Consider the following 115,343-nt stretch of genomic DNA (forward strand, 5'->3'; position numbering starts at 1 on the left):
CTGCTTCTGATCTACCGTTCGCCAGTGCTCGCGATCATTCCGATTATTGCGGTAGGTTTCGCCTATATGGTAACCAGCCCGATTTTGGGCTTCATGGCCGACAAAGGCTGGATTACGGTGGACGCGCAGTCCATCTCGATCATGACCGTGCTGCTGTTCGGCGCAGGTACGGATTATTGTCTGTTCCTCATTTCAAGGTTCCGCCAAATCCTGTATCATGAACCGGACAAACGAAAAGCGCTCTTCCAAGCCATCACCGGTTCTTCCGGCGCGATTGCGATGAGCGGGTTCACGGTTGTGGCGGCGCTGCTGGTGCTGCTGTTGGCCGAATACGGGGCATACCAACGTTTTGCCGTTCCTTTCAGTCTGTCCATCTTCATTATGTTTATCGCAAGCCTGACGCTTGTACCGGCGCTGCTGGCCATCTTTGGGCGGGGTTCGTTCTATCCGTTCGTTCCGCGCACGCATGAGATGGAGGCCGAACGGGCCCGCAAAAAAGGCAAACCGGCTCCAGCACCGCGCAAAATCCGGGAAAGCTGGATCGGCCGCACGGTGATCACGAAGCCTTGGACGGTTCTGATCGTCACACTGGTGCTCCTGGGGGGGCTTGCATCCTTCTCCAGTCAAATCAAATTCACGTATGACTTGTTGTCCTCCTTCCCGGAAGACGTACCTTCCCGCGAAGGTTTTACGATCATCGGCGAACAATTTTCGCAAGGGGAGCTTGCTCCGGCGAAGGTGATCGTCGATGTCGGAGGCAAAAATACGGAATTGAAGCAGCGGCTGGAGGCCCTTGATTACGTGAGCAAGGTTGGCGAACCGCAGCAAGGGGCCGAGAACGCCAACATGACGGGGTACGACGTCGAATTCAATCTGAATCCGTATTCGATGGAAGCCATGCAGCATATTCCGGATCTCCGGGCAACTGCGGAACAGGCACTGACCGACGCCGGAGTCGACGGTTCGTCCAGCCGCGTATGGATCCACGGCCAGACGGCAGAGCAATATGACATCGAAACGGCCGGTGAACGCGATGCACGCATCATCATTCCGGTCGTCATCGGCATGATTACGCTGTTGCTGCTGTTATACCTGCGTTCAATCGTGGCCACGGCATACCTGATCCTGACGGTGGTTCTGTCCTATTTCTCGGCCCTGGGGCTGGGCTGGCTAATCATTCATTACGGCCTAGGCGCAGATGCCATTCAGGGCGCAATCCCGCTGTATTCGTTCGTTTTCCTGGTGGCGCTCGGCGAGGACTACAACATTTTCATGATTTCGAGCATCTGGCAAAAACGCAAAACGATGCCTCTTCGCCAGGCGATCAAGGAAGGCGTGGGAGAGACCGGGTCAGTGATCACGTCCGCCGGGCTTATTCTGGCCGGCACGTTTGCCGTGCTTGCAACGCTTCCGATTCAGGTGCTGGTGCAGTTCGGCATCATCACCGCAGCGGGCGTGCTGCTGGATACGTTCCTTGTAAGACCCTTCCTGGTCCCTGCGATCACGACGCTGCTCGGCAAATGGTCCTTCTGGCCCGGCAGGTACGTTCCCGTACCCGAGAAAACACGCGAGGAGCAGACCGAGTCCGTCTAAGGTTTACGCGCGCATGGGTTTTGGGACATAATAGAGGTAACGTCGGCTAGGGCGGACGGACCTGTTCAACATCAATGGGACACCAGAGGAAGGATGAAAAACAAGCAATGACCAACAAGTTGAATGTTTACTTTAACCATGACGGCGGCGTGGACGACCTCGTTTCGTTGTTTATGCTTTTGCAAATGGACAATGTACACGTAACCGGGGTATCGGTAATTCCGGCAGACGGATATCTGGAGCCGGCGACCGATGCGAGCCGCAAAATCATCGACCGTTTCGGTTCGTATGAGATCGAAGTTTCGAAATCCAATTCCAGAGGGAAAAACCCGTTCCCTGCGGCGTGGAGATTGCACTCATTTTATGTAGATGCATTGCCGATTCTGAACGAATCCGGAAAGATGGAAGCACCGCTGTCCACCATTCCTGCCCATAAACATTTGATTGAAAAAGTACGCAATACGGAAGGCAAGACGCTCCTGCTCTTTACCGGCCCGCTGACCGACCTGGCACGCGCTTTGGATGAAGCACCGGACATCGAAGAGAAAATCGAGAAGCTCGTATGGATGGGCGGTACATTCGAAAAAGGGAACGTCGAGGAGCCTGAACACGACGGCACCGCGGAATGGAACGTCTTCTGGGATCCGGAGGCAGCTTACCGCGTATGGGAGAGCAGCATCCAGATCGACCTGGTGGCACTGGAAAGTACGAACAAAGTGCCGCTGACGCCAGCCGTGCGCAAACGCTGGGCTTCCGAACGCCGCTATGAAGGCGTGGATTTCATCGGCAACTGTTATGCAGGATGTCCGCCGCTTGTGTACAGCGAGACGAACTCCACGTACTATCTGTGGGACGTGTTAACAACGGCTTCCGTGGGACGCGAAGATATCGTGAAGAAAAAAACGGTCAACTGCGTCGTGATTCCGGATGGTCCGAGCCAAGGCCGTACGGTAGAGCAAGCGGACGGACGTCCGGTACAGCTCGTCTATGACACGGACCCTGAAGCATTCTTCACATACATGACCGACCTGGGCAAAAAGGCTGCTCCGCAGCGTTATTAATTACTGCGCTCCATAGCGCACCATGTCATGACATTCATAAAAGAAAGCCGCAACAGGCCGGAATTTTATTTCGGTGCTGTGCGGCTTTTTTTTTAAATTGAGTCGGTCTGCGCTTGCTGCCGTATTACATGGTTCCGCCGCCTTGACGAACGGAAGGGGGGATTTTCTCCGGTCCCTGGTTGATGTAGCGGTTAATGAACGTGCCGATTTTGGCTTCGTCATATGCGGGCAAGTTCATCGTTTTGGTCCAGGCGGTGACGACGAACTCGCTCCCTTCCGGAATATCTTGGTTGGGCACGGCGAGGATGCCGGAACCAGCCTTGCGGAAGTTGGCGAAATATTTGAGATGTTCCTTGATCATCTCGCTTGCGTCTTCACGGTAATAAATAATGATATCCCCATGCTCCAGATTATGGACGAGATAAGGATACCCCGGAAAATCGGTATAGAATCCAAATTTGATGTCATGAGGATTGTGCGGTCCCGAAGTGGGTATGTTCATCTCGTATGAAATAGGATCTTCCGTATGCTCTGCGCCATAATAAGCATCGTTAGTGACTTCGATATCGGCGTTTGCGTCCAGATCGGAAACGTCGTATTTCGTATTCGCCCCTTGAAGAGCGTATACCCCCATCAAAATTAGCGATGCCGCCAGTGTAATATGGGCTGCCAGTCGGATGGAACGGCTTTTTTTCTTAATCGCTGCCCGCTCCTGTTTCTTGGAATGCGCCATTACGGAGCCTTTGATTCGAAACGCCCAAACGTAGGCTGCGATAGCCAGCAGCAAGGCTATGCCCCCGATCATCAGCCACAGGTAGGAGATGGTGGCGGCTTCATGGTTCATCTGCATCATTTGCATGTCATTCATGTTATGGTCCATGGGAGTCCTCGGCTTTCTAAAATAGGATTGAACACTACATATTGTAGTGTAAATGGTACGGAAAGTGCAATCCCGTAAACGAAAGAAGTCCTCCATCCGCATGATAGAACATGCGGTGAGAACTTCTTAAACAATATGTACTTATATAGCGTACAAAAGGCTAGAACAACATGCCGATCATGCCGAAAATGGTTGCAGCGAGCAAACGGTACATGATATAGAACAGCACGACGTTTGCAATCAATACACTGTAAAGGCTGTCCATTGCGGCCGCAGAACGATTGAGCGGATAATGAAACAGCACCGCATTCAGCGCCACAAAAATAATAATATAAGAAACAACAAATAAATAGAATGCGATGGAAAATGAAATAAACACAAACACGTTGGCTACAATGAGCGAGGCTGCAGCAGGGACAAGCAAACTGCCAAATTGGGCGACGAGGGTCTTCGCATGAAAAGCGAGCTTTTCCATTTTCAACACGGCGTAGATCAAAACGAGCGCAGCAGCCAGCGTTACGGCGGTAAAGATCAACGGACGAACGAATCCGCCCAAGAACAAGCTCGAAAAATTGTAGGCACTGAAGGTTTGCAAAAAGAATAAGGAGACCAGCAGGATGACAAGTGCCATGGTTAAAAGTCCGTTCAAGGCATGTTGTTCACCGACCGTTTTCATCGTCTGATAAGGGCGGGCCATCACACTCAGAAAATAAGACAGGTATTGCTTGCTTACTTCTTTGGCTTGTTGAACTTTTTCATTCTGCAGTACATTGCTCCATTGATTGTTGTCCTTGTCACCGGATGCGGAAGGCTGTGTCGAGACGGATGGAGAAGACGAGGGGGACGCGGAAAATGGCTCCTGCGTACTGGACCAATGCGTGTACCCGGATTCTGCCGCAGCCGCAGGCTCCAATCTTTCATCCATCTTCCTTGTTTCAGTCAAAGGCTCGCCTGGAGCAAGGTTGGAGCCGCACTTTTCACAAAAGCGTGCATTTGCGTTTTCATGATTGCAAACAGGGCATTTCATGATTCAAACCTCCGATTCCATATTTTAGATAATAGGCATACATTTTGTCCCATTTTAACGGTTGTTGCAGAAGTTTGTCCATGCTTTTGGGGTAATCAACGACGGATCGTCCGCAGTAGCGGTCACCATATCAATATTCATGCCTTTGGATAGATTAGGTGCCGAGAGGGTATGATTTACGGTAGGAAGGTTACGGTTTCCTATAATCGTGAAAATGTGACAAATACTGATCATATAATGTTAAATGTTCGCTTTTTGTAGGTGCAATGTTGGTTATATTGATCTTTTGGGTTGCCCAAACCCGGACATTTATGTATAATCAATCGTGTTAACACGTCGAATGTACGGTAGTAAATGATGTGGGTGAGTTCAATGGAACGACTGGACAGCAATGAAAGCAAGAAAAAAATGTGCCAGTTCTACAATGAAATTTCGAAGGAACTGTTCGGATTCGGGACGACTCTCCTGAGAGTGACGATCGATCAGAACATCGTGACCTTCTATGCCAAACACCGACGTTCGCCGCGCTCCGACGCCCTGGAAGGGGAGGCCCCCGGCTTGAAGCTGGAAGTGGACTTCCGTATGTCTGTTTTATATAAGAAAAAATTCAGGGACAAGTTGGAGCAGCAGATGGGGTTGCCAATTGAAGCTGTACTCAGGGATTATGATGCGTCCACGCAGTGGGCCATCACGAACGTGATTCTGGAGCAAGCATAGGGCTGGCCGACTTGTCGGCAAGCAACGTGCATTGAACCGCTCCACCGCATGAATCGGGTCCTACACAATTTCATAGCACGACGGCGTCTTGCTTCGGATTGATTCTGAAGCGGAAACCTCGAATGAACCGGTAACGGGTGTCGCTTTCCTTTGTTTACGAAGAAAAGTGTTCTTGTTGAATACAAGAATGCTTTTCTTTTTGTTTTTTTACCAACACACATTTCTAGGAGGAATCAGGAACATGAGGAAAACATGGGTAAGCGGTTTGGTAGCAGCAGCGATGACATCGGTATTGCTGGCAGGGTGCGGAAGCAACGCGGATAACGCGGAAGGCTCAAGCAATGGCGGCGCGGCGCCGACCAAGCTCGTGATCTCCACGTGGGGATTTTCGGAAGATTTCTTTAATGAAGAAGTATTCGGTCCATTCGAAAAAGAGCACAATGTGGACATCGTGTTGGAAGTCGGCAACAATGCCGAACGCTTGAACAAAATTCGCCAGGGCACATCGGATGTCGACGTGATCTACTTGTCGGACTACTATGCGCAGCAAGGGATTGACGAAGGTTTGTTCGAAAAAATCGACCGTTCCAAAATTCCGAACATTAACGATATTTACGATATGGCCAAAGCACCGCTTGGCGAAGATTACGGCCCTGCCTACACGATCGGACAATTGGGCATCGCCTACAACCCGGACCTGGTATCCAAAGAAGTCACGTCTTGGAACGATCTGTGGGACCCGGCATTCGCAAACAACGTGACGATCCCGAACATTACGGCAACGGCCGGACCGATGGTGCTGGATGCGGCATCCCGCATTGCAGGCAACCAAACGTTCAATGAAGATGCGGCATTCGCCAAACTGAAAGAACTGAGCGGAAATGTAGTTAAGTTCTACACCCAAACGTCGGAGTTCGTGAACATGTTCTCGCAAGAAGAAATCGCCGGCGGACCGATCATGGAAATGTACTTCAAAGATCTGAAAGCAGCCGTGCCAAACGCGAAATTCGTAACGCCTAGCGAAGGCGGATATGCCGTTATGAATACGATCAACGTGGTCAAAGGCAGCAAAAACAAAGAGCTCGCCGAAGAGTTCATCAACTGGCAGCTCAGCCAAGACGTGCAGGCCAAATCGGCCAAAGCCAAAGTCGATTCCCCGGTAAACACCAAGGTCGAGTTGACGGCGGAAGAAGCGGAAGGCGTAACATACGGCGCGGACGTCGTAGAGAAGCTGAACAAGCTGGATATGGAATTCGTCAACAAACAGGCAAAAACATGGACAGATCGCTGGAATCGCGAAATCGCGCAATAAGTGGGGGACTAAGCCATGACTGAAACGACAAAACGCATGATTTTGGACGTGGACACCGGCATCGACGACGCCCTTGCCATTTTGCTGGCAGTCAAAAGCCGCCGCTTCGATATGCTCGGCATCACAACGGTCTGTGGGAACGTATCGCTTGCGCAGGCCACGGAGAATACGTGCAAAGTGCTGGAGCTGGTGGATGGAACGGATATTCCGGTCATCCCCGGGGCTGCGGGTCCATTGACCCGCCAGTCTCATTACGAACATCGCGTGCACGGCCAGGACGGGCTTGGCGGAGCTTTGCCCGATCCGGCGCGCTCGAAGCGTGCAGAAGAAGGCTTTGGACCGGATTTTATCATTAAACAGGTGAAACGGTACCCTGGCGAAGTGACGCTGATTATGACGGCGCCGCTGACGAATCTGGCCCTTGCGCTGGCCAAATGCCCGGAGCTGCCGTCCCTCGTCAAGGAAGTTATCTTTATGGGCGGCGTGGTACGCGGACACGGAAACATTACCCCGACGGCCGAGTACAACACGTACGCTGATCCTGAAGCGGCACGCATCGTGCTGCATGCAGGATTCGAGAAGCTGACGCAGGTCGGACTGGACGTTACGCGCCAGACGCTGCTGAATGAAGAAGCGATTGGGCGGTTGACCGATCCGGTACTGCGCAGTTATGTGGCTCAGAGCACCGAAATATATATCCGGCGTTATGAGCAAATGAACGGCGTACGCGCATGCGCTCTTCATGATCCTCTGGCGGTGGGCGTGGCGCTCGCACCGGAGCTTGTGGAACGCAAGTCGTACTACGTGGACGTGGAAACGGCGAGCCGTCTGTGCGATGGCCAAATGGTCTGCGACTTCCAGAACCGTCTCGGTCAAAAGCCGAACACGTTGGTGTGTGAAGCCGTTGACGCCGAAGCGTTCCTGGAACTGTTTATCGGCGCACTTAATGCGTAGCTATATCGTAGAGGGGTCGAAATCGATTCCATATCATTTCGATCCCAATCCATTCCTTATGTCAGGAGCATCGTGATGAAAAAATCAGTTATGTACTGGCTGCTGCTGCCTGGTCTCGTTTTTCTGGCAGCCTTTATGGTCATACCGATTGTCCTGACGATCGGCTCGACCTTCTTTCAGGAAAACCGGTTTACGTTTGAAGGGTACATGCAATTTTTCAGAGACCCCTACTTTTTGAAAATTCTGCTTACGACGCTGCAGGTCAGCGTGGTCACCACCTTGGTATGCGTGGTGCTCGGATTCCCGACGGCATATTATATTTCGCAAAAAGCGCCTCGGCGCAAGGGCATTCTGCTTGCCCTCGCCATCTTTCCGTTGCTGACGAGCCCGGTCGTGCGTTCGTTCAGCTGGATGATCATTCTCGGCCGCAAAGGGCTCGTCAACAATACGCTGGTCGGTCTCGGCATCATCGACAAACCGCTGGATATCATGTATACGCCAGCCGCGATGATGATCGGTTTGACGCATCTGTTCCTGCCGCTCATGATCATTTCCCTGGTCGGCGTGCTGGAGAACATTGACGGCGATCTGCTCAAAGCGGCTCAGAGCTTGGGTGCCTCCCGTTTCACGGCATTCCGCCGGGTAGTCTTCCCGCTGGCGGTGCCCGGTCTCGTCATTGGTGCCGTGCTGGTCTTCGTGGGCAGTCTCACGGCATACACGACGCCGGCCCTGCTCGGCGGTAAGCAGCGGGTCATCGCAACGTTCCTGTATCAGAACGCGATGACGCTGAATGACTGGTATCTGGCCTCGGTCATTGCGGCGATCATGATTGTCATTACGTTTGTCGTCGTTGGCATCATGAACAAATTGGCCAAAACTTTAAATCCGAAGGGGTAAAATTATGCGGGAGAAACATATCGGGCTGGGCCTGTTCAGTCTGCTGGTCTTTATCTTTCTGCTGGGCCCGCTTCTGATCATCTCGGTCACGTCGTTCGAGCCGGGAACGGTACTGAAATTTCCGCCGGAGGGCTTCTCCCTCCGCTGGTACGAAAATATATTCAACGCAGGCGGTTTCGTGCGCACGTTCCAGACGTCGATCGTCATTTCCCTGCTGGGAAATCTGCTCGCGCTGGTGCTAGGGATTCCTGCCGCTTATGCGCTGAGCCGTTTTGATTTCAAAGGAAAATCGCTTTTGAATGCAATCTTCCTGTCTCCGGTGCTCATCCCGGGGATCGTGCTTGGTTTCACGCTGATGAGATACTTGATCGTGATCTATCATCTGCCGATGTACCTCGGGCTTTTGATCGGCCACACGGTAATTATGCTTCCATTTATCATTCGGGTCATCGCGTCGAGCTTGTCGAGCTTTGACTTTGCCGTGGAAGAGGCTGCGCTGAGTCTGGGAGCGGGACGGATCAGAACGTTCTTCCAGGTGGTGCTGCCCAACATTCGGTCAGGTATTCTGGCTGCGGTGCTCATTGCTTTCCTGGAGTCGTTCAACAATGTCGACATTTCCGTGTTCATGACCGGACCAGGGGTAAGCACATTGCCGATACAGATGCTGACGTACGTGGAAAATTATTTCGATCCGACCATCGCGGCGATTTCGGTGCTGCTCATGGTGCTGACCGGCTTGCTCATGTTTGTGATCGAACGTGTAATGGGTGGACTTTCTTATTTTACTAAACGTTAATTGGAGGCGCTAAAGCGTATGGCATTGCTGACTTTGGACCAGGTATCGGTGGCTTATGACAACCAGACGATCCTGAAGGATTTTCGATTGGAGCTGGAAAAAGGCAAGCTGCTCTCCCTCCTTGGACCGAGCGGCTGCGGCAAAACAACGACACTGCGTCTCATCGCCGGATTCCTGGAAGCACAGCAAGGCAAGTTCATGTTCGGCGGCAAGGACTATACGAAGGTTCCGGTGAACAAACGGAATTTCGGATTTGTGTTTCAGAGCTATGCGCTGTTCCCGCACTTGTCGGTTTACGACAACGTAGCCTTCGGCCTGCGGATGCGCAAAGTGAAGGATAAAGATATCGGGGCGCGCGTCATGCGCATTCTCGAAGTGGTGAACCTGAACGGTTTCGAAAAAAGATTCCCGCAGGAGCTGTCCGGCGGTCAGCGGCAGCGCGTGGCGATTGCCCGCGCGCTGGTCATCGAGCCGGATCTGCTGCTCTTCGACGAGCCGCTCAGCAACCTCGATGCCAACCTGCGGGTGAACATGCGCGTGGAGATTCGTCGAATCCAGCAGGAGCTGGGGATTACGACATTGTACGTCTCGCATGATCAGGAGGAGTGCTTCTCCATTTCCGACCAGGTGGCGATCATGAACAAAGGCGTCGTCGAGCAGCTCGACCGCCCGGAAACGATTTTCAAATATCCGGCGACGGAATTCGTGGCCCGGTTCATCGGGTTCCACAACTTCATCGAGTTCGCGGACCGCAGTGATGCGGGCGATACGATTACCTTGAAAGCCGGCGGAAGGCAGTTCACAGCGACGGCACATCCGGGGACGGCAAGACCGGGCGCGCGCAAAGGCGCGATTCGTCCCGACGACCTGATCGTGAGCGGCGACACTTCGGAACAGTTGAACGCATTGCCGGGCATCGTGAAGGTCAGCACGTATTTGGGACGCAGTTACCAATACGTGATCGAGACGGAGCTGGGAGACTTCACCGCCAATCAGGAGATGGAGACGCCTTATCTCAGCGGACAGCGGGTCAGCCTCATTTTCCCGCAGGACAAGCTTGTACTTGTGGAATAGAAGCAGGAAGCATGGATGGAAGCCTATGGCATCATTCCATATGCTTGACACCGAGAAAAAGGAGATGATGCCCCATGCGTGTCGATCAACTGATTGTCAATGTACGGGTGTACAACAGCTACTATAAACGATTCGAAGAGAATAACGTTGCCGTGCTGGACGGCAGATTTCTATACATCGGACCTGGCGGGACGGATCGGTTCGAAGCGTGCGAGGTGATCGATGCCCGGGGACGGTACATGATTCCCGGCCTCATCGACATCCATCTGCACATCGAAAGCACGATGGTGACCCCCGCGACCTTTTCCCACGGGCTAATCCGATGCGGAGTTACCTCCATCGTGGCGGAACCGCATGAGATGGCAAACGTGTTCGGCCTGGAAGGCGTGCAGGAAATGATGGCCGCGAGCCGGGAGACGACGGTGGACATGTTTTACGGCATCCCGAGCTCCGTGCCGGCCACGCCGATGGAAACAACGGGCGGATCGATCGAAATCGAGGATATGGATGCGCTGCTTGCGACCGGGGAGATCATCTGTCTGGGCGAAATCATGAACTACGTTGACGTCATTCGCGATCCGGAATGCAAAACCAACCAGATTTTGCGCCATATCCGCAAAAACTATCCCGATCTTGTCATCGAAGGACATACGCCGAAGCTGCTGGGACTGGATCTGCATCGCCTCATCTATGCCGGGGTGGATTCGGACCATACCCATCAAAGCATCGAAGGCCTTCAGGCCCGCATCGCGGCAGGCATGTTCATCGAGATTCAGGAAAAATCGATGACGCCGGAAGTGATCGATTACTTGATCGGTCATGATGTGTCGCAGCATTTCTGCTTCGTCACGGATGACGTTATGCCGGATTCGCTCGTGGCCCGCGGACACCTTGATCATATCGTGCGCAAGGCCATCGGCATGGGCATGCGCCCCGAAGACGCCATCTATGCGGCAACGTCTACGCCTGCGGCACGGATGAAGATGACCGATCGCGGCAGCATCGCGCCGGGTAAAATCGCCGACTACTCGCTTGTAGCGGATCTGGATAAACTTTCGATTGAACAGGTATATAAGAACGGGAAGAAAGCTTATGACGATTACGAACCGCATGAGCAGACACGGACAGCCCCGCAATTTCCGTCACACTTCTATAGCAGCGTGAAACTGAATCCGTTGGCAGCCAGCGATTTCTCCATCCGGCTGGACGATCCCAAAGTGAACGGAAGCATGCTGGGAGCAAAGGCGGAGGCGAGTTCGGCAGGTTCGGTTACCCAGTTGTCCGATGGCCTGCATAACTGCCGGGTAATGATGGTGAAAGACGGTTCGACCTTTGTGGAAGAGCTGATCGCGCCGATCGAAGCGTTGAACGGTGAATTGCAATGGGAAAACAGCGAATACGGTCAAATCGCGACGTTCGAGCGTTATGCCGTGAACGGCAATCGGGCGTATGGCCTGATTGGCGGGGATACGATCAAACGCGGTGCCATTGCAACGACATATTCGCATGACAATCACAACCTTCTGGTTGTAGGACGTAATCGCGAAGATATGATTCTGGCAGCTAACACGGTGATTTCGAGCCAGGGTGGTTTCTGTGTAGTGGAAGACGGCAAAGTATTGTCCCATCTGGAACTGCCGGTGGGTGGCATCCTGACCGAGGAACCACTCGCTGTTGTATCACATCAAGTGAAGGAACTGCGCGCAGCGATGCTCTCGCTCGGGTATGTACACTATAATCCGATCATGTCGCTAAGCACGCATTCGCTGGCGGTAAGCCCGGCGCTCAAGATCACGGATCATGGCTTGATCGATGTTAATGCGGGCAAAGTTGTACCGTTGATCGTGGATTAATGGAGCAGGCATATGCATTCTCTTTTGGAGAGAGTGCGTATGTCTTTTTATGTTTTGTTTGGAGAGGAACAGCAAGGACATCAGGGCATTTGCCATAGGAGTTTCAAGCGTTGGTTGGAGTGAAATATCAACATCCTTGTGCGGATATGGTATCATAGCTACATTTCGTGGATGAGAAGTGGGAGGGAGATGACGTTAATGGAACCAGAGAAAAAAGCGATCTTTTTCGACGTGGACGATACACTGTACGATCATTTACAGCCGCTGCGGGGAGCGCTGCAGGAAGTCATCGGGCTGCCTGACGATTTTCCTTATGCGGAGGCATACCACCGTTTTCGTTATTACAGCGACTGGCTTTCCGATCAGGAAGGGCTATCCGCCGTGCCGGAGCCGGAAGCGGTGGAGCGGATGCGCCGTCGGCGTTTTGAGCTGATGCTGAAAGAGTTCGGGATTGCGGTAGAACCTGAACAGGCTGCTGCACTCCAGGAGCGATATTTGGGTCGCCAGTTCCACATTCAACCGTTTGATGGAGCGTATGCTCTGATGCATGAATTGATGGAGGAAGGCCATTTTGTCGGTTTGATTACCAACGGCGAAGGTGCGCATCAGGAGCGCAAGCTTGAGGCACTGAAGGTGCGAGACGTGATTCCGAGAGAGCGTATTTTCATCTCGGGGACGATCGGCTATGCCAAGCCGGACCGCCGTTTGTTCGAGCATGTGAGCAAACAGACGGGGACCGAGGCGCGCAACAGCTTCTATATCGGAGACTCTTGGCGGAACGATGTCGTGGGCGCAGTCAATGCCGGTTGGCAGGTGATCTGGTTCAATCATCGCCAGGCCGAACCGGAATCGGATCATCAGGCGCATTACTTGGCTCATAGCTATGAGGAGATTGGACGAATATTGGCAAAGGCGGTGTCCCCTGTACGCGTGCTTTAGTGTAGTAGCTACAAAATAGATAAGCCTTTTAGTACACGAAGGACCTGCACTTATCGCACCAAAAAGTCCTCCTTAATAGGAGGACTCACGATTAATTTCTACGCTGTCTCTGAGAACGTCTCGTTTTTAAAATATATGGAATAATATGATTACTAAGAACATCATGTATTGTATACCCTGGAACACCTTCAATTCGTTGACCATCTTTGTCTTCCAAGTTCATAGGAATATGGAAATGCCATGGATCAAACTTTTTAAATTCGTGTGGAGTTTCATCACGGTGATAGTGGGCATGAAATTTTTGAAGAATCTCCTTGTTACCGGCATACCAGTCATAATAATATTCGATTAGTTCGTCACCTTCAAAGATCTCTTTGCATTGAAGATATCCATCATAATCATGGAATTTTATATTCACATTAATTTCTCGACCCTTTTTGTGGTCGAGTTCTTCTCTTGGCGTCTCAATAGGTCTTGCCGAAAAAATTTCCGGGTAGACATGATCAAGGTTACTGAAAACTGTCTTTTTAACGTTGAGAAACTTGCGCACTAGCTAACCTCGCTTTGTATGACCACCATACCGAAGCATCTGTGTCCTCTGCTGTGAGCTCTTTGATTGTCTTGTCGCCAAAAACTTCTTCGAATGTGCCACCGTAGTTTTGTTCAAACTCTTTAATGGATTTTTGTAAGTAAGTTATTTCATCGACTTCTGGATTTTGGTTTTCAGCTTCCCAATTCGCTTTCAATACTGCAACGGAGACGCGATTACCATTCGCAAAAATAACTTCAGCATCTTCCGAAATTTTGGACCACTTCTGTCCTTCTTTTTCAGCACCAATTATTTTCCCCTGACGAATCCAGGTGTTAATTGTTTGCGGTGAAACGCCCAGGTACTTAGCAACTTCTGTAGTTGAGAAGTTTACACTAACTTGTTCTCGAGCAGCTTCCTCCGAAATGTGTTGTAACAAGGCTAAAGCATACTCCATAACCATTGCTTTGTCGGACAGTTGTTCCTCGTCCCACAGTTTAACGTAACGTTCTGCCCCTTTCACTGTAAACAATAAGTTTTTAATGAGTGCTGCTGTGGTTGGCAAGTCGAACTCGATCATATTTTGTAAATAACTGTGAGCACTCGGTCCGGTTAAGATACTTCTTTCAATTACGGTTGGACGCATTATCATCTCACCTCTCACCCCCATATTATAAATGTATGTTCAGTTTGTCAACAAAGTGAAAGAAAACAGAAAGCGAATGATTAATATTATTATCATATTTGTTGTCCTTATACATATCCTTTTTTTCTTGAGATCGTGCTCAAAATACTTCGTGTAGGAACCGTCATAATGATGCAGTCCATGTCTTATGGTGCATTTGTCTAATTTCGTTATATAAGGTCAGAAGATGAAGGCCGCTTCATGGAATCTTCATTTGAAAGAAGTGCCATAGGTCTTTTCAAAGTGAATATCCGATGATATAATTAAAACAAGATTTAGATTAAGTCTAAATTAAAGAAGTTAAAAATGAATATAAATTGATTGAATATGTTACACATTAACGGAGAGTGCAGAACCATTCTGGAGATGGGATGCAATCGGAGTAACCGGGTGTAACTAACGAATCAACTTATATAAACACTTAAATTCTACATTCCGAAAGGGGATATAATCCATGAGCACAATCCAAACTACCAACACATTCAACGCACGCATGACCGAACTTCACAACGTACTGAACCGCCAAATCGCAGGCTGGTCCGTATTGTACACCAAACTGCACAACTTTCACTGGTATGTGAAAGGTCCTCATTTCTTCACCCTGCATGGCAAATTCGAAGAATTGTACAACCTGGCGACCGCCAACATGGACGAAGTTGCCGAGCGTTTGCTGGCGATTGGCGGCAGCCCCGTAGCTACGCTCAGTGAGCAGTTGAGCCTTTCGCCAATCGAAGAAGCGGTTGGACAACCAACCGCAGAGCAAATGGTGGAGGCCGTCGTTGCTGATCTCCGGACCATGGTGTCGGTCATTCACGAAGGCATTGAAGCTGCAGGCGAAGCCGTGGATAACGCAACCGAAGATATGCTGATCGGCTTCACGGCTGGACTGGAAAAAGAAATCTGGATGCTGAATGCTTTTCTGGGCAAATAATCAAGGTTGCCTGCATCCTGACAACGATATGTAGAGTCCGTGAACAAAATGCCCGTTCGCTTACAAATCCGGTGGGCTTGCCGTATAATGATGGCATTCTAGTCGTATGGATGGGTGGTTATGGACAATGCGGACAGACCCGGAAGAGCTGAAACAGGAAGCGGAACGGTTTATATATACATGTTATGAAGAGCTGGGCCACACGCGCGAAGTCGCGGAGGCCCGGCTTGTTGTCGTGCTGGGCGACATCGCGGCCACAGGCATGTACACGCACACGAAGGAAGAACTGGAGCATGGCTGCAAAATGGCATGGCGGAACAGCAACCGCTGCATCGGCCGCCTGTTCTGGGACAAGCTGCGCATCGTGGATGCGCGCGAGATCGAGACGGCCGCTCAAGCAGCCGAGGCCATCCTTCACCATATCCGGACGGCATCGAATGGCGGCAAGGTCATTCCGATGATCACGGTTATGGCGCCGGAAGGGCCTCAAGGCGCTCCCTTGCGGATCTGGAATCATCAGTTGATCCGGTATGCCGGATACGAAACGGAGAATGGCATCGTGGGCGACCCGGCTTCGGTGGAGATGACTGAAGTGGCGATGTCCCTGGGTTGGCAAGGGGCGGGCACCCCATATGATGTGTTGCCGATCATTATTCAATCGGATGGACAGGACCCCGAATGGTTCGAGGTGCCGGGGGAGGATATCGTGGAAGTGCGCATCGAGCATCCGGACCGGCCAGAGATGGCCCATTTGGGCTTGCGCTGGTACGGCGTGCCGATGATTGCCGACATGCGTCTGGAAATCGGGGGCATTTCCTATCCGGCGGCACCGTTCAACGGGTGGTACATGGGAACGGAGATCGGCGCGCGCAATCTCGCCGATCCATTCCGGTACAACAAGCTGCCTGAAGTCGCGAAGGCGCTTGGCATGGACACGTCGAGCGAAACGACGCTATGGAAGGATCGGGCACTGGTGGAGCTCAATGCAGCCGTGCTGCATTCGTTCAAGAAGGCGGGCGTCAGCATCGTGGACCATCACACTGCGGCTTCGCAGTTTGCCTTGTTCGAGCAGCGGGAATCCCAGGAGGGACGCGAGCTGACCGGCGACTGGACTTGGCTTATTCCGCCTGTGTCGCCTGCAACGACGCATATTTTCCATAAGCCGTATCGCAACAAACTCGTGAAGCCCAATTTTTTTTATCAGGAGAAGGCGTATTCCTGCCAAGCTGCAGCTTTTGGCGACGCCCCGATGAAATGCCCGTTTGCCCACTAAGGTGATGCGAACGGGCCTTTTTTTACTGAAAATAGGAAATGTATTCTCTATTCTTTTCTCTTTATTGGGTGATTTTCCGGAACTATACTTACTCCATAACTTCACATAATAAGGAGATGTCCGAAAATGGGATATGTCGAGTCTTTGCGTGAACGAATCGGCAATGCGCCGCTCATTCTGGTAAGGCCAAGTGTGCTGATCCTCAATCCGGCCGGGGAAATTTTGCTGGTGCGCCATGTCGATGATACTTGGGGCGTGCCGGGGGGATGCATGGAACTGGACGAATCCGCCGAGGAATGCGCCATGCGCGAAGTCAGGGAAGAATTGGGGATCGAGCTAGGGCGGCTGCGGTTGTACGGCGTGTTTTCGGGCAAAGATTTATATACCAAGCTGCGGAACGGCCACGTGTACTCCAATGTGGTGATCGGCTACGTCTGCACCGAATACGAGGGTGAACTAAGGCCGGATGGGGTGGAAGTTCTCGAAGCGATGTTTTTCCATCCGTCGGCTTTGCCTGAGAAGACAGATCCCTTTCTGCGCAGCAAAATAGCCGAGCACGCAGGGCAAATCGCCGCGCTCATTCAAAATGGCTGATGATCCATTCAAGAAGGACGGATTTTGGTCTCCTTTGAGTCAAATTTTATTGTTTGCTGCGTGCATTCTCGGACGACAAATGTTCGGTGCGATGCTGCTTGCGCATGAAGGCTTGCACGGTGATCGCCGCACCTATGAGTGCGAGGTTGAACCAAAAGACGGCGTACAGCGATCCGGCTTCCGCCAGCAGCGCTGCAATCAACGGAGAGACGATGGAGCCGATCTCTGCGGCCGAGACGATTTTGCCGATGGCTTCACTGCGGCCAGTCTCCGGAATATGATCGCCGATGTGCGCGAAAAAGGAGTCCATATAACATGCCCCGCCGACTCCGCCGATCAGCATGCCGAGATATACCCAGACATACGACGATGTCGTCAGGAACACAGCGACCTCCACCCCGATGAACAGCATGCCCAGCATGCAGAGCAGCAGGCGGTCTCCCATGCGATCCGAGAGATAACCTGCCAGCGGCGCTGCGGCCAAGGTTGAAATGCCTACGACCGTAAAGGCCAGGCTGATGGAGAAGGAGTTCCATTGCATGATATGGGTCGCATAGAGTGCAAAATAGGTCAAGAAGACGGCATATGCGCTCATTTCCAGAAAATGCACCAGGCTATAACCGAACAGCTGCTGGCCGGGTGTAAGTTCACCGCGGAGTCCAGTCCGTTGGGTGTCTTTATCGGCTTCCGTAAAGGAGGGAGGGGACGGGGAAGCGGCGGCGGGTAGCATCGCAGCGTCCACTTTGGACGATGATCCGGCGTCAGCCTTAGAACTTGTTGTTGTGTTGCGTATAGCCATGGCGGCAAGCATGGCGACCAGGCAGCAAACCGTGACCAGCCAAAAGGGCACGGAAGGCGGGAAATGCAGCGCCAGCCAGCCGCTGACGACCGGGCCGAGCACCATGCCGCCACCCTCGCTGCTGCTGATATAGCCATTGTACAGCCCGCGATTGTGCTCGCTGCCGCCATCACCGATGATCGAACGCACCGTGACGGTAAGCCCGGTAGAAGCAAGCCCTTGCAGCAGCCGCAGCAGGCCGAGCAGCAGGGCCGAGGAGGCCATGGCGAAGCCGGCCATGCAGAGCGCGAGCATCAGCAGCATGAGGATGAGCGACGTTTTGCCTCCCGTTTTTCGATACAACCCGGCAGCAGGCACGCCTCCGATGACTTTCCCGACATAAAACATGGCAAAGATGATTCCCATCGTCCAGCTGGACAACCCCAATCCATCAATAAACAGCGGAAACAGGGGGAGAATCATGAATCCTCCCATCTGGCTGAGAAAACAGACCACGATTAATAACGGCAAATTACGGCGAAGATCCATAGGTGCCTCCTTTCCGCAGTACGGAAATTCACTCCATGCGTTCAGACCGTTCCCTTGCACACATATTTACATATCCCCGACATCATATGCGTCAATCGGCCAAATCAGAATACTGGCATCAACGGCGCGGTCGAGATCGGTTTTGAAATGGTTCCCATCGTTTCGATTGTGGTATACTGGTGCTATAAGAACCGTAGCAGCATAAAACATCCGCGATGCGGGAACATCGCGGATGTTGACAAAGTCGGCCGGTGGGCAACCACGGCGAGATTTCGACACTTCACTGAAAAACCACCGGGTGGGGCTCCAACCTATTGCCGGTGGTTTTTCTTGACTTTGCGTGTTTTCTTCCGCGGACCGATTAACGTTTGCAAACCGGCCGAAATACCGACCAGTTTGAGCAGCACGTCCAGCATTTTCACCAAAAGATCAAGCGACACAGCGTCACCCCCTCTCAGGGCATCTTCGCCGTGACGTAGTACCACCGGATGCTTTGTCCCATCCATTATACCATATTATACCTTTTGGGAACGTGTGTTCGATTCGATTTTTGGAATTATTTTTGGAATTCCTATGGTCTGTATGTGAGTCCGGCCCATCAGGGGCAGCCCGTGCCGGAATGCCTTTCCAATCCTAAGAAAATGGGGTAAATTAACCTTATTCGAAACATGGCTGAACCAAAGTCGTGTATAATGGATAAGGTTTCTTAGGGTAAACCTCAAGATTAAGGGGGCGATGCGAGACATGTCAGAACAACAACCGATTATCCGGTTCGAACGGGTGACTCAACAGTACGACGACGATGATGCCGTATTGAAGGGAGTCAGCTTCGAGATCGAACGGGGTAAATTCTATACGCTGCTCGGCCCTTCGGGCTGCGGCAAAACGACGATTCTAAGGCTGATTGCGGGCTTTGCGCAACCGACGCAGGGCAATATTTACTTCAATGGTGCCTTGATCAACCATATCCCTGCGCATCAGCGACAGGTGAATACCGTTTTTCAGGATTATGCGTTATTTCCGCATCTGAACGTATTCGAGAACGTGGCCTTTGGCTTGCGCATCAAAAAAATGAAAACGGCTGAAATTCGCAGCAAAGTGTTGGAAGCTTTGAAATTCGTCAACCTGTCCGGTTATGAGAACCGGGAGATCGGAGAAATGTCGGGCGGTCAGCGCCAGCGCGTGGCCATCGCCCGCGCGATCGTGAACGAGCCGGAAATTTTGCTGCTGGACGAGCCGCTTTCGGCATTGGACCTGAAGCTGCGCACCGAGATGCAGTACGAACTGCGCGAGCTGCAGCAGCGGCTCGGGATCACGTTCATTTTCGTCACACATGATCAGGAAGAGGCGCTGGCGATGTCGGACGAGATTTTTGTCCTGAACGGGGGACTCATCCAGCAGAGCGGCACGCCGAACGACATTTACGACGAGCCGATCAACCGCTTCGTGGCCGACTTCATCGGGGAGTCGAATATCGTGGCTGGCCGGATGAAGCAGGACTTCGTGGTTGAATTTGCGGGCGCACAGTATGAATGCGTTGACCAAGGGCTGCAGCCGGACGAACCTGTCGAAATCGTCATTCGTCCGGAAGATCTGGAGATTACGACCGAGGAACAGGGCAAGCTGAAGGTGCGCGTGGATTCGCAGCTGTTCCGAGGCGTGCATTACGAAATTTCCAGCTATGACGACGCCGGCAACGAGTGGCTTGTGCATTCGACGAAAAAGGCTACGGTGGGAGAACGAATCGGATTGTATTTTGATCCGGAGGCCATTCACGTCATGCGCCTGAACGAGACGGAAGAAGAGTTCGACAAACGCCTGGAATCCTACCAGGAGGCAACCCATGCAGACTAAGGCGAGCACGCGCAATGCGTATCTGATTCCCTATGTCATATGGATGGTATTGTTCGTCGTTGCCCCGGTGCTGCTCGTGGTGTATTACTCGTTCTTCGACGTTGAAGGGAATTTTACGCTCGGCAACTATGCCGAATTTTTTACGCCAGTGTACATGAAGATGACGCTCAGCTCGTTCTGGTACGCGTTTTTGATCACCGTGTTCTCTTTGCTGGTATCCTATCCGACGGCTTACCTGCTGACACGGACCAAGCACAAGCAGTTATGGCTGCTGCTGATCATTCTGCCGAGCTGGATCAACCTGCTGCTCAAGGCATATGCCTTTATCGGCCTGTTCGGAACATACGGGCTGACCAATTCCCTGCTTGAAGTGGTCGGCATCGGCACACAGCAAATTTTGTTTACCGACTTCAGTTTCATATTCGTGTCGGTCTACATTTTTATTCCGTTCATGATTTTGCCGATCTTCAATGCGCTGGAAGAAATGAATCCGTCGCTGATCTATGCGGCCCGCGATCTGGGGGCTTCGTCCTGGCTGACGTTCCGCCGGGTCATCTTTCCCCTGACGCTGAGCGGCGTGAAATCCGGCTGCCAAGCCGTCTTCATTCCGGCGTTGTCCCTGTTTATGATCACTCGTCTGATCGCGGGGAATCGGGTCATTACGCTGGGGACGGCGATCGAGCAGCATTTTCTCGTCACCCAGGATTGGGGCATGGGTTCGACGATTGCCGTCTTTTTGATCATTGCGATGGCAGTCATCATGTTTCTGACCGGATCTGGCAGGAAGGAGGTGCGCGGTGGGAAGAAACGGAAAGCTGTCTAACCTGTATTTGACGATCGTGTTTCTGATTTTGTACGCGCCGATTGCATATCTGATTTTCTATTCATTCAACAGCGGCGGGCATATGCGGAACTTCGAGGGTTTCACCCTGGAGTGGTACCGGGAAGTGTTCGCGGATACGCGGCTGCTGATCATCGTGCTGAACACGTTCATCATCGCGTTGTTGTCCTCGGCGATTTCAACGATTCTCGGCATTGCCGGAGCGCTGGCGATCTATCATGTACGTCGCAAACGGACGAAAAATACGTTGCTCTCGCTGAACAACGTGCTGATCGTTAGTCCGGACGTCATTATCGGCGCATCGTTCCTGATCCTGTTCACCATGATCGGCATCAAGCTGGGATTCACTTCGGTCCTGCTCTCGCACATTGCGTTCAGCGTGCCGATCGTGGTCATCATGGTACTGCCGAAGCTGCAGGAGATGAGCCCAACGCTGATGGACGCGGCACGCGACCTCGGCGCAGGCTCGTGGCAGGTGCTGACGCGAGTGGTGCTGCCTTACGTGAAACCAGGCATTTTCGCCGGATTTTTCATGGCGCTGACTTACTCGCTGGATGACTTTGCGGTTACGTTCTTTGTGACGGGCAACGGTTATTCCACGCTTTCGGTGGAGATTTACTCCAGGGCGAGACAAGGGGTATCCCTGTCCATCAATGCGCTGTCCACATTGCTGTTCCTGCTGACGGTGCTGCTGGTGATCGGGTATTACTTCATTAACCGCCGCGCCGCGAAAACGCCTGCCGGAAGGGGGCTGCGCCCATGAAACAGCTGGTACGGACGTTTGCGCTGGTATTCATTGCGGCCTTTGCCTTGATGATCCTGGCATCTTACTTGAACCGAAGCCAGGGGTATTCCGGCGGCAACACGTTGACGATCTATAACTGGGGCGATTATATCGATCCCGATCTGTTGACCGAATTTGAAGAGGAAACGGGCATCAAGGTCATCTACCAGACCTTTGATTCCAATGAGGCGATGCTGACGAAGATCGAGCAGGGAGGAACCACCTTCGACGTGGCGATCCCTTCCGAATATGCGATCAGCAAAATGAAGGAAGAAAACCTGCTTGTCCCGCTCGATCACAACAAGCTGCCCAATCTCAAATTCATCGATCCCCGGTTCCTTAACCTGTCGTTCGATGAGGATAATCGCTATTCCATCCCGTACTTCTGGGGAACGGTCGGCATCGTGTACAATCCCGAGTTGGTCGACGGGCTGACGTTTAACAGCTGGAACGATCTGTGGGATTCCCGGCTCAAAAACCAGATTTTGCTGCTCGACGGCGCTCGTGAGGTCATCGGCATGGGCTTGAACAGCCTGGGGTACTCCTTGAACGACACCAATGAGGACCACTTGCAGCAGGCTCTGGCCAAATTGTCCACCTTAACGCCGAACGTGCGGGCGATTGTCGGAGACGAGATCAAAATGCTGCTTGCCAATGAAGAGGCGGCCGTAGGCCTCGTGTGGTCGGGAGACGCTTCCGAAATCATGGACGAAAACGACAAGCTGGATTACGTGGTGCCTGAAGAAGGCTCGAACTTGTGGTTCGACAACATGGTTATTCCGAAGACAGCCCGCAACATCGACGGGGCACACCAGTTCATCAACTTTATGCTTGATCCCGAGAATGCGGCCCGCAACGCCGAGTATGTCGGTTATTCCACGCCGAATGCCGAGGCCTTGAAGCTGCTGCCAGAGGATATTTCCGGGGATGAGCGCTTCTATCCTGACGAGACGCTGACGGGCAAGCTGGAAGTATACGATAATCTGGGCAAAAAAATGCTGTCCCACTACAACGACTTGTTCCTTGAGTTTAAAATGCACAGCAAATAAAGGCGCGTTGCCCGCTTCGCGGTCAAATCGCACCTTATGCCATGAAAAACCCCCGTTTGCCGGGCACATGACGTGCCTGGGCAAACGGGGGTTTTTGCGTTGCAATAGCCGTTCGTGCATCTATCGCACGCAGCCATGGTACGCTCTCCGTACCCTTTACATCCGTTTTTTGCTGCGGCCGAGAATAAACCATGAACCCAGCACGATAAGTCCGATTGCCACGAATGGCTGAATGAAGGACAGACTGCTGAGCATATTGCCTAGCGACATCACTGCAAAGAACAGCAAGGACAGCACCAGCAGGATGTTGATCGGAATAAGCAGCCAGCGATTGCGGCCGCCGAACCAGTACAGCTCGAACAGACCGACTGCAGCGGCCAGGATGAAACCCGGCCACATCGTGCCCCAGTTGCCGAACAGCATGGCGATCTGGCTGACGATGCCCGCGGTTAACAGGATCCCGCCCGGAACGAGCAGGCCGACCCCCCTGCCGATCATGGAGAAGTAGAGCCAGTGAAAGAACAGTCCTAGCGGGATAACAAACAAGGTGGGCCAGAAGGTGGCGAAAATGGTGCCTGGGCCGAGGGAACCTCCCTGGTTAAGCATCAGGTAGACGCCCAGCAAAATCAGCACGGGCGCCAGAATAGCGCGTTTAGACATACGATCTCTCCTCTGCATCGTGGGATCAATGATCTGGTTGGTCACGGATTCCTCTGTTTCATTACATACAGCATACCATGAGCTGGAAAATGCGATCCTCGGTCTGTGGAGTTAAAATGAACCTAGACCAAAGTCTAGGTTCTTCGTTCATCTTGTATGCCTGCCGCATTTAATTTTGTGTTAAGGCTCTACGATCTCGGCTTGTTTTTTGCCCCAGGTGTTCACGCCGTCATCTTCGATGATCGAGATGGCCGCATCCGCGATATCGGGATCGGTCATCAGCTTCTCCTGAATCCGGAATTTGATGTCGTCGGCATCGGCCAGCGTCAGCCCTTTGGTCAGCTCGATCAGACCTTCGACATGATAGTAGCGGCCTTCCTGAATGATGCGCATCATTTGAATATCCGCAACATGGGAATCGGCCAGGATCGTCCGGGTTACTTTGTCCTCAACGTCTTGCGGGGCGGCCACGCCGATGAGCCCGATCATGTTGTCAAATCCGACGCGGAAGGCCACGGCAATCATAAGGCAGCCGATCAGCGTCGTGACGATGCCGTCGAGCAAGGCGAAATTCGTCAGTGCAATAACTACCACCGAGATGAGCGCCAGCGTTGCGCCCAACACGGCTACCACGTCCTCATAAAATACAAGGCGAGTAGGCGGGGCGGCGCGTCCCACGTTTTTGATCGCTGCGGGAACGAGTCCGAGACCGCTGGTTTTGGGCGCGCGTGCTTCCACCAGAATCTCTTTCATCGCTTTGATGAGAATGGCTCCATCGATCAGGATGTTGAGCAGAAGCACGCCGATGTTGATCCACAGTCCGCCCGAGTGGCCTGCCGGGTGCTGCAGCAGATGAATGCCCTCATGGATGGTCTCGTACGCCATGATGGTCACCACGATGACGGCGATCATGCAGAAAATGTTGATGACCCGCCCGAATCCGGTCGGGAAGCGGCGCGTCGGCTGTTTCTCGGACAATACGCTCCCGACAAACACGAACCCTTGGTTAATGGCGTCTGCAAGCGAGTGCATGGCCGACGCAAACATCGCTCCGCTTCCGCTGAGCAGGAACGCTCCTCCTTTGCAGAGGGCAAGCACCGCATTACCTGCCATCGCCGTCGCCGAGGAGGTGTTTCCTTTTTTGACGAGAGACATCAGGCTCTCCGATTTCGGTTGTTCAACCACGTTGAATGTTCCTCCCAATAATGTATTAGATGGCAAAAGGCAGTGCGCTTGGTTAAAGCATGTGCATTTCCACTAAATGTTATTATAGCGTGCTTTACTTAAGGCAGCATTATGCAAAAAAGGTCATATCCGACCGATCTGCTAACCATCAATACACTAAATGAGCTGTCTCTGAAACAAACAAGTTTAGTCGAATTTCCAGCAGGAAAGGCTTAGATTGCCATATTGGTATGCTCTGAACAGCAGAGAAGCCTGTCGGTTGCGATCTCCTGCACCCATCGCCAGCAGGAGCGGCACGAAATGCTCCGGCGTAGGTACCGCCGCATGAGCGGATGGAGCCAGCGTGTCATAGGCAAAGAGCGTACCGGTGTTCCAAGCGGAGACGTTTTCTTGCAGCCAGTCATCGAATTCCATGGCCCATGGGTCCACGCCGTTGCTTTCCCAGTTCAATCGGCGAAGGTTGTGTACGGTGCCGCCGCTGCCGATCACGAGCACGTCCTGCTCACGGAGCGCACCCAGCGCCTGGCCGATTTTGTATTGCTCTTCATTGGACAAGTATCGGTTCACCGACAGGGCCACGACCGGAATGTCGGCATCCGGATAGAGCAGGCGGAGCACGACCCAGGCACCATGATCAAGTCCACGGATTTCATCTGTTTTCGCTTCGATGCCTGCTTTGGCAAATAAATGCAGGACATCTTTGGTCGTTTCGGCATGTCCTTGGGCAGGATATTTGATCTGGTACAGTTCGGGCTGGAAACCGCCGAAATCATAGATCGTGTCATGCCGGGCTACTGAAGATACAAGTTGTGTTCCGGATTCCCAGTGTGCCGAGAAGAGCACAATGGCTTTTGGCTTGGGGAGTTGTCCGGCAAGGCCTTGCAGAAATCCGGTATATGCGTTGTCCTCCAGTGCAAGGGAAGGCGCGCCATGGGCGATAAACAAGGAAGGCATCATCGTGCATTCAGTCCTTTCGTACCTTTATAAAGTTCACCAATAGAAAACAAATATCTTTATTTATGAACGAAATGTAGCATGATCGCATTGTTGGGTCAACATATTTTTTGTATTATGAAAATATGTTACGTATAGGGAATCCTTATGCAAGAAATAAAGTCGGCTGGTTCGATCCGGCTCTGTATCGCCATCTTGATCAGAGGAGTGAAGCGAATGCTGAGAGGAATAGTGCCCATCCTTCGTATATTCGATGAGGAGCAGGCCAGATCGTTCTACGTAGAGTATTTAGGTTTCAAGGTGGATTGGGAACATCGCTTCGAAGAGGATCTGCCGTTGTACATGCAGGTATCGCTGGATGGCATCGTGCTTCATTTGTCCGGGCATTATGGAGATTGCACCCCGGGAGCTGCCGTGCGCATCGAAACGACGGATTTGGATGGGTTATGCGAGTCTTTGAACCGGCAGGAGCACAAGCATTCCAGACCGGGTATTACGGATACGCCTTGGGGCCTCAGGGAAATGAAAGTGATTGATCCATCCGGCAACCGGATTGTTTTCTATCAGGAGGATAACGAGTAAGCGAGCCAGGCACTGAATGTAAGGAGGAACACGCAGCGACATGGATATTGGCAAAACGATTCGTACGATCCGCAAGCAGAAGCAAATCACGATCATGCAGCTGTGCGAAGGAACAGGGTTATCCAAAGGTTTCATCAGCAACGTGGAAAACAACAAAACCTCGCCGTCCATAGCAACGCTTGAGAGCATTGCGGATTATCTGGACGTGCCGCTGCCGTATTTGCTGCTCACGCCCGAGCAGCGGATGAACGTGGTGCGGAAAAACGAGCGAAAAGAGACGACTGCGGGGGACGGGCAAGTCAAAGTGCAGCACCTGACGGCCAAAGGAGCGATGCGCATGTCCATTGTGGAGCTGCCGCCGGGAGCCTCGACCGGGATGAGCAAACATGCGGGGGAAGAAAGTCATCTCGTGCTGCAGGGCACGATTCGTGCCGAGCAGGGAGAGGACGGGGAAACGCTGGAGGCGGGCGATTCGTTCAGCTGGAATGCGGTCGTGCCGCACGAAGTCACGAATGTTGGCGCAGAGACTGCGGTGATCCTGATCGCCGTGTCCAAGGAACTGGATCTGGATCGGCTCGGGGAGCATTAAGGTAGGAGCGCGTGAAGCGCTGATATGCGGCCTTCAAACGATGCTTGATAACGTAGCGGACTGTCCCGCTGCTCTTTCTAGCTGATTTTACGCATCAACATCAAACACAAAAACCACAGGTACCGCGTACCCGTGGTTTTTGTGTTATCCAAATGAAGTCGGGAGAACAATTTTCTACAGCATGCCATGTCCGAATTGACCCGAACTGCCGCTTATTGCGGGTTGGTCGTCCAGATGCCGGCCGCTTTGACGAAAACGCGATCCGACAGCTTGAGGGTGGCCAAGGCCAGCTCGGCTACGTCCTCCGGCTGCATCATGCGGTCTTCGTCGCCGATTTTCAACCCTGCATTGCTGGCCAGCTCGGTATTCACCGTGCTTGGCGTCAGGGCGGTTACCCGGATGTTCGATTTGCGGACTTCCTGCATCAGCGATTCGGTCATGCCGAGCAGCGCGAATTTGGATGCGCAATAGGCCGAACCTGTTGCGAAGCCGCGTTCGCCCGCAGTGGAAGCGATATTGATGATGCTTCCGCTGCTTTGCTTGATCATGCTAGGCAAAGCTGCGCGTGTAACGTAGTATGTACCCATCACGTTGACGTGCAGGATGCGTTCCCACTCTTCAGGATCCATATCGAGCAGCGTGCCGAAGCTGGCGATGCCCGCATTGTTGATCAGGATGTCCACGGCGCCAAGCTCGGTTTCGATGGCAGCAACGGCCGCCTCGGCTTGCGTGCGATCGGAAATGTCGGCCACCGCGATGATGACCTTCACGCCATGCGTCTCGCTCAAGGATTGCTGCAGAGCTTCCAGGTCGGATGCCGTGCGGGCGATGAGCCCGAGGTGAACGCCTTCTTTGGCTAGAGACTCCGCGATGGCGCGTCCGATGCCTTTGCCTGCGCCGGTGATGATAGCTGTTTTGTTTTTCAATTCCATGCAGGAATCCTCCTTTAAAATTGGACTGGCCTTTGATTATACTATATTACCCAAGGATCGGAAATTCGCTTCGTCACCAGCCCAATTCCATTCGGAGAAGCCTTATTGGGTAATTTTGATATTGCCTGAGGTCGTACGAACCTTAATTACGTCGCTGCTCGTCATTGGCGAGTCGGGCGTGGTGATGTCCCCCGAGGTGGCCCGAGTGTCGTATACGCCGGCAAAATCGGCTGCGGCCTGAATGCGGACGTCGCCGGATTGGCCCGATACGTCGATCGACCCTGCCGTCGCCTGTTCAATGTCGACGTTGCCTGAAGTGAATTGAACGTTAGCCGTCCCATGGAGATCGGCTACACGGGTGTCGCCGGATTGGATGGAGCTATGCAGATCGCCGGTCAAACCTTCAATCTGCAAACTGCCCGATGTCTGGGATACGTCCACGTCGCCCTGGATCCCGGATGCCTTGATATCTCCCGAGGTCAGGTCGAGCCGAATGTTCGGCGCATGGATGTCCTTGAGGCCGACGCTTCCTGACGTATTGTCCAGCTCAAGCGTTTGGGCGTTTAGCCCTTGCAATTCGATATCGCTGGAGGAAGAGCTGATTTTGACTTCGTTTAAATGGTGTCCCGCAGGCAGGGCAACGGTCATCGTTGATTTCAAATCCTCCCAGTAGAGGTTGAAAAATTGGAAACTTGCGTGCTCCGTATCGGAAAGAACGAAGGTCCCATTCGATAATGCAGCCTTCTTGAAGCTTTCGACGGTGGCTGGATCCCATTTTCCATTAACTTCGATATAGCCGTTTGCATCGGGGCTTTCGATAAACCGGATACCCCCGTCAAAATGGGCATCCAGGATCAGGCGCTGCAGCTGGTCGTTCTGAAATTCCCAGCGTTTCGAGTATGCTTCCCGCTGATCTCCGAACTGAAACCCGTATACCGAGGTACCGATGATTCCGATGAGGATGAATACAAGCGCAGCAGTAACCCATTTTTTGACCGTCATGGATTAAGCCCCTCCTTTCCATGTTTTAAGGTTCCAGCGGATGTACCCGGCTGTTGTGGCGGCAAATCCGTTGAACAACCATTTGGCTGCCAGCGCAAACAACATGCCTATGCCGCATACGCCAACGGCTACGAAAATTTCGGCCATCTCCAGATGATTGAAATAAACGAAGTCGACTGCTGCAGCGATGGGAGCCAGCATAAGCAGTGACAGGCTGGCAATGGCCAGCCAGATGGACCAAAGGGTGGCGCCGAGAGGAATGCCGAGAATGAGATTCAGAAAAATCAGTCCGATGCCTGTAAAAAGGGTGCGTGCCGCGCTGCTGCTCTGATGTCGGGCCGGCGATCCGTAAGGCGGGGGTGGATAGTCAAAATGATCATAGCCTGGCGCTGACGGCGCGGCCGCATAACGGTCGCCCAGCGCCTCACGCGCGAGTTCCTCGGGCTGACCGAGTTCGAACACGATCGTTTCTTCGGCTTTTCCTTCCTGAAGCCCCTGCTCGAAATGCTGGTCATAGTCCGATAACAGCTCATTGCGTTCCGACGGATCCATCGGCCTTAAATGAAACTCCATCGCCTGCATAAATTGTTGTCTATTCATTCAGGTTCCCTTCTTCCAATAGATTTGACACATTGCGCACGAATTCGTTCCATTCGCTCGAGAGCGTCCTCATGTAGTCGCGTCCTGCATCGGACAGCTTATAATATTTCCGGGGCGGACCTTCACTCGATTCCTGCAGATAAGTGGTGCAGTAGCCTTCGTTGACGAGTCTGCGCAATAGCGGGTATAACGCGCCTTCAGCTACTTCAATATGTCTGGAGACCGCCTGTGCCAGTTCGTAGCCGTAACGGTCCTGCCGATGAATCAGCACCAGGACGCACAGTTCCAGAACTCCCTTTTTGAACTGGATGTTCACGTTCACGCAGGTCCCTCCTTGAATTCGATGTTTTTTTACTATTGTGTAATGTTCAGTAGTACAGAAACAATGATACCATCAGGTACTGTATAATGCAAGATAGTGAATTAAAATGGGCTCTGGAACATGATTTTACGCATGTAAACGTCTTTTGAGAGGCAGTGCGGGTTCCCCCTAAAACAGCATACGGCAAACCTGAATCGATAACCTCCGCCCTGAGACGGATTTCGATCCAGGTCCTTAAAGCCGATGCCGTATTCAAACGTTATTGCGGTGTTTCAAGTGCGGGCAGGTCCTGCGTGGCAGGGCCTTCGATGACTTTGCCGGTGTAATCAAATCGCGAACCATGGCACGGGCAATCCCATGTACGCTCGCCTTCATTCCATTCCACCTCGCAGCCAAGGTGGGTACAGGTCGTATCTACAAGGAACAGCTTGCCGCTGTGGTCCTTGTAAGCTCCGGCGCGTTTGCCTTGGTGACGGACGACGGATCCTTCGTCAGTCCCCAACTGGTCTGCGGTGGCATGTGTCAGGCCAACCTTGCCGGAGATCAGCTCTTTGGCGACGTTGGCATTTTCGACCACGATGTTTTTCAATCCGGGATCGGCCTTGAACCGTGCGGGATCGAATATGGCCGCATGGGGATTGTCCCGTCCGGTGATGCGGTCGGCAAGGATATGGCCAGCCATCGTACCGGTCGTCATGCCCCATTTGGCAAACCCGGTAGCGACGTATACGCGCTCATGTCGCCCTGTAATTGGGCCGATGTAAGGTACCTTGTCGATCGAGACCAGGTCCTGGGCCGACCAGCGAAAAGGAATGCTGACGATGCCGAACGTATCCTCCGCGAAACGTTCCAGATTTTCATAATGGCCGAAGGTGCAGATGCCTTGGCCCGTTTTGTGGTTTTCTCCCCCGAACACGATGAGCTCCTTGCCTTCATGCATGACCGCACGGAGCGAACGTCTGGGTTCGTCGTCCGAAATGTACATCCCTCCGGGGTATGGCTTCCCGGGCTCGACTGCAATGGCATAGGAGCGCTCGGCATGCAGGCGTGTGAAATAAAAGCCCGGATCATATACGGGAAAATGGGATGCCACGACGATATGCTGGGCGGTGACGGACGAACCGTTGTAAGTCCGCACATGCAGGGACGCATCTTCCTCCACGTCCGTTGCCGTGGTTTTTTCGTAGAAGCGGACGCCATTTTGCACGGCTTCATCGAGCAAATAATGCAAGTACGCCAGCGGATCGAAGCGCGCTTGCCCCGGCATGCGTATGCCGGCCCTGGATTGGACCGATACGGGAAGGGAGGAGACCCAATCGCCGGAAATCCCCAGCTTGTCGTAGGCGGTCAGCTCAAACTCCATCTTTTTCAAATTGTCCTCGGATTGAATGTACACATAAGCATCTTCTTCAGCCCATTGGCAATCGATTTGTTTCTCCTGAACCAAGGCTCGCATCCAACGGATGGCCTCCGTATTGCCGTCGTAATACATGCGTGCCTGTTCATGTCCGAAGTGCTGCAGCAGCTCGTTATAGACCACTCCATGCTGCGCCGTCACCTTGGCGGTCGTATGTCCCGTCGTCCCGTCCAGTACCTTGCCTGCTTCGAGCACAATGACGCTCAATCCCGACTGGGCCAACAAATAGGCGGTCGTTATGCCGGCAATTCCTGCGCCGATGATCGCAACGTCTGCGGTTGCATCCTCTTCAAGCGTCGGAAAGGTCGGGAATGTATGCGTGCTTCTCCAGAGCGAGTTAGGAAATTCAGGCAGTCTGGTAGGGGGATGCTGTTTGCTGTTCATTCGGTTTCCTCCTGTTTGGTGATTCTGGTCTCACATTTATTCATGATTGCCATTCGATTTAGGAAAAAAACGATCAAAGCGGATATCCTGTGGGTAATGTTCACATTTTCCTGGAGTCGCCCCCTGTTTTTTTTAACGAACATGTTTTATGATAGGAATACCGAAACCGTTTTAGTAAATAGGTTATTATAAGGCTGGGAAGACGATATCCCTTGTAAATAGGGGGTATTCTCCATTTTTATAAACCAAAAAAACAGAGTGGTAACAGCTTCATTGGAGATTGTTAATGTATTCGCTATCATGGCTTGATTAACTATGGCTATTTAAAAGGAGATTTCCGATATGACCAACCAGACCAAATATCCTTTCCAGGATACGACGCTTGAACTGGATGTACGGGTTAAAGACCTGGTATCCCGTCTCACCGACGACGAGAAAATCGAATCCATGCTGCAGTATCAGCCTGCCGTCGAACGCCTCGGCATCGCTGCGTACAAACACGGAACAGAAGCGGCCCACGGCTTGGCATGGCTTGGCGAAGCGACTTCCTTCCCGCAGCCGGTAGGCTTGGCCTGCACATGGGATACCGACCTGATGAAAGAGATCGGTTCGGTGATCGGCGATGAGGCACGCGTATTTTACAAACGCAACCCGGCGGTAAACGGCTTGACGCTGTGGGCGCCTACCGTCGACATGGAACGCGATCCGCGCTGGGGACGCAACGAAGAAGCTTACGGCGAAGACCCTGAACTGACGGCGGAACTGACGACAGCGTTAGTCAAAGGGATTCAGGGAGACCACCCGAAGTATTATAAAGCGGTTGCCACGCTGAAGCATTTTTTGGCCAACAACAATGAGGTGGATCGCGGCAGCGGTTCCTCCAGCATTGATCCGCGCAATATGCGCGAATATTACTTGAAAGCATTTGAGAAACCGTTCAAGGAGGGCGGCGCACAGTCGATGATGACGGCGTACAACTCCATTAACGGCACGCCGGCGCTGCTCCATCCGTTCGTGAACGAGATCGTCAAAGGCGAATGGGGCATGGACGGTTTTATCGTCAGTGATGCAGGGGACGTTATGGGCATCAAGAACGATCATAAATACTATGATTCCCACACACCGGGTACGGTGGAGTCCGTAAAGGCAGGCATCGACAGCATTACCGATGATGCGGATTTGTCCAAACAAGCGCTGCGCGAAGGGCTTGAGCAAGGTTTGCTGACTATGGAAGATATCGACCGTGCGTTGTTCAACACGTTCCGCGTTCGTTTCCGCCTGGGCGAGTTCGATCCGGCCGAAGGCAATCCGTACGCTTCCATCGGCGAAGAAGCCATGATGACCGAGCAAGCCAAAGCATTGACGCTCAGAGCGGCAAGAGAACAAGTGGTGTTGCTCAAAAACGATAACGGCACGCTGCCGCTGGACAAAACCAAGTCCGGCAAGGTTGCCGTCATCGGACAGCTTGGCGGAACGGTTTACCGCGACTGGTATGCAGGAACGATGCCTTACAGCGTATCCCCGCTTGAAGCCATCCAGGGCAAAATCGGCATCGACAACGTTACGTACAAAGACGGGGACGACCGGATCACGCTGACGTCGATTGCAAACGGCAAGGCCGTAGGATTGGCAGACGGGGAAAAAACGCCTGTCATCGCTTCCGGCCAAGCGGAAACGTTCAAGCTTACCGATTGGGGCTTTGGCAGCTATACGCTGCAGGCGGAGAGCAACAATAAATACCTCACCACGGACGAAGAGACAGTAACCGCTTCTGCGGACGAAGTTTACGGCTGGTTCGTCAAAGAGGTATTCCATCTGTTGCCTCAAGAGGATGGCAGCGTTGGCCTCACGACATGGAACGGCAAAACGGTCACTGCGCCGAACGGCGGCCAGGATGCCTTCGCCGTGTCGGAAGAAATCAAGACGTTTGGTGCGGAACAAACGTTTAAGAAAGAGATCGTCGTGAACGGTTTGGAGGAAGCGGTCGCTGCCGCGAAAGAAGCCGAAACGGCTATCGTGTTCGTGGGCAACAATCCGCTCGTGAACGGCAAGGAAGAGATTGATCGTCCCGGCCTGGATCTTGCAGAATCCCAGCAGCGCCTTGTCGAGGCTGTACATGCGGCAAATCCAAACACCATCGTGGTCATTGTGGGCAGTTATCCGTTCACTTCGAACTGGGTACAGGAGAACATTCCAGCGGTGCTGTACACATCCCATGCCGGACAGGAGTTGGGCAACGCCGTCGCTGACGTGCTGTATGGCGACTATGCGCCGGCAGGCCGCCTGAACATGACGTGGGTGAAATCCGCCGACCAACTGACCGACATCAAAGATTACGATATCATCCAATCCGGAAGAACGTACCAGTATTTCGAGGGAGACGTATTGTATCCGTTCGGTCATGGTCTGACGTATGCTCCGTTTAAATACAGTAACCTGGCGCTGAGCCCCGCAAGTGCGGGAACGGAAGAGAACGTAACCGTTACGGTGGACGTGACGAATACCGGGTCCGTGGCGAGCGACGAAGTGGTGCAGCTGTACGTTCGTGCCGGCCAATCGCGTGTGAAACGCCCGCTCAAAACGCTCAAAGGCTTCCGTCGTCTTCATATCGAAGCTGGAGCTACCGTGAAAGTCAGCTTCACGCTGCCTGTTCAGGAACTTGCCATTTGGGATGTAACCCGGGACCGTTATGTAGTAGAGGCGGGGACTTACTCCATTATGGTAGGTAAATCCTCATCCGATATTCAGCTGGTTGCCGATCTGAGCGTGGATGGAGAAACGATTCCTCCGCGCAACCTGGCTGCAGCAACCCGTGCGGAAAATTACGATGCATATGCCGGCGTGGATCTGGATGAAAGCAAGGAAGGCGGCACTGCCGTACGTGTTACGGGCGAGCAGGGATGGATTGCCTTCAAAGATGCCGATCTGGGCAACGGTGCGGCCGCATTCGAAGCACGCGTATCGGCAGAGCTGGACCATGCGGCAATCGAAGTTCGTCTGGATGCTCCGGACGGCCCGCTTGCCGGACGCGCGGAGGCTTCCAAGGGCGGAGCGCAGCAATGGTCTACCTTGAAGGCAGAGCTTCAAGGCGCTTCCGGCCAACGCGATGTATACATTGTGCTGTCCGCCGGTGTGCGGATCAGTTATTTCGAAATCCGATAACCGAATTTTTGGTTATTCATCATCAAGGCGTCATATGCCGAGGCAAAAAGGCAGCAGCTCCTGCAGTCAGGGGCTCTGCCTTTTTGCCGTCCTTACCGTTCCTCCGGCGTAACCAGTCTTTTGCCCAAAATGTTTCAGCTGTCGGGGTTGGTTTCGTTCAGGGCGGATCAATGGTGCTATGCCAATGCAATAATTAAACAAAAAAACACCGTTACAATGCATCCGTCTGCATTATAACGATGTGATTGCTGGCCAAGGTGGCTTTTACGTCAATGATCCGTTGATTTCGGCTGCCGCGGTAAGGCAGCGAAATGTCCCGTTCTGCGGCCAGATAAGGGCCGTCGATGATCGCATCGCACAGCTGGGCAAGCTCGGCTCTTGCCGGGTCGGCGATCAGTTCATCGTAGACGAATCCGGTATACGCCCACACGCTAAGGTCCGGCCTGACAGTACGAAGCTCACGTACCCATGCGCTGCATTCCGCTGCGGAGAAAAAAGGATCGCCGCCGCATAACGTAACTCCTTCCAGCAGCGGATGGTCCGCGATTTCCTGCAAAATCTGCCGCTGCCGCTCTGCCGTAAAAGGCTCTCCTGCCCGAAAGCTCCAAGAGTCCGGGCTGAAGCAGCCCGGGCAGGCATGGCGGCATCCGCTGATGAACAGTACGGCCCTTAGACCCGGTCCCTCATTGACCGATTCGGGGATATAGCCGAACAGGTTCATTTATGCTTCACCCGATCCCGGACCTCGGCCTGCTTCGCGGCATTGAAGCGCACTTTATAGTCCCCGGTCAGGTAACCGGTCACCCGGCGCAAGCGCTGGATATGTACCTGATCCTCATGGGCCTGGCAGCCTGGGCAAACTGCGCCGATGACCCCCTCATAACCGCATCCTGTGCAGCGGTCGATCGGGTGGTTGATGGAGAAGTAGCCGATATCCTGGGCAAGGGCAAATTGCACGATGCGTTGAAACGCGGTCGTGTTGGCACGTACATTGCCGTCCAACTCGATATAGGAGATCGCTCCGGCATTGCATAACGCATGGAACGGAGCCTCCAGTTCGATTTTGCGATAGGCCGGCAACGCGTGGTAGACCGGAACGTGGAACGAGTTGGTGTAGTATTCGCGATCGTTGATGCCTTCGATCAGGCCATAGTTGGCCCGGTCGATTTTGGTGAATTTGCCGGAAAGGCCCTCCGCAGGTGTTGCGAACAACGTAATATTCAGGTTATGGGCGTCGCTCATGCGATCACAGAACTCCCGCATCGTGCGGATGACGTTCAGCGCTTCCTGGTGGATGCTCGGGTCCTGTCCATGATGGCGGCCATACATCGCCGTCATGCATTCCGCAAGCCCGATGAAACCGACGGACAACGTACCGTGCTTCAGCAGGTCGGCCACCGGTTCATCCGGCGCAAGGCGTTCGCCGCCTTCCCATACGCCTTCCCGCATCATGAAGTCCGACGCTTTGGCGGGCTGGCCGGTCTGAATGCGGTAACGGTGCAGCAGCCCGCGAACCGCATTGCGCATAACGGAGTCGAGCGCCTCATAGAATCCGCTGCGGTCGGCGACGGCCCGAGTGCCCTGGCAAATGCCGAAGCGAATGCCCAATTTAACGAGATTGATCGTATTAAAGGACAGGTTGCCTTTGCCGCTCTGGCGGTTGCGCCCGAAACGATCGGCCAGCGTGCGCGTCCGGCAGCCCATGGTTGCAATGATCGTATCGGGGTCCTCCGGCCGGTAATACGGCAAGTTGAAGGAGGCATCGACATTGACGAAATTGGGATACATCCGCCGTGACGAGCAGGTGATCGCGAGCCGGAACAGATCGTAATTCGGCTCTCCTTCGGCCTGGTTGATGCCTTGCTTGCACTGGAAAATATGCTGCGGGAACACAGGCGTCTCGCCGTTCCCCAGCCCGCGGATGGTCGCTTCCAGCAGCGACCGGGAAACGAGGCGGCCCTCGGCGGACGTGCACAGCCCGTAGTTGAGCGACGTGAACGGAATCTGCCCGCCGGCCCGGCTGCTCATCGTGTTCAGATTGTGGATCAGCGACTCGGCGGCCTGTCCCGTCTCCTGCTCCGTTTCTTCGCAGGCGAACGCATAGGCTTTCGGGCAGGCGCGTTGTGCCTGCTCGCTATCCAGATGCAGCTGCTCGTCCCCGATCGCGGCCTGTTCCCCGAACAGCCGCTGTCCTTTGCGGTAATGCTTGCGGAAGGAGCGCTGTACGTAAGGCGCCAGGTCCCAGTCGATTTTGTTGGCCGAGACGCCGCCGTATTGGCTGTTTTGCTGGGACTGGAAAATGATCGCAACCAGCGCCATGGCCGACATGATCGTTTGCGGAGTACGCACCGAGCCGTTGCCCGTGTTGAAACCGGAAGCGAGCAGCCGGTCAAACGGAATGAATATGCAGTTCGTCGTTCCAAGCGCGTATTGGTCCAGATCGTGCACGTACAGATCGCCGTTCTCCACCGCTTCGGACAGCTCCCGGGGCAGTACGTGGCGCATGGCATGCCATTTCGCCGTTTCCGAACCGAGCCTGCTCATTTTTCCGCTGAAGGAATCGCCATTGAGGTTGGCATTTTCCCGAAGTGTATCCGCATCCTCCGCACCGATGATTCGCCGCCCGAGATCGGACAGCAGGTCCGGGGACGGCGGGGCAACGCGTTCAAGCGTACTCATATCAAAATTCCTCCCATAATCCATTGATCTATAAAGTTATGTCGTTGAATACTAGATATAGATGAACATTACCTATTTATAAACTATATATAGGCTTTTTGGGTGTGAGGATAATCACACTGTCTCGCCCTCGGGAGCCGTATTCCCCATCGCTGCACGGATAAAAAAATTTCGAATTTGAAGATGGATGCCGCCTATGAACATGACCCTATTGGGTTCATGGACAACTTTGGACTGTTTATTTGCGCAATGTGCGGTAAAATGGAAAGGGAACTTTATCCATAACCTATTGCATGAGGAGGATGTAGAATCAATGGAATATCGCAGACTGGGCAAAAGCGGACTTAAAGTAAGCGAGATCAGCCTTGGCAGCTGGCTGACATATGGCGGGTATGTGGAACGCGAGAACGCGGTTCGCTCCATTGAAACCGCATTCGATGAGGGCATTAACTTTTTCGATACAGCGAATGTGTATGAGCGCGGAGCGGCAGAGGAGCTGCTTGGACAGACGCTAAAAGCACGTCCACGCGATTCATACGTTCTGGCCACCAAGGTGTTCGGCAAAATGGGCGACGGCCCCAATGACCAGGGCTTGTCCCGGAAGCACATCATGGAGCAGTGCGAGGCCAGCCTGAGACGGTTAGGAACTGAATATGTAGATATATATTATTGCCACCGTTATCACGAGGAGACGCCGATCGAAGAAACGCTGCGTGCACTCGATGATCTCGTGCGTCATGGCAAAGTGCTGTACGTGGGCGTCAGCCAGTGGACGGCAGCGCAGATGGAGGCCGCGCTGGGCACGGCAGATCGTTTGCTGCTGGATCATATCGTTGTGAACCAACCCGTATACAACATGTTTGATCGTTACATTGAGAAAGAGATCATTCCGCTCGGCGAGCGCAAAGGCATCGGACAAGTGGTATATTCGCCGTTGGCTCAAGGCTTGCTGACGGGCAAATACACGTCCGTATCCGACATTCCGGAGAACAGCCGGGCTGCGAAGCTGGGTTGGGACGAAGGCAAAATCAATGCCGACAAGATCGCCAAAGTGAATCGGCTCATCGAGGTTGCGAACAAACTGGAGATCAAAGTGGGGCAGCTGGCCTTGGCCTGGATTTTGCGCCAAAGTAACGTGTCCAGCGCGCTCGTGGGAGCAAGCCGTCCTGAACAGGTCAAAGAAAACGCGGCAGCTTCAGGCATCAAACTGGACGCGGAAATCATCGGCGAAATTGAACGCATTTTGGCCTGATTTGCGCATAAAGGCGTGATCGGCCTCTAAACGATCGAAAAAGGGATACCCCAAGCGCCAGTCTCGGGGTATCCCTTCATATTTGTTTCAGTCGGGCGGGTCAGCACTCGCCGGTTTGCAGTTCGATCGGCTTCGGAATGGAGCATACTCTGTTCCGGCCGGTATTTTTGGCCTCATACAATGCACGGTCCGCGTGTTCGAAGAGGTCGTTGTCATCGTATTCGTCGCAATGATCCGGAAAGACGGCAACGCCTATGGACACGGTGAGGCGAACGGTGCTGCCGTCAGGCAGGGCGAATACGTATTTTTCGACGGCATGCCTGATGCGCTCCGCAATGGCCATGGCCTGATGTGCATTGCAGTCTATCAGCAATACGGCGAATTCCTCGCCGCCGTTTCGTGAAACGAGGTCGGTCGGCCTCGCCTGGTTCAGGAGCAATTGCCCGATTTGCTTCAATACGGCGTCCCCGGAACTATGGCCGTAGCTGTCGTTTATTTTTTTGAAACGGTCGATGTCGATGGCGAGAAGCGAGAGATATTGGTTATGCTGCCTGGCTTGCTGAAGCTGGAGTTCCAGCGATTTTTCGAACTGCCTGCGGTTGCCCAGGTTGGTCAGATGGTCCGTGGAGGCCCGCCGTTCCAATTGGAACAGCAGTTCATTCGATTTATTGATAAATTCCGCGATGACATAAATGAACAATCCCCCGATAAAGGAGATGGCCATCTGCAGCGGATACACTTTCATCAACGAATTCATGCTTGACGTGTTCATGATCAGGATAATAAAGATGAGCGACATGCCCAGCAGGTTCATGGTTATGATTTTGGTTAATCTGGCCCAGGAGGCATAATGGAAATATACGCCCGTCAGTCCGATGATCGTCAAGACAAAAGCCGAGTCGATGGCAGAAGAGGACACGCCAAACAAGACGATGCGCAGCAAGGCAATGACAAGCCCGGACACAACTGAAGCCATGCCGCCGACATATACGGCAGCGGTAACGACGGCAAGATGGCGCAGATCAACGATGGTCGTTTCGTTCAAAGGGAAAGAGTAGTTCATAAGCACCGTGCCATAGATTCCGAACAATAGGCCTCCGATGAGCTGAGTACGGATCGAAGGCTCGGAAATGCGAATACCATAAAATTTAGCAAGGATTCCCGATATGTACATAAAGGTGATCATGACACAGACATTTACGAAAAAAGTGCTTATCAACAAACTCTCCTCCTCTCAGCGCACATTCTTTTATTCTATATGAAAAAAGGGCTGGTGGCGAACCATATTATCCCGCGATATAGAGGCGGATGGTGGTGAAAAACGTTGAAAAAGGGCAGGGATTACCGAAAACGGAGGGCTTTGTTGACTTTTTTGTATATAAAGATTTATACTTAATCTAAATTGAAATTGATTATGATGATTCAAAACAATATAATGGCCGCTTGAAGTTATGTGAACTTTGGGCGGTTTGAATGGATAGAGTAAAGGAGAATGGCTGTGAGAACGTTAAATTTGACGATACAACGACAGGCTGTTTACGATGTGGTTCGCCACTCGGAAGATCATCCGACTGCGGCGGACGTCATGAACCGATTGGTGGAGCAGGGATATAACCTTGCTTACGGCACGGTGTATAACTCGCTGCGGTATTTGACCGAGAAGGAACTGATTCGCGAGCTGAAGCTGGGAGAAGCGGCAAGCCGCTACGATGCCCGGATGGATGACCACCAACATATTATGTGCGAAATGTGCGGCAAAGTGGATGAAGTCATGACCGTGGTTCCACCCGAATGGTTGAAGCAGGTGGCCGACGAAACCGGGTATGCAATCGACCATGCTCATGTGGTCTTTGGAGGTGTCTGCGAAGAATGCAGGAACAAACGGGGCAAGTGAAAATAAAGCTGTCCGGTCGCCGTTTGCCGCTGCGGGTCAAGCCGGCTTTGTCCGAACAAGTGCCTATGGTAGAGGCATGCCCCGTTACGCGGCGCGTCATTCTGATTAGCCCGATGCCGGGCCAGGTGCATGAACTCGTCAAAGCACTGACCGACAGCTGCTTTGATGTACTGGTATTTCACCGGTGGGAACCGGATCTGCATGAACGTCTTGTATTTGACCTGTTGATCTACGATCTGTCCGTGGCTGGAACCATCGATGCTTTTGCCGGCATCAGCAGCCGCTTGAACCGCGAGGCGGAACATGTTACGCCATGTTTGTACCTGGTTGGGGAAAATATGATCGGCAACGCCAGCGGGCCAATGCTGCAGGAGGAATTGCTGGTCTGGCCGGCCCGTCCGCAGGAGGCGCTTTACCGCGTACAGCGCATGATCGGCAATAGTCCGATATTGCCCAAACGCGCGTTTTTGCCGGAGGAGGATCATCGCATCGGCTTCAAGGATTTATGGCTGGATCGAGAGAAGATGAGCGTGCAGCGGGATAACACCCGCATTCATTTGACGAAAACGGAGTACGATTTGCTGGTGAAGCTCATCGATGCCAAAGGCGCGGTCATCTCTCGCGAGGAAATGCTCAGCGACATTTGGGAAACGGACTTTACCGGAGGAAGCAACGTGGTGGATGTGCATATCAAAAGCTTGCGCAAAAAGCTGGGGGATAACGCGGCTTCCCCGCAATATATCGTAACGGTAAGAGGAGTGGGCTACCGCCTGGCGGATTAGTCCGCTCTTTTTTTTGCCATATCCATGCTCATGTTTCATTCATGAAGAACGCCCAAATCTCATCGTAAACTCATGCGAATCTCATGCAAGCCGATAGGGTACATGTTAGAATCGATTTAACAGTTAGATCTAGTCTAAATGTACATTCAAATGCGACCCATTTGCATATGAATTTGATATACACCCATGGCGTGGCATACCCCACATGATAATGACTGAATAAGGAGGAGCATGATATGACAGAACGTTTGACCACCAACCAAGGCGCACCGGTAGGAGACAACCAAAACTCGCGCACCGCAGGGAGAAGGGGCCCCACATTGTTGGAGGATTACCACCTGATCGAGAAAATTGCTCACTTTGACCGGGAGCGGATTCCGGAACGCGTCGTGCATGCCAGAGGTGCAGGAGCCCATGGCGTATTCAGGCTGGAAGAGAGCATGAAGGAATTCACGAAGGCGGATTTCCTGCAGGAGCCGGGTACCGAGACACCGGTGCTGGTTCGTTTCTCCACGGTCATCCATGGCACGGGTTCGCCGGAGACGGCGCGTGACCCGCGCGGTTTTGCCGTGAAGTTGTATACGAAGGAAGGGAACTACGACATCGTGGGCAATCACTTGCCGGTGTTCTTCATCCGGGATGCGATAAAGTTCCCCGATATGGTCCATTCGCTTAAGCCGGCCCCGGATACGAACATCCAGGACCCGTCCCGGTATTGGGACTTCATGACGCTATCGCCCGAATCCACGCATATGCTTACCTGGTTATTCTCCGATCTCGGCACGCCGGCCAACTACCGGCAAATGGACGGATTCAGCGTGCATGCCTTCAAATGGATCAACGCAGAGGGCAAGGTTCATTATGTCAAATACAAATGGGAGTCGTTGCAAGGCGTTCGCACGTTCTCCCGTGAAGAGGCCGCGCAAGTGCAGGGGCAAGATTTCAACCATGCGACCCGCGACCTGTACGATCACATCAAAAATGGCGACTTCCCTCAGTGGAGGCTCATGGTGCAGCTGTTGACGCCGGAGCAGATGGACGATTTCGCCTTTGACCCGTTGGACCCGACTAAAACATGGCCGGAGGATGTCATCCCGTTCCGCCCCGTAGGAACGATGACCTTGAATCGCAATCCGCAAAATTTCTTTGCCGAAGTGGAGCAGGCTGCATTTTCTCCAAGCGTGGTGGTTCCGGGAATCGAACCTTCCGAAGACAAATTGCTGCAGGGCCGCCTGTTTTCTTATCCGGATACGCAGCGGCACAGATTGGGACCGAATTATATGCAAATTCCGGTGAATTGCCCCTACGCTCCGGTTCGCAATTACCAGCGCGACGGTCTGATGAACGTGAACCAGAACCCGTCTCCGGTAAACTACGAGCCGAACAGCTATGAAGATACTCCGAAGGAAGATCCGGCGTATCGGGATAGCGAGGCGCCGCTGCAAGGGAACGTGACTCGGGAACGGATTGAAAAGACGGATGATTACACACAAGCTGGCGAGCTGTTCCGTTCGTATACGCCACAAGAGCAACAGAATCTCTTGAGCAATCTTGTAAATGACCTTAAGGGAGTTCCTGTGCAGATCCAGATGCGTGCACTGTGTCATTTCTTCCGGGCGGACGCGCAATTGGGAGGTCGACTTGCCCATGGGCTTGGCGTAGATATTTCTGCCCATATGCCGACAGGGCAACAAGATTAATCGAGCCTACCTGTAATGATCACGATCCCTAAAGGGGATGGAATGAAGCAAATGCCGCTTTAAAAGGCGGCATTTGCTTTTTTTTTATCTTACGAACTGAGCGCCGTATTTTTTGCTCCAGAGGAATGGAAGGAATTACTGCATTTTTCAAAATAATCACAACCAACTCGTGATATAAAGGTTGACTTCCTGCTATACGAAACTACAATGGGTAGTGTGAGGGGTGTCGGATCATGAAAATACTTAATTTCAAAGTGGGAGAACGTGGATTGAATCGTTTCTTTGGTCCACTGGAGGCCAAAATCATGGATGTGCTGTGGAGTCGCCCTGGCAGCAGTATCCGTGAGGTGCAAACGGCGCTTGAACAGGATCGGGACGTCAACTTCAACACGGTCATGACGGTGATGAACCGGCTTGTGTACAAGGGATTGCTCAGCAAATCGCAGAAAGGCAGAACTTCGCTGTACCATCCGGTGCAGAGCAAGGAACAGTTCATGAATGACCAATCGAAGGAGCTTTCGCATGAACTGGTCGACGAGTTCGGGGCCTTGGCCGTAAACCATATGCTGGATGCGTTGGAGGATGTGGATGCAAGCTTGATCGAACGGCTGGAACAGAAGATCAAAGAGTGGAAAAAGGAGAACAACTGACATGTGGGCGGCGCGTTCGAAGCTGCTGTTCGCCGTTGGGCTCGGCATTCCACTGCTTGTGTTCCTTCAGATGTCGATGTACCTGCTGTACAAAATGTTTGGATGGGACATGCCGTTTAACCTGCTCTGGCTGTGCAATCATTGGATGAGCCGAATGGGTTGGACATGGGTGGGCCATGTGCTCGTCGGATTGGCGATCATAACATTTGCGGGCACGGGGTGGCTTTTGGTTCATCGGTTGATGAAGACACGGGCAGCGATGAAAAAGTTGTGGAGGATCGAGGATAAAGGATGGTCACGCAGCCTGCAAACCAAATACGAACATGTGGGGCAGACCGGATTTATCGTAGTGGCCGAAAAGGCTCCGCTCGCGTTCACTATCGGGCTGTGGAGGCCGCGCATCGTTTTGTCGACAGGCCTTCTGAACATGCTGGATAACGATGAAGAGGAGGCAGTCGTTTATCATGAGCTTCATCATCTCTGGCATCGCGACCCGCTCAAAACGACGCTGCTGACCGTATTTGCCAGCATGATGCCTTATCTTCCCGTTTTGAAGCATGTCGCGAAACATTACGGCATCGTCCGGGAAATACTGGCGGATAACGAAGCGATCAGGCGTACCGGGAACGTTGCCGGCATTGGGAGCGCGCTGCTCAAATTGATACGTGCCTGTCCCGAGTCATGGCGAGTCAGAGACATGTCGGTACAATCGTCGTTTGCCGATGTATCGGTGAACGTTCGAATTTCGAGGCTGCTCGATCCCGAACAGGAGGTTGCGCTAACGCTGCCGCGATTTGCGGTACTGGTGTCCGCGACCGCCATTCTTATGTTATCGGTCCTGTTTGTGTGGTCGATTGGCTGACCATTTCCGGTTCAGCCCACCCCGAATGGAAGGAGGAAGATGAAACTTGAATAGTAGAAGTGTGGAAATCGGATTGTTTTTTCTGAGGATCGCCATAGGAGCGGTCTTTGCATTGCATGGCTGGAGCAAGTTCGAAGGCGGTATCAGCAATACGGTAGGCTTCTTCGAAAGTCTTGGCGTTCCTGGATACCTTGCCTCCGTTGTGGCCATCATTGAACTCGCAGGCGGAGCAGCCGTGATTCTAGGCCTGGGCACCCGCGTATTTGCTGCGCTGTTCATTGCCGTAACGGCCGGAGCATTGATCATGGCCAAGGCGGATGCGCCGTTTCTGGGCGGAACGGAGCTGGAATATACGCTGCTGGCAAGTTCGCTTGCCTTGTTATTCACAGGCAGCCGATTTCTTGCGCTGGACCAGCTTTTCTCAAGGCAGTCCGGTTCAGGACACCGTTGATGTTTTAGTTTGAAGGGCATATGGAGTGAAACGTACAGGATATGGCAGAAAACAACCTGCTTCGGCAGGTTGTTTTCTTTTTTTGCGCAATTTCCAACCTGTTCAGGACGATGAAGTGGGTTGACAATCAATTTAATAAAAACTAATATAATGGACAATGTCGATAATGAATATCATTATCATAAGAATCAAACAGATGAAAATTGGCTGCAAGAAGGGGTACTTCCGTTTTACGGCTATAAGCGAGGGGTCTGTAAGAGAGATGAAGTTGAGGTACATGCTGGTCATACTGCTGGTTTTGTCTTTCGCGTACATATTTATCGGCAATTCAGATATTGCGCCTTGGGATTTATTTGACCTGAATGCTGTACAGCTGCAAGTGCTGCAGGTCAGTCGGATTCCGCGCCTGATCAGCATCCTTGTCGCCGGGGTCAGCATGAGCGTCATCGGACTGATTATGCAGCAGCTCACACGGAACCGGTTCGTCTCGCCTACGACGGCGGGAACGATGGATTCGGCACGGCTCGGCATTCTCGTCACGTTGATGTGGTTCCCGGGCGCTTCTCCTTTGCAAAAAATGTTGGTGGCCTTTGTTTTTGCCTTGGCGGGCACCTTCATTTTCATGCGTATTCTGGAGCGGGTCAAATTCAAGGATACCGTCTACATTGCGCTTCTGGGCCTGATGTTCGGGAATATCATGAGCTCGATCACGACGTTTTTTGCTTATAAAAATGATCTCATCCAGAATATCTCCTCTTGGCTGCAGGGAGATTTCTCGACCATCATGAAAGGCCGGTATGAGTTGATTTATATCAGCATCCCGCTGCTGGTGATCGTCTACCTGTTTGCCAACCGGTTTACGCTGGCGGGCATGGGAGAAGATTTCGCCACCAATCTGGGGCTTGCTTATCGGAGAGTTGTGAATATCGGACTCATTCTGGTTGCGATGGTGTCGGCTGTCGTGATCATCACGGTAGGAACGATTCCGTTTTTGGGGCTGGTCGTGCCGAACATCGTCACCCTGTACAAGGGGGACAATCTCCGCAGTACTTTGCCGCATACGGCGGTGCTTGGCGCCATTTTTGTGCTGGTCTGCGACATTCTGGGACAACTCGTCATTTATCCGTATCAGCTGTCCATCAGTCTGACGGTAGGCGTGGTCGGCAGCGTATTGTTCCTGTATTTGCTGCTTCGAAGAAAGGCGTATGCATCATGAACATGAAATTTACGGCTAACACGTGGAAGTTTATTTTGCTGGTCGCGGCAGCAGTCATTCTGGTTGCGGTGTTTATGACCATCCAGGCAGGCGGGAACTGGGATTACATCTTGCCTCGGAGAGGGAAAAAAATATTGGCGATCGCGCTCACCGGGGCGTGCATTGCCTACTCCACGGTCATCTTTCAGACGATCACGAACAATCGCATTCTTACGCCGGGCATTATGGGCCTGGACTCGCTGTATATGCTGTTCCAAACCTTTGCGGTATTTGTGTTTGGCAGTGCACATATCAGCTTCATCAACCAAAATATCAACTTTGCCGTATCGGTTGCACTGATGGTGCTGTTCTCCCTGCTGCTGCATCAGTTCATGTTCCGCAGGGAGAGAGGGCGAAACATCTACCTGCTGCTGTTGGTAGGTTTGATTCTCGGCACGTTGTTTCAGAGCATGTCCACATTCATGGAAGTCTTGATCGATCCCAATGAGTTTTTGGTGCTGCAGGGCAAAATGTTTGCCAGCTTCAATAACGTCAATACCGATCTGCTGATCATTTCCATGGCGGCGATCGTGCTGATTCTACTTTATGCTAGACGATTCAACAAATACCTCGACGTCTTGTCGCTCGGCAAAGATCATGCAGTGAACTTGGGCGTGGACTATGCTCGGATCGTCAAACGTCTGCTGCTGGTTGTCATGGTGCTGGTATCCATCTCTACCGCGCTTGTCGGTCCGATCATGTTCCTGGGCCTGCTTGTGGCGAACGTGGCCCATCAAGTATTCAGAACCCATAGGCATATCGTGCTGCTGTGGGGCTCCGTGATGATCTCGATCGTAGCGTTGGTTGGCGGGCAGCTGATCGTTGAAAGAGTATTTACCTTTGCCACTACAGTGAGCGTCATTATCAATTTTATCGGCGGTGTCTATTTCATCTATTTGCTGCTAAAGGAGAATAAGTCGTGATAGAAGTCAGAAATGTCACAAAACAATACGGCGGAGTCCGGGTAGTGGATGATGTCTCCATAAACATCGCCAAAGGCAAGATCACTTCGTTCATCGGCCCGAATGGTGCGGGGAAAAGCACGCTGTTATCCATGATTACGAGATTGATTGAGAAGGATTCCGGCCAGGTGCTTATTGAGGGGCGTGAGCTCGGGACCTGGAAAAGCAAGGAGCTTTCCAAAAAAATATCGGTGCTGAAGCAATCCAACCATATTAATATCCGGCTGACCGTAGAAGATCTGGTTGCTTTTGGACGCTTTCCGTACTCGCAAGGGAGGCTTACGCCAGAAGACAGGCTGCATATTCAGGAAGCGATCGATTATATGGATTTGGGGCCGTTTCAGAAAAAGTATCTGGATGAACTGAGCGGCGGCCAGCGGCAGCGTGCTTACATTGCGATGGTCATCGCTCAGAACACGGAATACGTGCTGCTGGATGAACCGCTCAACAATCTGGACATGAAGCACTCCGTGCAAATTATGAAGGTGCTTCGCAGGATGGTCGATGAACTGGGCAAAACGGTCGTCATTGTCATTCACGACATCAACTTTGCTTCCTGTTATTCGGATCATATCGTCGCGCTTAAGGATGGGCGAGTTGTGCAGGAGGGCAGGACCGAAGACATCATTGACACGGAAGTGTTGAGAGAGGTTTACGATATGCACATTCCCGTGCAATGGATTGACGGACGTAAAATTTGCGTTTATTTTTCATAATTCACAATGAAAGGCGAGAGGTGTTCACGAATGAAAAAAGTATGGTTATTCACGTTGTTGCTTGCGCTGTCTGTTGTGATGGCGGCATGTGGTGGAGCGAAATCAGCCGAGAATGCGGGACAGGGGAATGCGTCCGGGACGGAAACCCAGGCTTCGACACCTGCTGAAACGGATGGAGAGATTGTGGTCAAACATATGCTGGGCGAGACGACCGTGAAAAAAAATCCGCAAAAAGTCGTTGTCTTCGATTACGGAGTTCTCGATTCCCTCGACCAATTGGGCGTTGAAGTTGCGGGCGTTCCCCAGGAGGGCGTTCCCCCGTATCTGTCCAAATATAACGATGAGAGCAAATACGCCAACGTGGGCGGGCTGAAAGAGGCCGACTTTGAGGCGGTCAATGCCTTGAAACCGGACCTGATCATCATTTCGGGGCGTTTGCAGGATTCGTATGAGGAATTGAGCGACATTGCCCCTACCATCTACATGGCCGTGGACAATGCCGATTACATGAACAGCCTGAAAGGGAACGTAACGACGCTTGGTCAAATTTTCGGCAAGGAAAAAGAGGCTGAAGAAGCCATCTCCTCCATCGAAGCCTCGATTAAAGCGCTGAACGATAAAGTGAAGGCTTCAGGCAAAAACGCGCTGGTCGTACTGACGAACGAAGGTAAATTGAGCGCATATGGCGCCGGTTCCCGGTTCGGCGTAATTCATGACGTCTTCGGCTTCAAACCTGCCGATGAAAATATTGAGGTGTCCACGCACGGACAGAGCGTTTCCTTTGAATACGTGATGGAGAAAAATCCGGATTATTTGTTTGTCGTGGATCGCAGCGCGGTCGTTTCCGGCCAGGGAGAAGCCGTTCCGGCCAAGCAGGTCATCGAGAACGATCTGGTGAAAAACACAAATGCCTTCAAGGAAGGTCATATCGTATACCTTGATCCAAACTACTGGTATCTGTCCGGCGGCGGGCTCGAATCTTTGCAAGAGATGATCAAGGAAGTGGATGCCAACGTGCAATGAGTCCATTGTCTTAGACCCACCCATTAAGGTTTCCTTTACACCGTTTTTACATAGAGGTCATCCGAGTACACAAACTCGGGTGGCCTTTTATTTGTTCTTCTGTAGTTCACATCCTATGGACCGCATTGTTATTTCACCATTTTGAAAATTGACACATAATTCCGTTTATGCTGGCACAAGCTACCGTGTATAGATTCGAGAACGGAGGGACGGTACATGGCTGGAAACAAAACGGAGGGAGGACCTTCTTTCCCCAATTCTCAAAATAAAAAACACATTCCATTGGGATTGCCCGCCCCGCCTTTTGTCCGGCAGCCCATCGGTGCGACCCATGAGAGCCATCTGGAGGCGCTTAAAGAGATCTTTTCGGATGCCTCGGACGTGGTCTTCCGAAACGTCATGATTTCGCCCGACGTGCAAGGATTGCTGGTATACATCGAGGGCATCGTCAATTCCTCGGACATTCAGGAACATATGCTGCGTCCGCTCATTCGAGGCTTGGTGGAAGATCGGACCAATGAGCCGGAAGCGCCTCTGGACGACACGCGAGTCGCATTGACCCAGATCAAAAAGGTAGATTCCTGGGCGGAAGCCACTGACGGGCTTCTGGAGTCATCGGTGTTGCTGCTTGTGGACGGCAGCAAGGAAGGCTGGTTGTTCAATGTAAAGGGGGGCGTTCGCCGCGGCGTTGAAGAACCGCAGACGGAGTCCGTCATCAGGGGACCGAGGGAAGGGTTCACGGAGACGCTTCGCGTGAACACGGCCTTGCTTCGTTTCAAATTAAAAACATCCTCGCTGAAAATGCTGAGCATGACGATGGGCACCGAAACGAAAACCAATGTGGTGCTGACCTATTTGGAAGGCATTGCCGATCCCAAGCTGATCAAGGATGTGAAGGAAAGGTTAAACAAAATCAAAATCGATGGCATCCTCGAAAGCGGATATATCGAAGAACTGATCGAGGATCATCCCTTTTCTCCGTTCCCGCAAATGCACTATACAGAGCGTCCGGACACGGTTGCCGGCAATCTGTTGGAGGGGAGATTTGCCATTTTTGTGGACGGAACGCCGTTTGCGCTCATCGCGCCGGTCACGATGTGGCAGATGCTTCAGGCCAGCGAGGATTATTACGAACGCTTCTTCATTTCGAATCTCATCCGCTGGATCCGATTCCTTTTCGTGGCCATTGCGCTTTTCCTTCCGGCGCTGTATATCGCGATCACGACGTTTCACCAGGACATGCTGCCGACCACGCTCATTCTGAGCATCGCCGCTGCCCGGGAAGCCATTCCTTTTCCCGCACTGGTGGAGGCGCTAATTATGGAACTATCCTTCGAAGCATTGCGCGAAGCGGGGGTCAGGCTGCCCAAAACGGTGGGACAGGCCGTCAGCATCCTGGGCGCGCTCGTGATCGGGCAGGCTGCTGTTCAGGCCGGCATTGTGTCTGCGCCCATGGTCATTATCGTATCGATGACAGGTATCGCGTCATTTACGATTCCCCGGTTCAACTTTGCGATCACGGTGCGTTTGCTGCGGTTTCCGATCATGCTGCTGGCAGGTATGCTGGGTCTATATGGCATCGTTATCGGGCTTGTGCTGATTTCCGTGCATCTGACGCAGATGACTTCCTTTGGCGTTCCGTATTTGTCCGGATTGAGCCCATACCATAAATCGGATACGAAGGATATCGTGATGCGTGTGCCGTGGTGGAAAATGGTTCGTCGCCCTTCCAAGGTTGATGTCGATCAGAGGCGCATGAATCCAAATATCAACGGGTCGCCGGAGTCGGAGGAAGGATGGTGAGATCATGCTGAATTTGCATAAGCGGCGTGCCATGGCAATGTTGCTCCTGCTCACCGTTGTCCTCTCGGGATGCTGGGATCGCGAGGAAATCAACGACATCGCTTTTGTCATCGGCATAGCCATTGACAGGGAGGATAACAACTATCGGTCAAGCCTGCAGATTGCGCTTCCGGGCCAGGCCGGTTCCACGGGAAGCGAAGGGGGAGGAGGCGGCACCAGCGGGGACAAGTCCTGGTTCATGCTGTCCAATACGGCCAAAACGCTGCGCGGAACGTCGCTTGAAGGCCAGAAGTCACTTTCCAGACGGCTGTACTATGCGCACCGCCGTACATTGCTGATCGGCGAGGAGCTTGCCAAGGAAGGGGTTGCCCCCATGCTTGATTTGCTGACCCGTTATCCATTAAACCGTTTCTCGGCCTTGCCGATCGTAACGAGGGGGCCGGCTTATAAAGTGCTGGATGCCGATGCCCCTATCGAAAAGTTCCCTTCCGAAATGGTACGGGAGCTGTGTCTGCTGAACATGCGGCACCCGCGTTCGCTCAAAACGTTTATCGACTCCATTTTGGCCGAGGGGATCGATCCGTTTCTGCCAGTCGCTTCCGTGACTGAGAATGTCCCTGAAAATTGGAAGAATGTAAAAACAAACATCAAGCTGGACGGAATTGCCATATTTATTAAGGATAAACTGGTAGGCATGATAGACAAAGCTCCGGCAGACGCGCTTATTTTGGCCATGGGCGAGGCCAACGAACCCGAGATCATGGTTAAGGCGCCACGCGGGAAGGGGGATATTTTCATCAAGTTAAACGAGAATAATTCTTCCTTGCGGCCCCATGTGGTCAACGGAAAGGTCAGCGTTAAGATTCAAATGTATGCAAAGGGCGTCATCGTGGACAACGAGTCCAATTACGGTGATCTTAGGGAAAACGAGATCATGAGTTTAAATAAAGCGATCCATCAAAAAGTGAAAGCGGATATTGAAGAAGGCGTGCAGCTGCTTCAAAAAAAATATCGGGCCGATATTTTGGGGGTGGGCCGTGCGATCTATCGTAAATATCCGAAAGAATGGGACAAGCTCAAAGACCGATGGAGAGATATCTACCCGGACATTACGGTTGAGGTCGAGCCGCACATTATCATTGAAAATGTCGGTATCGTCAACAAGCCGATTGGCGTAGTCGAGGAGGATATCATCCATGATTAAGCCGCTGTTGTTTACCTATTTGGCCATGGTCGTCGCCGTTCTTTTTATGGATTTCAAACATCTGCGGCAAGCGGCGGCGGTAAACCGCTGGCTTTCCTATGGTTTGATCGCTGTTACGACAGGCATATGGTTATACGTCATCCAGCTCAAAAAAACGTTTTTTGTATCTGTATGGATCGCCCACCTTATTCAGCACTGGCTTCCTTTGCCTTAAAAAGCGGATACGACACGGGCATCCATATGGAAGACGGGAGGGAGTACCATGAACCAGGAAGTGAAACCGAGGCAGCTGTTTCTGCTTGTCATGTTGATGAGTATGACCGGCACGTTAATTCAGCCTCATGCACAAGCCATCTATTATGCCAAACAACATGCCTACTTGTCCTATATCCCCGCATTTGTCGTGATGGGGATATCCTTCTGGCTGATCAGCCGGATGATGCGCCGCTTTCCCGATAAGGACTTGTTTCAATCCCTGGTGGAACGGCATCCTTTTTGGGGAAGGGTTACGGGTATGCTGTACATCCTGTTTTTTCTTTTTGTCTTCGCAAGGGATTTGCGTTTGATCGGCGATTATGTCAGCATAACGTTGTTGGAAACGACCCCGATCTCGATTATTGCACTAACGATCCTCGTGATGGCCGTTTTTATCGTGAGGGGCGGTTTGGGATCACTGATCGGAATGTCAGAGCTGTATGTCACGCTGTTTCTGGTCAATTCGGTCATCGTGCCGTTTATGGTTGCCCCGCAAGTAGACCTGAACAATCTGCTGCCGTATTTGGATGTTGATGCGGCAGGCGTGGGGAGAGGCACTTGGTACATCTTTTCCTTTTTTGGCGAGATGGTTGCGCTCCCCTTTGTCATGAAAGGCAGTGACTTTAAATTCAAGCCTGCTTTTCGGGGAATGTTATGGGCCGTTTTGCTGATGATGTTGATCCTTATTGAAACGATTGCGTCCATCGGCGTGGAAATTGCCTCACGGTTGGTGTATCCTTCTTACGAATTGGCACGGCAATTGCAGATCAGCGAGTTTCTGGACCGGTTTGACTTGCCATTGGCCGCGGCGACCCTGCCTGCCATGGTTACCAAAATCGCGTTTGATCTGTATTTTGTATGTTGGGGGCTCAAACGGATGATTCCGAAGGTATCCGGCAAAGTGCTGACCGGACCGATTGCGCTGCTCGGGTTTGTTTGCGCGTTTTGGTTTTTCCGGAACGCCGTCCAGCTTTACCGGTTTACGCGGGAATGGACATGGATCGCCATAGTGTTTGAGGTCTTGATTCCGATCCTGTTGTTTCTGTTTCTTCGACCCAAAAAGAAACGGGCAGGCAAGCATGAGCAGCATGCGGAGAAATCCGGGCAGGAGGATGAAAGAAAGCGAAGCGGCCCGCAGGGCGGAAAACTTCAACCTTCTTAAGAAGGTGCATGGTTTATGGATTTTATAAAAAATCGTTATAGGAAAACCCCGAAAATAAAGGGTATTCAAGGTTCCCCTGCATGGGCTCTGCCTGTATACTGAAGTCAGACTGATGAACTTTCGGCAGAATCCAACTGGGGGGAACGATATGGCGCAACATTTGGCAGGCATACGCGTGGCTCTGACGGGACCGCGCAAGTCGAGGGAGATGTCCCTGCTGGTTGAAAAAATGGGCGGAATTCCGCTGGTACGGCCTGCACAGGGAACGGTGTTTCTGGATGACCGGAGCATTCGGGACGGACTGGTCTCCTGGATTTCCAATCCGCCGGACTGGGCGGTGCTGACGACGGGCATGGGGCTCGATGCCATTTTTGATATGGCAGAGGATATGGAACTTGCCGGAGCGCTGCTTGATGTACTTGCGGCTTCGTCGATTGCGGCGAGAGGATACAAAACGGTGAATGCACTGCGCAAGCGCAGGCTTTCACCCATCGTTCGGGACGATGACGGCAGCACGGAGGGCTTGATCCGCGAGTTTGCTGCACATGATCTTGCCGGGAAAAAAGTGATGCTGCAGCTCCATGGCGAAACGGCACCGAAACTGGTGAGTTGGCTGGAGCAGCAAGGAGCCCAGGTGCGGCAGGTGCTGCCTTATCGGCATGTGCCGCCGGAAGAAGCGGAGCTGGCGCAGCTGTTGAACGAAATCATCGCGAACGAGGTTGACGCCGTTGCTTTTACAAGCGGCCCGCAGGTGCGTTTTTTGACGGAATACGCAGCTTCGCAAGGCAAGCTGGAACAGATGCAGGAGGCGTTCAGGCAGGGCGTGGTGGCCGCTTCGGTGGGCAAAGTAACGGCAAATGCCATGCGCGAGGAAGGCATCGAGGTTCGCGTTGTCCCCGAGGAAGAAAAGATGGGGGCGCTCATCGTGGAGCTGGGCCGTTATTACGCCGCTTTGAAGGTAGATCAGGCTTAAAGGATGCACGGTATAAAAAGGCGAAAAGGCTGAGAGCAGTCCTTCGCTATGCTGATGTGCGGGTTTTGGTCAACCGAAGAGGAACGGAAAAGCTAATAAGAAGAGGCCTTGATCCATACATGGATCAGGGCCTTTTTAGTTTCGCAGGCAAAGGATTGCGTCCGGGCGGGAAAATTAAATGAATGCAGGCCTTCATGGGCATGGACATCATTTCCTGACGGATGGTATGATGAAGACAATATCATCACATGAAAACAGACAAGGTGCTCTTGCTTTCAGGCAAGAGGTAACAGGGAATCGGGTGCAAATCCCGAGCGGTCCCGCCACTGTAATGGGGAGGCTCCTTTCAATAGTATCGGTTGCGCAGACGTTGGAGCTGCTGCTGATAAGTCACTCGGATCACCGGGGAAGACGGAAAAGGAAGCTGATGAACCAGAGCCAGGAGACCTACCTTGAATGTGTCACCGGACCCTTCGCGGAAAGGAGCGGTGTACGAACGATCAGGAAAAGGGCGGACCATAGGTCCGTCCGGCAGACCCTTCCGGGCCATGCATCAGCAGGATCATTCTTCCACGGAATGATGCTGTGTTCTTGAGCATACGTACATTCGTATCCCGTCCGCATTGCGGACGGGATTTATTGGCGTTCTCAGAGTTTTGAATATGCGATAAGGCGCGAAGAAGGCCGGCTTAGCCGTCCTTCTTCACTGTTTAAGTCGGACAGGTTATCGGAGGAGGAGAAACAGATGCAAGGACTAGGCAAGCTGCTTGTTATCGGATTCGGTCCAGGGGCCATGGAGCATATTACCCACCGGGCGCTTGAGGCACTGAGAGAGAGCGAGGTCATTATCGGCTACAACACGTACGTCGACCTGATTCGGCCGCTGCTGACCGGACAGGAAATCGTACGTACGGGCATGACCGAGGAAGTCAGCCGTGCGCAGGAAGCGGTAAGACAGGCGGAAGCGGGAAAAATCGTGGCCGTGATTTCCAGCGGCGACGCGGGCGTATACGGTATGGCCGGCCTCGTATACGAAGTGTTGATGGAGCGCGGATGGAAGCCGGACAGCGGCGTGGAAGTGGAGGTGGTTCCGGGCGTTTCGGCGATCCAGTCCTGCGCTTCCTTGCTGGGAGCGCCTGTCATGCACGATGCTTGCACGATCAGTTTGAGCGACCATCTGACCCCGTGGGACACCATTAAGCGCCGGGTTGAGGCCGCGGCTTCCGCTGATTTCGTCATTGCATTGTACAATCCGCGGAGCGGCAGGCGGACCCGCCAGATCGTAGAAACGCAGGAGATTCTGCTGCGTTACCGTGATCCCAAGACCCCTGTCGGGCTGGTCAAAAGCGCGTACCGCGACCGCCAGCATGTGGTCATCACCACGCTGGAGGACATGCTGAACCATGACATCGGCATGCTGACGACCGTGATCATCGGCAATTCGTCCACCATGATGTACGAAGGCCTCATGGTGACCCCACGCGGCTATCAGCGGAAATACACGCTGAACGCGACGGAACAGCCGCTCCGGCCGCATGAGCGGCTGCGCACGGAAGCCGAGCCATGGTCGCTCGGCGCGATGGAGGCCCGTGCAGCCGCAAGCGGTACGGCAGCGGGCCAAAGCGCGGCCGGCGCTGCGCCTTCGGGAACGGCGACGAGTCCGGAGGGCAGCGATGCCGGCGGCGCCACTGCCGTGCTCGTCGCCGAGCGGCCTGCGCCGGCGGTTGCCGCGCCGCACGCAGCCGCCGCAGCCGCGCCCATCGGCGCAGCCGAGCTGGCCGCGGAGGCGCTCGGTCGGCTCGCGGCAGGCGGGGCCCTCGCGGGCGAAGCAGCCAGCCGCTGGCTGGACGCCGGGCCTGGAGCCGCTGCGCCGCAGGCCCTGGAGCGCACGGCGCCCGCGCCAGGCAGCAAGCCGCCGCTCTTCGAGGTGGGCGTATCGCCCGGCGTCGGCAACAAAAAGTTCAGCGCCGCACAGATGGCGCTGCTTGCGCAATGCGCGGGTGACGACGGCGAGCTGGAGTATACGCCGGAGCACCAGATCATATTGCGCGTGCCAACCTTCGAGCCGGACCGGCTCGTTGCCGAGCTGCGCGCCGCGAAGTTCATCGTGGTGCCGATCGGGGACGTCATCAAGGTGAAAGCCTGCGACTTCTGCAACATGGAGAAGGATGATGCCGTACCGATGGCAGAACACCTGCAGGCCGTCATCGGCGGCGTGAGTGCGCCGAAGGAAACGAGCGTGGCCCTGAACGGCTGCGGCATGGCATGTTACGGCGCGGTGTTGGAGGATATCGGCATCGTGTACCGCAAAGGCGGTTACGACCTGTTCCTCGGCGGCAAAAAGTTCGGGCGCAACGCCCATCCCGCGCAACCGGTCGCGGAAGGCATTCCGGGCGACGAAATTGGCGGCATCGTGGAACGGATCGTTGCGGAGTACAAAGAAAAAGGACATCCGAATGAGCGTTTTCATAAATTTTTCAAACGGGTTGGCGTGATTCAGGGCTTCCGCCATGTGGATGCACCGGTCACGGTTGAAGTAAACCCGGTTTGTGGGGATTAGATGATCGGGAGCCCGGATTTACCTTTGAACCAATAAGCAATGCATGGACATATCAATCAGGAAGCCCGGTCCTGAGGGGCCGGGAATGGGGAGGAAGCAATCGCACATGAACGCCATATTGCTGGTAGGTCACGGAAGTCGTGACCCTGAGGGGAACAACGAACTGAAGGAGTTTGCGCGTACCGTAGCAGAGCAGGCTCCGGAAGCTACGATCGTGGAAACTTGCTTTTTGGAATTGACGCGTCCAAGCATCGCTGAGGGTGTTACAGCCTGCGTGAACAGAGGAGCGACACGTGTTGTGCTGGTGCCGATTATTCTGTTTGCGGCCGGACATGCCAAAGTAGACATCCCGAATGCGATCGATCGTGCAAAAGCACGTTATCCGCAGGTTGAATTCGTGTATGGCCGCCCGATTGGCGTACACGACAAAGTGATTGAGATTTTGCAGACTCGCTTGCATGAGGCGAAGCCCGTATCTGCAGGAGCCTCTCGCGGAGCAGTCGCAGTGGCTGCCCCGCCTGCTCCAGCCCGGGATGAGGAAACGGCGGTGCTGGTGCTTGGCCGGGGAAGCAGTGATCCGGATGCCAACAGCGACTTTTTCAAAATGACGCGGATGTTGTGGGAGAAGCTTCCTTATAAATGGGCGGAAAGCTGTTTTATCGGCGTCACCGAGCCTTTGTTCCCGGAAGGGCTGCAGCGCTGTCTGGCGCTTGGGGCCAAACGGATTATCGTGTTACCGTACTTCCTGTTCACAGGTGTGCTGATTAAACGGATCGACGAGATGACGGCGGCATTCGCAGCCGAGCATCCGGAGATTCAGGTTGAACTGGGCGGTTATTTCGGTTTCCATCCCAAGCTGGTGGAACTGGTGACTCAGCGTGCATTTGATGCATTGGAAGGCAGAGTCGATGCAGCTTGGAACGAGTTCCAGTATCGGATCGAAGCGATGAAACACCACCACCATCATCACGATCATGACCATGACCATGACCACCACCATGATCACGATCACCACCATGATCACGATCATGACCATGACCATGACCACCACCATGATCACGATCACCACCATGATCACGATCACCATCATGACCATGACCACCATCATGACCATCACCATGACCATGACCACCATCATGACCATGACCATCACCATGATCACGATCACCACCATGATCATAATCATCACCACGATCACGGTCACCATCATCATCACGAGCATGATCATTTTGCATCATCACGCGATTTTCATCACGATCATGATGGGGAGATTCCTCTGTCCCATCACGAGAAGGACGAAGAACAGGATAACCGCACCCCCGGAAAGGGAGAACATGACGTTTCGGACAAGCAAGAGGCGTCTGCGGGAGAGCAGGTGGGCCGTCCATGATCCTGATGTTGTGCGGAACAAGCGATGCGCGGGAGTTGGCGTTACGCATTCACGAAACCGGTGTTGAAGTGTTAACGTCGGTGGTAACGGAGAGTGCGGCGAACAGTCTGGCGGAAGCCGGGTTAAAGGTGCGGACAGGCCGCATGACCGCTGAAGCAATGGCGCAGCTGGCCCGCGAGCAAGGCAGCAAAGCCATTGTCGATGCAAGCCATCCATTTGCGGAGGAAGCCCATGCCAATGCGATGGAAGCGGCTAAACAGGCGGATATTCCCTATATCCGTTATGAACGGACAGGACTGGCCTATGACGATCATCCGCTGCTTCATGTCGTGCCGTCTTACGAGGAAGCAGCGATCAAGGCCAAGGAGCTTAAAGGATCAGTCATGTTGACCACGGGCAGCAAAACGCTGCAAATTTTCACAAAGCACCTGCTCGGCGATCCGGACGTTCGATTGGTGGCGCGAATGCTGCCGCGTCTCGACAACATGGAGAAATGCGGGGAGCTGGGTGTGGAGCAGCGCAACATCATTGCGATGCAGGGACCTTTTTCACGCGAACTGAATGAAGCCTTATATAAACATTATGCCACGACAGTGATGGTCACCAAGGAAAGCGGCAAAACCGGCGCAGTCGACGAGAAGGTGCAAGCGGCGCTGGAACTGGGCATCCATGTCGTGCTGATCGCCAGACCGGAGGTCGAGTTCGGTACGGTGTTTGACCATTACGAAGGCGTATTGGAAGAGTTAGGGCGTATTTTTCATAAGTAATATGGGTGCAGCAACCCGGATTAATTAAAAATAACCGTATTCCGGGCCAATTTAAGGCGAGCTTGAAGACGTTCAGTTTAACCGTCATATGAACGACGAAATGTACAGTTGAGCGCAATACAAACAGAACACTAAGCAAACAAAGCACACAAAGCACATAAAGCACGTACAATCATGGGGACAACCGGAGCGGCTAAGCCTGATTATTTAGTTGGAATTTGAACCATTCAAATTCAAGTTAAGCAGGGCCCGAAAATATAACGAACATCAGACACCTTATTTTGCGAAAAAAAGCTTCTTGGAACTGTAACGAACCTGAGGCACGCTATTTGGCAGTATAAAGGTCACTTTCGTCCGGATTCCCGCCAATAACGATGCTGATGTTCGTTAGCCTAAAGAAGTGTGTGAAAACACCCGAATAAGGTGTCTCAGGTTCGTGAGAAAGAAGCCGAGAACAGGGAACGCCATGACCGTTAATACCATTTTCAATAATGAAGGAGTGCAGGCACATGGATTTCAAAACGGAATTTAAACCGCTCACCGTACAGCCGCAGGAAATTGAAGGAAAAAGCTTCGAAATGATTACCGAGGAACTCGGCGAGCATCCATTCACGGCTGAACAATATCCTGTGGTGCAACGCGTCATTCACGCTTCCGCGGATTTTGAGCTCGGACGCAGCATGGTGTTCCATCCGGACGCGATTGCGGCAGGCATCGCAGCGCTTCGTGCCGGCCAGTCCGTCATCGCGGACGTGCAGATGATCCAGGCCGGCGTGAGCAAAGACCGCATTCGCGGCTTCGGCGGGGACGTGCATGTGCATATTTCCGATGCGGACGTCATTGAAGAGGCGAAACGCCTGAACACAACCCGTGCGATCATTTCCACGCGCAAAGCGGTAAAAACGTACGAGGGCGGCATTTATGCCATCGGGAACGCGCCTACCGCTTTGCTGGAGCTGATTCGTCTGGTCAAAGAAGGCGAAGCCAAGCCGGGCCTGATTATCGGTATGCCGGTCGGCTTTGTGTCTGCGGCGGAATCGAAGGACGAGCTGCGCAAACTCGACATTCCGTTCATCACCAACATCGGCCGCAAGGGCGGCAGCACCATCGTGGTCGCTGCATTGAACGCGATCTCCCTGATGGCGGCCAAAGCCTAATGGCTATAGCATTCTATAAGTACGCCCAGGAGCTGAGGAACTGGGTTGCTATAAAAGAATCTCATGTTATATAGGTTGAACTGCATACTTACACGATAACGGAGAGGGCAGAAAAAATCTGGAGAAGCGAAGCGTTCGTATTTATCCCCGGATGTTCCCCTTGAAAAAAAGGGATCAAAAAAATCCGGGGATAAGAGCGATCGGAAGATGGTTCTGACCACGTAGTGGCCCCGTGTAATAATCATTTGTTCAACCTATATAATTGCAATCTATATCGAAGCAACAAGTACGAACGGGAGGTCAACGACCATGATGGAAAAAAAACGCATGAAAAGCGGAGAGGCCCCGGATCCGGATAAACCGATGCGTTCCGGCTTTACGACAGGGGCGTGCGCAACGGCCGTGGCGAAAGGGGCCGCGCAGCTGCTGCTGACCGGCATTGTGCCGGATCGGGCCGTCGTATCGCTGCCGGCAGGTTTTGACCACTCGTTCGAGCTGCAGGAGCAGGAATTGAAAGAAGGCGTGGCGACTTGCGCCACGATCAAAGATGCCGGCGACGATCCCGATGCCACGCATCTGGCGAAGATCATCGCGCATGTCACGTGGCGGGACGAGCCGGGCGTCGAGCTGGACGGAGGCATTGGCGTGGGCCGGGTGACCAAACCGGGGCTTCCTGTGCCGGTCGGCGAGGCGGCGATCAATCCCGTGCCGCGGCGCATGATCACCGAAGCGGTCACGCAGGTGCTCGCCGAGCATGGTGCGGCACGCGGCGTACGGGTAGTCATCAGCGTGCCCGACGGCGAGGAAATCGCCAAGAAAACACTGAATTCCCGCTTGGGTATCATAGGCGGCATCTCCATCCTGGGCACGCGGGGTGTGGTCGTGCCGTTCTCCACGTCGGCCTACAAGGCCAGCGTGGTGCAGGCCATTTCAGTCGCGCAGGCTTCGGGCTGCGAGCACATCGTGCTGACGACCGGGGGCAGCAGCGAGAAATACGCCATGAAGATGATGCCCGAGCTGCCGGAGGAAGCCTTTATTCAGATGGGCGACTTCGTTGGCTTTGCCATTAAACACGGCAAACGTCTTGGCATGAAACGCATCAGCCTGGTGGGTATGCCAGGCAAGTTTGCCAAAGTGGCTCAAGGCGTCATGATGGTCCATTCCAAGAGCGCGCCGGTGGATTTTGGATTTCTTGCGTCCGTGGCTCGGGAAACCGGGGCGGGAGAAGAATTGGCCCAGGCGATCGAGGAAGCCAACACGGCGACGCAGGTGGCAGATATGATGACGGAGGCCGGATTTTTGCCATATTTCGAAAAATTGTGTACATATGCCTGCAGGCACTGTCTGGAACATGCCGGGGGCGGTTTAACGGTAGAGGTCGTGCTTGTCACGATGAAAGGAATGGAACTGGGGAGGGCGGAAGTAAGTGAACTGGACGGCATCAACGGAAACGAATGATCGAAAGATCCGCATGATCGGCATTGGCGAGGAGGGTGCAGCAGGCTTGACTGCGGACAGCCTCGCTTGCATCGAGCAGGCGGACGTGCTGGTTGGCGGCGAGAGGCTGCTGCAGTTCTTTCCTGCGTTTGCAGGCGAGAAATTAACGATTCGAAGCGGACTGGGCGAACTGGTCGCAAAAATAAAGGAGCTTCATGCCACGCAAAACGTGGTCGTGCTTGCCTCAGGGGACCCGCTGTTTTACGGCATAGCCGGGTACATGGCGCGTAAGCTAGGCCCGGATGTGCTGGACATCCGGCCGAATCTCAGCTCGCTGCAGCTGGCATTTGCCCGGCTGGGCGAGAGCTGGCAGGACGCCGTGCTGGAGAGCGTGCACGGTCGGCCCTTGCAAGGGCTGGCGCAGCGCATCGACGGTAAGGCCAAAATCGCGCTGCTGACCGACGACAAAAACAGCCCCGCCGCCATTGCCGCATATTTGCAGCATTTCGGAATGACCGAATACGATGCGTTTGTGGCCGAAAACCTTGGCAGCAAGGATGAGCGTACAAGACGTTACACGCTGGATGAGCTGGCAGAGACGGAATGCAGTCCGCTGAACGTCGTCATTTTGCTGCGCCGCAAGGATGCGCCGCCGGCGCGCCGAGGGTTCGGCTTTGCGGATGAGGAGTTCCACCAGCGGAAGCCGGAGAAGGGCTTGATCACGAAGCGCGAAGTGCGCGTGTTCAGCCTGTCCGAGCTGTGCTTGCGGGAAGACAGCGTCGTGTGGGACATCGGAGCGGGCTCCGGCTCGGTGGCCGTGGAGTGCACGCGGCTTGCGTCGAAGGGCCAAGTTTTCGCCGTCGAAAAAAATGAAGGCGACCTCGCGAACATCGAGGCCAATCGCATCAAATTCCGGACGGACTTCACCGTCCTGCATGCCAAGGCCCCTGCGGGGCTGGACGGCTGGCCCGACCCGGACGCCGTCTTCATCGGCGGCAGCGGCGGCGAGCTCGCCGAGCTGATCGCGCTCTGCGCGTCCCGGCTGCGTCCGGAGGGACGCATCGTGGTCAATGCAGCGACGATCGAAACGCTGCATGACAGCATGAAGGCCATGCAGGGCGCAGGCCTGGATGCATCGGTGACGCTGCTGCAGACGGCGCGCAGCAAACCGATCCTGAACATGATGCGTTTCGACGGACTGAACCCGATCTACGTGATCACAGGTCGGCACAAGACGGAAGAGCTAACCGGCGAGAGCGGAGCGGAAGAGAGAAAGGGGCAAACAACATGAGCACGGCAGCAGTAGGCACGCTGTATGGCGTAGGCGTCGGTCCGGGAGACCCGGAACTGATTACGGTCAAAGCGTATCGCATGATCCGGGAATGCCCGGTCGTTGCGTATCCGAAGAAGCGGAAGGGCGGCAAATCGTATGCCCACGAAATCGTGGAGCTGTACGTGAACCCCGAAGAAAAGGAAATGCTTGGCCTGATCTTTCCGATGACGAAAGACCCGGTCGTGCTGGAACGCGAGTGGAACAAAACGGTGGAAGCATGCTGGGGGGCGCTGAAGGAAGGCAAGGACGTGGCTTTCGTGACCGAGGGCGATCCGAACCTGTACAGCACGTTCATTCACCTTGCGCGTTTGATGCGCGAGCTACATCCGGAAGTGCCGATCTCATCGATTCCGGGCATTTCGTCCGTGCTGGGTGCGGCGGCGGCGCTGGACATGCATTTGGCGGACGGCGATGAGCAGGTGGGCATCGTTCCGGCGACTTCCGACAAGGAGGCGATGCGGAAAGCGATCGAGAACCACGATACGATCGTCTTCATCAAGGTGGCCAAGGTGCTTGACCTGATGCTGGAGCTGCTGGACGAAATGGGACTCGGCGGCAAAGCTTCGGTGGTCACGAAAGTGACTTCTCCGTATGAGCTGGTTTGGCGCGACGCACGCGAGCTGAAAGGGCAGGAGCTGGAATATTTGACCCTGATGGTGGTGAGCAAATGAAAACATTGGAACCGAAAGTATACATCGTCGGCGCCGGACCCGGCGATCCCGAGCTGATCACGGTCAAAGGTTCGAACATTTTGCGCAGCGCCGACCTGGTGCTGTACACCGATTCGCTCGTCAATGACGAATTGATCGCGACGGCGAAGCCGGAAGCCGAAGTGCTGCAAAGCTCGGGCATGGACCTGGAGCGGCAGGTCGAGCTGATGGGCGAGGCCGTGCGCGCAGGGCGGAGCGTAGCTCGCGTACATACGGGCGATCCGGCCGTGTACGGCGCCATTTTGGAACAGATGGTGCTGCTCAAGCAGCAGGGCGTTGCTTACGAGATCATTCCGGGCGTCAGCTCGGTATTTGCCTCGGCGGCAGTGCTCGGCGCCGAATTGACCGTGCCGGACCTGACGCAGACGGTCATCTTGACCCGTGCCGAGGGCCGTACGCCCGTGCCGGAGCGGGAGAAGCTGCGCGATCTGGCCTCGCATCACTGCACGGTGGCATTATTCTTGAGCGCAACGCTGGCGAAAAAGGTCGTAAACGAATTCCTCGCGGCCGGTTGGAGCGAGGATACGCCGGTGGCCGTCGTTCAGCGGGCGACATGGCCTGATCAGAAAATCGTGCGTACGACGCTGGCAAACCTCCCAGCCGACCTGCGTGCCGCAGGCATTACGATGCATGCGATGATTTTGGCCGGATGGGCGCTCGATCCCGACCTCGTGAACCGGGATGCCCACCGCTCCAAGCTGTACGACAAAACCTTCACGCACGGCTATCGCAAAGGGGTGAAGGCCGGTGAGTAACCCGTTTGCGGTCGTGGCGATCACGAAGCATGGCGTGCAAATGGCACGCGAGCTGGCCGGGCAATTCCCCGGTACCGACGTATACTATATGACCAAGTTTGCGCGGGGAGACGAAGAAGAACTCGGCTATCGCATGTTCGAGGGTTCCGTGAAGCTGATTTTGCCGGACCTGTTCAAACAGTACAACGGCATCATTCTCATCATTTCGCTCGGAGCGGTGGTGCGTATGATCGCGCCGCTGTTGGTCGACAAAAAAGTGGACCCGGCCGTGCTCGTCATCGATGACCGCGGCGAGAACGTCATCAGCGTGCTGTCCGGGCATCTGGGCGGCGCAAACGAGCTGACCCGGCAAGTGGCGAGTGTGCTTGGTTCGCACGCCGTCATTACGACGGCTTCCGACGTGCAGGGCACGATCCCTGTTGACCTGTTCGGCCGCGAGCTGGGCTGGACGGTGGACAGCTTCGACAAGGCCACGCCCGTCAGCGCGGCCGTCGTGAACGAGGAGCCTGTGGCTTTGATCCGGGAAACCGGGGAGCGGAACTGGTGGAAGTACGACAAACCCGTCCCGGATCACATTCGCGTGTTCGATCGTCTGGAGGACGCAGCATCGTTCGACTTCAATGCCGCATTGGTCGTCAGCGATCGCCTGCTGACAAAGGCCGAGCAGGAGCGTTTCCTCAGCAACGGGGTGCTCTACCGTCCGAAGAGCCTGGTGCTTGGCATGGGCTGCAATCGCGGTACGGCCATGGAGGAGCTGGAGCGGGAAATGCTCGCCACATTGGAGGAGCTGTCCCTATCGGTCAAAAGCGTGCGCAACGTAGCTACCATTGACTTGAAAAAAGACGAAGAGGGCCTGCTTGCGCTTTGCGCCAAGTACGGCTGGGAGCTGGTCACGTATACGCCGGCGGAGTTGAACGCGGTCGAGCTGCCAAACCCGTCGGAAACGGTGTTCAAGTACACAGGAGCTTACGGCGTGTGCGAACCGGCGGCACTGCTTTCTTCCGGTGCGGACCACTGGTTACTGGAGAAGAAAAAAAGCGGCAATTTGACGCTGTCGGTTGCCCGCATCCCATTTTGATTGATCATTTTGCAAAATGCAGGAAAGAGAGACTGCGACGAAATTAAAGTAAACCTGATTTCCCCGCAGCATCTAAACGAACAGGATTGAACCGCATCGATTTTTCGGTGCGGTTTTTTTGAAAGGTGGAGCGACGAATGACGAATTCGAACATGGCCTCGAATCAAGAAGTGAATTTTACAGACGTGAACAGGCCCCGATTGATTATCGCGGGCACGGGCAGCGGCGCGGGCAAAACGACCGTAACCCTTGGCCTGATGAAGGCCCTTGCCGGCCGCGGCTTGCGTGTACAGGGCTTTAAATGCGGACCCGATTACATTGACCCGACGTATCATACGGCCGTTACGGGCAGAGCTTCCCGCAATCTCGATGCATGGATGACATCGCCGGAATACGTGCGTACTGCTTTTGCCAAGGCTTCGGTCGGGCAGGATATCTCCATCATTGAGGGCGTCATGGGTCTCTACGATGGGAAGGACCCGCTCAGCAACACGGGATCTACGGCGGAAATTGCACTCGTGACGCAAACGCCCGTCCTGCTGGTCGTGGACGTGCGCAGCATGGCCCGCAGCGCGGCTGCCATCGTGCTTGGCTTCCAACAGCTGGAGCCCGAGCTGAACATTGCGGGCGTGATCGTGAACCGCTGCGGCAGTGCCGGACATTACGGTATCGTCAAAAAAGCGATTGAGCAAATGTGCGGCATTCCTGTCGTTGGCTGGCTGAAGCGCGATGAGGAGCTTGCGATACCGGAGCGCCATTTGGGATTGGTGCCGGCCATTGAACGCGGCGAGCTGGAGCCATTGTTCCAGCGTGCAGCCGATGTGCTGCTCGAAGGCACCGACCTGGATGCGATTATGGCGATTGCTGCTGGCGCGCCGCCGCTTGATGCTTGGGAGAGTATAGATACATCTGAATTTTCGCGTCCATCCGAACACCAGAACACTCAGCAGACCTCTGAACAGCGGCCTACGATTGCGGTGGCACGAGACGCAGCATTCAATTTTTATTATCCTGACAATCTGGAACTGTTAGAGGAAGCCGGGGCCAGGCTGACCTATTTCAGTCCGCTGGCGGGTGATGGCATTCCGGATGATGCGGACGGCATCTATCTGGGAGGCGGATTCCCCGAGGAGTTTGCCGCCGACATTGCCGCGAATCGCAGATTTCTTGCAGGTTTGAGAGAGGCGGTTCGGAAGGACATGCCTCTCTTTGCCGAGTGCGGGGGTTATATGGTACTGGCCGAGACGCTGACCGATCGCCAGGGAGAAACGCATGCGATGGCAGGCATCGTGCCTGCCGATGTGCAGATGCAGACCAAGCGGGCCGCTCTGGGCTACCGTGAAGCCCATGCGGTTAAGAGCACTTTTTTGTTGGAACAAGGAGAAGGAGTGAGAGGGCATGAGTTCCATTACTCCACCATGACTTATAAGGAAGGCTTCGAGACTCCATTTGCCTATGAAACCAAGGGACTGCGAGGGATGAAGAAGGAGGGGTATGCTGCAGGGAGCGTAATGGCCGGTTATACGCACGTTCACTTCGGATCGAATCCGGCTGCGGCGCAAAGATGGGTAACCCACTGCCTCCATTACAAGCTGAAAGGCCAAACTGGTCATAAAGAATCTTGAACCCATGTTTGGCAAGGTATTTTGTCTTAGTCGAAATGATCACCTTGCGAAATAACCGGCTTCTGAGACTTTGGTCGCGAAGTTGGTTTTCCGGCGGATTGGGAAAAGGTTTTTGCCGAGAAGCGTGGAATGAAGTATAATTGGACACCCCGTTCAGCATTTCCCGGATATGCCTGCGAACAAAGCGGCTATACTAGAAGATATATCGTTTCCGGTCGGTCTGGCCGGCGGGGACATGGCTGCACGAGCATATCCGAAGAATGAGGTGCCGGTTGTTTTCATGCAAATCGTCTGACTGAAGTTGAATCCGAAAGGAGTTATGAATAATGGATCATCGTAAAAAGGCACTGCTGCTCGGCGATTACACTCATCCCGACTGGCATCCGATGCAAGGCGTGGACGTGGAGATCAGTCGAATCTTCCACGATATCATGACCGTACAGTGCAGCGAAAATCGCAACATGCTGCTTCAGGAAAATATATCGGGATTCGATGTGTGCATCTCGTATTTCGACGACTGGAGAGGCAAAGCTTCGCCGCAGCAGACAGCGGGGTTGCTGTCTTACGTCAGCAATGGGGGAGGGCTCGTCATCATCCACAACGGCATCTCCCTGCAAAACCGCTATGAGCTGGCGCAGATGATGGGCGCAAAATTTTTGCACCATCCGGCCTATGCTCCGCTGGAGTTCAAGGTCACGGCGACGAATCATCCCGTAACCGAAGGCATTTCGGATTTTGCAATGGAAGAGGAAGCCTACCTGTTTGAGTTCGGCACATTCACCGAAACGACGGTGCTTCTGGAGTATCAGTCCGAGGAAGGACCGAAGCCGGCCGCGTGGGCGCATACATACGGTCTTGGACGGATCGTGTATCTGATGCCCGGACATCACGTGCCTTCTTTTGCCCATGAAACCTATCGTCAGCTGGTGATGCAAGCAGGGAAATGGGCTGCCCGTTACGTGTAACGGTTAGGCGCAGACAAGATCAGGTACGGGGGTTGCCTTTTGCAAGATGGCCACGGTCAGTCCGTCGATTTGGGGTTTCTTTTGGTTGCCGTCCATTAGGGGTATAATATAGAAATCAACAAAGAGGAGGATGACAGGAATGAGCGATTTGTTCAAAAAGGCAATTTCGTTAGGGCTCGGTCTTACCGTTGTAAGCAAGGAAAAAATCGAAAAAACCGTGGATGACCTGGTCAAACGGGGCAAGCTTGCGCCCGGAGAATCCAGGGACTTGGTCGACAAGTTGATGGAACGCGGCAATGAAGAGCAAGGCCAGATCAAGAAATGGATCAACGAACAGGTCCAGCGTGCGCTTGTGGACGTCGGCGTGCCGACCAAAGGCGAAGTGGCTCGGCTGGAACAACGCATTGAAGCACTTGAAGCCAAGCTGGCCAAACTGGGTCACTCCCCGCAAGCTGAACCGGTTGCCGCACCTGCGCCGCTCGAAGTCCCTCCTCTTAAAGAGAACGAGTAGATGGCTGTGCGCATCAAACATGTCGGCAGATACCGCGAAATCGCCATGGCGCTGGTGCGCCATGGCTTCGGGTATATGGTGGAGGAGCTGGGACTTTTCCAGATGCTGGCCCTGCCCCGGCGTTGGATGTCCCGTGAGGAGCATGCAAGCAAAACGTTGAGCGAGCGGATTCGGCTGGTGCTGCAGGAATTGGGACCGGCTTTCGTGAAACTGGGGCAGCTGGCAAGCACGCGGGCGGATTTGCTGCCCGATCCGGTGATCCGGGAATTGGTGAAACTGCAGGATCAGGTGCCGCCGTTTTCTTCGGACACGGCGCGGGGGATTTTGGAACAGGAATTGGATATGCCGCTCGAGGAGATCTTTTCCCGGTTCGAGGATACTCCCGTAGCAGCGGCCAGCATCGGTCAGGTGCATTTGGGCAAGCTGCGGAGCGGGGAAGCCGTGGCTATCAAGGTCCAGCGGCCCGGCATTGCGCGTATCGTGCAGCGAGACCTGGACATTCTGCGCGAGTTGACGGCCATGGCCGAGAAGCGGTGGGACTGGGTCCGACAGTATCAAATTCCGCAAATGGTCGAGGAGTACGCTGCGGCCTTGCTGGCCGAGCTGGACTACACGGTGGAAGGCCGCAATACGGAAAAGATCGCGCTGCAGTATGAAGGGGACGGCCAGGCGAAGATTCCGGAAATTTATTGGGATCAAACGTCATCTCGCATCCTGACGATGGAGTATATTGAGGGCATCAAGCTGAACGACCCCGATGAACTGGCGAAACGCGGGTATGACGTGAAGGATATCGCACAGCGGTTGGTTGATGCGATCTTGAACCAAATATTTCTGCACGGTTTTTTTCATGCCGATCCACATCCGGGGAACTTGATGGTACTTAAGGATGGGCGTATCGCCTTCATTGACTTCGGCATGGTGGGCAGCCTGAGCGAGGAAATGAGGAAGCATCTGGCATCGCTGGTCATTGGGCTCATGCGCAAGGATACCGAGGCCATGATCCGGGCCATCGAGAAGCTGGGCATGATGCCGGATGATATCGACGAGCGTGGGCTCCACAACGATTTGGACAAACTGCGGGCCAAATATTACGATATTTCTTTTTCGAAAATCAGCGTAGGTCAAGCATTGAATGATCTGTTCGGCGTTGCTCAGCGTCACAGGATCATTATGCCGCCGGACATCCTTCTGATGGGCAAGTCACTGCTGACGCTGGAAGGCGTAATCGAACATCTCGACCCTACCGTGAGCATCGTGGACATGGCCGAGCCTTTTGGCCGCAAGCTGCTCAAGGATCGTTTTAACCCGGGGAAAATCAAAAACAGGCTGTTCCGCAGCGCGGCCGACATGGCGGAAAGCGTCATGGGATTGCCGGGGCAGCTGCGACAGCTCTCATCCATCATCAGCAAGGGCAAGCTGCGCCTGGAAGTCAGCGTCCCTGAACTGGAAACGCTGCTTCGCAGGCTGGACCAGATCAGCAACCGTCTATCGTTCAGCATTGTGTTGTTGGCCTTTTGCATCATTATGGTCGGATTGATCATCGGTTCTTCCATCAGTCACCAATCCACGATGTTATGGGACATTCCTGTGATCGAAATCGGATTTCTGGTCGCGATTCTCATGGTGGCGTTTCTACTCTATTCGATATTCAAGTCAGGCAGGTTCTGAGCATTCTGCGGAAGCGATCATTATACTTACGGCAAATAACCCTTACGCAAGCAGTAGGGGTTATTTGTGTTCCCTATTTATGCTCAATAAATCAAGAGATAATCAAAGGATTTGGCGTGAAAATAAAAGATAATGGATGAAAACAAGCGATTAAAGCCCGGTATCAACGTTCGTGCATCTTTAACTTATTCTCTATAATAGTAGGTCAGTACACAACGGACCCGGTTTTTCTGAGAGGGGAAAGCCAGAACGGTCGATGACCGTTCATGTTTTAAGCAGCAACGTCTAAGCCGATCGCGGAATAAGTCATGGACGCACACGGAAACGGAAATTCGAATCAATGAACACGATGGCGGGCAAGGGCGTGCATCCGTTATTTTGCATGCATAATTTTACAAGGTCCAGTCAGAAGCTAGGTTACGGATCAAATCCGTAGTTTCGTTTCGGCATGCCGTCCGATTGGAAGCGGAGTGCGCCGTTCCGCCACATTTGGCTAGAGACGAATTAAGGTTTGTTGGATTAGGAGGAGCGGCACTAGACATATGAATACGTTAAAACAACAGTGGTTTGGCAACATCCGCGGCGATGTGCTCGCAGGCATTACGGTGGCGCTGGCGCTTATTCCGGAAGCCATTGCCTTCTCCATTATCGCGGGCGTGGACCCGATGGTGGGGCTGTATGCTTCGATTACGATCGCGATCGTCATCTCGATTGCGGGCGGCAGACCGGGCATGATCTCTGCGGCGACCGGAGCGATGGCCGTGCTGATGGTTGGGCTCGTCAAGGATTACGGCGTGGAGTATTTGTTTGCCGCAACGATTCTGACGGGCATCATCCAGTTTATTTTGGGCATTTTCAAAGTAGGGCGTTTCATCACGTTTGTGCCCCATTCGGTATTGACCGGATTCGTGAACGCCTTGGCGATTTTGATTTTCATGGCACAGCTGACGCATTTTACGGGTGCAAACTGGATCATGTACGCAATGGTAGCGGGCACGCTGGCGATCATTTACATTTTGCCGCGCTTTTTCAAGGCTGCTCCTGCGCCGCTCGTTGCCATTATCGTGATGACGATCATCACGTTCGTCTTTCATCTGGATGTCAAAACGGTCGGACAGATGGGCAATCTGACAAGCACGCTGCCGATGTTCCATCTGCCGAACATTGAGTGGTCCTTCAACACACTGATGATTCTGCTGCCGTATTCCTTTACGATGGCACTTGTTGGTCTGTTGGAATCGCTGCTGACCGCGACGATCGTGGATGAAATGACCGAGACGCGCAGCAGCAAAAACCGCGAGGTTCGCGGCCAAGGGATCGCCAATTTCGTGAATGGTTTCTTTGGCGGCATGGGCGGATGCGCGATGATCGGCCAGTCCGTCATCAACGTGAAATCCGGCGGCCGCGGCCGATTGTCGACCTTTACCGCAGGTGCATTTCTGGCGATTTTGCTGCTCTTGCTCAGCGATGTCGTGAAGCAGGTGCCGATCGGCGCACTGGTCGGCGTCATGTTTATGGTATGCATCGGCACGTTCGATTGGAGCTCGCTCAAAAACATCGGCCGCGTGCCGCGGGCAGAGGCCTTCGTTATGGTCGTGACCGTGGTGATCGTAGTCATTACCAGCGACTTGTCGATCGGTGTGCTCGTCGGCGTTGTGCTCAGCGTGCTGCATTTCGGCTGGAAGCAGGCCAAGATTCGGGTGCAATCGAGCGAAGAGCAAGGACGCAAGGTGTACCGCGTGCATGGGCCGTTTTTCTTCGGTTCTTCCTCCCGGTTCGTGGATGAATTCCATGCCGAGGCTGACCCGGATGAAATCACGATCGATTTCAGCGGTTCTCACATTTGGGATAACACGGCCGTCGTGGCGATTGGCAAGGTGAAGTTCAAATACGCCAAGCTGGGCAAAACCGTGCATTTGCGCGGGCTGAACGAGGAAAGCAGCCGTTTGCTCGAAAAGAGCGGATTCGCCCTTTCTCAGGGCCATTAGTATATCCATCCACGCGACGTGGAATGGTAAAATAAGTGCAAAGGGTGCCGCCAGTGCGCGGTACCCTTTTGTTTTGCTGGACAAACGTGTAAACTACACGGTATGGATGAGAAGAGCAGACGGACTAAATTGCTTTTAATCTAAATGAACTGACAGAGGTGTAACGATTGGCTAATTTTGAACAACTGGGCATCAGGCCCGAATGGTGCGAGATTCTGAAGCATCAGGGAATCACTGTGCCGACGCCGGTACAGGAACGCTCCATTCCGGTATTGCTGGGCGGAAACGATATCATTGCCGAGGCGCAGACGGGCACGGGCAAAACGCTGGCTTTCCTGCTGCCGATTATTCAGAAAATCAACGTATCGGACCGCTCGCCGCAGGCACTGATCATCGCGCCGACGCGTGAGCTTGCGCTGCAAATTACGGAGGAAGCGAAGAAGCTTACCGCCAATGACGATAAACTTCATGTGCTTGCCGTATATGGCGGACAGGATGTGGAGAAACAGCTGCGCAAACTGGAGAACGGCACGCAGATCGTGATCGGCACGCCGGGGCGGCTGCTGGATCACTTGCGCCGCGGCACGCTGAAGCTGGACAACGTGCGCAAGCTGGTGCTGGACGAGGCCGACCAAATGCTGCACATGGGCTTCCTGGACGAAGTGGAAACACTGATCAAAGCGCTGCCGTACAAACGCCAAACGATGCTGTTTTCGGCCACGATGCCGAAAGGCGTTCGCCATTTGGGCAAAAACTACATGAAGGACCCTGTGGACGTCAAGGTATCGTCCCAGTCCGTCATCCCGATCAAGCAGATTCGCCAGCAGGTGCTGGAATGCACGGATCGGGGCAAACTGAACGCGCTTCGCGGCATGATCGATACGTATCGCCCGTATTTGGCGATCATTTTCTGCCGCACGAAGCGCCGCGCGTCGAAGCTGAACGCCGAGCTGCGCGAGGCGGGGTACATGAGCGACGAGCTGCATGGCGACCTGTCGCAAGCGAAGCGCGAGAACGTCATGAAAGCGTTCCGCGACGCGAAGCTGCAGCTGCTGGTCGCGACCGACGTGGCAGCGCGCGGCTTGGACGTTGAAGGCGTGACCCACGTCTTCAACTACGATATTCCGCATGATGCGGAGAGTTACATCCACCGCATCGGCCGTACGGGACGCGCGGGCGGCAAAGGCCTTGCCGTGACGTTTGCGGCGCAGCACGACAAGCCGGAGCTTGCCCGGATCGAGCAAGGCATCGGCCAGAAGCTGTCCCGGATCATCTGGACCAGCGAAGGGCCTGTCGAGTCCACCGGCGCGGCGAGACGCACGGTTCACAGCCTGGGCGAGGAAGAGCGCTCAGGCGGACGTTCTGCCGGGACGGGCAGCGCGCGTCGCGGCTCGGGCCGGGGCGACCGTGCCGAAGGCGGTCGCGGACGCGGCTCCCGCGGCGAGAGCGGACGCAGCGGCGGCCGTCGCGACGAGCGTGGCGGAAGCCGCGGGTCTGCCCGCAGCGGCGGCGGTGGCGCGAGCCAGGGCCAAAGCGGCCGTGGCGAGAACGGCCGCTCGGGCGGCCGCAATGGCGGCGGACGCAGCAGCGATAGCCGCGGCGGTGCAGGGCGCAGCGATGCTCGCGGTGGCAGCGGCCGCGGTACGGGCCAAGGCGGACGCGGCGACTCGCGTGGCGGTCGTAGCGGGGGACGCCGGGGGCGTTAAAGCTCCGGTTCCGCCAAGACGCAGGACACAGGGAGACGTCATGCCAGCCTACTGGCATAATTACAGAAGAGCACGTGAACAAGCCTCGAACTGGTAACAGTTCGCAGATATATACCGTGCACGAATATAGACCGTATTCCGGAAGAGTAGAGAGGTCTCTCTTTCCGGGCTGCGGTTTTTCGCGTTCACGCGCGCTAACGAACCTCACACGCCTTATATCGCCCTAAATCGTGGTCATCAAATTCTAACGAACATGAGCCACGTTATTTGATCGAAAAAGTAGGTGCACGAGCCTTTGGAGGCCAAATAGCGTGCCTGAAGTTCGTAACAATTTCCCTGGACTCAAGAGAGGCCCAATAACGCGTCCGATGTTCGTTAGAACTTCTCATGTAGGCGGTGTGCGGAATCAGTATAGTTGCGGCTAGCAAGCGCAGAGGCCAAAGTAAGATGGGTGGAGCGCAAAGTATATGTCGCAAAGTATAAGTAGAGTTATGTTAGAAGCAATGGCAAGTGAGGCGCTCGCGGCCTTCCCGCGGATAATATGGCAAACAAACGTTGTTATATCCTTATCCCTCATTCGCATAAACAGCATGTAACCATGCCGCATCAAACGAAAAAAAGGCGTTCTCGGTCATCTCGTGACCAGGAGCGCCTTTTTGGATGGCTTAATCAGCTAACAAATGGCAGGCTGACAACCAAATGAATTGAGTCGCACAAAACGAAAACGATGTCTCCGGCCTCAGTTGCAGGGGCAGACATTCATTTCATCGTCTATATAAGGTTGAATGATTTCAATTTGTATCATGTTTGGGAGCCTCAAGGGAGAATTACTAGTACTTTATTTGTCGCATTCTAGCAATCCCTCATTCTCTTATCTCTCAGTCGCGCCTCCATCAGTCCATCAGCTCCAGGCATCGACAGGCTGCTCACGGTATCTCTCGTTATAGACCCGGGCTACAGACTCGGCCAAGCCCCCGCGCGCTTTCCCGGGATAACGTTCGAGAGTTTGGTACAGCCTCATGAACCGATCCTTGGGAATGAAGCGGGCATAGCGGGTAATGAGGCTTGGGAACAGCTCGATATATTTGCTTTTGCGCACGGCGGCGGCAACGACGGCGGTCAATATTTGGATGCCGTTGTGCAGCTGCAAAATTTGGACCTCGTAGTTCGCGACATAACGAATGGCGTCTTCCCGGATCAGCTCCGGCTTCAGCCTGGCAATCTCGCCGATGTATTCGGCGAGCAGGCGCTCGAAGCTGCCGAGCAGCAGCGGCCGCAGCTGCAGGTCCATGTCGCTGCGCAGCACGAACGATTGCAGGAGCGCCACCTGCTGCAGGCGAATGCGGTCATTGTAGACGAGCGAGCCGATCTCGCGCAGCATTTCGTATGCGAGGACTTCGTCCTCCTTGCGCGCTTCGGCCACGAGCGCCCAATTGCGGTTGATGCCTTGGCGGATCGCTTCGCGATCCTCCTGCAGCGTTCGTTTCATTTGGCGCAATTGCTCCGTAAGGAACGAGCGTTTATGCATAAAAGCGAGCAAGCCGAGCAGCAGCAGCGTTACCGAGGCTGCGAGCATCGATTGATCCAACGATTCGCCCAAATAAACGGCGGCGGCGCCGAGCAACGCTACAAGCACGATGTCGCGAGCGATGCGGCGTTTCACTTTGGAAGCGGCCCGCTGCTGTACGGATACGAGTGCACTGCGTCCGCAGGAGGAGCATTCGTTTTCCCAGAGGCAGGTATACGTCCCGCAGCGCTTGCATACGCGCAACTTTTCAAAGGCATACGTCGTTCGTATAAAAGGTCTGATCGAAACCACTTGTTTGGTACCCATGCTCAATCACGCTCACCGTTCAAAATAGTATAAAGAGTGCGGTCCGAATCCTCGCGGGTCACCGGCTTGCGGCGATGCACCAACAGCTTGACCCAGCGGATCAGGACAAAAAGAAACAATATGGCGAGGCATACGTATGTAACCATAATCCGTCCCTTTCAAGGTTTGATGTGATTATAACAAGCACAGCAATCATTGCGAACCGACGGGAATAACTATATCATATTTCCATAGTTGGGCTTTACTTCCCGAAACAGGTGCTTGTTCTTGTCGATTTTTGCCAATCATGACAAAATTGTAACTCAGTATAGGGGGGCTTTTCAGAATTTATTAGCATGCTGTTAAGATTTCCTTAAGGCTTGAGGCCTATAATAAACTATTCCCATTTCAATCTCAAACGTGAAGGAGTACACCCATGGTGCAGAAAAGCAAAATGCGTTGGCTCGGCGGAGCAGTTGCCCTGCTGGTCATCATCACGCTGCTGCTGCCTCAGGCACTGCTGCCCAAAGCGGCCGCTGCCCAGGCGCAGACGAGCGGAATCGACGCGGTGCTTGTAGCCGACGTAAGCAACTCGATGAATACGAGCGATCGCGACAAAATCAGCAATGAAGCCATGAAAATGTTTATCGATATGCTCCCGGCTCAGGGAGACAAGGTAGGAATTGTTGCATATACGGATCAGATCGAGCGGGAGAAAGCCTTGCTTGAAATTCAGTCCGATGCGGACAAAGACAGCCTGAAAACGTTCATCGACCAGCTGGGGCGAGGGCCTTACACGGATATTTCCGTCGGCATGAGCGAAGCCGTCAACATTCTGGAACATGGCGCGGATGCGAGCCACTCGCCGATGATCGTATTGCTGGCCGATGGCAACAACGATTTCAACAAATCCGGCAGCCGCACGCAGTCGCAGTCGGATGCTGACCTGGCCGCTGCCGTTAAGGAAGCGCAGAACAAAGGCATTCCGGTTTACACGATCGGACTGAATGCCGACGGCAAGCTCAACCGGGCAGCTCTCGCCGATTTGGCCAAGCAGACCGGAGGCAAGTCGTTCATTACCGATACGCCGGATGATCTGCCGCAGATTTTAAGCGAAATTTTTGCGGACCATGCCAAGCTGAACGTGGTCAAGCTGCCATCGGTGACGGGAAACGGCAGTTATCAGGATGTTACCATTAACGTCCCGAATGACAGCGTGCTGGAGGCCAACGTTTCCATCATGTCGTCCAAGCCTGTCGAAATTCAATTGGCCGATCCTTCGGGCAAAGCCGTGGATTTGAATTCGGATGAAGCCAAGTTGTCCACGTCGAAGAGTTATTCTTTGTTGAAACTGCTCAAACCGCAGGAAGGAGACTGGAAGCTGCGCGTCAAAGGCGCGCCGAAGGACAGCATCGACATCAACCTGCTGTTCAACTACGATCTGCAGCTCGTCGCGGACCCGATTAAGACCAAGTCCTATGCCAAGGGCGACACCGTCGAATTGGCTGCTAGATTGGAAAACGGCGGACAGCCTTTGCAGGACAACGATCTTTATGCCGACATGACGGCGACGTTGGTCGTCAAGGATACGGATACGGGCAAAACGGCGGAGCAGCCGCTCGAAAATACGGGCAGCGGGTTCGCCGGGACATTCGAAGTGCCGGACAACCATAATTATGAGCTGGTGATCCGAGCCGAAGAGGACAGCTTCTATCGGGAAAGCGACCCGATCGTTATCAATGCGGGAGGAGCGGGCACGAGCGGCGGCAATCAGCCGACCACCTCAGGCCCGGAAACAAACAAGCCTTTTCCATGGATACCCGTTATCATCGGTGCATTGGCGCTGATCGCCGTTGCGGTCGGGGGCTGGTTCCTGATGGGCTGGCTGAAACGCAAAAATCGCGGCTTCGTCGGCCAGATGGTCATCGAGATCCGCGATGAGAACACCGGGGACAAATCTTACCCGCAATACAAAAAGCTGATGACTTTCCGGGGGCGGTTCCACCTGCATCAACTGCTGCAGCTCGACCCCGAATTGAAAGAAACGGAGAAATATATATTCACCCCTGGCAACGGGGACCGCATCATTTTGCGCAACACGGCAGGAGGCACGCTGGAGAAATCCGGACGCGCCGTCGATGCAAGCTCAGGCGTTGAACTGAAGAACGGCGACCGGCTGAGCATCCCGCTGCAACAGGCGGACAAAACGATTTTGATCGAATATTTGGTGTGATCATCATCCATCATCCGGCATCCATGATGCCCATGCATAGGGAGGACATGAAATGAAACCAATCGTGAGAGAGCATATCCAGCAATTGGACGTATCGCTTGGCGGGGGAATCGTCAGCGAAAAGATCAGGGTCGATACGATCGACAACCCGATTCTGATCATCGGTCTTGGCGGTACGGGAATCGATGCGCTGCTGCGTTTGAAATATCAGATTAACCGCAGGTTCAAGCTGCCGCAGGACCCGGTATCCAAAAAGAAAATGGAAAAGCCGGCCAATGTTGAATTTTTGGCTTTTGAAACGAACGAGCAGGACCGCGCCAAACGGTACAAAGGAATCGGGCTGGACCCGATCAACGAATTCGTGCTGCTGTCCAATGCCGAGATCGGCGGATTGCTGCAGAACCGCAGCGTGCTGGAGCCGTACATTACGGACTGGCTGTCGCCGGAGCTCAGCATTACGGACGGCATGAACGGGGCCGCAGGCGTTCGCCAGGCCGGCCGGCTGCTGCTGTTCACCAAGATCAACCAGGTCGTGCAGGCGATCGACAAAAAAATCAAAACGTTGTCCGTGGGCACGAACAAAAAGCTGATGGTGTTTCTGCTGACAGGGCTGTCGGGCGGAACGGGCAGCGGATGTTTTCTGGACATCTCCTACATCGTGCGCGGCATCATCGAGCGCGATCACGGTTCGGCGGGCATCGACCGCGTCAATACGCTCGGTTACCTGTTCACCCCTGACGTGAACCTGTCCAACAAAAGCCTCAGCGAACATACGAGAGAGTATATTCGTAAGAACGGCTACGCTGCGCTGAAGGAACTGGATTACTGGATGAACGTGGACAGCCGCGGCGAGCGGTTCACGCAAAAGTACGGCAACATTTTGACGGTCAATTCGCCGCTTCCGCCTTTTAATCTATGCCATCTGATCTCGGCTACGAACACGGAGGGCAAGCTGCTGGAAAACGCGTACGACTACTGCATGAACGTGACCGCAGAGAACATCACCAACTTCATGGCGAGCGAGGAGAAACAGTCTGGCGAAGAATTCGCGATCCATGACTATATCAGCAACATTCGCACCAACATCGCGCAGATGAACAAAGTGTACCCGGCCAACTACGATTACAACATCATCGGCGCTTCTTCGGCCGTATTGCCGATCGAAGAGATGACGACGTATCTGGCCTATCGCATGTTCGATAAAATGAGCACTATGTTCTCGAAGGCTCCGAACCAGGAGGATACCGAGAAGTTTGCCCGCAAGCTGGGCATCGACCTCGAAAGCGTCGTTAAAGCATTTGAATCGCGCGTGCCCGAACCGCTGCCGGGGTATCAGAACAGCGAGCGCCTGTCGTATAACAATGTAATCAAACATCAGGTGGTCAACATGGACACCGAGCTGGAGCAGAACTTCCTGTCGCGTGCACGCGAGGAATACATCAAAGCGAAGAAGCAGCTGCCCGGCGAAATCGTGGGACAATTTACCGACCAGATCCACCGCATGTTTTTGCATCCGGAGCAGGGACCGTTCTATGTGTCGCGCCTGATTTATACCGAAAAAGGCTTCTGCGTGCTGAAGATGATCCAGTCCTATATCGAAACGCTGCGCGAGAATGCCTTCCGCATCCCGCGCGATATCGAGGCGGCGCAGGAGCAATGCGAAGAGAAGCTGGGTGACGCCAAGAGCGCTTTTGTATCGAAAGAAAAGAAAAAGAATGCGTATATCGAAGCAAAAATCCATGAGTACTGGCTGCACGCCGATGTGGAGCGCAACGACCAGTTGATCGAATTCTACGAAGACCTGTACGAATTGCTGAACCGCGAGAACTCCCGCATTTACAACGTGTTCACCGAAACGCTCAATGCCCTCAGTTCGATCTTTGCCAAGAACGGCGATATTCTCACGCGCGGCGAGGAACAGATCGACCACAAAGGCAACAAAACGTATTATTGGAACGTTGTTAGCGTGCCGGATATCGTGAGCCTCGTGGACAGCATGCTGGACAAGCGCGATACCGATGACCTGATCCGCGACTTCTCGCGCGAGCTGCTGGACAATTCAAGCCAGTGGGTGCAGGAGAACGAAATCGACATCGTCAGCTCCATCTCCGACTTCCTGACCGAGAAATTCGGTGACCTGATCACCCGTTCCATGGAAGACTTCCTGGTCATCAAATACGGCAAGGACGAGTCGGTCGAGAAGTTTGTGGAACGCCACATCGCAGGCAAGCTGGATGATGAGGCCGTGCCGGTATTCAATCTGAGCAACAGCACGGGCAGCCTGCATTTCCCATCCTGGGGCTTCGTGTCGGTGCCTGCGCAGGCGCCCGGTATTCTCAAAGGGATCCGCAACTATCAAAACAACGCGGTCGGCAAATCCCACTTTACCGTCAAGGAGAGCGAGGTGCGCAACCGGATCTTCTGGCTCAACACCCGGAACGGGGTACCGCTCTTCGTCTATACCCCGCTGAAAGTTTACGAAGAGAGCTACGAGCGCACGATTCTGGACAAAGAGGGCATTGGCCGCCACTTAGTGCAGACCGAGAAAAACAACTGGACCTACCTGCCATCGCCGATTCCGGAGAAATCGTGGGGCGATGTGTATGAGAATGCCCGCGTTAAACAGTACAACGCCCGCGTTCGCGCCGAATTCGACCAAGCGCTCGGGTACCGGATCATCACGGCCAAAACGCAAGATGAGAACACCAGCAGCCGTTATGCCGTGGTGACCACAGAACCGTTCGACTTGAATGCGAAGCTGGCCGGTTATGACATGCGTTTGACGTCCTCTGCGCCAAATCTGGGCGAGGTAAAGCGGGCTTCGACCGACCTGAAGCGCCTGCTTGCAGAAGGATTGCCGCGCGTTGGCACGAAGGACATTTTCGGCAGCATCAACGAAGAGATGGCCAAAGAAAACCTGGTCCGCTCGCCGCAGCTCATTGTTCGCGTGCGCGAGGAGCTGGCGAAGATGGAGGCCATCTCGGCCAAGGTCGCCGAACTGGAAAGCATCCTTTCCCAGCATCAGGACGAGGAACAGTGGTATGACCGCTTCATCGAGGCGCTCTACACGGATACGATCGTCAAAAAAGGCGCGCTGTACGTATACGACCGCGATCCCGAGGAAGATGCGTGGGAGCCGTTCGCCAACCTGATGAAGAGCCGCAACTATGCGGAATACGAGGTGTTCGGCAACTTCCGCGCCTTGTCGGAGAAGGACCGGAACACGCTGCTGCGCAAAGCGTCCCGCCGCGACAACGAATTGACCGCGTCCGAAGACATCGCCCCATTGCTTGCGAAGTTGGACGATCTGGCCACATTGTATATGGAAGCCCGCGATCAGCTCGAGTACGAGCGGGTGGAGCTGGCCAACGGGGAGGAACTCTACCAATTCTACAGAACGATGTCGTCCAAGCTGAACGACATCCGCAGAAGGCTGAAGTAAGATGGCGGCCGTGATCAAACGCAAGCTTGAACAATTCGCTGCTTCATATGCAGCGGAGCAGGAGCGGCAGGGCAGTCTGGCCGATGGCCGCAGCAGCATTCATTACCCGGCCCTGTTCCTGTTCGTGGGCGATTCCGTTTCGCCTGCGTTGCCTGCGGTGAGGGCCATCAATCGCGTCAAATGGGACAACGGCGACGGCGTTGCGTATTTGCAGGTCGGTACAGACCATCAGGGCGGGACGGATGCTGACGGCAAGCAGGAGGAACATGAACCTGGGGTATATGGGGCCCATGAGCGGTATGGTGCCGGTGGTGCTGGTTCCGGAGAGTTGGGCAAGTCCGAAGTCTTCGAGGATGGCCAGGTCATCCGTTATGCTCTGCCTTTGAACGTGAATACCGGGCAATCCTCCAAAACGCTGCGCCGGGACGTGCATCGCGCGTTCCATGCGTCGAACGGGGCGCTCGCCGGGCTTAACCGGACGCTGCGCAAGGTTAGCAACCGGATTGCCGAGTTCGGCAGGCTGTACTCTTCGTTCGATCGGATCTACGTGACGGTCATTACGCGGGCGGACGACCCGCTGAACGTGCTGCTGCCCGAATTGGTGAAGCTGACGGAGACGATTCTGGGCCAGTCGTTCAAGTCCGTGCAGACCGATCTGCACGTGTTGGTGAGCGAAATGGAACAGGTCGAATCCTACGGCTACGCCAGCGCGGCAAGCCTCGCCTTTTTGCGTGAACTGGATTACATGCAGTCGTCCGAATTTGCGTACAGCGGCAACCTTCTGGTCACGGAGGACGGCATATCGATCCCTGTCGTTCATCCCGCTTCGCCGTTATTCGACCTGGTGTATGTGCTGTCGGACAAAAACGAGCGCGGCACCGGCGTGCCGGGCGGGTGGATCGACAACGCAGAGATGATCTGCCGCATCTGCCTGTTGAAAAACCGGAAGCAGGATGCAGACAACCCTGGAGGAAAGAATGCCTACAATAACACGTCTTTCAAAAACAACATCCGCACCGCGACCGCCCGCCACGGCTATGCGAGCGCGGGTTTCTCCGAAGTGCGGCGGCCGAACAAACCGATTGCTTTAGCGGTGCTGTATCACTTGTACCGCTATCTGCTCGGCCGTATGCGGCAGGAGCCGGATTGGAGCATGAAGGAAAAGCTGGCTTTCTTCGGCGCGGATGCGGCGGCGCTGGAACGCAAAACGCTCGGTATGCTGCCGGGGGAAGACCTGATCGAAGGCATGAGCGGCATCATGACCCATAATGTCGGTTTCTCGGACCTGAAGCCGCTCTCCCTCCGCGAGGCGGAAAAGGCGCTTTATGGTCAGGGAGCGGAGGCGTACTTCCGGGAAAACGTGGCGAGGCCCGCCGAGGAACGGGTGCGGCAGCGGGGCAAGGAAGGCTCCCTGCTTCGCCAGGCCGAAGCGTCCCGGTCCGAACATCCGGACATCGGGTACTTCCAGTGGGCGTCCTGGAGCGGAAGCGGCGAAGGCAGCGTTCGCGAAGCGCTGCTGGCGCTGATCCGGGACAAGTCGCTGCAATTGGATGCGGCCAGAGCCTTGCTGGAGCAGCGACAACAGGAGCGCGTCGAAGATCAGCCGTTCAAACGGGCTCTTTTCCGCGACAAGCAGAATGTCCGCAATCTGATCGATTGCTTGCTGGAGAAGGTGTATCTTCCCAAGATCGAGCTTCTGCGGCTGGAAAGCGAGCTGCAGCTTTTGCGGATGTACGACGCGGAGATGGAGCAGCTGCATGCGTTCAGCCGCAGCGTGACGGAACGACTGGCGCAGCTGGAAGCAGGGCTGCGGGATGCAGCCGAGGAAAGTGCAGCCGCGGCCGACGATTACATCGGCCAGAACGTTATGGAATACTACGGCAAAGTAACGGAAGCCCTCGTCGCCGAGCTGGAAGCAAGCCGGGGGCGGGACATTTGGTTTGAAGATCGCTATATGGGCGACATGAACAAACTTGCTGCGGAAGGCAATGAAGCGGTTTTGGAGCGGCTGATGGCGGTATGCCGTACGCTGCTGCTTGCGGCAGAGTCTTTGCGCATGCCGTTCGAAGAGGAGCTGCTGCAGCGGGCCAACGTCACGATTGCCTACGGGGACAAAAACGTGCTGACCCGCGACGACTTGTTCCTCAAGTTGTATCGCACGCTGGAGGATCAGGCCGTGATCCGGGTGCGCGTGTTCGATTACACGCAGGAGCATCGGTACGAAGAGAAGTATTTCTTCGGCGATTCGAACAGCGCCTTTATGGACTACGCGGCTCATGCCGAAGAAACGTCCCGCATTTACAAGCTGGGCGTGGTGTATGAAGAACGCAGCAGCGGCGTGGAAAAGCTGAACCTGATGGGCGGATTTCATTTGGAGGACCTGATGGTCTACCGCAATGCGAGGGTCTACTACGATTCCTATGCAGCAAACGGGTACGAGCTTCATCCGGACGGTTTGGCCGATAAGTTGGAGCCTCTTCATTGAAGCCTTCGGCTTGCCTGTCCGCAGCCGTCATCGATGGTGAGCAGAACGGATCGCGCGGAAACATGCACACAGCCGGTTCAAGCGGCCATCGTCAATTTTCCGGTCCTCAGGGCCGGTATCGGAAAGGATGCATGTGAACATGCAGCGAAAAATCAATCTTCTCCTGGTTCTGTTCAGCCTCATTGGCGGGGCTGTCGGATTTGCGGCAGGGGAACTCATGCTTCACGAGTGGCTTGGGGAGATGCCCCGCCTGCTGCTGATGGGTCTGTACTTTGGCGTACTGGCGCTCAGCGTAGGGCTGTTCTGCCTGCTGGCCGAGATGATCTCGCCAAGGCTGAACGGAGCATCGTGGAAACTGAGATACATGAGCCTGTCCTGGAAATTGCTCGTTCCGGCTACGCTGGCTCTGCTGTTCGTCGTCGGCCTGGTACTGCAATTGCTGTACCAGATCAATCCGGGCGGGGCCAAGCAGGTCAAGGATATCGTGCTGATGATCGACAACTCGGGCAGCATGTCGGACACGGACCCGAACAACGGGCGTTTCGAAGCGGCGAAAACGTTGATTGCGCAGATGGACAGCGACAAACAGGTTGCCGTCATCACGTTCGACGACGAGCCTCAGTTACTGCAGCCTTTCATTCAGATGGATAGCGAAGCCGCCAAAAACGAAGTGTACGACAAGATCGATGGCATCGTGACCACCTCGGGCGGGACCAACTTCGAGGCGGCGTTAACCGAGGCGATGGAGCAAGTGCGCAGCAAGCAGGACCCAAGCCGGGGAACGGTAGCCATCCTGTTGTCCGACGGTTTCAGCGAAGTAAATCAGTCAGGCGCTCTGGCGGACTACGTGCAGGAGCAGATTGCCGTGAATACGGTCGGACTGAGCCTGGTCGACCCGTCAGGGACCGATCTTCTGCGGAGCATCGCTCAGCAGACTGGCGGCTTGTACTACGACGTTCCGGATGCGGGCGGATTGCAGCTGGCATTCCAGCAGATCTACGATACGATCGACGAACGGACGCTGGTAACAGAACGAACGGGCATGATGCAGCATAGCACGTATTTGGCCATTTTCCGCGTGGCGGCATTGCTGCTGATCGGGGCAGCGCTGGGCGTTTCGCTCGGGCTTGTGTTCGATAACCGCCACCTGGCCATGAATTTCGGGATTGGCGGGGCCGTGTCCGGCCTGCTTGCCGGCCTGCTGCTGGAATGGGGCATCGACGGTTCGGCCATTGGCGATCCGCTTACGCGTTTTGCGGCGCTGCTCATCCTGTCCGGCGTGCTCACCTTGTTTACCTGGATCATTCCGGTCAGGGAGGACACGGTGCGCAAGACGCGCGGCCGTTCGGACGGCGGCGGGCGAAGCAACGCCGCAGAGGGCTTCGCGCAAAGACCGCGAGATACGCGCAGCAAGGGATTTTAAACATCGGGAGGTCATCGGATCATGCGAGTTATGGATACGGACGCATCGGGACCGGCCATTCGCAAGTTGACCCTTGCGATGGACGAAGACCATTGCACGCTTCGCTGGTTGTGGCCGGAAGGCATCGAAGCCGTGTATGTTGAAAGATCGGAGCTGGAGCTGGTCAGCAAAGACCATGTCGGGGGTGAAACGACGCAGGGTAAGCTCAAGCTGTACACAAGAGAGGAATATAAAGCAAGCAACGGATACGTGGATCGGATCACGGGGTTCGGCGCTATTCGCTACACGGTCCATGCCTGCGGCATGGACGAGGACGGCCCGGTGCTGCTCCGTCAGCAGGATGGAGACAATACCGTGCTCGCAAGCAGCCGCAAGGCGGATATCCGCTTTTCGATCCGATATAAAAAAGGCTTGTTCCAGAAACGGAAAAGCGTGTGGATGACCGTTACGGCCGAGGTCCCCGTGCCGAAGGAGGCGCTCTGCTATGTGCGAAAGCCAGGCGGCGTGCCGTTGAACAAGGAGGACGGGACGGTGTACCCGTTCCTCAGCGACTTTGCGCCGGGACGAACCGAATTGCCGGCCGTCGAGGTGGCCAAGGACGATTACGTCCGCTTGTTTTTTACGGACGGTCCGAAGTACGGTGCGGTGTACCGGCTTATATCCGATTAGCATTGCATGTTTCGAAGAAGAGAGTGGTTTGGGACGCATTCGAGGTTGATGTAATCAGCACTTTCGGCCGAACTTATATACATCGGAATGAATTTTTACCATTTTGACGTTTCAATAGGCATCATCTTTTTGCGCTGATCAGGGAAGGGGGAGAGACTATGAGTTTTTTTAGCCGGTTTTTGAAAAGGCAGCAGCCGGAGGAACGTCCGTTGTTTTACGATATCGTCTGTCCGTATTGCTTCAGCAAATTTTCGCCGGAAGAGGTCGTGTTCCGGGCCGCGCATCATCGCGACGACGATGAAGATTATGCGCTTGGGGAAGACGCCAAGCTGAATCGCTACCGCGAACGTTTTGGATTGGATACCGTATTCGAAATGGAGGCCGTATTGGCCCCCCATGACGTGCCGGAAGAGCATCGCATTTACTCGGATAACATCATCATGGGTCTGAATGATCGGTACGGCGTGGTAACGAGACGCAGGCTATGCCCGCAGTGTCACAATGAGCTGCCGGTGACGGCAGGCAAAGCGCCAAGCAACATTATTTCCATTATCGGCGCGTCGCAGGTCGGCAAGTCGGTCTACATGACGTCACTGATCCATACGCTCCAGCACTACACGGCAGACCATTTCGATGCCGCGTGCATGCCGCTGAATGCGGAGATCAGCCGCAGGTTCCGCGCCGACTACGAAGAGCCGTTGTTTGAACGCGGGGACCTGCTTGATTCGACGCAGAAGGAGAAGCTGCAGGAGCCGTTCATTTTCCAATTCGTCTTCAAGGACGAGGACAAGGCTCCGCTGACGCTGGTATTCTTCGACGTGGCCGGCGAAGGCATGGTGGAGCAGGACTATCTCGGTTTGCACGGGCAGCACATCAAAAATTCCGCTGGCATCCTGTTCATGGTAGATCCGCTTCAGATTCGTTCCATCCGGGACAAAATCCGCATTAATCTCGGCAACGAGCCGGGCGAATGGACGCCAAGATACGACGAGCCGCGCGACGTGGTGCTGACGCTGTTCGGCGATTTCATCGCGTACCAGGACAAGGCCAAAACCGATATCCCGACGGCCGTCGTGTTGACCAAAAGCGATATGCTGCATTCCCTCAAGGACGAGGATGGCGATTATATCAAATCGAACAGCAACGTGTTCCGCAACATGGTGCACCGCGACTATTTCAACCTGACCGAGTTCGAGAACATCGACGGAGAGATCCGCCGCTTCGTGGAGAAGGTGGACCGGCCGTTCAAAGGCACGATGGACGTGTATTTCAAAAATACGGCCTATTTCGCCGTTTCCGCATTGGGCAGCAATCCAGTCAACATGAAACTGCAGGGCGTCGTCAGTCCGATCCGCGTGGACGAGCCGTTCCTGTGGCTGTTGTACAAGCTGAAGTATATTGAGGGGAGAGTGGAATGATGCCTTCTTCCCAAACCCCGCCGATCGAACAGCAGATGTACACGAGGGAGCGGAGAGGGGTGTTTCGCACCACGGAAGGATTCGATACGGTTGCGGCATCGCCGGGATTGGACCCTGCTTACATCAAAAAAGTGCTTCATCCTTACTGCGTCTACGACGCTCCCGCTGAACTGACGGGCCGGGGAGAGAAGGACGGCAGCAAGTTTCCGCCGTCCATCCACCTGGTCCGCCTGGAGAACGGTGAGACGCTCCTCGGGCAGAACGTCTACCAGGCTGCCGATTTTACCGGCCTGCGCAGCGCTTTTTTTGCCCATAACTATGTCCTGCCTGCCGTCCGCGCGGAGCAGCAGATGAAACAGGGCGGTTGGCTGGACACTGCCTTCGCCACGTCATATGACATCGAGCAAGGCACAATATTGCCTTCGCTGGACGCTTTGCCTGCAGCCCCGTCATTGTCTGCCGAAGAGGGCTCTCCGTCTCCTGAAGCGGTTCTGGAGTCGCTGAAGATGAGCGAAGCGCTGTTCAAGCGTATGCTGTACGCCGTCATGCAGGCGGTGGCGACGCGCCGCAAAGTATACGTAGCACTGGATTTGCCTGCCGAAGAGATAACGGACGGCGCCCGGAAGCTGCTGCGTTTGCTGTATGCCGCTTTGCCGTATGCTTACCGCAGGCAGCTGGGATTCATGACGTACGCGAAGGAACCACAGGCGAAGAAAGGCATCCATCTGCAGTTCGTGGAACGGGGCACGCTTCGTCCGAAGGATCGCAATACGGAGAAGGACTTTACGTTCGATTTGATGTCCGGAAGGGTGACCCATGCCGACCTGTCGACAGCCCAACTGCCGTACATGACCTATGCTTGGTCATTGCTCCAGCCGGAAGGGAGAGCAGCCGCGGAAGGCTTTTATACGTTCGCGGACGAAATGCTCGCCAACATGGAGCCTGGCCGCGAGCTGTCGATTGAGGCTTATGGCGAATTAGCGCAATTTTACCGGCTTGAACAGGGAATCGATTCCCTGGATGTGCTGGATAACAAGAGCGGCGTGCTGGGCGGGTTGCTCACGTATCTGAAACCTGAAGGCGGGACGCTGCAGCGTGCGCGGCTCAATGAACTGTTTCTGGCGCTTCTCGGCCGCGAGCTGGACGGCGTCAAACGGGAACAGGTTCCCGAGGAAGCGGTCGCTGCGCGGATCGGCGAATATTTCAGCATTGCTTCTCAAGCGGTCCAGTCGCGCATCGTCGACTATTTCGTATACGGCATCAACAACGCCCGTGGGCGCAAACGTATGCGCGCCGTCCAAGAGCTATATGCCTTGCTGGATCGTGAACCGGGTCTGCATATGGCTTTTTTCGGGAAGGTGCTGGGTAATCCGTCGCTATCGAAGCTGTTGTTCGAGCCCTATTTGGAACAACAGTTGAAACGGGCCGAGACGGCTGCAGATACTACAAAGGTCTTCCAGCGCTGGGTAACAGAGCACCCTGCAGCCGTTCACGACGGCTTCTTGCTGGAGCGGACTGCCGAGGAACTGCGTGAGCGTCTGTTTTCGGCACCTGATCCGGTCGAGGCTGCAAATGAAGCGCTGAAGCAGGTCAGTTTGCTGGACCGCATGCCAAAGGCCGCAGCCGGTTCAGCCATCACCGCCAAAATCGGTCAATCCGAGGCGCGGACCCAAGGATTTGCAAGTCGGGGCAGCTTGTCCGAACGAGCAGCGCCGCCCGATTATCAGGAGCAATTGACCCGGTTGGCAGATAAGCTGGCTTATGTCATTAATCTTTTCCTCATTCAGGATCTCGATTTGGGCCGGGTCGCCAGGGAGCAGCTGCTGAGCATTGATATTCTGCTGCACGAGAACGAAGTGCGGGATTGGGCTGCGAGACAGGGAGCCGACGTAACGGCCCGCATCAATGTCATGCTGGCCGCGAGAGCTTGGCTAAGCGGAGAGGATCAGGACGAGGCGAGGCTGGAGTCCCTCTCTTTGGCGGAGCGGAACGAAATGCAGCGTTGGACGCGCGGCTGGTTGGCCGCCGAAATGCGGCAGCAGCCGGGAAGCAAGTCCTTTGAGGCGCTGCCCCTTGCCTTTTATCGGGGAGGGAACGGAAGCAGGCTGGACTATGCCGGACTGCTGGATTTCGTCCGCAGCCATGTCGGCAGCAAGGACGTGTTATACCAATTCATGGAATGGTCGGGACGCCAGCGGCTCTTCATGCGAGGGCAGCAAGCAGCCAAGACCTACTCGGATGCGGTCGTGGATTATTTCAAAACCCATGATCGGGATGCCTTCAAATCGAAATCTGCCTTCAAGCCGTATTATGCAAGGGCAGACAGGACCATGAAACCGACGTATGACCGCGCCAAATCGGAGCTCGCCTCCCCGCTGGTTCGCATACTGACAGGCAAGAGAAAGAACCTGTTCTTGGCATCGTTCATCGTCATTCTGGTTGCCGGCATTGCGGGAGCAGCCTTGGCATGGATGGGCAAAGATTCGGAAGCGCCGGCGGCTTCTCCGCCGTCCGTGCAGGAGCCCGATGTTACGAGCGAGCCGGAAGTGCAGCTGCCCGAGCAGGTGGCCTATGTTATTCCGGGCGGCTCCGGCGGGAGTGCGGAAGCCTCGTCGCAATTGGTGATCCGTTTCCGCACGGAGACAGGCGGGGATACGCTGCAGTCCGATTCGCTGGAGTTGAACATGAAGGATGGCAGCGTAGAGGAACTTGATGCTGCCGGAGCGTGGGAGAGCCTAACCACGGAAGGGCAGCCAGAGGGTTCAACTGCAGGCGACGGTACGGTTGGTTCTTCAGTTGACCCATCCGGGAATGACGATACCCATGACAGTTCCGAAGGATCGACCAATGAAGGCAACGGTGTACAGAGTGAGAGCTCTGCACCAGATCTGAGTCAAGGAGAAGAGAATGGTGCCTCATCGCCCGATTCGTCTTCAACCCAGTCTCCTGACGCATCGTCGCGTGGGACAGACGGACAGGCTGGAGAAAACGGAACGAGTGCTGGCACAGGTTCAACGAATGGCACGTCAGATCAGCAGTCGGCAATAGACGGTTCAACGGGATCGAGTGCCCCCTCTTTGGAGAACCTGACAGAAGCGGACATGGATCGGCTTTATCCGTTCGGCCAGAAGGTGCACATTCCCGAGGGGATCGAGGCAGCGAACATTGCCAGCGTGCAAAGCGGCGCGCTTGTGATTAACCTGATCCCTGAACCCAAGTTGTAGCTCGGTAACAGACCCATTTCAGGGAAAAGCATATCAACAAAACAAGGGTGAGAGAAGCCAGTGTATGGACTCTCGCCTTTTTTTCGTAGGTTTGGCCGAAATTCCATGAATTCGTAATGGCCTGAGGAGCATATATAATGTCGTTGCAGCGATCTGATTGGAGATGTATCCGGCGCGGTACGGTCTTGGGAAGCTGGCGCAGCAGCATTCATCAGCAGGCATCTTTTGTGCAATTTACTGAAATACGGTCTTCCAATGCGATGTATTTCCTTTCGAAATATGTCCATCTTGCAAAATACTGCATTCTATACCCAATGAATTTGCGAAATGGTGTTGACAAATGATAATGATTATCAGTATCTTTAGATATAGGAACTTTTTGAACTTGCTGAGTCGGTAATCTTTTCATACAACCAATACGTTATTGTTGCCATAACCGGAAGTACATACCCGGATAAATGAGAGAGGGATGATCGCATGTTTCGTCTGGAGACGTCCAAGCTGGATATCGCTTATGAAGAAAGACTGATTGTTGAGGACCTGAATATTCAAATCCCCCAAGGCCAGATCACGGCCCTTGTCGGAGCCAACGGCTCGGGGAAATCGACAATCCTGAAAACGATGGCACGCATCATGAATCCCAAGGGCGGACAGGTGCTGCTCGACGGAAAGTCCATTCATAAGCAATCTACGCGCGAGGTAGCCAAACAGCTTGCGATCTTGCCGCAAAACCCTACTGCACCGGAAGGGCTGACCGTAACCGAGCTTGTTTCTTATGGCCGCTTCCCGTATCAAAAAGGTTTCGGATCGATGCGTCCCGAGGACAAGCGCATGATCGAATGGGCCATCGAAGTGACGGGCATGAACGAATTTCATGATCGCCCGATCGATCAGTTGTCCGGAGGGCAGCGCCAACGTGCATGGATTGCGATGGCTCTTGCTCAGGAAACGGATATCCTGTTCCTTGACGAACCGACGACATTCCTTGATATGGCCCACCAGCTGGAGGTGCTTCAATTGCTGGAGATGCTGAATACGACCGCCAATCGTACCATCGTCATGGTCGTACATGATTTGAACCATGCCTCCCGTTATGCCCATCACATGATTGGCATCAAGAAAGGCAAAGCGGTGGCTACAGGCTCGCCTGTTGAAGTCATGAACCCCGACGTGCTGCGCGAAGTGTTCAACATTGAAGCAGATATCGTTATAGACCCGCGCTCGGGCGTTCCGTTGTGCTTGCCGTACGCGCTTGCCGGAGCACGTCAACAAGTATTCGAACAGCCGGTTGCGAATGAATCGATGCTGCATGTAGCAGGAAGAACGGAACAGCGCATTCGCACCGCTGCGGGAAGTTAAACATTTCAACGCCTGTAATGGGCGAATCATAATAAGAGCCGTTGTGCTGCATGCACACGGCTCGTTTTCGCGTTATGCAGGATTAGGGTTCGCCAGCGTACATTTCTAGAGAGCTGGCATCAGGGTATGTCGGATATGTACGTTTGAAACAAGTAACTTGTTAATTCTGGATCTACAGCGATACATAATTTCGTATGGGAGGGTTTTCGATCATGGGAGCGATCAATTACGATTGGCTGCAGCAGTATGGCCGAATTGCAGTGACATCGTTGGAGCAGCCAGTCTGGAGCATGCCCCTGGCCGCGTTGAAAGATCCTGTTCAAGCCAGGCAAATGCTGGCCGAGTTCAACAAACACCTTCGTGCCGACTCGCTGCGTTCGGCGGCCGTTTATTTCACGCATTCGCTGCGGGGGCTTGTGCTTGGGATCCACTACATGACAGCCGTATGCGATGCGCGGCTCGACATTTCGCTGGACAATATCGAATTGCAGCTTGAAGTGAAGAACGACCGTGTGGCAGCAAGCTTCCTCCTTAGGGATGCGACAGAGCGTCCGCATGTTCAACGGGCAGCCGAGGGAGATGAACCCCGGAATCGAGCATGTGCCCAGTCCTCATGGCGAAACGAGGTGCTTACGGCATACTACGGCGAGCAGCTGCGTCCGATGATTGAAGGAGTGGCAGCAGCCGGAGGGGCCAAACCGGGCCAAATGTGGTCGCAGCTGGCGGGCATTCTGAGATGGTTCACAACGGCAGTGCAGCAGATGCCCATTGAACAGGCGGAACGCGAAGCGGTCATCGAAGGATACGAGCATGTGATCAGCATGCCTCCGGACGTGTTAGGGCTGAAAAGAAACCTCCTGTCCTTCAAGCCGGTGGAGGTTGCGAATCCCTACCAGCCCGGGCAGACCCTGCTGATGAAGCCCGCCTGCTGTTTGCATCATGTCGTCTATGACGGACAGGATTATTGCTACACCTGTCCGAAGCTGAGCAAGGCGGAGCGGCAGGAACGTTACGAAGCGATCCTCGCGGCGAATAAGTAATAAGGGTACCGTTTTCGCAGATTTGGTATTGGGCAGGGACAGGTTTATAATGGAAATATCGGCTGTATCGCCAGCGCATCGTTCGTGAACCTTGCGGGAGGCACAGCCTTTGAAACCTACAAAAGCATGGGAGGAATCGGTCATGTCCGTATATTCGTACAAAGCGGTAACTACCGCCAATCAAGACGTGTCGCTCGATCAATATAAAGGCAAAGTGCTGCTCATCGCCAACACGGCCAGCCAATGCGGGCTGACGCCGCAATACGGCGAATTGCAAAAGCTATATGATCGTTACCGCGATCAGGGCCTTGTCGTGCTCGGGTTTCCCTGCAATCAGTTCGGTGGCCAAGAACCGGGGAGCAGCGAGGAGGCAGCATCGTTCTGCCAGCTGAACTACGGCGTGAATTTCCCGGTATTCGCCAAGGTGGAAGTGAACGGAGAAGGCGCGGACCCGTTGTTCCAATATCTTCGCGAACAGCAGCCGGGCGAGGGCGAGAGCAATGAGATTCAGTGGAACTTCACAAAGTTTCTCGTGAATCGAAGCGGTGAAGTGGTGGCACGTTACGAGCCGAAGGAATCGCCTGAAGCGATGACGGCTGAAATTGAGCAATTGCTCGGTTAAGGGTTAAACCTGAATATTACGCAAAAACCTGTCCCCGGAAGTCTCCGGTGACAGGTTTTTTTGTGAACGTGGCGGAATGGTTCGCAGCTTTCGGCAAAACTGCCGTACCAAAGCGGATTGGGTCATGCCGCAGCAGACCTAGGGGAGCGGCTGTCTCAATGTATAATATCCTTGCTCGGAGGCCAGTCTAAGCAGATTGCGAGCATAGTTTCCGGCCCAGGAATAGCCGTGCCTGCGTTCCTCGCTAATCTCCAGAATGTCCATGTATTTCAACCCGTCCCGGTCCGCAAAAAAAGGAACATCCTCATCCACGTTATAGAAACGGTACCAGATGACGCTGCCCGGATCGGGCTCAAAATACACCGGTCCCTGGCGGTTGTATTTGGTTCCATTTTCCCGAACGGTATCGAACCAACGGAGGGCGCTTTGCGCGGCCTTTTTGATCTCGGGCGTTTGCGGCCTGGACATGAGGAAGGCGGTAATACCTACCGATTCCGATCCCGATTTGGAGGCCAGTTCATAAGCTCTCCCCGGCAGCGGGGCGAAGGTTACCGGATCGTGTTGGGCGCACCAGACGGTAGGCACGCCGTTGTTGACGATTTGCGCTTTCAGCGTGTAGTCGATGCCTTTGTTCAGGGCCTTTTTCAATCGTGCACGATCCTGTTCATTCAGAATGTCGTTATTGAAGCCTTCGCGCCGTTCAATCATATCGTCAATGAGGACCATGGTGCGCACCATCGCGTTGTCGTTGTATGTAACGGCATCCGAGTAGTTTCCGCGTTTGGGGTACACTTGCGGCCAGCCTCCTGATGGATATTGCGAAACCAGAATGAAATGGACGGCTTTGCGGATACTGTCCTTAAAGACTGGATTGCCCGTTTGATCGTACATATGGGCCAGGAAACGGATTTCCGTGACGGTTGCATCATTATCGAACGTGCCCAGCTCAACGCCATTCGGGTCCTTCCAATCCGAGCGCGCGGTTTTGCCATCCCATGGGGTTTTGTACTTTTCTTCCATCGCTTTGAAAAAGCCGCCATGAGGCATCTGCCACGAAACGATATTGAGCGCATAGGCCGTGTCCTTAGCCAGATCTCCCGTTGCAAAAGCGCTGTAATCCCTGAATCTCTGCAAAATGGAGGATACATCCGCCCCCACAGGCGCAGTGGCGGAGATTATCTCGGTCTTAATCGTAACCGGTGCAGAATCGGCGTTAACCGGCGAAACGGCCAGAGCACTTGCAGAGACCATGGCAATGGAGGTGGCAGCCGGGATGAATCGAAGCAGGGCGGACCGTGAACTTTTTTTCAAAAGATAAGCCTCCTTGTTGGGAATATTGGGAGTTTAATTATAGTTAATCCATTATAAGGATCATCTATATTAATGATTGTAAGCGTTTGCCATCATAAAAATGACACCCTGTTATAAATTTGTGACAATTTTTCAAATGCCTCGAAGGGGGCGTTCGAAAGAAAAATCTGCGGAAAAGAAACCTGTCTCAAACCCAAGCGTGGCAAAGCATAAATTGTCTTAAAGCAGGGGAAAATGTAATGTCAGTAAAGGGGAAGGCGAACCACAGCCGAGAGAGGAAACTTTAAATTTGTACAATTTTTTTGTAGAACCTATTGCAATGTGAAAAATGTCACATTATAATAAGGGCATAAAGTGAAATTAATCACAAAAGGACGTACGCTACAAAGTGAATGATTTCACATATCTAACTATCGTTTTTTATCCGCTGTTTAATCATATGCCCAACTCTCAAGGAGGAATTCATCATGAAAATCGCAGTCATCGGATGTACACATGCAGGAACCGCAGCCATCGTCAACACAGCCAAATTGTATCCGGAAGCTACCATCACGGTTTACGAACGCAATGACAACATCTCTTTCTTATCCTGCGGCATTGCCCTTTACGTGGGCGGCGTAGTCAAAGATCCCGACGGCTTGTTCTATTCCTCGCCCGACCAACTGGCCGACCTTGGCGTGGTCACCAAAATGCTGCACGAAGTGACTGCGGTGGATGCCGACAACCATACGCTGCGGGCGAAAAACCTGAAAACCGGCGAAGAGTTCGAAGACAAGTTCGATAAATTGATCGTAACGACCGGTTCTTGGCCAGTCATTCCGAAGCTGGACGGCATCGAGATGGATAACATCCTGCTCTGCAAAAACTACAACCACTCGAACACGATCATTGAAAAGGCAAAAGAAGCTAAACGCATTACCGTGGTTGGTGCAGGCTACATCGGGGTGGAGCTTGTCGAGGCCTTCCAAATGAACGGCAAAGAAGTCACACTGATCGACAGCGTGGACCGCATCCTGAACAAATACCTGGATCGTGAATTCACGGATGCCATCGAAGATACGCTGACTGGACGCGGCATCAAGCTTGCTCTTGGCCAAACGGTACAGAAATTTGAAGGCGAGAATGGCAAAGTAACCAAAGTCATCACGTCCAAAGGAGAGATCGAAACCGATCTGGTCATTCTGTGCATCGGCTTCCGTCCAAATACGGGACTGCTGAAAGGTCAAGTCGACATGCTTCCGAACGGAGCAATCATCGTGAACAAATACATGCAAACCAGCCACAAAGACGTTTTCGCCGCAGGCGACAGCTGCGCGATCCACTACAATCCGACAGGTAAAGCAGCCTACATTCCGCTTGCGACCAACGCGGTGCGCATGGGTACGCTCGTGGCACGCAACCTTGTTCGTCCGACAACGCCTTACCTCGGAACCCAAGGCACATCGGGCATCAAAATTTATGAGCAAAACATTGCCGGTACGGGACTTACCGAAACATCGGCAGCCGATGAAGGTTTGGTTGTCGAAGCGGTAATCCTGGAAGACAGCTATCGTCCGGAGTTCATGCCGACTGCCGAGAAACTGCTGCTCAAGGTGGTGTATGAACAAGCTACACGCCGCATCGTCGGGGCGCAGGTGATGTCGCAGGCGGATCTGACCCAGTCGATCAATACGATCTCGGTTTGCATCCAGAACAACATGACGGTGGATGAGCTGGCGTTCATCGACTTCTTCTTCCAACCGCATTACAACAAACCGTGGAACTTCCTGAACTCGGCGGGACTCCAAGCTCTGCCCCCTGTGGAAGTGAAAGCACCGGCAATGGTTTAACTCTTTATATATGTAAAGTCGATATTTAAACAGCAGCAGGTTGGCGGAGATCCGTCAGCCTGCTGTTTTTTTGGTGATTACAGGTTGTCCGCATGCTGCGGCGATCTGCCACTTAACTTCAAATGTATGAAATTCTCTTCACGCAGAACAGTCACGCTAAAGTTCTCACTCTTTTTCACTTCACGATAATACTCGTCATAGCTCTGAAAATGAAATTGATAACCCATTTTGACCACAGAGCCATAGAGGGAACAGACGATTTCCCGGTCTTTCACGAAAATGATCTGTTGGATCGCTTCATCGTCTGATTCATAAACGTGATCGCTTTCGAAGCCGATGGCCGAAGTGATTTCTTCTTTGGAGGTATAGGGAGAAAATGAATACATGGCATCCCAGTCAAACGGAATGATTGCGTTCAGCGCATATTCCCCGTCATCCATAGAGTGGATCATCTCTTCGAACGCGTTTAGATGCTGTTGTGCAAGAGAAGGCTGAACTTTGTTCAAGTGAAGAATGCATCCAGGCAAAATGCTAAGGACAAGAATAAGCGCAGCCCATGCTCCTTTTCGTAAATCCAATATGACAAAGCCCCTCTCCAGTAAGGTTTCTCTTCATCTTACCGCATTTTTATGGAAAGGAACATGTTCAACATTATCGCTAATACGGGCATTGTGATTATTTGCACAAAGTTTTGCCGCCTGGCGAGATACAATGAAAACATGAAGTTGAACGGTGAAGAGAAAAGACCTTTGTCAGGGCGATTCATCACACAGTAAGAGGAGGATGCGTTATGGCGGCAAAAACACCTCTTGAGGTTGCACAATATACGGCGCAGACCGGGATGAAAAAAGCGCAAAGTCCGGTATCCACCGTGTTGGTGCTCGGTTTTCTGGCCGGAGCGTTTATCGCGCTCGGCTTTTTGCTGGATATTCGGGTCATTGCCTCTGCTCCGGCGGAGTGGGGAAGCATCGCCAATTTTATCGGGGCCGCAGTGTTCCCGGTGGGGCTGATCATGGTTTTGGTCGGGGGCGGCGAGCTGCTGACAGGCAACATGATGGCCGTACCGCTGGCGGCAGTGACACGCAAAATTACGCCAGGCAGCATGTTCAAAAACCTGCTGCTGGTGACGCTCGGCAATTTGTTGGGTGCGCTGTTCGTTGCGTATTTCTTCGGCCACGTACTGGGATTGACCGGCGACGGAGCATACTTGACCAAATTGGTCGATATGGCGGGGCATAAGCTGCATGACGGTTTCCTGCAGGCCTTCATCTCCGGCATCGGCTGCAACTGGCTGGTGGCGATGGCGGTATGGTTGTCCTATGCAGCCGACACGATGAGCGGCAAGGTGCTGGGCATCTGGTTTCCGACGATGGCTTTCGTGGCCATCGGCTTCCAGCACGTTGTGGCCAACATGTTCCTGATTCCGGCGGCCATCTTCGAAGGGCACTATTCGTGGGGCGAGTTTTTTATGAATGTTGTGCCCGTATGGTTGGGGAATCTGACGGGAGGCGCGCTCTTTGTGGCGGGGGCGTACTACCTGGCGTATATGCGCACAGCCAAACCGGAGGCGGCCGCAGCGGAAGGGGCGCAGCCGAAGGCGGAGACAAGAGCGGTATGGAGCAAGCAGGCATAATGCCAGCGATGGAGGAATCCAACGTGATCCGACGCGTAACGAACCTGAGGCATCTTATAATGGCTCATTTCGGCGTTGTTCAGCGCTAACGAATCCTACGCACGCTATTTTCCCGAAATAGAGGAATCGGTTGGCGTTACGCTAACAATAACGTGTCAGAGGTTCGTTACCGATGCAAGACGGCCAAATCAACCCGAATAAGGTGTGTAAGGTTCGTAAGCCGCGAGAGGTTATAACGCGAAGAGGACCGTTTCATACTTATAACGAAACAAGTGCAGGGATGCCTGCACTTGTTTTTTTATCATTTTAAAAATGTAAACCGCAGAAAAGTAAATTCGCCATGAAGAGGTTCGGGGGAACGAAACCTGTCCATGGCGAATTTCGGGAGTGGTCCATGATATGGCATAAGGAGGAAGTGGGGAAACACTAACCTGATGCCTTGCTTATATTGTACCCGCGCCATCTTTAGGTGAATCAGGCAAAGCAAATTTTTTTGCGCAAAAAGTCGAATTGGCGATATGATATAGCAATAGCATTTTGCAGGAGGAGGAGAAAGGACATGATCGATCAGGACAATGGCGTATTTCCGGCGGTTTGCCCGCTTGATTGCCCGGATACGTGCGGCCTGCTGCTACATAAGGAGAACGGAAAAATCGTGAAGGTAACGGGCAATCCCGATCATCCCATCACCAAAGGCGCCATCTGCAACAAGGTCAGAAACATGACGGAGCGAGTCTATCATCCGGAACGGCTGCAGTATCCGCTCAGACGTGTCGGCGCCAAGGGAGAGGGGCGGTTCGAACGCATCAGCTGGGACGAAGCGATCGACGAGATCACGACCCGGTTCCGCGCGTTGTCCGAGACGTACGGACCGGAATGCATTTTGCCCTACAATTTCTACGGCAACATGGGCATTCTCGGCGTGGACGGCATGGACAAACGTTTTTTCAACGCTTTGGGTGCCAGCGTGCTGGAGCAAACGATCTGCAATGCGGCAGGCAATACGGGCTGGAAATATACGATGGGTGCCAATCGCGGCACATTGCCGGAAGATACGGAGCACGCGGACGTCATTGTGGTATGGGGCGGCAATATCGTGAGCACCAACATGCACCAAGTCGTGCTGGCCGAGAAAGCCCGCAAAAAAGGGGCGAAAATCGTCGTCATCGACGTGCATCGCAATCGCACCGCACAGTGGGCTGACTGGTTCATCCCGCTCTATCCAGGCACGGACAGCGCGCTTGCGCTCGGACTTATGCACGTGCTGTTTGAACGCGGGATGGTGGACGAAGCCTTCATGCAAAAATATACCGTCGGTCACGAGGCGCTGCGCGAGCATGTCCGCGAGTACACGCCTGAGCGGGTGGCGCGGATTACGGGCGTATCGGCCGAGGACATCGTGAAGCTTGCCGAGCTGTACGGGCGCGCCGACGCGGGTTACATCCATATCGGCAACGGGCTGCAGCACCACGACCATGGCGGCATGAGCGTGCGCAGCATTGCCTGCCTGCCCGCGATTACCGGGCACTGGCTGAAGCGCGGCGGCGGGGCCGTGCGCACGAACAGTTATGCCAGCACCAACGGCGATGCCTTGGAGCGCCCGGAACTGCGAGCGAACCCGGAACCGCGCGTCGTGAACATGAACCGGATCGGTGAAGCGCTGCTGGAGGCGGAGCAGCCGATTCGGGCGCTCATGGTTTATTGCAGCAACCCGTTGGTGGTTGCGCCGGATACAGAGCGGGTTATGCAAGGTTTTGCCAGAGAAGACCTTTTTACGGTCGTGCATGACCTGTTTCTGACGGATACCGCCAAATACGCCGATATCGTGCTGCCTGCGGCATCTTCGTTCGAAGAAACGGATTTGTACACATCGTATTGGCATCAGTATGTGCAGCTGCAGCAACCGGTCATCGCGAAAATCGGGGAGAGCAAAAGCAATGTGGAGCTGTTTTCACTGCTGGGACAAGCGATGGGGTATGACCCCGAAATATTCAGCGAAACGCCGGAGCAAATGATCGCGGATGCGCTAAAAGATACGGGCAATCCGTACATGAACGGCATTACGTTGGAAGCACTCAAAGCCAACCGGTTCGTGAAGCTGGACATGGCGGCGCATGCCACATTCCTCGAAACGCTGCCCACGCCGTCCGGCAAAATCGAGTTGTACTCGGAAACGATGCGGGAGCGCGGCTTGCCGCCGCTGCCGACATACCGCCCGGCGGTGGAAGGGTATGATGGCGAGCGCCGGCCAAGCGAAGAAGACAAATATCCGCTGATGTTCCTTTCCCCGCCGAACCATAATTTCCTGAATTCCACCTTCGCCAACTCGGCGAAGCATCAGAAGATGGAGAAAATGCCGCTGCTGCACATTCATCCTGAAGACGCGGAGCGCCGGAACGTGGCCGACGGCGACCCGATTATCGTCTGGAACGACCGCGGGCGCATCGAGCTGATCGCGAAGGTTAGCGATGCGATGCTGCCGGGGACGGTCATCAGCCAAGGATTATGGTGGGACGGCGCGGGACGGAAACAGCGGGTCAACATGCTGACGCCAAACCGATTGTCCGACATGGGCAATGGAGCGACCTTTTTCTCATCCACTGTTGAAGTGAAGCGTCAATGAGTGTGCTTGCGCATGTCATGTTTTCGGATAAGATGGACTGAGGGCAGTGGAAACAACAATGAACGAATAGACCTAGAATATCCATGTCTTCGCTCAGGGCTGATCAGACGGCCGGAGCGAAGGCTTTTGTTTTGAATGAAGGAGAATGGAATCGACATGTTGAGATGGCTTGATACGTATCCGAAAGAAGTAAAAGTGTTTTTGCTCGCAAGCTTGGTCAACGCTACGGGCAGTGCCCTGATGTGGCCTCTGACCACGATGTACGTGTTCGACGAACTAGGACGAACGATGGCTAATGCCGGGTTCGTCATCCTCATCCAGTCGCTTGGCGGCATATTCGGCCAACTGCTGGGGGGCGCATTGTACCACCGCGTCGGCGTCAAAAAGCTGATCATCGGTTCGCTTGCGCTGAATGCGGCCGGGTTGTTTGCATTGCCGTTCATTAGCGCCTACTGGGTCGTATTCATTTGCGCCATGGGCTGGATCGGCCTGTTCAGTTCATTATCATTGCCTGCAATCCAGGCATTTGTCGGGTTCCGGTTTGCCGAGCGGCGGGCGGAACTGTTCAACGTCATCTATGTGGCGAACAATATCGGCGTAGCCATAGGAACGGCGCTCAGCGGTTTTTTGGCGGACTTTTCGTATCATCTCAGCTTTGTATTGAACGGGGTGACATCAGCGGCATTTGCGGTCTTTTTCTGGTTCTACCTGTCGAAAGCAGAGCCGGAACAGGGGGGCGTGCATCTTGCCAAACGCAGCCGGACCGGTCAAACAGGCACAAGCACATGGGCTTTGCTCGGCAATGTCAGGTTGTATCTGTTCATGAGCCTGGGCGTGCTGTTTCTGCTGTTCGGCAACTCGATCTGGAATACGGGCGTGTCCCCGTACATCATCTCCGAGGGCATGGAAAAACGAATGTACGGCCTGCTCTGGACGTTGAACGGCGTGCTGATTTTTGTGGGCCAACCGTTCACCACTTGGGTTAAGCGGACCATGGCACGCACGTCCAATGCGCAGATGACGGCGAGCGCCGTATTCTACGGCATGGCTTACCTGGTCATGATCACGATGTATAATTATCCGGGCATGGTGCTCGCGATGGTGCTGGCTACGTTCGGGGAAATGCTGATCTCGCCTGCGACCCCGGCGTTTATTTCAGAGCATGCGGGCAGGGCTGCCCCGTTCTATATCGGGTTGTCCGGCGGCATCGGTGCGGTGGGCCGGGTCATCGGGCCGTATGCGATGGGGGTCATGTACGACCACCAGGGACTGATTCCCGTAGCCTGGCTGGCCACGGCCATGGCGGGCGTGGCGGTCATCGGCTTCCTGGTCCATGGGGCAATGAACCGCGGCAGGGAAGCCAAGGAGTACGGGCTGGATGCCTGACTCCTTGTCCGGCTTCGTCCGGCAAGGAGAAGGTCGCTTTTTCGCCAATAGCGGAATTTTTACTTGACAAAAAAGTTTATTTATGCTATAATTTACATATTAAATGATCGCGTATATAATAGGGTTCTCCTGGCCAGGGGAACTCTATTTTTGTATATACGGAGGATTCGACGATGAAGAAGAATGAGTCCAGCATCACATCCCTGATTTCGGCTTTTGCCCGCGCCTACCACAGCGAGCATGATACCCCGCTTATTTTTGACGATTTCCTAGCCAAGCAGCTGATTACACCCGAAGAACAAGCCATGATTCGCGCAAACATGACGCAGGGCATTGCATTTTTCAACACAGAGATCGCGGAGCGTTACGCCGACGACCCGGACGAAACGCTGAAATGGATCGTCCATGTGCAGCTTGCTCCGATTACGTTGTCAAGGGCAGCCTATTGCGAGCAGTGTCTGATGAATGAGGTGCGGCTGGGGACCCGGCAATACGTCATTCTTGGCGCAGGGCTGGATACGTTTGCGTTCAGGCACCCGGAACTCCAAGGACTTCTTCACATCTATGAAGCGGATCATCCGGCCACGCAGCAATCCAAACTGGACCGGCTGGGCCGGGCTGGCCTGGACGTTCCCTCTCACCTGCATCCGGTTCCGATGGACTTTATCCATGAACCGGCAATCCGGAAACTAACCGATGCCGGATTCGGGCAGCTCAAAACATTTTTCAGCCTGCTGGGCGTATCGTATTACTTGAGTAAAGAAGTGAATGCACGCTTGTTGCGGGAGCTGTTCGCCGATTTGCCTGCCGGAAGCTCTATCGTGTTCGATTATGCCGATGAACGAACATTCAGCACGCAAGGTCTTTCGGGAAGAGTAGAAAAAATGGTGCAAATGGCGGCGATGGGCGGCGAACCGATGCAGTCCTGCTATACGTATGCAGAAATAGAGTCCCTGCTGGCCGATGCCGGGCTGCTTGTGTATGAGCATTTGTCGCCCGAAGACATTCAGCAGCGCTATTTCGAGGATCGAAGCGACCGGCTGGCCGCGTTTGAAACGATACATTTCATTCATGCCGTGAAAGCACGATAGGATCACATTGTTATTTCGGCGTTCAGCCGCGTTCGGATGAGGCAAATGCCTCGGTCCGCACGCGGCTTTTTTGACATTATATAAGTTGAACCGATGATTTTTACACGGAGTCACTACGTGGTCATAACCATCTTCCGATCCCTGTTATCCCCGGATTTTTTTGATCCCCTTTTTTCAAAGGGAAATCCGCTGAAGCTTATGCTTCCGATGCAGCTTTCTTTCAGAAAGCTTTTAGACCGCTTCGCTTCTCCAGATTCTTCCTGCCCTCTCCGTTATCGTGTAGAAGCTGTTTCCCTTACATTGCGCAAAAGCCGGTACTGGAAACTTTTATGACCGGAATTGTGCAAAATACCCATATAATAGAGAAGTGATCCGCATATAGAGCAGGGGGAAACAGACATGTATAAGGTTCTGCTGGTCGATGACGAATTTTTGATCGTGGATGGAATCGCCAGCGTCATGAATTGGAAGCAGCTCGGCACGGAATTGGTCGGCACCGCGCAAGACGGATTGGAAGCGCTTGCTTTTATTGAGCGCGAACGGCCGGACATCATCATTTCGGACATCCGCATGCCCGGCATGGACGGGCTGCAGCTCGTCGAGAAAGTAGCTTCGAAATACCGGGACATCTCGTTTATTATGCTGACCGGATTTACGGAATTCGAATATGCCAAGAAGGCGATGCAGTACGGGGTGAAGCATTATTTGCTCAAACCGTGCAGCGAAGAAAGCCTCGTGGAAGCCATCGGCGAACTGGTGGGCGAAAAGGACGAATGGACCGATCAGGAGCGGTTTGTGCAATCGATCCAGGCTAATTTGGAACGGGTGCTGCCGCATGCGCAGAAATATTTCCTGAAGGAGCTCGTCACAAACAAGACGTATGGCGCTAAGGAGTGGAAGCATTTTGGCGAGCTGTTCGGCGTGCAGTTCCGAAGCCAGCAGGTACGGCTGTTGCTGGTCGAAATTGAGGGAGAGCACGAATTCATGCATTTGTTTGCCATTCAGAACATTGCCGAGGATATCGTCCGTAATCCGATGCTCAGCACAACCGTCGGACGGCACGTATTGCTCATGATCGAGAATAAACTCACGGAAGATCAGCTCTTTCGCAGCATTGACGAAATCCGTGATACGTTTGCCCGATATTACCATTACGACCTGACGATCGCGCTGAGCGAGCCAGGGGAGCTGTCACAGGCACGGCAGCTGTACATGCAGACGCTGGTTTACCTGAATCATCGTTTCTACCTTGGGGAGGGCAGCCTTATCATGGAAAGGGACCTCCTTCCTCCCGAGGAGCGAGGGCTGCCCGAATTCGAATTTGATCAGGAACGCCTCGTTACCGCCATTAAATCAGGGCACTGGCAGGAGGCCGAGAACGAGCTGGATCGCAGCTTCCGTTTGCTGACCGATCTGCGTTACGACATTTCCCAGACGAAGTCCTATCTCATCCAGATGTTCATGGAGATCATCCGCTTGACCGGCCCGGACGAGATGAAGAGGCATATGGAGCGCCTGCCCGGCATGATCGAGACGAGTACGCTTCTTTCGTTCCAGCAATTTCTGCTCGGCACGGCCAAAGACATTGCCATGCAGCGCTACAGACAGCAGCGATCAAGGCAGTCGCAAATGGTGCGAAGCGTCAAACAGCTGGTGGAAAAGCGGTACGGAGATGAGTCGCTTACGCTTCAGGCGATTGCGGCAGAGATCTATATGAACCCGGACTATATCGGCAAAATGTTCAAAAAGGAGACCGGCGAGAAATTCACGAACTACGTCATGCGTTACCGGATCGGCAAAGCGATGGAACTGCTGGAGCAGGATGGGGAATGCACGGTTTCCTCGCTTGCGGAGCAAACGGGTTTTGGGGCGAACTGGCCCTATTTCAGCAAAGTATTCAAGAAACTCACGGGCTTCTCTCCTTCGGAATTCAAAAAAGCGCCGTAACCCGATTCGTTCAGCCGGCTCCGTTCTTATGGGAATGTACCGTACAATTTATATAGTCGCACCCTGTATGCCCGTTATGGCGACAGGGTGTTTTTTTGTCGGACAGAACTCGGTTTTGAGCATTAACATATCGGAAATGGACATGGGAAGAACCGCTTCCGGATTTTATCATTATCCATATGAAGGTGAATGAACATCAGGAATGGGGGCAAGGAGAATGGAATTGAAACGAAGTCCGGTCATGCCATCCGGGCGTTTGAAACCATCCGGCAGATGGGGCGTCGTCAAAAAAGAATTGATCCGCAACAGGTACGTGTACATGATGCTCATTCCCGTCGTTGCCTATTATTTGATCTTCAGCTATGGGCCGATGTACGGGTTGCTGATGGCGTTTCAAGAGTCTTACAGTCCGGTCAAGGGCATCTTGTCCGGGACATGGATCGGGTTTGACAACTTCACGATGTTTTTTGAAAGCTATTACTTCTGGCGGCTGATCAAGAACACGCTCATTTTGAGCTTTTACAGCATCGTGTTCGGGTTCCCGGCTCCGATCATTCTGGCGCTGCTGCTGAACGAAGTGCGCAAAAAATGGTTCAGAAGCACCGTGCAAACGATCAGCTACATGCCACACTTCATTTCCGTCGTCGTCGTGGTCGGAATGTTGAAAACGTTCTCATCTTTGGACGGCGGACTGTTTAACGTCATTCGCGAATTTTTCGACATGCAGCCGATCATGTTCCTGGCGGAAAAAGACATGTTCCGGCCGATGTACATCCTGTCCAACATCTGGCAGGGCGCAGGCTGGGCGTCGATTATCTTTTTGGCCGCGCTTAGCGGCATCGATCCGCAGCTGTATGAGGCTGCCAAAATGGATGGCGCGGGCCGCTGGAGACAACTGCTGCACATTACGCTGCCAGGCATCCTGCCGACCATCGTCATCATGCTGATTTTGCGTCTGGGGGCGGTCATGAACTCCGACTTCCAGAAAATTCTGTTGATGCAGACCGCCCCTACCTATGAAACATCGGACGTCATATCCACTTTTGTATACCGGTCAGGCATATTGGAGGGGAACTATACCTATTCCACCGCCATCGGGTTATTCAACGGCGTCATCAATTTCTCTCTGCTTATTATCGCCAATGCGATCAGCAGAAAGCTCAATTCAACCAGTCTCTGGTGATCGGAAGGTGAAGCGATGAAACGGTCTATAGGGGAACGCGTCTTTGATGCGATCAATGCACTGGTGCTGCTCATGATCATAGTGATCTGCTTTTACCCGATGCTCTATGTGTTTAATTCTTCGATCAGCGACCCGGACCAGATGCTGCGCTCCAGGTCTCTGATGCTGCTGCCCGAGGGTTTTCAGCTCGAGGCATACAAGTCCGTGTTTAAGGATACGCGCATTTACACCGGGTACATGAACACGCTGTTCTATGTAGTCGTCGGTACGGCCATTAACCTGTTGATGACTTCGCTCGCGGCGTACGGGCTGTCGCGCAGCGATCTGATGGGCAGAAAAATGCTGATGCGCATGATCACGTTCACGATGTTTTTCGGCGGGGGCATGATTCCGACCTTCCTGCTCATTCAAAACCTGGGGCTGGTCGATACACGTCTGGCGATGATCATTCCAGGTGCCATCAGCACGTTTTATTTCCTTATCATGAAAACGAATTTTGAAGGCATTCCCATCAGCCTGATCGAATCGGCGAAGCTGGACGGGGCGAATGACTTCCGGATCCTGTTCCGCATCGTGCTGCCGCTGTCGAAGCCGATTCTGGCCGTCATGATGCTGTATTACGCGGTCGATCATTGGAACGATTATGTCGGCCCGATGTTATATCTGCGCAGCCAGGACTTGTATCCGATCCAAATTATTATGAGGGATATCTTGATCAGCAGCAGCACGGAGGCCATGGGGGCGGGAGCCGATACGGGCTTTGCCATCGGGGAAAACATCAAGTATGCCACGATTATCATCTCGACGCTGCCGATCATGCTGGTGTATCCGTTCATCCAGCGTTACTTTGTCCAAGGCGCCCTGATCGGTGCCGTGAAACAATAAATGATATTTTCGTTGCAATATCAGGAAGCTGACTGCGCATGATGCACGGCTTCCGATATTTATAAAATGACTTAATTGGAGGCGAACAACGTGAAAAAAAGAATGGGGTCCATCCTGCTGTCTTCCCTGCTGACGATGACACTGCTGGCAGGCTGTTCGGGAGGTGCGGAAGAGGAAACTGCCAAGTCTGCGGAGAGCACGGAGCCTAAGGCCGAGGCACTGACCGAAATTCCGCTGCCGATTACAAGCGAGCCGTTCACCATTGATTACTGGCGGGCAAATGATGCCAAGCTGACGGCTTCCCTCGGCAATTTCGGTGAAATTGCCGCTTACAAAAAGAAGGAGGAGCTGACCGGCATCAAGGTCAATTTCACGCATCCGCCGCTCGGACAGCAGCGCGACCAATTCAATTTGCTGATTTCCACCAAGGAGCTGCCTGACGTCATCTATTACAACTGGGCCGATGCCGTGGGCGGGCCGGAAAAGATGATCAAAGACGGGCGTATCATTCGACTGAACGAACTGATCGACCAGTACGCTCCAAACCTGAAGCGGATTATCGAATCCGACCCGGACGTCAAGAAACAGATTGCGCTCGACGACGGAACGATTTACATGTTCCCGCTGCTCAAGCTGGACGCGCTCAAGCTGAATGCCACCTCCGGTCTGATCATTCGTCAGGATTGGTTGGATAAGCTGAATCTGAAAGCGCCTACAACCATCGACGAGTGGCATACGGTGCTCAAAGCGTTCAAGGAGCAGGACCCGAACGGCAACGGTAAGGCGGATGAACTCCCGTTCACCGGCAACTGGGGTCCCGGCAACCTGACGAAGCTGCACGATTTCGCTCCAGGCTTCGGCGTGATCGGCGGTTTTCAGATGAATGGCGACAAGGTTGAATTCGGACCGATCCAGCCCGGATACCGTGATTTCCTGGAAACGATGGCTCAGTGGTACAAGGAAGGGCTGGTCGACCCCGAAATCATGACCAATGACGGCAAAGCATTTGACTACAAAGTCACCAACAATCTGGCAGGAGCCTATCAAGGCGGTGTGTTCAGCGGCATGGGCAAATATTTCAACCTGATGCGGGATACCAATCCGGATTTCAATGTAACCGGCGTAACTTCGCCGATATCGCCTGACGGAACGCCTTATGCCGCTTTTAATATGGAAACCAAAGTGTTGAGTTACGGCGAAGCCATCACTTCCTCTGCCGATGAGGACAAATTGAAATATATCGTGCAGTGGATGGATTACAATTACAGTGAGGAAGGCAGCGATCTGTTCAACTTCGGAATCGAGAACGAGAGTTACGTAAAGGATGGAGACGGTGTGAAATTCACCGAAACCATTACGAACAATCCCCAAGGGCTGACGTATGACCAGGCATTGGCTGCTTATGCGTTGTCCATCATGGACGGCCCGATCAACCAGGACAGCCGTTATTTGGACGCTTTGCTCTTCGATGATGGACAGCGAGCCGCCAACGAGGCATGGATGAAATCCAGCTCGGCACTCACGCTGCCCCCGATTCGCCTGTCGACGGAAGAAGCGAGCACAAGCACATCCATCATGAGCCAGGTCAACACGTATTTGAATGAAACGATGACGGCCATCATCAGTGGGCAGAAACCGATCACCGAATTCGACGCCATGGTGGAAACGATCAAAAGCATGGGCATCGATCGGGCCATCGAGGTGCATCAGGCTGCTTACGACCGTTATCAAGCCAAATAACTGTCTTGCATATTAGATGGCGATCGCAGGCGATATGCGGGAAACGGCTTCATCGGATGGGCAATATGCATTCATGGTCATACTTTGGCCGATCTTGTCCCAATTCGACAGAAAGTCTCCCCTCCATGTGATATAAGTAGTGTTAACACGTGGTGCAAAGGAGCGCACTTGCCATGACAGCCTACCGCAGATTAAGCATCAAAATGAAAATGTTTCTCATGATTATGCTCATGATGGCCCTGGTCATCACGCTGGCGTTCACTTCCCTGTATTACACGTACTCCGTTTACGACCGACAGCTGTATGACAAATCATCGAGGCTGCTGAACCTTTCATCCTCCACGGTGGATGTGGAGCTTAAAAAACTGGAGGCACTGTCCCTCGATATCATTTCGGATAACGTCATTCAGAAGGCGCTCAAATCACTGCTGCAGGACGAGACGGATTACTCAAGCTTCATCGAACGCAAGAAGATGACGGATCGGCTCTGGGAGCACATTAGCGGGACTGCACGATACGTGCAGTCCGTTCATCTGATTGATGCGCAAGGCATGGTGAACAAATATGGCGAGACGCTGACCGTGCCGCAGGAAAAATACGATCGAATGATTCAGGCCGCCGAACGGGCAGATGGCGCGGTGCGCTGGTTGTACCCCGATGACGACGATCCGATGCTGGTCCTGGTACGCCAAGTTCGGGCTTATGAACCCATGACGTTGGAGCCGGTCGGTATTCTGTTTCTGCGTATCCATATCGAACGGCTCGTCGAGGACTATGCCGGGATCGACAGCGAGGACAGCGACATCGTACTGAAGGCGGGAGACGAAGTCGTGTACCCCTACCGCAAGCTTCCAGAGTCAGTATCCTCCGGTTTGAAACCGCTTCCCGGAAGCGGTGGATATGAGATCAAAAATTTGAACGGAAAGGCTGTGTTCCTGGCCCAGAAGAAATCGGGACATACAGGCTGGAGCTATTACAACATGGTTTCTTACGAAGACGTGTTCCAGAGCGTCATCTGGCTGAAAAACGCGCTCGTCGTCGTGTATCTCATTGCCATCGTGTTTATGCTGGGACTGGGAATGGCGTTTGCACGCAGCCTCACCAAGCCGATCCGGCAGTTGACTTTGCAAATGAAGGAAGTGCAGCACGGTGACCTTGGAAGCATGGATGCCAGCATCTCCATGCCGGCTTCCCAACAGATGGATGAGCTGGGGCTGCTGCAGCGCACCTATCGGCTAATGATCACGCGCATCAATACGCTGATTAAAGAAAATTATGCGAGCCGGTTGGTCATTAAGGAAACCGAGTTCAAGGCGCTGCAGGCCCAGATCAACCCCCACTTTTTGTACAACGCGCTCGATTCGGTGCACTGGCTGGCCAAAAAAAACCGGCAGGAGCAAATATCCCGCATGGTGCTATCGCTGGGGTACCTGCTGCGCGCGTCCATCAGCTTCAAAAAAAACGTCATCACGCTGGCCGAAGAATTAGAAATCGTCAATCACTACATCACGATTCAGAAATATCGTTTTCAGCAGCGGCTCGATTTCCGATTGGACGTACCCGCTGCGTACCTTGGGTGCTCCATACCCAAGATGACACTGCAGCCGCTGATTGAAAATGCGATTCAATACGGATTGGAGCCCCAAGTCGGGCCATGTCTGATCAGGGTGTGGTCTGAGGTGCAGGCTGAGAATCTCATGGTCATCGTTGAGGACCATGGTCCAGGCATGGCCCCGGAATATGTGGAACGCGTGCTGCGCGGCGAAGTGGAAACGCGAGGCACCGGCATCGGGCTGCTGAATATCAGGGAGCGATTGCGTTTGTCTTTTGGGGAAGAGTACGATATTGCATTGGAGAGCAGGCCGGGATACGGAACCCGGGTTACGGTCATGCTGCCGCTGCCAAAGGAGGAAGAGCTGTGGGAAGATGGCTGCGAATGATCGGGATCATCGGCATGATGATCGCCCTTGCGGGATGTGTACCCCAGCTTGCCCATCGGCCCGGCATGATCGTGGAGGAAGAACCGGTTACGCTGCGCATAGCCTGGTGGGGCGGCGAATTTCGCAACGATGCGACCATTGCCGTTATCAAGCTGTATGAGGAGATGAACCCGCACGTACGCATCGAATACGAGTACAGCAGCTTCAACGAATATTGGAAAAGGATGGCCCCCCACGCAGCGGGCAATGCCTTGCCCGATATCATTCAGATGGACATTTCCTACTTGTCCCAGTACAGCTCGCTGCAGCTTTTGGAGGATTTGACGCCGTATATCGATAAAGGGCTAATCGACACGAAAGACATTGATCCTCAGCAGGTGCAAGGCGGAAGCATTGACGGCAAGGTCTATGGCCTTAGCCTCGGCGTCAATGCCATGTTAAGCATGTACGATCCGGAAGTCCTGAAGACGCAAGGGATCGAGGAGCCAACCGAGAAATGGACATGGGAAGATTTTGAACGGATGGGGGAAGAGCTGATCGGCAAAGACGTCTACGTGGGCACCTATTTCACCCCGGAACAGTTCTTTGCGTATTATCTGAGGCAGCATGGCTACAAGTTATATGACGAGGACGGCAAACGGCTCGGGTACGAGGATGATGCGTTGTTCGTCGACTACTTCGGCCGGATGCAGCGCTTGGCGAAGAGCAAGCTGATTTTTGCGCCAGACATTTGGACCTCGGACATCGGCAAGCCGGATAGTGATCCGTTCTACAGAGGCGAGGCGTTATTCAGCTGGGGATATTCGAATCAGTACATCAGCACCGTCCAGCGTTATGGCAAGCTTTTATCCATCGCGCCGATGCCGGGACCAGACAATGACAAAGGATTGTTTCTGAAGCCGGGCATGTTTTTCTCCATCGCGGGCAATTCCAGGCACAAGGAGGAGGCTGCACGATTCATCAGCTTTTTCGTCAATGATTTGGAAGCCAATATGCTGCTCAAGGGAGAGCGGGGCGTGCCCGTATCTTCCACTGTGAAAGAGCAGATGAAGCAGCTGGTTGAGCCTGAATTGGCGCGGGTATTCGAGTATATCGATTGGGTGGAAAACAACAGCAGTCCCATCGATCCTCCCGACCCTGTAGAGACGCCGGAAGTGACCCTGGTGCTGCGCGATTTATATGACCAGCTTTTATTTGGCCGGATTACGCCGGAAGAGGCGGCACAGCAATTTCGGGAACAGGCCGACGCCATTTTGGGCGGGGGGACCATTCCTTAACGCAATACCAAAAGAAGGAGGGGTTCCGGGCTGCCCTTCCTTTGCGTAATTATGGGGTGTATGACGACGAAAACGAGTCAGCGGGCATACTTAATTCTGCGAAAATGGATAAAATGGTTGAAATCGCTGTCAACTCCGTCTATAATGATAGTGTCGAAACGTTTCAATGCATGGTTTTATAAGCTGTTTTTTTAAAGCAACATGGGCGTTGTTCCATCTTCTTCATTTTTTGAAGTTGTTTTGATGAACGAGCACCCACGTAGATGGGTGTGTATACTGGAATTCAAGCCGGCGCAAGCAGGTCCATTTTTTTTGGAAACACCTCGAAACGTTTCGAATCAAATGAGGGAAATCAATATCATGTTTTTGTATAGAATTAAGTGGTTGTTATAACCATTTACAGTATAAAATGTAGTTAAAATGAGATTTTGTTCTTGTAAGAAGGGGCGAACGTGGAATGGCAACGATTAAGGATGTGGCCAAGCTGGCAGGTGTGGCATTATCGACGGCATCCTATGCATTGAACGGGGACAGCAAGGTGAGTGCCAAGACCAGGGCTAAAGTGCTCGAGGCGGCACGGGAACTGAATTACCGCAAAAACGGCTTTGCCATGGACCTGAAGCGGAGCCGGACCAATACGATTGCGCTGATCCTGACCGACTTGTCGGGTCCGTATTATTCCGAACTGATCCGCAGTGTGCAGGACGTGGCGTTGGCTAACGGATACGATCTGATCGCGTGCAGCTCCATGGGGGGCCGCGATTCGACGGCCGTGCGGTTTTTGCGTGAGAAGAGGGTGGATGGAGCCATCGTTTTGGCGCATAACATCCATGACGATATTTTGGTGGAGTCGGCCGGGGAGCGTTTTCCGATTATCGTGATGGACCGCCATTTGTCCGGAGACCATCTGGTCAATGTACTTGTGGACGGGGAGCAGGGCGGATATTTGGCTACGCGTCATCTGATCCAAGGCGGCCACCGAACGATTGCTTATATCAGCGGGCCGTCCAATTCGTACGATAACGCTTTGAGATATCAAGGTTATATCCGGGCGATGCAGGAGGCTGGCCTGGAAGAGCGCTCGAAATGGCGCCTGAGCGGGAATTTCGTACGCGAGGGCGGGTATAGCGCCACCAAGATGATGATCATGCAAAAGGATCTTCCGTCGGCTGTGTTTTACGGGAATGACGAGATGGCGATCGGCGGATTGAAAGCGCTGGAGGAGAGCGGCATTCGGGTGCCGGAAGATATCTCGGTGATCGGCTTCGACGATATTCAGCTGTCGGAGTACGTGCACCCGCCGCTAACGACGGTACGCCAGCCCAAGCACGAAGCCGGATCGCTCGCAGGGCATTTGCTGTTCCAGATGTTGAATGGCGAAGCGGTCAATCCCTCTTATACGCTGACGATCGATATGGTGGAGCGCCGCTCTGTTCGTGCTGTGCAAGCCGAATCGGGTGTATCGCCTGCGTAGCTGCTGCCTGCAGGCCCACCCCATAATGGGCCTGGAAGGCAGCGCGTAAAGAGGTGTCAGTGGCTGAGTGCTGGAGCAGCTGAGTGTATATATGTATGCTGTCCCAATCATTGGACAGCGCTTGGCAAGCTTGGCCAAATGGCCCATGGAGTGAGGCATAACTTCCGGTTCATGGGAAACGGCCTCATGACAATGCATAGGTAATATAGGTTCATCGATGGAAGTTTGCCTGCTCAGGTAAATTTCCAGAGGGACCTCTATTGTTTTCCAATAAAATCGAAACGTTTCGATTCATCGTTCTTTGTAGTACATTTCATTAAGGAGTGAGCCAATTGACAACGAAAACACATGAATCCATCCGTCTGAAGGCCGGGGACCTGACTTTTACTTTCATGAACAGCGGCGACCTGTACCAGGCTTCTTTGGGCAGCACGATGCTGAATCAACTGCTCGGCAATCCGCTCGACGGTTCTTTGAACAATCTGTACTTGCGGGTGTATGAAGGAGAATCCATTAGCGCGTATCCGCTGCTGGGCGTTCATTCCGGCAGCAAGCTGTCCCATGGTGGGGAAGCTGGCGATCAACTGATCTGGGAAGGCAGCGTACAGCCGGAAGGGGTCGGGCAAGCGATCGGTTATCGGGTCGTATTTACGGTAACCCCGCAAGGCGTGTGGTTCTGGGACGTGACGCTGAATGGACAACATGACGGCGTGGACGTCGTTTACGGGCAGGATATCGGTTTGGCCGATCCGGGAGCCGTGCGCAGCAATGAAGCGTATCTGTCGCAGTATATCGATCATGCGGTATTCGAGGATGGAGCCAAAGGATTCGTCGTATGCTCCCGTCAAAACCAGCCGCAAGGCGGTGCATTCCCGTACATGCAGCAAGGCTCGCTCACGAGGGCGGTTGGATACTCCACGGACGGCTTTCAGTTCTTCGGATTGTCCTATAAGGAAACGAATGAACCGGAAAGCTTGAAGCATGCCAAATTGGCCAATGAAACGTATCAATATGAGTTTGCTTACACGGCCCTGCAATCCGAACTGCTGAAGCTGGACGGCGAAGCACGAGTGGTATTTTACGGATTGGCCAAACCGGATCATGCTGCTGCCATCACTGCATTGGAATATGGAGAAGAGATCGAAGCTGCTTGGGAATCCGTGCAAAACCGCAGCCTGAAAAGCGGCGAAACGTTGGAGCAAGTGAAGCGCTCCTCCATGATCGGCGAACCTCTGGCTGCGCTCGACATGTCCGAAGAAGA

Annotated in this window: 95 protein-coding genes and 1 riboswitch (2 of these 96 only partly in view); of the genes, 74 read left to right on the forward strand and 21 right to left on the reverse strand. The window is 53.8% G+C overall.

The window, feature by feature from the left end; all coding sequences use genetic code 11:
- Positions 1-1,593, forward strand: the 3' portion of a protein-coding gene (locus RSX24_RS22470) for an MMPL family transporter (protein ID WP_343261828.1). 642 nt of this gene lie to the left of the window's left edge; 1,593 of the gene's 2,235 nt are visible here — the last part of the coding sequence; the start codon falls outside the window, past its left edge; the stop codon is at positions 1,591-1,593.
- Between the two features lie 107 nt (positions 1,594-1,700).
- Positions 1,701-2,654 (forward strand): nucleoside hydrolase, encoded by a 954-nt coding sequence (locus RSX24_RS22475; RefSeq protein ID WP_236413240.1) that lies wholly within the window; start codon positions 1,701-1,703, stop codon positions 2,652-2,654.
- A 124-nt stretch (positions 2,655-2,778) separates the two neighbouring features.
- Here RSX24_RS22475 and RSX24_RS22480 read toward each other — a convergent pair whose 3' ends face one another.
- A complete protein-coding gene (locus tag RSX24_RS22480) occupies positions 2,779-3,534 on the reverse strand; it encodes a DUF3105 domain-containing protein (protein WP_339275103.1) in 756 nt (251 codons plus the stop codon).
- Positions 3,535-3,694: 160 nt separating this feature from the next.
- Positions 3,695-4,459, reverse strand: coding sequence for a hypothetical protein (locus RSX24_RS22485; RefSeq protein WP_236413237.1), 765 nt, complete (start codon positions 4,457-4,459; stop codon positions 3,695-3,697).
- Between the two features lie 474 nt (positions 4,460-4,933).
- Here RSX24_RS22485 and RSX24_RS22490 point away from each other — a divergent pair, with 474 nt between their 5' ends.
- The 8 genes from RSX24_RS22490 (at position 4,934) to RSX24_RS22525 (ending at position 13,103) form a co-directional block, all read left to right on the forward strand.
- Complete coding sequence (locus tag RSX24_RS22490) at positions 4,934-5,278, forward strand: DUF2294 domain-containing protein (protein ID WP_236413236.1); 345 nt, start codon at positions 4,934-4,936, stop codon at positions 5,276-5,278.
- A 241-nt stretch (positions 5,279-5,519) separates the two neighbouring features.
- Positions 5,520-6,590 (forward strand): ABC transporter substrate-binding protein, encoded by a 1,071-nt coding sequence (locus tag RSX24_RS22495; protein WP_236413235.1) that lies wholly within the window; start codon positions 5,520-5,522, stop codon positions 6,588-6,590.
- Positions 6,591-6,605: 15 nt separating this feature from the next.
- Positions 6,606-7,544, forward strand: coding sequence for a nucleoside hydrolase (locus tag RSX24_RS22500; RefSeq protein ID WP_343261829.1), 939 nt, complete (start codon positions 6,606-6,608; stop codon positions 7,542-7,544).
- Positions 7,545-7,619: 75 nt separating this feature from the next.
- Positions 7,620-8,441 (forward strand): ABC transporter permease, encoded by an 822-nt coding sequence (locus tag RSX24_RS22505; protein WP_236413233.1) that lies wholly within the window; start codon positions 7,620-7,622, stop codon positions 8,439-8,441.
- 4 nt (positions 8,442-8,445) lie between these two features.
- Complete coding sequence (locus tag RSX24_RS22510) at positions 8,446-9,237, forward strand: ABC transporter permease (protein WP_236413232.1); 792 nt, start codon at positions 8,446-8,448, stop codon at positions 9,235-9,237.
- 18 nt (positions 9,238-9,255) lie between these two features.
- On the forward strand, positions 9,256-10,311 hold the full coding sequence (locus RSX24_RS22515) for an ABC transporter ATP-binding protein (protein ID WP_236413231.1): 1,056 nt from the start codon (positions 9,256-9,258) through the stop codon (positions 10,309-10,311).
- 74 nt (positions 10,312-10,385) lie between these two features.
- Positions 10,386-12,164 carry an adenine deaminase C-terminal domain-containing protein gene (locus tag RSX24_RS22520; RefSeq protein ID WP_343261830.1) on the forward strand — a complete coding sequence of 593 codons (1,779 nt, stop codon included), beginning with the start codon at positions 10,386-10,388 and terminating at the stop codon, positions 12,162-12,164.
- 198 nt (positions 12,165-12,362) lie between these two features.
- Complete coding sequence (locus RSX24_RS22525; RefSeq protein WP_339275095.1) at positions 12,363-13,103, forward strand: HAD family hydrolase; 741 nt, start codon at positions 12,363-12,365, stop codon at positions 13,101-13,103.
- Between the two features lie 91 nt (positions 13,104-13,194).
- Here RSX24_RS22525 and RSX24_RS22530 read toward each other — a convergent pair whose 3' ends face one another.
- Both RSX24_RS22530 and RSX24_RS22535 read right to left on the reverse strand, forming a co-directional pair.
- Positions 13,195-13,653, reverse strand: coding sequence for a hypothetical protein (locus RSX24_RS22530; RefSeq protein WP_343261831.1), 459 nt, complete (start codon positions 13,651-13,653; stop codon positions 13,195-13,197).
- Entirely contained in the window at positions 13,631-14,278 is a 648-nt protein-coding gene (locus RSX24_RS22535) for a helix-turn-helix domain-containing protein (RefSeq protein WP_339275091.1), read from the reverse strand. Before RSX24_RS22535 ends, RSX24_RS22530 begins: the two co-directional genes overlap by 23 nt.
- A 493-nt stretch (positions 14,279-14,771) precedes the next feature.
- Between RSX24_RS22535 and RSX24_RS22540 the strand changes: the two genes are divergently transcribed.
- From RSX24_RS22540 to RSX24_RS22550, 3 genes are all read left to right on the forward strand, one after another.
- Positions 14,772-15,248 (forward strand): Dps family protein, encoded by a 477-nt coding sequence (locus RSX24_RS22540; RefSeq protein ID WP_343261832.1) that lies wholly within the window; start codon positions 14,772-14,774, stop codon positions 15,246-15,248.
- 127 nt (positions 15,249-15,375) lie between these two features.
- Positions 15,376-16,521 carry a nitric oxide synthase oxygenase gene (locus RSX24_RS22545; protein ID WP_343261833.1) on the forward strand — a complete coding sequence of 382 codons (1,146 nt, stop codon included), beginning with the start codon at positions 15,376-15,378 and terminating at the stop codon, positions 16,519-16,521.
- Positions 16,522-16,647: 126 nt separating this feature from the next.
- Complete coding sequence (locus tag RSX24_RS22550; RefSeq protein WP_236413221.1) at positions 16,648-17,115, forward strand: NUDIX domain-containing protein; 468 nt, start codon at positions 16,648-16,650, stop codon at positions 17,113-17,115.
- 46 nt (positions 17,116-17,161) lie between these two features.
- Here the strand turns inward: RSX24_RS22550 and RSX24_RS22555 are convergent, their stop codons facing one another.
- Together RSX24_RS22555 and RSX24_RS22560 are read right to left on the reverse strand one after the other, a co-directional pair.
- A complete protein-coding gene (locus RSX24_RS22555) occupies positions 17,162-18,442 on the reverse strand; it encodes an MFS transporter (RefSeq protein ID WP_343261834.1) in 1,281 nt (426 codons plus the stop codon).
- Positions 18,443-18,753: 311 nt separating this feature from the next.
- Positions 18,754-18,882, reverse strand: a complete 129-nt coding sequence (locus tag RSX24_RS22560) for a hypothetical protein (protein ID WP_290371416.1) — start codon at positions 18,880-18,882, stop codon at positions 18,754-18,756.
- Between the two features lie 304 nt (positions 18,883-19,186).
- Between RSX24_RS22560 and RSX24_RS22565 the strand changes: the two genes are divergently transcribed.
- The 4 genes from RSX24_RS22565 to RSX24_RS22580 are packed head-to-tail and all read left to right on the forward strand — an operon-like array spanning position 19,187 to position 22,970.
- Positions 19,187-20,296, forward strand: coding sequence for an ABC transporter ATP-binding protein (locus RSX24_RS22565; protein WP_236413218.1), 1,110 nt, complete (start codon positions 19,187-19,189; stop codon positions 20,294-20,296).
- Positions 20,286-21,119, forward strand: coding sequence for an ABC transporter permease (locus tag RSX24_RS22570; protein WP_236413216.1), 834 nt, complete (start codon positions 20,286-20,288; stop codon positions 21,117-21,119). The genes RSX24_RS22565 and RSX24_RS22570 overlap by 11 nt, the downstream gene beginning before the upstream one ends.
- A complete protein-coding gene (locus tag RSX24_RS22575; RefSeq protein ID WP_236413215.1) occupies positions 21,094-21,900 on the forward strand; it encodes an ABC transporter permease in 807 nt (268 codons plus the stop codon). Before RSX24_RS22570 ends, RSX24_RS22575 begins: the two co-directional genes overlap by 26 nt.
- Entirely contained in the window at positions 21,897-22,970 is a 1,074-nt protein-coding gene (locus RSX24_RS22580; protein WP_343261835.1) for an ABC transporter substrate-binding protein, read from the forward strand. Before RSX24_RS22575 ends, RSX24_RS22580 begins: the two co-directional genes overlap by 4 nt.
- 156 nt (positions 22,971-23,126) lie before the next feature.
- On the opposite strand, the gene RSX24_RS22585 is transcribed toward RSX24_RS22580, so the two are convergent.
- The 3 genes from RSX24_RS22585 to RSX24_RS22595 form a co-directional block, all read right to left on the reverse strand.
- Positions 23,127-23,630: an NfeD family protein gene (locus RSX24_RS22585; RefSeq protein ID WP_236413213.1), complete on the reverse strand. Its 504-nt coding sequence runs from the start codon at positions 23,628-23,630 to the stop codon at positions 23,127-23,129.
- A gap of 180 nt (positions 23,631-23,810) precedes the next feature.
- Complete coding sequence (locus tag RSX24_RS22590; protein ID WP_438286872.1) at positions 23,811-24,785, reverse strand: cation diffusion facilitator family transporter; 975 nt, start codon at positions 24,783-24,785, stop codon at positions 23,811-23,813.
- A gap of 216 nt (positions 24,786-25,001) precedes the next feature.
- A complete protein-coding gene (locus RSX24_RS22595) occupies positions 25,002-25,772 on the reverse strand; it encodes a DODA-type extradiol aromatic ring-opening family dioxygenase (RefSeq protein ID WP_343261836.1) in 771 nt (256 codons plus the stop codon).
- A gap of 213 nt (positions 25,773-25,985) precedes the next feature.
- Between RSX24_RS22595 and RSX24_RS22600 the strand changes: the two genes are divergently transcribed.
- The gene (locus RSX24_RS22600) at positions 25,986-26,351 is read left to right on the forward strand and encodes a glyoxalase superfamily protein (protein WP_343261837.1); all 366 of its coding nucleotides are present in this window, start codon (positions 25,986-25,988) and stop codon (positions 26,349-26,351) included.
- Positions 26,352-26,391: 40 nt separating this feature from the next.
- Positions 26,392-26,940 (forward strand): helix-turn-helix domain-containing protein, encoded by a 549-nt coding sequence (locus RSX24_RS22605; RefSeq protein ID WP_343261838.1) that lies wholly within the window; start codon positions 26,392-26,394, stop codon positions 26,938-26,940.
- 212 nt (positions 26,941-27,152) lie between these two features.
- On the opposite strand, the gene RSX24_RS22610 is transcribed toward RSX24_RS22605, so the two are convergent.
- The 5 genes from RSX24_RS22610 to RSX24_RS22630 form a co-directional block, all read right to left on the reverse strand.
- Positions 27,153-27,872 (reverse strand): 3-ketoacyl-ACP reductase, encoded by a 720-nt coding sequence (locus RSX24_RS22610; RefSeq protein ID WP_339275076.1) that lies wholly within the window; start codon positions 27,870-27,872, stop codon positions 27,153-27,155.
- Between the two features lie 102 nt (positions 27,873-27,974).
- Positions 27,975-28,874: a DUF4097 family beta strand repeat-containing protein gene (locus tag RSX24_RS22615; RefSeq protein ID WP_343261839.1), complete on the reverse strand. Its 900-nt coding sequence runs from the start codon at positions 28,872-28,874 to the stop codon at positions 27,975-27,977.
- A 3-nt stretch (positions 28,875-28,877) separates the two neighbouring features.
- Entirely contained in the window at positions 28,878-29,474 is a 597-nt protein-coding gene (locus RSX24_RS22620) for a DUF1700 domain-containing protein (protein ID WP_236413204.1), read from the reverse strand.
- Positions 29,467-29,796 (reverse strand): PadR family transcriptional regulator, encoded by a 330-nt coding sequence (locus RSX24_RS22625; protein WP_339275072.1) that lies wholly within the window; start codon positions 29,794-29,796, stop codon positions 29,467-29,469. Before RSX24_RS22625 ends, RSX24_RS22620 begins: the two co-directional genes overlap by 8 nt.
- A 259-nt stretch (positions 29,797-30,055) precedes the next feature.
- Entirely contained in the window at positions 30,056-31,597 is a 1,542-nt protein-coding gene (locus RSX24_RS22630; RefSeq protein ID WP_339275070.1) for an FAD-dependent oxidoreductase, read from the reverse strand.
- 342 nt (positions 31,598-31,939) lie between these two features.
- Between RSX24_RS22630 and RSX24_RS22635 the strand changes: the two genes are divergently transcribed.
- The gene (locus tag RSX24_RS22635) at positions 31,940-34,759 is read left to right on the forward strand and encodes a glycoside hydrolase family 3 C-terminal domain-containing protein (RefSeq protein WP_343261840.1); all 2,820 of its coding nucleotides are present in this window, start codon (positions 31,940-31,942) and stop codon (positions 34,757-34,759) included.
- Positions 34,760-34,970: 211 nt separating this feature from the next.
- Here the strand turns inward: RSX24_RS22635 and nrdG are convergent, their stop codons facing one another.
- Both nrdG and RSX24_RS22645 read right to left on the reverse strand, forming a co-directional pair.
- Positions 34,971-35,480 (reverse strand): anaerobic ribonucleoside-triphosphate reductase activating protein, encoded by a 510-nt coding sequence (gene nrdG / locus RSX24_RS22640; RefSeq protein ID WP_343261841.1) that lies wholly within the window; start codon positions 35,478-35,480, stop codon positions 34,971-34,973.
- On the reverse strand, positions 35,477-37,438 hold the full coding sequence (locus tag RSX24_RS22645) for an anaerobic ribonucleoside triphosphate reductase (protein ID WP_236413196.1): 1,962 nt from the start codon (positions 37,436-37,438) through the stop codon (positions 35,477-35,479). The genes nrdG and RSX24_RS22645 overlap by 4 nt, the downstream gene beginning before the upstream one ends.
- A gap of 313 nt (positions 37,439-37,751) precedes the next feature.
- Here RSX24_RS22645 and RSX24_RS22650 point away from each other — a divergent pair, with 313 nt between their 5' ends.
- Positions 37,752-38,690 (forward strand): aldo/keto reductase family protein, encoded by a 939-nt coding sequence (locus tag RSX24_RS22650; protein ID WP_343261842.1) that lies wholly within the window; start codon positions 37,752-37,754, stop codon positions 38,688-38,690.
- Between the two features lie 100 nt (positions 38,691-38,790).
- Here RSX24_RS22650 and RSX24_RS22655 read toward each other — a convergent pair whose 3' ends face one another.
- Positions 38,791-39,909 carry a GGDEF domain-containing protein gene (locus RSX24_RS22655; protein ID WP_236413194.1) on the reverse strand — a complete coding sequence of 373 codons (1,119 nt, stop codon included), beginning with the start codon at positions 39,907-39,909 and terminating at the stop codon, positions 38,791-38,793.
- 279 nt (positions 39,910-40,188) lie between these two features.
- Here RSX24_RS22655 and RSX24_RS22660 point away from each other — a divergent pair, with 279 nt between their 5' ends.
- The 30 genes from RSX24_RS22660 to RSX24_RS22805 all read left to right on the forward strand — a co-directional run bounded on the left by RSX24_RS22660 (position 40,189) and on the right by RSX24_RS22805 (position 74,035).
- The gene (locus RSX24_RS22660; RefSeq protein ID WP_236413193.1) at positions 40,189-40,584 is read left to right on the forward strand and encodes a Fur family transcriptional regulator; all 396 of its coding nucleotides are present in this window, start codon (positions 40,189-40,191) and stop codon (positions 40,582-40,584) included.
- On the forward strand, positions 40,560-41,366 hold the full coding sequence (locus RSX24_RS22665) for a winged helix-turn-helix domain-containing protein (protein WP_343261843.1): 807 nt from the start codon (positions 40,560-40,562) through the stop codon (positions 41,364-41,366). Before RSX24_RS22660 ends, RSX24_RS22665 begins: the two co-directional genes overlap by 25 nt.
- A gap of 236 nt (positions 41,367-41,602) precedes the next feature.
- Entirely contained in the window at positions 41,603-43,066 is a 1,464-nt protein-coding gene (locus tag RSX24_RS22670) for a catalase (protein ID WP_339275064.1), read from the forward strand.
- Between the two features lie 233 nt (positions 43,067-43,299).
- Positions 43,300-43,716, forward strand: coding sequence for a BlaI/MecI/CopY family transcriptional regulator (locus RSX24_RS22675; protein WP_343261844.1), 417 nt, complete (start codon positions 43,300-43,302; stop codon positions 43,714-43,716).
- A gap of 1 nt (position 43,717) precedes the next feature.
- Positions 43,718-44,578, forward strand: coding sequence for a M56 family metallopeptidase (locus RSX24_RS22680; RefSeq protein ID WP_343261845.1), 861 nt, complete (start codon positions 43,718-43,720; stop codon positions 44,576-44,578).
- A gap of 46 nt (positions 44,579-44,624) precedes the next feature.
- On the forward strand, positions 44,625-45,029 hold the full coding sequence (locus RSX24_RS22685) for a DoxX family protein (RefSeq protein ID WP_236413187.1): 405 nt from the start codon (positions 44,625-44,627) through the stop codon (positions 45,027-45,029).
- Positions 45,030-45,291: 262 nt separating this feature from the next.
- Positions 45,292-46,245, forward strand: a complete 954-nt coding sequence (locus RSX24_RS22690) for an ABC transporter permease (protein WP_236413185.1) — start codon at positions 45,292-45,294, stop codon at positions 46,243-46,245.
- On the forward strand, positions 46,242-47,207 hold the full coding sequence (locus tag RSX24_RS22695; protein ID WP_290371415.1) for an iron chelate uptake ABC transporter family permease subunit: 966 nt from the start codon (positions 46,242-46,244) through the stop codon (positions 47,205-47,207). Before RSX24_RS22690 ends, RSX24_RS22695 begins: the two co-directional genes overlap by 4 nt.
- Positions 47,204-47,962 (forward strand): iron ABC transporter ATP-binding protein, encoded by a 759-nt coding sequence (locus RSX24_RS22700; protein ID WP_343261846.1) that lies wholly within the window; start codon positions 47,204-47,206, stop codon positions 47,960-47,962. Before RSX24_RS22695 ends, RSX24_RS22700 begins: the two co-directional genes overlap by 4 nt.
- Positions 47,963-47,992: 30 nt before the next feature.
- On the forward strand, positions 47,993-48,985 hold the full coding sequence (locus RSX24_RS22705) for a siderophore ABC transporter substrate-binding protein (protein WP_343261847.1): 993 nt from the start codon (positions 47,993-47,995) through the stop codon (positions 48,983-48,985).
- A gap of 216 nt (positions 48,986-49,201) precedes the next feature.
- The gene (locus RSX24_RS22710) at positions 49,202-50,788 is read left to right on the forward strand and encodes a spore germination protein (protein ID WP_339275060.1); all 1,587 of its coding nucleotides are present in this window, start codon (positions 49,202-49,204) and stop codon (positions 50,786-50,788) included.
- A gap of 4 nt (positions 50,789-50,792) precedes the next feature.
- Positions 50,793-51,992, forward strand: coding sequence for a Ger(x)C family spore germination protein (locus RSX24_RS22715; protein WP_236413178.1), 1,200 nt, complete (start codon positions 50,793-50,795; stop codon positions 51,990-51,992).
- A complete protein-coding gene (locus tag RSX24_RS22720; RefSeq protein WP_236413175.1) occupies positions 51,985-52,206 on the forward strand; it encodes a hypothetical protein in 222 nt (73 codons plus the stop codon). The genes RSX24_RS22715 and RSX24_RS22720 overlap by 8 nt, the downstream gene beginning before the upstream one ends.
- 48 nt (positions 52,207-52,254) lie before the next feature.
- On the forward strand, positions 52,255-53,409 hold the full coding sequence (locus tag RSX24_RS22725; protein ID WP_236413174.1) for a GerAB/ArcD/ProY family transporter: 1,155 nt from the start codon (positions 52,255-52,257) through the stop codon (positions 53,407-53,409).
- Between the two features lie 148 nt (positions 53,410-53,557).
- Positions 53,558-54,382 carry a uroporphyrinogen-III synthase gene (locus RSX24_RS22730; protein WP_236413172.1) on the forward strand — a complete coding sequence of 275 codons (825 nt, stop codon included), beginning with the start codon at positions 53,558-53,560 and terminating at the stop codon, positions 54,380-54,382.
- 244 nt (positions 54,383-54,626) lie between these two features.
- A riboswitch (cobalamin riboswitch) is annotated at positions 54,627-54,851 on the forward strand.
- 276 nt (positions 54,852-55,127) lie between these two features.
- A complete protein-coding gene (cobJ, locus tag RSX24_RS22735) occupies positions 55,128-56,942 on the forward strand; it encodes a precorrin-3B C(17)-methyltransferase (protein WP_236413170.1) in 1,815 nt (604 codons plus the stop codon).
- Between the two features lie 106 nt (positions 56,943-57,048).
- A complete protein-coding gene (locus RSX24_RS22740; RefSeq protein ID WP_343261848.1) occupies positions 57,049-58,332 on the forward strand; it encodes a sirohydrochlorin chelatase in 1,284 nt (427 codons plus the stop codon).
- Positions 58,329-59,099: a precorrin-6A reductase gene (cobK, locus tag RSX24_RS22745; RefSeq protein WP_236413165.1), complete on the forward strand. Its 771-nt coding sequence runs from the start codon at positions 58,329-58,331 to the stop codon at positions 59,097-59,099. The genes RSX24_RS22740 and cobK overlap by 4 nt, the downstream gene beginning before the upstream one ends.
- Before the next feature lie 509 nt (positions 59,100-59,608).
- On the forward strand, positions 59,609-60,256 hold the full coding sequence (locus RSX24_RS22750; protein WP_236413162.1) for a precorrin-8X methylmutase: 648 nt from the start codon (positions 59,609-59,611) through the stop codon (positions 60,254-60,256).
- 309 nt (positions 60,257-60,565) lie between these two features.
- Complete coding sequence (locus RSX24_RS22755) at positions 60,566-61,714, forward strand: cobalt-precorrin-5B (C(1))-methyltransferase (protein ID WP_339275053.1); 1,149 nt, start codon at positions 60,566-60,568, stop codon at positions 61,712-61,714.
- A 13-nt stretch (positions 61,715-61,727) separates the two neighbouring features.
- On the forward strand, positions 61,728-62,984 hold the full coding sequence (gene cbiE, locus RSX24_RS22760) for a precorrin-6y C5,15-methyltransferase (decarboxylating) subunit CbiE (protein ID WP_343261896.1): 1,257 nt from the start codon (positions 61,728-61,730) through the stop codon (positions 62,982-62,984).
- Positions 62,981-63,697 carry a precorrin-2 C(20)-methyltransferase gene (gene cobI, locus RSX24_RS22765; protein WP_236413160.1) on the forward strand — a complete coding sequence of 239 codons (717 nt, stop codon included), beginning with the start codon at positions 62,981-62,983 and terminating at the stop codon, positions 63,695-63,697. Before cbiE ends, cobI begins: the two co-directional genes overlap by 4 nt.
- The gene (cobM, locus tag RSX24_RS22770; RefSeq protein ID WP_343261849.1) at positions 63,694-64,491 is read left to right on the forward strand and encodes a precorrin-4 C(11)-methyltransferase; all 798 of its coding nucleotides are present in this window, start codon (positions 63,694-63,696) and stop codon (positions 64,489-64,491) included. The genes cobI and cobM overlap by 4 nt, the downstream gene beginning before the upstream one ends.
- The gene (locus RSX24_RS22775) at positions 64,484-65,569 is read left to right on the forward strand and encodes a cobalt-precorrin 5A hydrolase (protein WP_236413158.1); all 1,086 of its coding nucleotides are present in this window, start codon (positions 64,484-64,486) and stop codon (positions 65,567-65,569) included. The genes cobM and RSX24_RS22775 overlap by 8 nt, the downstream gene beginning before the upstream one ends.
- Before the next feature lie 137 nt (positions 65,570-65,706).
- On the forward strand, positions 65,707-67,194 hold the full coding sequence (locus RSX24_RS22780) for a cobyrinic acid a,c-diamide synthase CobB (protein WP_343261850.1): 1,488 nt from the start codon (positions 65,707-65,709) through the stop codon (positions 67,192-67,194).
- Between the two features lie 326 nt (positions 67,195-67,520).
- Positions 67,521-68,159 (forward strand): ThuA domain-containing protein, encoded by a 639-nt coding sequence (locus tag RSX24_RS22785; RefSeq protein ID WP_343261851.1) that lies wholly within the window; start codon positions 67,521-67,523, stop codon positions 68,157-68,159.
- A gap of 139 nt (positions 68,160-68,298) precedes the next feature.
- Positions 68,299-68,670 (forward strand): phasin family protein, encoded by a 372-nt coding sequence (locus RSX24_RS22790; protein ID WP_236413155.1) that lies wholly within the window; start codon positions 68,299-68,301, stop codon positions 68,668-68,670.
- Positions 68,671-70,341: an ABC1 kinase family protein gene (locus tag RSX24_RS22795; protein ID WP_343261852.1), complete on the forward strand. Its 1,671-nt coding sequence runs from the start codon at positions 68,671-68,673 to the stop codon at positions 70,339-70,341.
- A gap of 542 nt (positions 70,342-70,883) precedes the next feature.
- A complete protein-coding gene (locus RSX24_RS22800) occupies positions 70,884-72,329 on the forward strand; it encodes a SulP family inorganic anion transporter (protein ID WP_343261853.1) in 1,446 nt (481 codons plus the stop codon).
- Between the two features lie 167 nt (positions 72,330-72,496).
- Complete coding sequence (locus tag RSX24_RS22805; protein ID WP_343261854.1) at positions 72,497-74,035, forward strand: DEAD/DEAH box helicase; 1,539 nt, start codon at positions 72,497-72,499, stop codon at positions 74,033-74,035.
- A gap of 901 nt (positions 74,036-74,936) precedes the next feature.
- Here the strand turns inward: RSX24_RS22805 and RSX24_RS22810 are convergent.
- Both RSX24_RS22810 and RSX24_RS22815 read right to left on the reverse strand, forming a co-directional pair.
- The gene (locus RSX24_RS22810) at positions 74,937-75,869 is read right to left on the reverse strand and encodes a hypothetical protein (RefSeq protein ID WP_236413147.1); all 933 of its coding nucleotides are present in this window, start codon (positions 75,867-75,869) and stop codon (positions 74,937-74,939) included.
- Positions 75,870-75,871: 2 nt separating this feature from the next.
- The gene (locus RSX24_RS22815; protein WP_236413145.1) at positions 75,872-76,015 is read right to left on the reverse strand and encodes a hypothetical protein; all 144 of its coding nucleotides are present in this window, start codon (positions 76,013-76,015) and stop codon (positions 75,872-75,874) included.
- A gap of 269 nt (positions 76,016-76,284) precedes the next feature.
- Between RSX24_RS22815 and RSX24_RS22820 the strand changes: the two genes are divergently transcribed.
- The 10 genes from RSX24_RS22820 (at position 76,285) to RSX24_RS22865 (ending at position 93,763) form a co-directional block, all read left to right on the forward strand.
- Positions 76,285-78,081 carry a vWA domain-containing protein gene (locus RSX24_RS22820; RefSeq protein ID WP_343261855.1) on the forward strand — a complete coding sequence of 599 codons (1,797 nt, stop codon included), beginning with the start codon at positions 76,285-76,287 and terminating at the stop codon, positions 78,079-78,081.
- A 52-nt stretch (positions 78,082-78,133) separates the two neighbouring features.
- Positions 78,134-81,523 carry a tubulin-like doman-containing protein gene (locus RSX24_RS22825; protein ID WP_343261856.1) on the forward strand — a complete coding sequence of 1,130 codons (3,390 nt, stop codon included), beginning with the start codon at positions 78,134-78,136 and terminating at the stop codon, positions 81,521-81,523.
- A 1-nt stretch (position 81,524) separates the two neighbouring features.
- Positions 81,525-84,008, forward strand: coding sequence for a transcription initiation factor TFIID (locus tag RSX24_RS22830; RefSeq protein ID WP_343261857.1), 2,484 nt, complete (start codon positions 81,525-81,527; stop codon positions 84,006-84,008).
- Positions 84,009-84,147: 139 nt separating this feature from the next.
- A complete protein-coding gene (locus RSX24_RS22835) occupies positions 84,148-85,431 on the forward strand; it encodes a vWA domain-containing protein (RefSeq protein ID WP_343261858.1) in 1,284 nt (427 codons plus the stop codon).
- Between the two features lie 21 nt (positions 85,432-85,452).
- Positions 85,453-86,100, forward strand: a complete 648-nt coding sequence (locus RSX24_RS22840; RefSeq protein ID WP_339275032.1) for a beta-mannanase — start codon at positions 85,453-85,455, stop codon at positions 86,098-86,100.
- Positions 86,101-86,258: 158 nt separating this feature from the next.
- On the forward strand, positions 86,259-87,518 hold the full coding sequence (locus tag RSX24_RS22845; RefSeq protein ID WP_236413133.1) for a TRAFAC clade GTPase domain-containing protein: 1,260 nt from the start codon (positions 86,259-86,261) through the stop codon (positions 87,516-87,518).
- Positions 87,515-90,742 carry a GAP1-N2 domain-containing protein gene (locus RSX24_RS22850; RefSeq protein ID WP_343261859.1) on the forward strand — a complete coding sequence of 1,076 codons (3,228 nt, stop codon included), beginning with the start codon at positions 87,515-87,517 and terminating at the stop codon, positions 90,740-90,742. Before RSX24_RS22845 ends, RSX24_RS22850 begins: the two co-directional genes overlap by 4 nt.
- Before the next feature lie 477 nt (positions 90,743-91,219).
- Positions 91,220-92,101 (forward strand): ABC transporter ATP-binding protein, encoded by an 882-nt coding sequence (locus RSX24_RS22855; RefSeq protein ID WP_236413130.1) that lies wholly within the window; start codon positions 91,220-91,222, stop codon positions 92,099-92,101.
- Positions 92,102-92,313: 212 nt separating this feature from the next.
- Positions 92,314-93,141 carry an IucA/IucC family C-terminal-domain containing protein gene (locus tag RSX24_RS22860; protein ID WP_343261860.1) on the forward strand — a complete coding sequence of 276 codons (828 nt, stop codon included), beginning with the start codon at positions 92,314-92,316 and terminating at the stop codon, positions 93,139-93,141.
- A gap of 142 nt (positions 93,142-93,283) precedes the next feature.
- On the forward strand, positions 93,284-93,763 hold the full coding sequence (locus tag RSX24_RS22865) for a glutathione peroxidase (RefSeq protein WP_236413720.1): 480 nt from the start codon (positions 93,284-93,286) through the stop codon (positions 93,761-93,763).
- A 138-nt stretch (positions 93,764-93,901) separates the two neighbouring features.
- Here the strand turns inward: RSX24_RS22865 and pelA are convergent, their stop codons facing one another.
- Positions 93,902-95,074, reverse strand: a complete 1,173-nt coding sequence (pelA, locus tag RSX24_RS22870) for a pectate lyase (RefSeq protein ID WP_343261861.1) — start codon at positions 95,072-95,074, stop codon at positions 93,902-93,904.
- Between the two features lie 467 nt (positions 95,075-95,541).
- Here pelA and RSX24_RS22875 point away from each other — a divergent pair, with 467 nt between their 5' ends.
- Positions 95,542-96,903 carry an FAD-dependent oxidoreductase gene (locus RSX24_RS22875; RefSeq protein ID WP_343261862.1) on the forward strand — a complete coding sequence of 454 codons (1,362 nt, stop codon included), beginning with the start codon at positions 95,542-95,544 and terminating at the stop codon, positions 96,901-96,903.
- A 77-nt stretch (positions 96,904-96,980) separates the two neighbouring features.
- On the opposite strand, the gene RSX24_RS22880 is transcribed toward RSX24_RS22875, so the two are convergent.
- A complete protein-coding gene (locus RSX24_RS22880; RefSeq protein WP_343261863.1) occupies positions 96,981-97,481 on the reverse strand; it encodes a hypothetical protein in 501 nt (166 codons plus the stop codon).
- A 212-nt stretch (positions 97,482-97,693) separates the two neighbouring features.
- On the opposite strand from RSX24_RS22880, the gene RSX24_RS22885 reads away from it, so the two are divergent.
- From RSX24_RS22885 to RSX24_RS22940, 12 genes are all read left to right on the forward strand, one after another.
- Positions 97,694-98,536, forward strand: a complete 843-nt coding sequence (locus RSX24_RS22885; protein WP_339275021.1) for a formate/nitrite transporter family protein — start codon at positions 97,694-97,696, stop codon at positions 98,534-98,536.
- Between the two features lie 559 nt (positions 98,537-99,095).
- Entirely contained in the window at positions 99,096-101,159 is a 2,064-nt protein-coding gene (locus RSX24_RS22890; protein ID WP_343261865.1) for a molybdopterin-containing oxidoreductase family protein, read from the forward strand.
- Positions 101,160-101,318: 159 nt separating this feature from the next.
- Positions 101,319-102,545 carry an MFS transporter gene (locus tag RSX24_RS22895; RefSeq protein ID WP_343261897.1) on the forward strand — a complete coding sequence of 409 codons (1,227 nt, stop codon included), beginning with the start codon at positions 101,319-101,321 and terminating at the stop codon, positions 102,543-102,545.
- A 173-nt stretch (positions 102,546-102,718) separates the two neighbouring features.
- Positions 102,719-103,636 (forward strand): class I SAM-dependent methyltransferase, encoded by a 918-nt coding sequence (locus RSX24_RS22900; RefSeq protein ID WP_343261866.1) that lies wholly within the window; start codon positions 102,719-102,721, stop codon positions 103,634-103,636.
- Between the two features lie 399 nt (positions 103,637-104,035).
- Positions 104,036-105,583 (forward strand): response regulator, encoded by a 1,548-nt coding sequence (locus RSX24_RS22905; RefSeq protein ID WP_343261867.1) that lies wholly within the window; start codon positions 104,036-104,038, stop codon positions 105,581-105,583.
- A gap of 241 nt (positions 105,584-105,824) precedes the next feature.
- On the forward strand, positions 105,825-106,766 hold the full coding sequence (locus tag RSX24_RS22910; RefSeq protein WP_236413715.1) for an ABC transporter permease: 942 nt from the start codon (positions 105,825-105,827) through the stop codon (positions 106,764-106,766).
- Between the two features lie 15 nt (positions 106,767-106,781).
- Positions 106,782-107,651: a carbohydrate ABC transporter permease gene (locus RSX24_RS22915; protein ID WP_236413116.1), complete on the forward strand. Its 870-nt coding sequence runs from the start codon at positions 106,782-106,784 to the stop codon at positions 107,649-107,651.
- 90 nt (positions 107,652-107,741) lie between these two features.
- Entirely contained in the window at positions 107,742-109,391 is a 1,650-nt protein-coding gene (locus RSX24_RS22920; protein WP_343261868.1) for a type 2 periplasmic-binding domain-containing protein, read from the forward strand.
- Between the two features lie 173 nt (positions 109,392-109,564).
- Positions 109,565-111,331: a sensor histidine kinase gene (locus tag RSX24_RS22925; protein WP_343261869.1), complete on the forward strand. Its 1,767-nt coding sequence runs from the start codon at positions 109,565-109,567 to the stop codon at positions 111,329-111,331.
- Positions 111,310-112,608, forward strand: coding sequence for an ABC transporter substrate-binding protein (locus tag RSX24_RS22930; RefSeq protein ID WP_343261870.1), 1,299 nt, complete (start codon positions 111,310-111,312; stop codon positions 112,606-112,608). Before RSX24_RS22925 ends, RSX24_RS22930 begins: the two co-directional genes overlap by 22 nt.
- Positions 112,609-113,065: 457 nt before the next feature.
- Positions 113,066-114,082 (forward strand): LacI family DNA-binding transcriptional regulator, encoded by a 1,017-nt coding sequence (locus tag RSX24_RS22935; protein ID WP_236413112.1) that lies wholly within the window; start codon positions 113,066-113,068, stop codon positions 114,080-114,082.
- 332 nt (positions 114,083-114,414) lie between these two features.
- Positions 114,415-115,343, forward strand: partial view of a GH36-type glycosyl hydrolase domain-containing protein gene (locus RSX24_RS22940; RefSeq protein WP_343261871.1) — the 5' end (the start) only. The gene runs 2,461 nt beyond the window's last position; only the first 929 of its 3,390 coding nucleotides appear in the window; the start codon lies at positions 114,415-114,417; its stop codon lies beyond the right edge, outside the window.

Origin of the sequence: Paenibacillus hubeiensis (assembly GCF_032334105.1) — a bacterium.
GTDB lineage: Bacteria > Bacillota > Bacilli > Paenibacillales > Paenibacillaceae > Paenibacillus > Paenibacillus hubeiensis.

Bases quoted from the DNA above. Each gene is read 5' to 3' on its own strand.
- RSX24_RS22695 (WP_290371415.1), top strand. From the start codon at position 46,242: ATGAACATGAAATTTACGGCTAACACGTGGAAGTTTATTTTGCTGGTC.
- RSX24_RS22835 (WP_343261858.1), top strand. From the start codon at position 84,148: ATGCAGCGAAAAATCAATCTTCTCCTGGTTCTGTTCAGCCTCATTGGC.
- RSX24_RS22815 (WP_236413145.1), bottom strand. From the start codon at position 76,015: ATGGTTACATACGTATGCCTCGCCATATTGTTTCTTTTTGTCCTGATC.
- RSX24_RS22520 (WP_343261830.1), top strand. From the start codon at position 10,386: ATGCGTGTCGATCAACTGATTGTCAATGTACGGGTGTACAACAGCTAC.
- RSX24_RS22785 (WP_343261851.1), top strand. From the start codon at position 67,521: ATGGATCATCGTAAAAAGGCACTGCTGCTCGGCGATTACACTCATCCC.
- RSX24_RS22485 (WP_236413237.1), bottom strand. From the start codon at position 4,459: ATGGATGAAAGATTGGAGCCTGCGGCTGCGGCAGAATCCGGGTACACG.
- RSX24_RS22480 (WP_339275103.1), bottom strand. From the start codon at position 3,534: ATGGACCATAACATGAATGACATGCAAATGATGCAGATGAACCATGAA.
- RSX24_RS22890 (WP_343261865.1), top strand. From the start codon at position 99,096: ATGATCGATCAGGACAATGGCGTATTTCCGGCGGTTTGCCCGCTTGAT.
- RSX24_RS22780 (WP_343261850.1), top strand. From the start codon at position 65,707: ATGACGAATTCGAACATGGCCTCGAATCAAGAAGTGAATTTTACAGAC.
- RSX24_RS22850 (WP_343261859.1), top strand. From the start codon at position 87,515: ATGATGCCTTCTTCCCAAACCCCGCCGATCGAACAGCAGATGTACACG.
- RSX24_RS22620 (WP_236413204.1), bottom strand. From the start codon at position 29,474: ATGAATAGACAACAATTTATGCAGGCGATGGAGTTTCATTTAAGGCCG.
- RSX24_RS22855 (WP_236413130.1), top strand. From the start codon at position 91,220: ATGTTTCGTCTGGAGACGTCCAAGCTGGATATCGCTTATGAAGAAAGA.
- RSX24_RS22915 (WP_236413116.1), top strand. From the start codon at position 106,782: ATGAAACGGTCTATAGGGGAACGCGTCTTTGATGCGATCAATGCACTG.
- RSX24_RS22715 (WP_236413178.1), top strand. From the start codon at position 50,793: ATGCTGAATTTGCATAAGCGGCGTGCCATGGCAATGTTGCTCCTGCTC.
- RSX24_RS22845 (WP_236413133.1), top strand. From the start codon at position 86,259: ATGAGTTTTTTTAGCCGGTTTTTGAAAAGGCAGCAGCCGGAGGAACGT.
- RSX24_RS22650 (WP_343261842.1), top strand. From the start codon at position 37,752: ATGGAATATCGCAGACTGGGCAAAAGCGGACTTAAAGTAAGCGAGATC.
- RSX24_RS22615 (WP_343261839.1), bottom strand. From the start codon at position 28,874: ATGACGGTCAAAAAATGGGTTACTGCTGCGCTTGTATTCATCCTCATC.
- RSX24_RS22515 (WP_236413231.1), top strand. From the start codon at position 9,256: ATGGCATTGCTGACTTTGGACCAGGTATCGGTGGCTTATGACAACCAG.
- RSX24_RS22510 (WP_236413232.1), top strand. From the start codon at position 8,446: ATGCGGGAGAAACATATCGGGCTGGGCCTGTTCAGTCTGCTGGTCTTT.
- RSX24_RS22585 (WP_236413213.1), bottom strand. From the start codon at position 23,630: ATGTCTAAACGCGCTATTCTGGCGCCCGTGCTGATTTTGCTGGGCGTC.
- RSX24_RS22540 (WP_343261832.1), top strand. From the start codon at position 14,772: ATGAGCACAATCCAAACTACCAACACATTCAACGCACGCATGACCGAA.
- RSX24_RS22580 (WP_343261835.1), top strand. From the start codon at position 21,897: ATGAAACAGCTGGTACGGACGTTTGCGCTGGTATTCATTGCGGCCTTT.
- RSX24_RS22705 (WP_343261847.1), top strand. From the start codon at position 47,993: ATGAAAAAAGTATGGTTATTCACGTTGTTGCTTGCGCTGTCTGTTGTG.
- RSX24_RS22865 (WP_236413720.1), top strand. From the start codon at position 93,284: ATGTCCGTATATTCGTACAAAGCGGTAACTACCGCCAATCAAGACGTG.
- RSX24_RS22900 (WP_343261866.1), top strand. From the start codon at position 102,719: ATGAAGAAGAATGAGTCCAGCATCACATCCCTGATTTCGGCTTTTGCC.
- RSX24_RS22910 (WP_236413715.1), top strand. From the start codon at position 105,825: ATGCCATCCGGGCGTTTGAAACCATCCGGCAGATGGGGCGTCGTCAAA.
- RSX24_RS22755 (WP_339275053.1), top strand. From the start codon at position 60,566: ATGATGGAAAAAAAACGCATGAAAAGCGGAGAGGCCCCGGATCCGGAT.
- RSX24_RS22495 (WP_236413235.1), top strand. From the start codon at position 5,520: ATGAGGAAAACATGGGTAAGCGGTTTGGTAGCAGCAGCGATGACATCG.
- cobJ (WP_236413170.1), top strand. From the start codon at position 55,128: ATGCAAGGACTAGGCAAGCTGCTTGTTATCGGATTCGGTCCAGGGGCC.
- RSX24_RS22610 (WP_339275076.1), bottom strand. From the start codon at position 27,872: ATGGAATTGAAAAACAAAACAGCTATCATCACCGGCGCAGGCAAAGGC.
- RSX24_RS22935 (WP_236413112.1), top strand. From the start codon at position 113,066: ATGGCAACGATTAAGGATGTGGCCAAGCTGGCAGGTGTGGCATTATCG.
- cbiE (WP_343261896.1), top strand. From the start codon at position 61,728: ATGATCGGCATTGGCGAGGAGGGTGCAGCAGGCTTGACTGCGGACAGC.
- cobM (WP_343261849.1), top strand. From the start codon at position 63,694: ATGAAAACATTGGAACCGAAAGTATACATCGTCGGCGCCGGACCCGGC.
- RSX24_RS22550 (WP_236413221.1), top strand. From the start codon at position 16,648: ATGGGATATGTCGAGTCTTTGCGTGAACGAATCGGCAATGCGCCGCTC.
- RSX24_RS22535 (WP_339275091.1), bottom strand. From the start codon at position 14,278: ATGCGTCCAACCGTAATTGAAAGAAGTATCTTAACCGGACCGAGTGCT.
- cobK (WP_236413165.1), top strand. From the start codon at position 58,329: ATGATCCTGATGTTGTGCGGAACAAGCGATGCGCGGGAGTTGGCGTTA.
- RSX24_RS22860 (WP_343261860.1), top strand. From the start codon at position 92,314: ATGGGAGCGATCAATTACGATTGGCTGCAGCAGTATGGCCGAATTGCA.
- RSX24_RS22490 (WP_236413236.1), top strand. From the start codon at position 4,934: ATGGAACGACTGGACAGCAATGAAAGCAAGAAAAAAATGTGCCAGTTC.
- RSX24_RS22885 (WP_339275021.1), top strand. From the start codon at position 97,694: ATGGCGGCAAAAACACCTCTTGAGGTTGCACAATATACGGCGCAGACC.
- RSX24_RS22795 (WP_343261852.1), top strand. From the start codon at position 68,671: ATGGCTGTGCGCATCAAACATGTCGGCAGATACCGCGAAATCGCCATG.
- RSX24_RS22925 (WP_343261869.1), top strand. From the start codon at position 109,565: ATGACAGCCTACCGCAGATTAAGCATCAAAATGAAAATGTTTCTCATG.
- RSX24_RS22730 (WP_236413172.1), top strand. From the start codon at position 53,558: ATGGCGCAACATTTGGCAGGCATACGCGTGGCTCTGACGGGACCGCGC.
- RSX24_RS22740 (WP_343261848.1), top strand. From the start codon at position 57,049: ATGAACGCCATATTGCTGGTAGGTCACGGAAGTCGTGACCCTGAGGGG.
- RSX24_RS22675 (WP_343261844.1), top strand. From the start codon at position 43,300: ATGAAAATACTTAATTTCAAAGTGGGAGAACGTGGATTGAATCGTTTC.
- RSX24_RS22825 (WP_343261856.1), top strand. From the start codon at position 78,134: ATGAAACCAATCGTGAGAGAGCATATCCAGCAATTGGACGTATCGCTT.
- RSX24_RS22810 (WP_236413147.1), bottom strand. From the start codon at position 75,869: ATGGGTACCAAACAAGTGGTTTCGATCAGACCTTTTATACGAACGACG.
- RSX24_RS22500 (WP_343261829.1), top strand. From the start codon at position 6,606: ATGACTGAAACGACAAAACGCATGATTTTGGACGTGGACACCGGCATC.
- RSX24_RS22600 (WP_343261837.1), top strand. From the start codon at position 25,986: ATGCTGAGAGGAATAGTGCCCATCCTTCGTATATTCGATGAGGAGCAG.
- RSX24_RS22645 (WP_236413196.1), bottom strand. From the start codon at position 37,438: ATGAGTACGCTTGAACGCGTTGCCCCGCCGTCCCCGGACCTGCTGTCC.
- RSX24_RS22525 (WP_339275095.1), top strand. From the start codon at position 12,363: ATGGAACCAGAGAAAAAAGCGATCTTTTTCGACGTGGACGATACACTG.
- RSX24_RS22545 (WP_343261833.1), top strand. From the start codon at position 15,376: ATGCGGACAGACCCGGAAGAGCTGAAACAGGAAGCGGAACGGTTTATA.
- RSX24_RS22475 (WP_236413240.1), top strand. From the start codon at position 1,701: ATGACCAACAAGTTGAATGTTTACTTTAACCATGACGGCGGCGTGGAC.
- RSX24_RS22840 (WP_339275032.1), top strand. From the start codon at position 85,453: ATGCGAGTTATGGATACGGACGCATCGGGACCGGCCATTCGCAAGTTG.
- RSX24_RS22590 (WP_438286872.1), bottom strand. From the start codon at position 24,785: ATGTCTCTCGTCAAAAAAGGAAACACCTCCTCGGCGACGGCGATGGCA.
- RSX24_RS22605 (WP_343261838.1), top strand. From the start codon at position 26,392: ATGGATATTGGCAAAACGATTCGTACGATCCGCAAGCAGAAGCAAATC.
- RSX24_RS22905 (WP_343261867.1), top strand. From the start codon at position 104,036: ATGTATAAGGTTCTGCTGGTCGATGACGAATTTTTGATCGTGGATGGA.
- RSX24_RS22710 (WP_339275060.1), top strand. From the start codon at position 49,202: ATGGCTGGAAACAAAACGGAGGGAGGACCTTCTTTCCCCAATTCTCAA.
- RSX24_RS22570 (WP_236413216.1), top strand. From the start codon at position 20,286: ATGCAGACTAAGGCGAGCACGCGCAATGCGTATCTGATTCCCTATGTC.
- RSX24_RS22630 (WP_339275070.1), bottom strand. From the start codon at position 31,597: ATGAACAGCAAACAGCATCCCCCTACCAGACTGCCTGAATTTCCTAAC.
- nrdG (WP_343261841.1), bottom strand. From the start codon at position 35,480: ATGAACCTGTTCGGCTATATCCCCGAATCGGTCAATGAGGGACCGGGT.
- RSX24_RS22505 (WP_236413233.1), top strand. From the start codon at position 7,620: ATGAAAAAATCAGTTATGTACTGGCTGCTGCTGCCTGGTCTCGTTTTT.
- RSX24_RS22595 (WP_343261836.1), bottom strand. From the start codon at position 25,772: ATGATGCCTTCCTTGTTTATCGCCCATGGCGCGCCTTCCCTTGCACTG.
- RSX24_RS22665 (WP_343261843.1), top strand. From the start codon at position 40,560: ATGCAGGAACAAACGGGGCAAGTGAAAATAAAGCTGTCCGGTCGCCGT.
- RSX24_RS22830 (WP_343261857.1), top strand. From the start codon at position 81,525: ATGGCGGCCGTGATCAAACGCAAGCTTGAACAATTCGCTGCTTCATAT.
- RSX24_RS22725 (WP_236413174.1), top strand. From the start codon at position 52,255: ATGAACCAGGAAGTGAAACCGAGGCAGCTGTTTCTGCTTGTCATGTTG.
- RSX24_RS22750 (WP_236413162.1), top strand. From the start codon at position 59,609: ATGGATTTCAAAACGGAATTTAAACCGCTCACCGTACAGCCGCAGGAA.
- RSX24_RS22690 (WP_236413185.1), top strand. From the start codon at position 45,292: ATGAAGTTGAGGTACATGCTGGTCATACTGCTGGTTTTGTCTTTCGCG.
- cobI (WP_236413160.1), top strand. From the start codon at position 62,981: ATGAGCACGGCAGCAGTAGGCACGCTGTATGGCGTAGGCGTCGGTCCG.
- RSX24_RS22790 (WP_236413155.1), top strand. From the start codon at position 68,299: ATGAGCGATTTGTTCAAAAAGGCAATTTCGTTAGGGCTCGGTCTTACC.
- RSX24_RS22555 (WP_343261834.1), bottom strand. From the start codon at position 18,442: ATGGATCTTCGCCGTAATTTGCCGTTATTAATCGTGGTCTGTTTTCTC.
- RSX24_RS22820 (WP_343261855.1), top strand. From the start codon at position 76,285: ATGGTGCAGAAAAGCAAAATGCGTTGGCTCGGCGGAGCAGTTGCCCTG.
- RSX24_RS22680 (WP_343261845.1), top strand. From the start codon at position 43,718: ATGTGGGCGGCGCGTTCGAAGCTGCTGTTCGCCGTTGGGCTCGGCATT.
- RSX24_RS22565 (WP_236413218.1), top strand. From the start codon at position 19,187: ATGTCAGAACAACAACCGATTATCCGGTTCGAACGGGTGACTCAACAG.
- RSX24_RS22670 (WP_339275064.1), top strand. From the start codon at position 41,603: ATGACAGAACGTTTGACCACCAACCAAGGCGCACCGGTAGGAGACAAC.
- RSX24_RS22875 (WP_343261862.1), top strand. From the start codon at position 95,542: ATGAAAATCGCAGTCATCGGATGTACACATGCAGGAACCGCAGCCATC.
- RSX24_RS22720 (WP_236413175.1), top strand. From the start codon at position 51,985: ATGATTAAGCCGCTGTTGTTTACCTATTTGGCCATGGTCGTCGCCGTT.
- RSX24_RS22635 (WP_343261840.1), top strand. From the start codon at position 31,940: ATGACCAACCAGACCAAATATCCTTTCCAGGATACGACGCTTGAACTG.
- RSX24_RS22800 (WP_343261853.1), top strand. From the start codon at position 70,884: ATGAATACGTTAAAACAACAGTGGTTTGGCAACATCCGCGGCGATGTG.